Origin of the sequence: Tistrella mobilis (assembly GCF_039634785.1) — a bacterium.
Taxonomy (GTDB): domain Bacteria; phylum Pseudomonadota; class Alphaproteobacteria; order Tistrellales; family Tistrellaceae; genus Tistrella; species Tistrella mobilis.
Window position 1 is genome coordinate 168,225 of the sequence record NZ_JBBIAB010000008.1, and the last position, 113,720, is coordinate 281,944.

General features: G+C 69.0%; 101 protein-coding genes, 1 pseudogene and 1 CRISPR repeat array (2 of these 103 cut by a window edge). Of the genes and pseudogenes, 55 read left to right on the plus strand and 47 right to left on the minus strand.

Going from position 1 to position 113,720, the window contains the following annotated elements; translation table 11 throughout:
* The 3 genes in view from WI697_RS13805 to WI697_RS13815 are tightly spaced (each overlapping or abutting the next) and all read left to right on the plus strand, a layout consistent with a single transcriptional unit that may run on beyond the window.
* On the plus strand, positions 1-287 hold the 3' portion of the coding sequence (locus tag WI697_RS13805) for an energy-coupling factor ABC transporter substrate-binding protein (protein ID WP_322107995.1). Its footprint begins 43 nt before the window's first position; only the last 287 of its 330 coding nucleotides appear in the window; its start codon lies off the left edge, out of view; it ends in the stop codon at positions 285-287.
* Positions 287-1,045: a cobalt ECF transporter T component CbiQ gene (cbiQ, locus tag WI697_RS13810; protein WP_345958857.1), complete on the plus strand. Its 759-nt coding sequence runs from the start codon at positions 287-289 to the stop codon at positions 1,043-1,045. The genes WI697_RS13805 and cbiQ overlap by 1 nt, the downstream gene beginning before the upstream one ends.
* Positions 1,045-1,869 carry an energy-coupling factor ABC transporter ATP-binding protein gene (locus WI697_RS13815; protein ID WP_345958858.1) on the plus strand — a complete coding sequence of 275 codons (825 nt, stop codon included), beginning with the start codon at positions 1,045-1,047 and terminating at the stop codon, positions 1,867-1,869. Before cbiQ ends, WI697_RS13815 begins: the two co-directional genes overlap by 1 nt.
* Before the next feature lie 47 nt (positions 1,870-1,916).
* Here WI697_RS13815 and WI697_RS13820 read toward each other — a convergent pair whose 3' ends face one another.
* The gene (locus WI697_RS13820) at positions 1,917-3,878 is read right to left on the minus strand and encodes a sigma-54-dependent Fis family transcriptional regulator (protein WP_345958859.1); all 1,962 of its coding nucleotides are present in this window, start codon (positions 3,876-3,878) and stop codon (positions 1,917-1,919) included.
* 669 nt (positions 3,879-4,547) lie between these two features.
* Between WI697_RS13820 and adhP the strand changes: the two genes are divergently transcribed.
* A complete protein-coding gene (gene adhP, locus WI697_RS13825; protein WP_062764012.1) occupies positions 4,548-5,579 on the plus strand; it encodes an alcohol dehydrogenase AdhP in 1,032 nt (343 codons plus the stop codon).
* A 7-nt stretch (positions 5,580-5,586) separates the two neighbouring features.
* Here the strand turns inward: adhP and WI697_RS13830 are convergent, their stop codons facing one another.
* The 4 genes from WI697_RS13830 to WI697_RS13845 all read right to left on the minus strand — a co-directional run bounded on the left by WI697_RS13830 (position 5,587) and on the right by WI697_RS13845 (position 10,902).
* On the minus strand, positions 5,587-7,095 hold the full coding sequence (locus WI697_RS13830; RefSeq protein ID WP_345958860.1) for a hypothetical protein: 1,509 nt from the start codon (positions 7,093-7,095) through the stop codon (positions 5,587-5,589).
* Positions 7,092-8,264, minus strand: coding sequence for a hypothetical protein (locus WI697_RS13835; RefSeq protein WP_345958861.1), 1,173 nt, complete (start codon positions 8,262-8,264; stop codon positions 7,092-7,094). Before WI697_RS13835 ends, WI697_RS13830 begins: the two co-directional genes overlap by 4 nt.
* A gap of 125 nt (positions 8,265-8,389) precedes the next feature.
* Positions 8,390-10,225, minus strand: a complete 1,836-nt coding sequence (locus WI697_RS13840) for a sensor histidine kinase (protein ID WP_345958862.1) — start codon at positions 10,223-10,225, stop codon at positions 8,390-8,392.
* Positions 10,222-10,902 (minus strand): response regulator transcription factor, encoded by a 681-nt coding sequence (locus WI697_RS13845; RefSeq protein ID WP_345958863.1) that lies wholly within the window; start codon positions 10,900-10,902, stop codon positions 10,222-10,224. The genes WI697_RS13840 and WI697_RS13845 overlap by 4 nt, the downstream gene beginning before the upstream one ends.
* Positions 10,903-11,185: 283 nt before the next feature.
* On the opposite strand from WI697_RS13845, the gene WI697_RS13850 reads away from it, so the two are divergent.
* The 6 genes from WI697_RS13850 to WI697_RS13875 all read left to right on the plus strand — a co-directional run bounded on the left by WI697_RS13850 (position 11,186) and on the right by WI697_RS13875 (position 17,556).
* Positions 11,186-12,124 (plus strand): LysR family transcriptional regulator, encoded by a 939-nt coding sequence (locus WI697_RS13850; protein ID WP_197465150.1) that lies wholly within the window; start codon positions 11,186-11,188, stop codon positions 12,122-12,124.
* Positions 12,125-12,213: 89 nt separating this feature from the next.
* Positions 12,214-14,211, plus strand: a complete 1,998-nt coding sequence (locus WI697_RS13855; protein WP_345958864.1) for a TonB-dependent receptor domain-containing protein — start codon at positions 12,214-12,216, stop codon at positions 14,209-14,211.
* A gap of 66 nt (positions 14,212-14,277) precedes the next feature.
* Positions 14,278-14,571, plus strand: coding sequence for a DUF2218 domain-containing protein (locus tag WI697_RS13860; RefSeq protein ID WP_296714700.1), 294 nt, complete (start codon positions 14,278-14,280; stop codon positions 14,569-14,571).
* Entirely contained in the window at positions 14,568-15,695 is a 1,128-nt protein-coding gene (locus WI697_RS13865; RefSeq protein ID WP_062763997.1) for an ABC transporter substrate-binding protein, read from the plus strand. The genes WI697_RS13860 and WI697_RS13865 overlap by 4 nt, the downstream gene beginning before the upstream one ends.
* A complete protein-coding gene (locus WI697_RS13870; RefSeq protein ID WP_014746436.1) occupies positions 15,692-16,741 on the plus strand; it encodes a FecCD family ABC transporter permease in 1,050 nt (349 codons plus the stop codon). Before WI697_RS13865 ends, WI697_RS13870 begins: the two co-directional genes overlap by 4 nt.
* Positions 16,741-17,556: an ABC transporter ATP-binding protein gene (locus WI697_RS13875; protein ID WP_062763993.1), complete on the plus strand. Its 816-nt coding sequence runs from the start codon at positions 16,741-16,743 to the stop codon at positions 17,554-17,556. Before WI697_RS13870 ends, WI697_RS13875 begins: the two co-directional genes overlap by 1 nt.
* Before the next feature lie 181 nt (positions 17,557-17,737).
* Here the strand turns inward: WI697_RS13875 and WI697_RS13880 are convergent, their stop codons facing one another.
* The gene (locus WI697_RS13880; protein WP_345958865.1) at positions 17,738-18,268 is read right to left on the minus strand and encodes a GNAT family N-acetyltransferase; all 531 of its coding nucleotides are present in this window, start codon (positions 18,266-18,268) and stop codon (positions 17,738-17,740) included.
* 95 nt (positions 18,269-18,363) lie between these two features.
* Entirely contained in the window at positions 18,364-19,401 is a 1,038-nt protein-coding gene (locus WI697_RS13885) for an SMP-30/gluconolactonase/LRE family protein (RefSeq protein ID WP_385997624.1), read from the minus strand.
* A gap of 283 nt (positions 19,402-19,684) precedes the next feature.
* On the opposite strand from WI697_RS13885, the gene WI697_RS13890 reads away from it, so the two are divergent.
* Positions 19,685-20,953 (plus strand): winged helix-turn-helix domain-containing protein, encoded by a 1,269-nt coding sequence (locus WI697_RS13890; protein WP_345958866.1) that lies wholly within the window; start codon positions 19,685-19,687, stop codon positions 20,951-20,953.
* On the opposite strand, the gene eutC is transcribed toward WI697_RS13890, so the two are convergent.
* The gene (gene eutC / locus WI697_RS13895) at positions 20,926-21,759 is read right to left on the minus strand and encodes an ethanolamine ammonia-lyase subunit EutC (protein ID WP_345958867.1); all 834 of its coding nucleotides are present in this window, start codon (positions 21,757-21,759) and stop codon (positions 20,926-20,928) included. The genes WI697_RS13890 and eutC overlap by 28 nt on opposite strands.
* Positions 21,756-23,171: pseudogene (locus WI697_RS13900) on the minus strand (ethanolamine ammonia-lyase subunit EutB). Before WI697_RS13900 ends, eutC begins: the two are co-directional and overlap by 4 nt.
* 158 nt (positions 23,172-23,329) lie before the next feature.
* On the opposite strand from WI697_RS13900, the gene WI697_RS13905 reads away from it, so the two are divergent.
* The gene (locus tag WI697_RS13905; protein WP_345958868.1) at positions 23,330-24,178 is read left to right on the plus strand and encodes a hypothetical protein; all 849 of its coding nucleotides are present in this window, start codon (positions 23,330-23,332) and stop codon (positions 24,176-24,178) included.
* Positions 24,179-24,198: 20 nt separating this feature from the next.
* Here WI697_RS13905 and WI697_RS13910 read toward each other — a convergent pair whose 3' ends face one another.
* The 6 genes from WI697_RS13910 to WI697_RS13935 form a co-directional block, all read right to left on the minus strand.
* Positions 24,199-24,660, minus strand: coding sequence for a DUF3574 domain-containing protein (locus WI697_RS13910; protein ID WP_296714719.1), 462 nt, complete (start codon positions 24,658-24,660; stop codon positions 24,199-24,201).
* A 58-nt stretch (positions 24,661-24,718) separates the two neighbouring features.
* Complete coding sequence (locus tag WI697_RS13915) at positions 24,719-26,407, minus strand: methyl-accepting chemotaxis protein (RefSeq protein WP_345958869.1); 1,689 nt, start codon at positions 26,405-26,407, stop codon at positions 24,719-24,721.
* A 225-nt stretch (positions 26,408-26,632) separates the two neighbouring features.
* Positions 26,633-28,321: a methyl-accepting chemotaxis protein gene (locus WI697_RS13920; protein WP_345958870.1), complete on the minus strand. Its 1,689-nt coding sequence runs from the start codon at positions 28,319-28,321 to the stop codon at positions 26,633-26,635.
* 158 nt (positions 28,322-28,479) lie between these two features.
* Complete coding sequence (locus WI697_RS13925; RefSeq protein ID WP_345958871.1) at positions 28,480-29,595, minus strand: lipid A deacylase LpxR family protein; 1,116 nt, start codon at positions 29,593-29,595, stop codon at positions 28,480-28,482.
* Between the two features lie 102 nt (positions 29,596-29,697).
* On the minus strand, positions 29,698-30,522 hold the full coding sequence (map, locus tag WI697_RS13930) for a type I methionyl aminopeptidase (protein ID WP_345958872.1): 825 nt from the start codon (positions 30,520-30,522) through the stop codon (positions 29,698-29,700).
* A complete protein-coding gene (locus WI697_RS13935; RefSeq protein WP_345958873.1) occupies positions 30,519-31,139 on the minus strand; it encodes a TetR/AcrR family transcriptional regulator in 621 nt (206 codons plus the stop codon). The genes map and WI697_RS13935 overlap by 4 nt, the downstream gene beginning before the upstream one ends.
* A gap of 162 nt (positions 31,140-31,301) precedes the next feature.
* Here WI697_RS13935 and WI697_RS13940 point away from each other — a divergent pair, with 162 nt between their 5' ends.
* Entirely contained in the window at positions 31,302-32,486 is a 1,185-nt protein-coding gene (locus WI697_RS13940; protein ID WP_345958874.1) for an NAD(P)/FAD-dependent oxidoreductase, read from the plus strand.
* Positions 32,487-32,496: 10 nt separating this feature from the next.
* Here WI697_RS13940 and WI697_RS13945 read toward each other — a convergent pair whose 3' ends face one another.
* The 6 genes from WI697_RS13945 to WI697_RS13970 form a co-directional block, all read right to left on the minus strand.
* Entirely contained in the window at positions 32,497-33,612 is a 1,116-nt protein-coding gene (locus WI697_RS13945; protein ID WP_345958875.1) for an ABC transporter ATP-binding protein, read from the minus strand.
* Positions 33,609-35,312, minus strand: coding sequence for an ABC transporter permease (locus tag WI697_RS13950; protein ID WP_345958876.1), 1,704 nt, complete (start codon positions 35,310-35,312; stop codon positions 33,609-33,611). Before WI697_RS13950 ends, WI697_RS13945 begins: the two co-directional genes overlap by 4 nt.
* A 41-nt stretch (positions 35,313-35,353) precedes the next feature.
* Complete coding sequence (locus WI697_RS13955) at positions 35,354-36,337, minus strand: ABC transporter substrate-binding protein (protein ID WP_345958877.1); 984 nt, start codon at positions 36,335-36,337, stop codon at positions 35,354-35,356.
* Positions 36,338-36,446: 109 nt separating this feature from the next.
* Positions 36,447-37,235 (minus strand): anti-sigma factor, encoded by a 789-nt coding sequence (locus tag WI697_RS13960; RefSeq protein ID WP_296714740.1) that lies wholly within the window; start codon positions 37,233-37,235, stop codon positions 36,447-36,449.
* On the minus strand, positions 37,232-37,807 hold the full coding sequence (locus tag WI697_RS13965; protein ID WP_345958878.1) for a sigma-70 family RNA polymerase sigma factor: 576 nt from the start codon (positions 37,805-37,807) through the stop codon (positions 37,232-37,234). Before WI697_RS13965 ends, WI697_RS13960 begins: the two co-directional genes overlap by 4 nt.
* 95 nt (positions 37,808-37,902) lie before the next feature.
* Positions 37,903-38,430 (minus strand): fasciclin domain-containing protein, encoded by a 528-nt coding sequence (locus WI697_RS13970; RefSeq protein ID WP_385997656.1) that lies wholly within the window; start codon positions 38,428-38,430, stop codon positions 37,903-37,905.
* Between the two features lie 549 nt (positions 38,431-38,979).
* Here WI697_RS13970 and WI697_RS13975 point away from each other — a divergent pair.
* From WI697_RS13975 to WI697_RS13995, 5 genes are all read left to right on the plus strand, one after another.
* The gene (locus tag WI697_RS13975) at positions 38,980-39,396 is read left to right on the plus strand and encodes a hypothetical protein (RefSeq protein WP_345958879.1); all 417 of its coding nucleotides are present in this window, start codon (positions 38,980-38,982) and stop codon (positions 39,394-39,396) included.
* 358 nt (positions 39,397-39,754) lie between these two features.
* Positions 39,755-40,852 carry an HlyD family secretion protein gene (locus WI697_RS13980; protein WP_062762967.1) on the plus strand — a complete coding sequence of 366 codons (1,098 nt, stop codon included), beginning with the start codon at positions 39,755-39,757 and terminating at the stop codon, positions 40,850-40,852.
* Positions 40,853-40,867: 15 nt separating this feature from the next.
* A complete protein-coding gene (locus tag WI697_RS13985) occupies positions 40,868-42,469 on the plus strand; it encodes a DHA2 family efflux MFS transporter permease subunit (protein ID WP_345958880.1) in 1,602 nt (533 codons plus the stop codon).
* Complete coding sequence (locus WI697_RS13990) at positions 42,466-43,185, plus strand: TetR/AcrR family transcriptional regulator (RefSeq protein ID WP_062762971.1); 720 nt, start codon at positions 42,466-42,468, stop codon at positions 43,183-43,185. Before WI697_RS13985 ends, WI697_RS13990 begins: the two co-directional genes overlap by 4 nt.
* 56 nt (positions 43,186-43,241) lie before the next feature.
* A complete protein-coding gene (locus WI697_RS13995) occupies positions 43,242-44,234 on the plus strand; it encodes an NADPH:quinone oxidoreductase family protein (RefSeq protein ID WP_345958881.1) in 993 nt (330 codons plus the stop codon).
* A 4-nt stretch (positions 44,235-44,238) separates the two neighbouring features.
* Here WI697_RS13995 and WI697_RS14000 read toward each other — a convergent pair whose 3' ends face one another.
* On the minus strand, positions 44,239-44,832 hold the full coding sequence (locus tag WI697_RS14000) for a LysO family transporter (RefSeq protein ID WP_231889348.1): 594 nt from the start codon (positions 44,830-44,832) through the stop codon (positions 44,239-44,241).
* Between the two features lie 2 nt (positions 44,833-44,834).
* On the minus strand, positions 44,835-45,125 hold the full coding sequence (locus tag WI697_RS14005) for a LysO family transporter (RefSeq protein ID WP_345958882.1): 291 nt from the start codon (positions 45,123-45,125) through the stop codon (positions 44,835-44,837).
* 190 nt (positions 45,126-45,315) lie between these two features.
* Between WI697_RS14005 and WI697_RS14010 the strand changes: the two genes are divergently transcribed.
* From WI697_RS14010 to WI697_RS14070, 13 genes are all read left to right on the plus strand, one after another.
* A complete protein-coding gene (locus tag WI697_RS14010) occupies positions 45,316-46,212 on the plus strand; it encodes an alpha/beta fold hydrolase (RefSeq protein ID WP_062762979.1) in 897 nt (298 codons plus the stop codon).
* Positions 46,213-46,500: 288 nt separating this feature from the next.
* Entirely contained in the window at positions 46,501-46,950 is a 450-nt protein-coding gene (locus WI697_RS14015; protein WP_014746408.1) for a MaoC family dehydratase, read from the plus strand.
* Positions 46,951-47,029: 79 nt separating this feature from the next.
* Complete coding sequence (locus WI697_RS14020; protein WP_062762981.1) at positions 47,030-48,007, plus strand: bifunctional riboflavin kinase/FAD synthetase; 978 nt, start codon at positions 47,030-47,032, stop codon at positions 48,005-48,007.
* Between the two features lie 127 nt (positions 48,008-48,134).
* Positions 48,135-50,951, plus strand: a complete 2,817-nt coding sequence (gene ileS, locus WI697_RS14025) for an isoleucine--tRNA ligase (RefSeq protein ID WP_345958883.1) — start codon at positions 48,135-48,137, stop codon at positions 50,949-50,951.
* On the plus strand, positions 50,944-51,480 hold the full coding sequence (gene lspA / locus WI697_RS14030; RefSeq protein ID WP_082828382.1) for a signal peptidase II: 537 nt from the start codon (positions 50,944-50,946) through the stop codon (positions 51,478-51,480). The genes ileS and lspA overlap by 8 nt, the downstream gene beginning before the upstream one ends.
* A gap of 89 nt (positions 51,481-51,569) precedes the next feature.
* Entirely contained in the window at positions 51,570-52,124 is a 555-nt protein-coding gene (locus WI697_RS14035) for a DUF3035 domain-containing protein (protein WP_062762985.1), read from the plus strand.
* A 116-nt stretch (positions 52,125-52,240) separates the two neighbouring features.
* A complete protein-coding gene (locus tag WI697_RS14040; RefSeq protein WP_345958884.1) occupies positions 52,241-53,767 on the plus strand; it encodes a M16 family metallopeptidase in 1,527 nt (508 codons plus the stop codon).
* A 29-nt stretch (positions 53,768-53,796) separates the two neighbouring features.
* Positions 53,797-55,221 carry a M16 family metallopeptidase gene (locus tag WI697_RS14045; protein ID WP_345958885.1) on the plus strand — a complete coding sequence of 475 codons (1,425 nt, stop codon included), beginning with the start codon at positions 53,797-53,799 and terminating at the stop codon, positions 55,219-55,221.
* 29 nt (positions 55,222-55,250) lie between these two features.
* Positions 55,251-56,534 (plus strand): glucose-6-phosphate isomerase, encoded by a 1,284-nt coding sequence (locus WI697_RS14050; protein ID WP_345958886.1) that lies wholly within the window; start codon positions 55,251-55,253, stop codon positions 56,532-56,534.
* A 14-nt stretch (positions 56,535-56,548) separates the two neighbouring features.
* Positions 56,549-58,477, plus strand: a complete 1,929-nt coding sequence (gene mutL, locus WI697_RS14055) for a DNA mismatch repair endonuclease MutL (protein WP_345958887.1) — start codon at positions 56,549-56,551, stop codon at positions 58,475-58,477.
* 32 nt (positions 58,478-58,509) lie between these two features.
* Entirely contained in the window at positions 58,510-59,661 is a 1,152-nt protein-coding gene (locus WI697_RS14060) for an esterase-like activity of phytase family protein (protein WP_345958888.1), read from the plus strand.
* Positions 59,662-59,947: 286 nt separating this feature from the next.
* A complete protein-coding gene (locus WI697_RS14065) occupies positions 59,948-61,549 on the plus strand; it encodes a B12-binding domain/radical SAM domain-containing protein (protein WP_345958889.1) in 1,602 nt (533 codons plus the stop codon).
* A complete protein-coding gene (locus WI697_RS14070; protein ID WP_345958890.1) occupies positions 61,546-62,763 on the plus strand; it encodes a PLP-dependent transferase in 1,218 nt (405 codons plus the stop codon). The genes WI697_RS14065 and WI697_RS14070 overlap by 4 nt, the downstream gene beginning before the upstream one ends.
* Positions 62,764-62,802: 39 nt before the next feature.
* Here the strand turns inward: WI697_RS14070 and WI697_RS14075 are convergent, their stop codons facing one another.
* The 4 genes from WI697_RS14075 to WI697_RS14090 form a co-directional block, all read right to left on the minus strand.
* Positions 62,803-63,693: a DUF4349 domain-containing protein gene (locus WI697_RS14075; protein ID WP_062762999.1), complete on the minus strand. Its 891-nt coding sequence runs from the start codon at positions 63,691-63,693 to the stop codon at positions 62,803-62,805.
* 100 nt (positions 63,694-63,793) lie between these two features.
* Complete coding sequence (locus tag WI697_RS14080) at positions 63,794-64,435, minus strand: RsmD family RNA methyltransferase (RefSeq protein ID WP_345958891.1); 642 nt, start codon at positions 64,433-64,435, stop codon at positions 63,794-63,796.
* A gap of 6 nt (positions 64,436-64,441) precedes the next feature.
* Positions 64,442-67,270, minus strand: a complete 2,829-nt coding sequence (locus tag WI697_RS14085; RefSeq protein WP_345958892.1) for a pseudouridine synthase — start codon at positions 67,268-67,270, stop codon at positions 64,442-64,444.
* Complete coding sequence (locus tag WI697_RS14090; RefSeq protein ID WP_062765696.1) at positions 67,267-68,004, minus strand: gamma-glutamyl-gamma-aminobutyrate hydrolase family protein; 738 nt, start codon at positions 68,002-68,004, stop codon at positions 67,267-67,269. The genes WI697_RS14085 and WI697_RS14090 overlap by 4 nt, the downstream gene beginning before the upstream one ends.
* Before the next feature lie 135 nt (positions 68,005-68,139).
* On the opposite strand from WI697_RS14090, the gene WI697_RS14095 reads away from it, so the two are divergent.
* The 3 genes from WI697_RS14095 to WI697_RS14105 are packed head-to-tail and all read left to right on the plus strand — an operon-like array spanning position 68,140 to position 70,536.
* Positions 68,140-68,574: a nucleoside deaminase gene (locus WI697_RS14095; protein ID WP_062765699.1), complete on the plus strand. Its 435-nt coding sequence runs from the start codon at positions 68,140-68,142 to the stop codon at positions 68,572-68,574.
* A gap of 48 nt (positions 68,575-68,622) precedes the next feature.
* Positions 68,623-69,483 carry a flagellar motor stator protein MotA gene (motA, locus tag WI697_RS14100; RefSeq protein WP_345958893.1) on the plus strand — a complete coding sequence of 287 codons (861 nt, stop codon included), beginning with the start codon at positions 68,623-68,625 and terminating at the stop codon, positions 69,481-69,483.
* A gap of 3 nt (positions 69,484-69,486) precedes the next feature.
* Positions 69,487-70,536 (plus strand): flagellar motor protein MotB, encoded by a 1,050-nt coding sequence (locus WI697_RS14105; protein WP_345958894.1) that lies wholly within the window; start codon positions 69,487-69,489, stop codon positions 70,534-70,536.
* Between the two features lie 40 nt (positions 70,537-70,576).
* Here the strand turns inward: WI697_RS14105 and purD are convergent, their stop codons facing one another.
* Positions 70,577-71,848, minus strand: a complete 1,272-nt coding sequence (gene purD / locus WI697_RS14110) for a phosphoribosylamine--glycine ligase (RefSeq protein WP_345958895.1) — start codon at positions 71,846-71,848, stop codon at positions 70,577-70,579.
* Positions 71,849-72,039: 191 nt separating this feature from the next.
* Between purD and xseA the strand changes: the two genes are divergently transcribed.
* Entirely contained in the window at positions 72,040-73,680 is a 1,641-nt protein-coding gene (gene xseA, locus WI697_RS14115; RefSeq protein WP_345958896.1) for an exodeoxyribonuclease VII large subunit, read from the plus strand.
* 60 nt (positions 73,681-73,740) lie between these two features.
* Positions 73,741-74,772, plus strand: a complete 1,032-nt coding sequence (locus WI697_RS14120) for a M23 family metallopeptidase (protein ID WP_345958897.1) — start codon at positions 73,741-73,743, stop codon at positions 74,770-74,772.
* A gap of 12 nt (positions 74,773-74,784) precedes the next feature.
* Here the strand turns inward: WI697_RS14120 and WI697_RS14125 are convergent, their stop codons facing one another.
* Entirely contained in the window at positions 74,785-75,750 is a 966-nt protein-coding gene (locus tag WI697_RS14125) for a TerC family protein (RefSeq protein WP_062762900.1), read from the minus strand.
* Positions 75,751-76,058: 308 nt separating this feature from the next.
* Here WI697_RS14125 and WI697_RS14130 point away from each other — a divergent pair, with 308 nt between their 5' ends.
* Positions 76,059-76,871 (plus strand): alpha/beta fold hydrolase, encoded by an 813-nt coding sequence (locus WI697_RS14130; RefSeq protein ID WP_345958898.1) that lies wholly within the window; start codon positions 76,059-76,061, stop codon positions 76,869-76,871.
* A 69-nt stretch (positions 76,872-76,940) separates the two neighbouring features.
* On the opposite strand, the gene WI697_RS14135 is transcribed toward WI697_RS14130, so the two are convergent.
* The 4 genes from WI697_RS14135 to WI697_RS14150 all read right to left on the minus strand — a co-directional run bounded on the left by WI697_RS14135 (position 76,941) and on the right by WI697_RS14150 (position 81,686).
* Complete coding sequence (locus tag WI697_RS14135; protein WP_345958899.1) at positions 76,941-77,846, minus strand: AraC family transcriptional regulator; 906 nt, start codon at positions 77,844-77,846, stop codon at positions 76,941-76,943.
* Between the two features lie 9 nt (positions 77,847-77,855).
* Positions 77,856-79,403, minus strand: coding sequence for an MFS transporter (locus WI697_RS14140; RefSeq protein ID WP_345958900.1), 1,548 nt, complete (start codon positions 79,401-79,403; stop codon positions 77,856-77,858).
* Positions 79,384-80,424, minus strand: coding sequence for an HlyD family secretion protein (locus WI697_RS14145; protein WP_345958901.1), 1,041 nt, complete (start codon positions 80,422-80,424; stop codon positions 79,384-79,386). The genes WI697_RS14140 and WI697_RS14145 overlap by 20 nt, the downstream gene beginning before the upstream one ends.
* Positions 80,425-80,723: 299 nt before the next feature.
* A complete protein-coding gene (locus WI697_RS14150; protein ID WP_345958902.1) occupies positions 80,724-81,686 on the minus strand; it encodes a LysR family transcriptional regulator in 963 nt (320 codons plus the stop codon).
* 172 nt (positions 81,687-81,858) lie between these two features.
* Here WI697_RS14150 and WI697_RS14155 point away from each other — a divergent pair, with 172 nt between their 5' ends.
* The 7 genes from WI697_RS14155 to WI697_RS14185 all read left to right on the plus strand — a co-directional run bounded on the left by WI697_RS14155 (position 81,859) and on the right by WI697_RS14185 (position 88,908).
* On the plus strand, positions 81,859-82,635 hold the full coding sequence (locus WI697_RS14155; protein WP_345958903.1) for an ABC transporter substrate-binding protein: 777 nt from the start codon (positions 81,859-81,861) through the stop codon (positions 82,633-82,635).
* A gap of 83 nt (positions 82,636-82,718) precedes the next feature.
* Positions 82,719-83,375 (plus strand): amino acid ABC transporter permease, encoded by a 657-nt coding sequence (locus WI697_RS14160; RefSeq protein ID WP_062762883.1) that lies wholly within the window; start codon positions 82,719-82,721, stop codon positions 83,373-83,375.
* Position 83,376: 1 nt separating this feature from the next.
* Positions 83,377-84,036, plus strand: coding sequence for an amino acid ABC transporter permease (locus tag WI697_RS14165; RefSeq protein ID WP_345958904.1), 660 nt, complete (start codon positions 83,377-83,379; stop codon positions 84,034-84,036).
* On the plus strand, positions 84,033-84,809 hold the full coding sequence (locus WI697_RS14170; protein WP_156503086.1) for an amino acid ABC transporter ATP-binding protein: 777 nt from the start codon (positions 84,033-84,035) through the stop codon (positions 84,807-84,809). The genes WI697_RS14165 and WI697_RS14170 overlap by 4 nt, the downstream gene beginning before the upstream one ends.
* A 13-nt stretch (positions 84,810-84,822) precedes the next feature.
* Positions 84,823-86,481 (plus strand): N,N-dimethylformamidase beta subunit family domain-containing protein, encoded by a 1,659-nt coding sequence (locus WI697_RS14175; protein ID WP_345958905.1) that lies wholly within the window; start codon positions 84,823-84,825, stop codon positions 86,479-86,481.
* A 44-nt stretch (positions 86,482-86,525) separates the two neighbouring features.
* Positions 86,526-87,902, plus strand: coding sequence for an aminotransferase family protein (locus tag WI697_RS14180; RefSeq protein ID WP_062762877.1), 1,377 nt, complete (start codon positions 86,526-86,528; stop codon positions 87,900-87,902).
* Between the two features lie 34 nt (positions 87,903-87,936).
* Entirely contained in the window at positions 87,937-88,908 is a 972-nt protein-coding gene (locus WI697_RS14185) for a BKACE family enzyme (protein WP_345958906.1), read from the plus strand.
* A gap of 32 nt (positions 88,909-88,940) precedes the next feature.
* Here WI697_RS14185 and WI697_RS14190 read toward each other — a convergent pair whose 3' ends face one another.
* Entirely contained in the window at positions 88,941-89,321 is a 381-nt protein-coding gene (locus WI697_RS14190) for a hypothetical protein (RefSeq protein WP_345958907.1), read from the minus strand.
* Between the two features lie 257 nt (positions 89,322-89,578).
* Between WI697_RS14190 and WI697_RS14195 the strand changes: the two genes are divergently transcribed.
* Both WI697_RS14195 and WI697_RS14200 read left to right on the plus strand, forming a co-directional pair.
* Positions 89,579-89,977, plus strand: coding sequence for a helix-turn-helix domain-containing protein (locus WI697_RS14195; protein WP_197465092.1), 399 nt, complete (start codon positions 89,579-89,581; stop codon positions 89,975-89,977).
* A 155-nt stretch (positions 89,978-90,132) separates the two neighbouring features.
* On the plus strand, positions 90,133-90,432 hold the full coding sequence (locus WI697_RS14200) for a DUF2442 domain-containing protein (protein ID WP_345958908.1): 300 nt from the start codon (positions 90,133-90,135) through the stop codon (positions 90,430-90,432).
* On the opposite strand, the gene WI697_RS14205 is transcribed toward WI697_RS14200, so the two are convergent.
* The 9 genes from WI697_RS14205 to WI697_RS14245 form a co-directional block, all read right to left on the minus strand.
* A complete protein-coding gene (locus WI697_RS14205) occupies positions 90,402-91,253 on the minus strand; it encodes an IclR family transcriptional regulator (RefSeq protein WP_345958909.1) in 852 nt (283 codons plus the stop codon). The two genes, WI697_RS14200 and WI697_RS14205, sit on opposite strands and share 31 nt — an antisense overlap.
* Before the next feature lie 115 nt (positions 91,254-91,368).
* On the minus strand, positions 91,369-92,250 hold the full coding sequence (locus tag WI697_RS14210) for an isocitrate lyase/PEP mutase family protein (protein ID WP_345958910.1): 882 nt from the start codon (positions 92,248-92,250) through the stop codon (positions 91,369-91,371).
* A 34-nt stretch (positions 92,251-92,284) separates the two neighbouring features.
* Positions 92,285-92,815, minus strand: coding sequence for a 3-isopropylmalate dehydratase small subunit (locus WI697_RS14215; RefSeq protein WP_345958911.1), 531 nt, complete (start codon positions 92,813-92,815; stop codon positions 92,285-92,287).
* Positions 92,805-94,082, minus strand: coding sequence for a 3-isopropylmalate dehydratase large subunit (locus WI697_RS14220; RefSeq protein ID WP_345958912.1), 1,278 nt, complete (start codon positions 94,080-94,082; stop codon positions 92,805-92,807). The genes WI697_RS14215 and WI697_RS14220 overlap by 11 nt, the downstream gene beginning before the upstream one ends.
* A 4-nt stretch (positions 94,083-94,086) precedes the next feature.
* On the minus strand, positions 94,087-95,754 hold the full coding sequence (locus WI697_RS14225; protein WP_345958913.1) for an ABC transporter ATP-binding protein: 1,668 nt from the start codon (positions 95,752-95,754) through the stop codon (positions 94,087-94,089).
* Complete coding sequence (locus tag WI697_RS14230) at positions 95,751-96,590, minus strand: ABC transporter permease (RefSeq protein ID WP_197465280.1); 840 nt, start codon at positions 96,588-96,590, stop codon at positions 95,751-95,753. Before WI697_RS14230 ends, WI697_RS14225 begins: the two co-directional genes overlap by 4 nt.
* A gap of 4 nt (positions 96,591-96,594) precedes the next feature.
* The gene (locus WI697_RS14235; RefSeq protein WP_062768701.1) at positions 96,595-97,572 is read right to left on the minus strand and encodes an ABC transporter permease; all 978 of its coding nucleotides are present in this window, start codon (positions 97,570-97,572) and stop codon (positions 96,595-96,597) included.
* Between the two features lie 198 nt (positions 97,573-97,770).
* The gene (locus tag WI697_RS14240; RefSeq protein ID WP_345958914.1) at positions 97,771-99,369 is read right to left on the minus strand and encodes an ABC transporter substrate-binding protein; all 1,599 of its coding nucleotides are present in this window, start codon (positions 99,367-99,369) and stop codon (positions 97,771-97,773) included.
* Positions 99,370-99,536: 167 nt separating this feature from the next.
* Positions 99,537-100,127: a MarR family winged helix-turn-helix transcriptional regulator gene (locus WI697_RS14245; protein WP_062768707.1), complete on the minus strand. Its 591-nt coding sequence runs from the start codon at positions 100,125-100,127 to the stop codon at positions 99,537-99,539.
* A gap of 242 nt (positions 100,128-100,369) precedes the next feature.
* On the opposite strand from WI697_RS14245, the gene WI697_RS14250 reads away from it, so the two are divergent.
* From WI697_RS14250 to WI697_RS14285, 8 genes are all read left to right on the plus strand, one after another.
* Positions 100,370-101,431, plus strand: a complete 1,062-nt coding sequence (locus tag WI697_RS14250; protein ID WP_062768710.1) for an ABC transporter substrate-binding protein — start codon at positions 100,370-100,372, stop codon at positions 101,429-101,431.
* Positions 101,432-101,719: 288 nt separating this feature from the next.
* Positions 101,720-102,799, plus strand: a complete 1,080-nt coding sequence (locus WI697_RS14255; RefSeq protein WP_345958915.1) for an ABC transporter ATP-binding protein — start codon at positions 101,720-101,722, stop codon at positions 102,797-102,799.
* Positions 102,796-103,650 carry an ABC transporter permease gene (locus WI697_RS14260; protein WP_014746358.1) on the plus strand — a complete coding sequence of 285 codons (855 nt, stop codon included), beginning with the start codon at positions 102,796-102,798 and terminating at the stop codon, positions 103,648-103,650. The genes WI697_RS14255 and WI697_RS14260 overlap by 4 nt, the downstream gene beginning before the upstream one ends.
* A complete protein-coding gene (locus WI697_RS14265; RefSeq protein WP_014746357.1) occupies positions 103,647-104,432 on the plus strand; it encodes an ABC transporter permease in 786 nt (261 codons plus the stop codon). The genes WI697_RS14260 and WI697_RS14265 overlap by 4 nt, the downstream gene beginning before the upstream one ends.
* Before the next feature lie 218 nt (positions 104,433-104,650).
* Positions 104,651-105,472, plus strand: a complete 822-nt coding sequence (locus tag WI697_RS14270) for a polysaccharide deacetylase family protein (protein ID WP_345958916.1) — start codon at positions 104,651-104,653, stop codon at positions 105,470-105,472.
* The gene (locus tag WI697_RS14275; RefSeq protein WP_345958917.1) at positions 105,469-106,224 is read left to right on the plus strand and encodes an SDR family NAD(P)-dependent oxidoreductase; all 756 of its coding nucleotides are present in this window, start codon (positions 105,469-105,471) and stop codon (positions 106,222-106,224) included. The genes WI697_RS14270 and WI697_RS14275 overlap by 4 nt, the downstream gene beginning before the upstream one ends.
* Positions 106,225-106,257: 33 nt before the next feature.
* Positions 106,258-107,004: an SDR family NAD(P)-dependent oxidoreductase gene (locus WI697_RS14280; protein WP_345958918.1), complete on the plus strand. Its 747-nt coding sequence runs from the start codon at positions 106,258-106,260 to the stop codon at positions 107,002-107,004.
* Between the two features lie 164 nt (positions 107,005-107,168).
* A complete protein-coding gene (locus tag WI697_RS14285) occupies positions 107,169-108,560 on the plus strand; it encodes an amidase (protein ID WP_345958919.1) in 1,392 nt (463 codons plus the stop codon).
* A gap of 571 nt (positions 108,561-109,131) precedes the next feature.
* A CRISPR array of direct repeats spans positions 109,132-110,649; the repeat unit is 31 nt; unit sequence GTCGCACCCTTGCGGGTGCGTGGATTGAAAC.
* 34 nt (positions 110,650-110,683) lie between these two features.
* On the opposite strand, the gene WI697_RS14290 is transcribed toward WI697_RS14285, so the two are convergent.
* A complete protein-coding gene (locus tag WI697_RS14290; protein WP_345958920.1) occupies positions 110,684-111,064 on the minus strand; it encodes a hypothetical protein in 381 nt (126 codons plus the stop codon).
* A 120-nt stretch (positions 111,065-111,184) separates the two neighbouring features.
* Here WI697_RS14290 and WI697_RS14295 point away from each other — a divergent pair, with 120 nt between their 5' ends.
* Positions 111,185-111,439 carry a helix-turn-helix domain-containing protein gene (locus tag WI697_RS14295; protein ID WP_345958921.1) on the plus strand — a complete coding sequence of 85 codons (255 nt, stop codon included), beginning with the start codon at positions 111,185-111,187 and terminating at the stop codon, positions 111,437-111,439.
* Between the two features lie 50 nt (positions 111,440-111,489).
* Here the strand turns inward: WI697_RS14295 and WI697_RS14300 are convergent, their stop codons facing one another.
* The 3 genes from WI697_RS14300 to lpxK all read right to left on the minus strand — a co-directional run.
* Positions 111,490-112,035, minus strand: a complete 546-nt coding sequence (locus WI697_RS14300) for a hypothetical protein (protein ID WP_345958922.1) — start codon at positions 112,033-112,035, stop codon at positions 111,490-111,492.
* Positions 112,036-112,116: 81 nt separating this feature from the next.
* Positions 112,117-113,001 (minus strand): lysophospholipid acyltransferase family protein, encoded by an 885-nt coding sequence (locus WI697_RS14305; protein ID WP_345958923.1) that lies wholly within the window; start codon positions 112,999-113,001, stop codon positions 112,117-112,119.
* 35 nt (positions 113,002-113,036) lie between these two features.
* A protein-coding gene (lpxK, locus tag WI697_RS14310; RefSeq protein WP_062761560.1) for a tetraacyldisaccharide 4'-kinase crosses the window boundary here: on the minus strand, positions 113,037-113,720 show its 3' portion. It continues 405 nt past the right edge of the window; the window shows 684 of its 1,089 coding nt (coding positions 406-1,089); its start codon lies beyond the right edge, outside the window; its stop codon occupies positions 113,037-113,039.

Consider the following 113,720-nt stretch of genomic DNA (forward strand, 5'->3'; position numbering starts at 1 on the left):
TGGCGATCGCACCGCTGCTGATCCATCCGCCCGGCACGGTGGAATTCGCCGGGGCCGACGGTCAGGCGGAACTGGTGATCGGCGAGATCGCGCCGGACTATGTGCCCTGGTTCCAGCCGCTGTGGGAGCCGCCGAGCGGCGAGATCGAAAGCCTGCTCTTCGCCCTGCAGGCGGCGATCGGCGCCGGTCTGCTCGGCTATTATTTCGGCCTGCGCCGTGGCCGCCGCGAGGCGGACCCGGCCGCGGACGAGGCGGCACCGGCACGTGCCGACGGACCCCGCGCCTGATGCGGGCCATCGATCGTGCCGCGCAGACCAACCGTTGGCGCAGACGACCGGCTGCCGAAAAGGCCCTGATCTTCATCGGGCTGATGCTGGTCTCGCTGATCGCGGCCGGCTGGATCGGCCAGATCGTGATCCTGACGCTGGTCCTTTGCCTGGTGCTGGGGGCGGCACGGGTGGCCCCGCGGGATCTGCGCGCCGCGGCCGTGGTGCCGGCCGGTTTCATCCTGGCCGGCACCGCCGTGCAGATGATCACGCTGCATTGGGCGGCCGGGCCGGAAGTGGTGGGGCCGGTTGTGGGCATCGCCGGGCCCGAGATGCTGTCTGCTGCCGCTTTCACCGGCCTCAGAAGCATCACCTGCGTCGCCTGTCTGATCGGGCTTGGGTTGACCACGCCGCTGACCTCGCTGCTGCAGATGGTTCAGCGTCGCGGGCTCGCCCCCGACATCTCGGATCTGGCGATGATGATGTTCCGCATCGTCTGGCTGGTGCTGGACTGTCTTGAGACGGGGCAGCGTGCCCAGGCGGCCCGGCTGGGGCATGCCGGCTGGGGCCGGCAGATCCGCTCGGGCGGGCGGCTGCTTGCGGGGCTTCTGCCCCGCGTGCTGGATCGGGCGCAGCGGATGAATGCCGGGCTCGCGGTGCGCGGTTATGACGGCCGTCTGCGCTTTGCCGGCACCGAGGCGGTTGCGGCCCCGGCGCGGCTTGCCCTGCTTGCCGGTGGTCTGGTGCTTGCTGCGGCCGGGGCGGTCTGGATCGGCTGATGCTCGAAGCCCGCGGTCTGGTCCATCATTATCCGGGCGGCGTCACGGCGCTCGACCATGTCGATCTGGCGATCCCGGCCGGCGGCCGGCTGGCCATTCTGGGCGCCAATGGCGCCGGCAAATCCACCCTGCTGCTGGCGCTGGCCGGGGCGATCCGCACCGATCAGGGGCAGGTCGTGCTGGACGGCACCCCGGTCACCCACGACCGCAAGGGCCTGACCCGGCTGCGGCACCGTGTCGGTCTGGTGTTTCAGGACCCGGATGATCAGCTCTTTGCGGCGACCGTCGCCGAGGATGTGAGCTTCGGCCCGCTCAATCTGGGGCTGACGGCAGCCGAGGCCCGGGAGCGCACGGCCGAGGCGCTGGCGATGATGGGTGTCGTCCATCTCGCCGACCGGGCCACCCATATGCTCAGCTTCGGCCAGCGCAAGCGGGTCGCGATCGCGGGGCTGCTCGCCATGCGTCCCGGCATTCTGCTGCTCGACGAGCCGACGGCAGGGCTGGATCCGGCGGGGGTGGACGAGCTGATGCAGCGCCTGGATGCGGTGGCGGGCACCGGCACCGCCGTGGTCATCGCCACCCATGACATGGATCTGGCCAATGGCTGGGCCGACCGTGTCGCCGTTTTCGGCCGTGGCCGGATCGTCCTGGACGGGGCGCCCGACACGGTTTTCGAAGACGAGGTGCTGCTGTCGGGGCTGGGGCTGCGCCTGCCGATGCTGCGCCGTCTGGCCTCTGCCCTGGCATCCCGTGGACTCTTGCCGGCCGGGCCCCTGCCGCGGCGGCTGGAGGATCTGGTGGCGGCACTACCACCATTGCGATAACGGGGGCGCCATTGCGATAACCGGGGCCGGGTGCCCCCCGGCCTTCGTCAGCCCGAAGCCTTCAGCCGGCGGTGAAGCGTGGCGCGGTGAATGCCCAGCACACGGGCGGCTGCGCTGATATTGCCCCCCGTCCCCGCCAGGGCGCGGAAGACCGCCTCATCGGTCAGGGCGCGGAGGGAGGCGGGGCCTGGCGACGCCGAAACCGCCGGCGTGACCGGAGAGGCCTGAGACGGCTGTGCCGGGGCCCCGGCCCCGGCCATGGGGTCGGTGGGGTTGGTGGGGTTGGGTTTTGCCTCTGCCCGGATGTCTTCCGGCAGGTCTTCCGCCTCGATCACCGCTCCGTCATCCGCCAGCGCGACCAGGGTGCGCAGCAGGTTGGCCAGCTCGCGCAGATTGCCGGGCCAGCCGTGGCCGATCAGCCGGCGGCGGGCCTCGTCCGACAGGCGGATGGCGCGTGTGGCGGCCCCGGTGGCGGCGAAGACGGCGTCGACGATGCCGTCCAGCGGCCGGCGGTCGCGCAGCGGCGTCAGGGTCACCGACAGATGGTTCAGGCGGTAATAGAGGTCGCTGCGGAAGCGCCCTTCGGCCACGGCCGTCTTCAGGTCCTGATGGGTGGCGGCGACCAGCCGGAAATCGACCTTAACCGGCTTGCCGGCCCCCAGCGGCAGCACCTCACCATCCTGAAGCACCCTCAGCAGCCGCGCCTGCAGGCCAAGCGGCATGTCGCCGATTTCGTCCAGAAACAGGATACCGCCCTCGGCCTGGCGGATGCGGCCGGTGGAGCCGCGCCGCCGGGCGCCGGTGAAGGCGCCGTCCTCGTAGCCGAACAGCTCGCTTTCCAGCAGGCCTTCCGGAATGGCGGCGCAGTTCACGGCGACCAGGGGCCGGTCGGTCAGGCTGGACCGGCGGTGCAGCGCGCGCACGAAGACCTCTTTGCCGGTACCGGTTTCCCCCTGCAGCAGCACCGGGATATCGGCATCTGCGGCCCGCACGGCGCGGGCGAGCAGGGCGTCGGTGCCGCTGTCCCACACCATGCCGCCGCGAACGGTCACGGCCTGGGCCTCGGCGACGGGGCCAGGCGCCGGGCGGCGGCGCGGTGCCGCGGGGGCGGGGCGCGAGACGCGCAGATGCATCGGCACGCCGCCGGCACGGGTGTGCAGAAGCCGGGCCTCGCCGGTCATCGCCCCGTCGAACAGGGCTTCCCAGTCGGTCTCGCCGATCGTCGAGGCATCGACGCCGAGCAGGCCGAGGGCGATGCGGTTGGCCGCGGTCAGCCGCCCGTCGCGGAAGGCCAGCAGCCCCTCATGCGGGGTGCCGAGCCAGGAGGGGTGGGAATGCAGCCGCACCAGCAGATCGGCGCCGTCGGCCTCGGCGGCCTGCATCGCCCAGCGATGCTCCAGATTGGCGACCGCCAGGCGGATCAGGGTCCGGGCATGGGTCTGCGGGCGGCGGGCATCGGCCGACAGGTCGAACAGCCCGGCGATCCGCCCGGACGGATCGAAGACCGGCATCGCGGTGCAGACCAGGAAGCGGTTCTCGTCCAGATAATGCTCCGCCCCGTCGACCTCCACCAGGCCGCCTTCGGCCAGCGCCGTGCCGACCGCATTGGTGCCTTCATGTTCTTCCGACCAGCAGGCGCCCGGCTGCAGGAACACCCGGCGGGCCCGGCCGGCGAAGCCGTCATCGCCGCGTGCATCCAGGATCAGGCCGCGGGAATCGGTCAGGATCGCCACGCCGCGCGCATCCGCCATGGCATGGGCGAGCAGGTCGAGTTCGGGGGTGGCAAGGCGCAGCAGGTCGTGATTGCGCTCCCGCTGGCGGCGCAGCGCCGCCAGGCCGAGCGGATCCTGTCGCGCCGGCCGGTTCATCGCCAGCCCGCGAGAGGCGCAGCGTTGCCAGGACCGGCCGATCACCTCGGGCACGGATCCGTCAGGCAGGTGGCCGGCATCGCGGAACTGGCCGCGGACGCCGGTGAGCGTCTGCATCTGCAGCCCGGACTGCTGGGACATCCGGTCGTTCTCCCCGCGGCGCCCCTTGATGTTCATCGACCGTCGGTTATGGCTGTGGCCGCCGTCACCCCGGTCCCGGTTGCGGCGGCGGGCGCCTGCCTTGCCGCAACACTATCCCTCCAGAATGCCCCGGCGGCGGCAGTTGTGCAAGGGATGCAAGGGTTTGCGCATCAGGATGGCGGCCCGGGGACGCAGTGGCATTGCGGCCTTTTGCGACAGCTGTCGCACAACTGTCGCGTCTTGCGACAGGCGGGCGACGGCGCCCGCTGTCGAAGGGGCCGTCCACCCGGCGCTGTCCCGCGGTTTCCGGGGGGAAACATCAACTGGCACGGCCTTTGCCAATAGATCCGTCGGAATGGTGTCGGGCGTCCCTACCCGCCATTTCCCCCACCGCGTCAGCATATCCCTCGCGGATGCGGTGCTTAACTTGCGGGGGCGGTGTTCCCGTGCGCCGCCCCCGTCATCGTCTCCGGACTGCCGGATCCTGATACGCCCCGGGGCAGCGGGCGTGCGGTTCCGCCCGGAACGCGCTATGCTGATCGTGTTGCGCCACCTGCGCGATCATCTCTCTTTCCAGACCATCCACAACGAGACCCCCCGCCGGCTGCGTCCGCGTGAAGGGGGGCGGACAAACCGTCCGGACGTCTCACCGATGGAGGAAACGCGAAGATGTCTCTGCCGAACACGATGAAGGCGGCCGTGGTGCGCGCTTTCGGCCAGCCGCTGGTCATAGACGAGGTTCCCGTGCCGCGCCCGGATCCCGGGCAGGTCCTGATCAAGGTCGTGGCCTCGGGTGTCTGCCATACCGATCTTCATGCGGCCGAGGGCGACTGGCCGGTGAAGCCGGAACCGCCCTTCATCCCCGGCCATGAAGGCGTGGGCTATGTCGCCGCCGTGGGCGCCGGGGTGCGGTCGGTGAAAGAGGGCGACCGGGTGGGCGTGCCCTGGCTGCACACCGCCTGCGGCCATTGCGAGCACTGCATCACCGGCTGGGAAACCCTCTGCGGCGATCAGCAGAACACCGGCTATTCCGTCGACGGCGGCTTTGCCGATTATGTGCTTGCCGACCCGGCCTATGTCGGCCACCTGCCCCAGGCGCTGGGCTTCGAGGCGGCGGCCCCGATCCTTTGTGCCGGCGTCACCGTCTACAAGGGCATCAAGGAGACCGAGGCCCGGCCCGGCCAGTGGCTGGTGGTCTCGGGCGTCGGCGGCCTCGGTCATCTGGCCGTGCAATACGGCAAGGCGATGGGGCTGCATGTGGCGGCGGTCGATATCGGGGATGAAAAGCTGGCACTCGCCCGCCGGCTGGGCGCCGATGTGGCGCTGGATGCCCGCGACCCCGAGGTCGTGCAGAAGATGATCACCGAGACCGAGGGCGGCGCCCATGGCGTGCTGGTCACCGCGGTTTCCGAGAAGGCCTTCGCCCAGGCTGCCGACATGCTCCGCCGCCGCGGCATCATGGCGCTTTGCGGCCTGCCGCCCGGCACCTTCCCGATCTCGATCTTCAACATGGTGCTCAACCGCCGCACCATCCGCGGATCGATCGTCGGCACCCGGGCCGATCTTGCCGAATGCCTCACCTTCGCCGGCGAGGGCAAGGTGGCGGCGACCTATTCGACCGCGCGGCTGGAAGACGTCAACGATGTCTTCGATCGCATGCGGGCCGGCAAAATCGAAGGCCGGGTCGTCCTGCAGATCTGAGGCCTGCTCACCCTTCCGGACCGGCGCCCGTAAGGGTGCCGGTCTTGAGGAAGGCCGGCAGGACATCCATCGGGTCGGGCGCCAGATGGACGATCCGGCGGCGCAGGATCGTGTCATGTGCCGCCACCTCCACGCCCATGCCCCGCATGGCCTCCAGCACCCGCTGTTCGTGGGACCCATGGAACGCCGCCGGGACCGAGAGCCGGGCAAGGATCAGCGTATCCGAGGTGACCGTCTGATCGTCGGACTGGCCGAAGGCGCCCCCCAGCAGCGGAATGCGGTCCAGCCCGCTCTGGCCGCTGCCGGTGTGCTGCTGCGTGGTGTTGGCGATGGTCCCCAGCACCACCGGCCGGCCATAGGGGAAATAGCCGGCGATCTGATAGGTGTTCTTCGACACGTTGACCACCTGGGCCAGCACCGACGGCTCGAAACGGGCGATCGAGCTGAATTCGAACTGCAGCTGCAGGCTTGCATAATCGGGCGTGGCCCGGTCCGGCTCGATATGAAGGGTGATGCCGGTCTCGGCGGTGTATTGTTCGGCATCGCCGGTGGCATTGAAGAGGATGGTCAGATTGCCGCCCTCGTGTATCTCGGAGGTGTTGCCGATCGAGGTCACCACCGAGGGCGCTGCGTCGACATAGACCCGGCTGTTGCTCGCCTGCGGGGTCACGCGCACCGCATACTGGATCTCGGGGATCGAGATCGTGACCTCGTTCAGGATGCTCATCTGCCAGTCCTGGCCGGGGCTCTTCTCCCAGCTCTGGTTGCGCTCCGCGCCCAGCTGGACGGTCAGATCGTTGAAGAAGTCCGTGCCGCGTACGGTCGCTTCCGAGGACTGGCGGCGCACGAAATAGAGATTGGCGACGATGTTGAGGTCGCGGCATGCCGCCTCGTCGGAGCCGCCCTCGCAGACCAGATCGTCGTCCACTCCCGTGCTGCCGGTCGGGTAGGGCAGGGCGGTGACCGGGGTGGTCTCCGTCGCATCTTCGGTCATATAGACCGCGCGCACGAAGCGGCTGGCCGGATCGTCGTCCTGGCGTTTCGCCGCCTGCATGGCGTCGAACATGGCGAGGGCCACGGCCTCGTTACCGCCGCGGAGTGCTGCGATGGCGGCCAGGGCCCAATAGAGGCTGCGATCCTCGATCAGGGCCGCGTTCAGGAAGGCGACCTGCGCCTCGCCCGGATTGCCGAGCACGCTTTCCGCAAGCCCGAGCCCGGCATAGGAGGGCGCATGATCGCGCGCGAAACGTGCAGCCGCCGCGAAGGCGGCGCGGGCGAAGACCATACGGTTGTTGAGGGGAGCATCCTGGTCGAGCAGGTCCAGCCCGTAGCGGAAATGCTTCCGCCAGTCATGTCCCAGTTCGTGGATCGGCGTCATGGGCTCGGCGATGCGCGGCGGGCCGCCGAAACAGGCCGACAGCAGGCCACAAAGGCAAAGCGATGCCGTCGCCCGGATCGCTCGGCCAGGGCGGATCATCCGGGCCGGGCCCGGCCGGGGCGACGGCATCAGGCTCATTTGCAGGCCTTCTGCCAGGACGTGGCCTTCTCCGACACCGCATTATAGACGTCGAAGACCGAGGCGATCCGATCCACGACCTTCGACTGAAGGTCCTGCATCTTCTTCTCTTTCATGTCCGAGAGATCGGCCAGATAGCCGAAAGGCGCCGGGACGGTCTGCGTGCCAAGGCTGACCTCCTTGGTGTCACCCTTGTATTTGAACTTCGCCTTGGCACCGACCTTGAGCTTGTCGGCACTGGCCGATTCGACCTTGACGCAGAGCGTCGTCTCCACATGGCCGCTCAGGTGAAAATAGGGCGCGCAGGTGTAGTCGTCCTTGCGCGTGTCCGAGATGACGTACTGGTACAGGTTGAGCGGGCTCCAGTTGTCATCGCTCCATTTGAAATAGCTGTTATACGACAGATTGATGCCCTGGATCTGGCCGAGGAGGACGGGCTGGTCCTTGCCGTCCACCTTCATCGCCTTGTCGGGATAGACCGGGAACATCCGCAGATCGACCTTCAGCTGGAAGGTCCGGCTGTAGCCCGCAAACTTCTTCTTCTCCTTGGCGTGCAGATAGAACAGCGGATATCCGTTCTCGCGGATGTCGTTCAGCTTCTGCCGCTTGTCCTGAAGATCGGCCAGGATGTGGATGGCCTTGCAGGCATCGAACTTGGCGGTCTTGTAGGCGGATGCGGTGCCGGAATCCGCCTGGGCCAGATAGGCGGCGAGGGCGGTCTGTTCGGTGGACTGGCTGCAGCGCAGGCTCAGAATGTCGAGTTTCGTCTTGTCGTCATCCGCCGCCGCCTGGGCGAGCGCCTCGGCATTGTTCATCGTGTTGGTCACGACCGGCGGCATCTTCGTCTGGATCTGGCCTTCCTTGAAGACCGCGGTATAGCCGGCGAGATTGTAGCCCTGGCCGACCAGTTTCGACGTCTCGGTGACCTTCTTGTTCAGGGCGTCGAAGGCCGAGAAGACGCCCTCGGCGTAATCCTTCGACGTCGCCGCGGCATAATCGCTCTGGGTGCCCGGCGGGACGCTCTGTGCGATCTGGCGCATTTCGGCGATCCGGTCGGCCACATCGCCCGACAGGCTGACGCAATCCTGCGCGGCCGCGGCCGACACGTTGAAGATCAGGGCCATGGCCGCGACGCCGCAGGCCAGGTTCCGCATCTGCTTTTCCATCATCTCCTGCCTCACCAGAGGGCGATCATCACCCGTCTAGAGAGACACGCGGCGGCCTGTGGCGATATACCATCAACATGGTATCCGGCACGGTTTTCTGGCGAAAATCAGAGCAGTCAGGGGGAATATCAACAGTCGTTAAGGCGGCATGGTAAATACAGAGACAGTTCCGTGTGGTTCTGTCGCGTGTTCAGGACGGTTCTGCCTCCCAACTGTTGCGCGCGTCTTTGCATGTTGTGAAGGCCGAAACCCTGCCCGGGGGTGTCTCCGGCGCGGCCGTCATTGGCGACGATGACGATCCCGCCCGCTGTGCCGGTGGGGTCCGGGCCGCCCCTGATCTCGATCTGCCTGGCCGGGCCGTGTTTCAGCGCGTTGGTGACGGCTTCCTGAAGGATGCGCAGGATCGAGAGCGCATTGCCGGGTGTCACGCCGCGGATGTCGGGCAGCGCCTCCATCGACCAGACCAGGCGCACGCCCAGCCGCCGCAATCGCGGGGTCAGGCGTTCGCGAAATCCCGCCAGCGCCAGCGGCAGATCGGTATCGCCGAGGTCGAGCGAATGGATGACCAGCCTGAGATCGTCGAGCGCCTCGCGCGCGGTCCGCTCGATGTCGTCGCGCCGCTGCCCGGTCTCGGAGAGGGCGATGATCGACACCAGATGGCCGCTCAGCCCGTCATGCAGATCCTGCATCAGCCGGCGGCGTTCCTGTTCGCGGACCGCCTGGCCGACCAGATGTTTTTCCGTCTCGTGCAGGATCGACAGCTCGGCTTCGCGCTCCGCCAGGCGGGCGCGCAGATCGTCATTGGCCCGGTCGAGCCGGTTGAGACTGGTGGCGAGCCGCGACATCAGCAGGATGAGGAAGGCGAGATATGTCAGCAGCCGCACGAAGGTCGACAGCAGGAACGCGCCCGGGATCAGGCCGAAGGCCACGGCGACGTCGTGAAGGCCGAACCAGGCGGTCAACAGCGCGGGCACGCCGAGCAGCCCCCCTGTCCACAACCGCCGTGTGATGAAGGCATGCAGAAGCACCACGCCGGCCACGGCATGGCCGGCAATGCCGATGCCCGCCCCCAGAAGCTGCGTGGGGGCGATCGGCGCATCGGCAAGGATCCGGGACGTCAGCAGCAGGGCGGGGACGATGATGATGGCCGGCACCAGCCAGCGCGGCCTGGGGCGTCCGGTGATCGCCAGGGCAAGGCCGATCATCATCAGCCCGAAAGCCGGCAGCATCAGCACGATATGAGACGTCGCGAACGGGATGAGACGCGGGAAGGGCCAGAGCTCGATCCCCGCCATCGCCAGACTGCTGACGCTGAGCACCATCAGCCAGCGAAACACCGGGTCGGAGGGCCGCCCGGCCCAGATCGCGAACAGCCCCGCGGCGATGAACAGATGCAGCGCCAGCGAAATGCTGCGCAGCTCGGTATTGATGAGCGGCCTGAGCCACGGAGGATCGATCATCCTCTCGGCATCGCCGATATAGATCCGGGAAAGATGGGCCGGGATCAGCCCGTCGGTGCGGGTCAGCGTCAGCACCAGATGGTTGGTGCCGGTGACCAGAAGATCGGGCGGGATCTGCCGCAGCTCGAAATAGCCGCGCGACAGATCGGCCCATGATGCCGTCCGCTGGCGATACAGAACCCGGCCGTTCAACTGCACCACCAGCTTCTGCCGGATCGACGGGATGAACAGGCTCTGTGGCCGGTCGGGAACCGCATCGATGACGACATCGATCAGATAGACCGCCTGCGTCCGCTCGGGCAGGTTGCGTTGCCAGCTGTGCGGCAGCCCGACCGGATGATCCGGGCCGTCGTTCAGCGACAGCCGCGCCTGATCCAGCACCAGCGCGGCCTTGGGGGACGGCAGGCCGACCAGAAAGGGAAGCCCGGCAAGAGCGATTATGACCGCCAGCAGCACGGCGACCGCGACGCCATGCCGGCGATCTGCCGGGCCTGCCGCGGTCACAGGCGGATCAGCCCAAGGCGGGTCGCCTCGTAGACGGCCTCCGAGCGGTTGGACGCCTGAAGCTTGCGATAGATGTTCCGGACATGCACCGGCACGGTCTGGTGCGAGATGCCCAGCCGCTCGGCCAGTTCGGCATAGGTGAAGCCCTTGGCGATCCCCCAGAGGATGTCCATCTCCCGCGGCGTCAGGGTCGGGGCCGGGACGGCCGCCGCCTCCTGCGCGCCGGGGCGCGCAGTATCCGACAGGCGGCGCACCAGAACCCGGGCGATGCTGGACGAGATGGGGGATCTGCCGAGCATCACATCCAGCACGGCCTCGCAGAGATCGTGCGACTCCATGTCCTTGAGCAGATAGCCGGTCGCCCCGGCCTCGATCGCCGCCAGCACGGTGGTCTCGTCGGCCAGTGCCGAGATGACCATCGCCTGGGCGTCGCGCTGCTGGCGGGACAGCAGGCGGATCGCCTCGATGCCGTTGCCGTCGGGCAGCTTGAGGTCGGTGATCAGCAGGTTGATCGCCTCGGCCTCGATCACGGCGCAGGTCTCGGCCAGCGTGGCGCAGGCCCGGACCAGCTCCGCCATCGGCCAGCCCCGGATGATCTGGGCCAGCCGTTCGCGAACCGGGGCATCGTCTTCGGTCAGCACGATGCGTATGCGGCGCGTCTCGCGTTCTTCCGTCATTCACTCCCCGATCACAGCGATGCGCCGATCAAATGGCACGACCAGTCTATGCCGGTGGGGCGGCGCTGGCTCTACCTGAAACATGGTAAACGCCGGGGCGGAGCCCGAACCGGCAGGCAGACCCGTCACCGCCGGACCGTCACGATTGTGGCCTTCCGCACCCGGGTCCGCGCGAAAGCGTCGCGGGGCATGGTTGCAGGCTTGCGCTTGAGGTGCACTTGCGACTTATTTGCGGTTCGAGATGCCGGCCCGCCTGCCGGCACCTGCCTTCGCCGCGAGACCCATGTCCGACGACGACCTCACCCGGATCGATCTCAACCTTCTGGTCGTGTTCTCGGCGCTGATCGAGACCGGCAGCGTGACCCGTGCCGCAGAACGGCTGCGATCCAGCCAGCCGGCGGTCAGCCGCTCGCTCGCGCGGCTGCGCGAACTGTTCGACGACCCGCTGCTGATCAAATCCGGCAAGGAGATGGTGCCCACCCCCCGGGCACTGGCGCTGAAGGGGCCGGTCGCGGCGGCGCTGGGCGACATCCGGCGGCTGTTCAAGCCGGCCGGCTTCGACCCCGCCATCGATCGGCGACGCTTCCGGGTGTCGTCGACCGATTACGGCGTGCTGTCGGTGCTGGCACCCGTGATGGGCGAGCTTGCCACCACCCCCAATATCGAGATCGCCGTCGATCCGTTGAGCGACGACGATCATCAGAAGCTGGCTTCGGGCGCGCTCGACATGGTGATCATCGGCCGCACGCCCGAGCGGCCCGAGCTGTATCGGCGCCGGCTGTTCACCGAACGCCGCGCCTGTCTGGTGCGCGAGCATCACCCGATCACCCGCGACCCCGATGTCATGGCCGGCCGGCCGCCCACCATCGATGCCTGCCTTGCCTGGCCGCATGTGGTGATCACGGTGCTGGGCGATCTGACCGGCAGCCATGTCGCCCGCCAGCTGCGCCGCCTGGACAAGCGGCGCCAGGTGGCGGTGCAGATGCCGTATTTCTCGGTGGCGCCGCTTCTGATCGAGCAGTCGGATGCGCTGCTGATCCTGCCGGAGCGCGCCGCGAAGCGCTTCGCCGAGGCCCGCGGGCTGGTGATGTTCGAGGCGCCCGACGTGTTCGGCACCTTCGACTACTGGCTGGTCTGGCATGAACGCGCCCGCAGGGATCCGGCACTCCATTGGCTCATTGAGCGCATAACGGCGACCGTCGGTGATCCGGCATGCGCATAACCGATATCCGAACCGCGTATTTCCCTTTCCGTTATGCAAGTGCGAATTACTCGCAAAGTTTGAGTAAACCCTTGCACGGGAGCGGGATGATGACGGATCGCCGCGGACGGCGCGCGCGCTGGCGCGCCACCACCACGACGGCCGGGGCGGCCATGGCGGGCATGATGATGTCGATGGCGGCCGAAGCGCAGGAGCGGAGGGCGGTGGAGCTGGACCAGATGGTGGTCTCCGCCACCCGCACCGAAGAAGAGGCGCGCACCGCGCCGGCCTCGGTGACCGTGGTCGACGGCGAGGATCTGAAGGCCTATCCGGTCTCGGACCTGACCGAGGCGATCCGCGACATTCCCGGCATCAGCCTGACCGCCGGCAGCCAGGGCCGCCGGCAGATCAGCATTCGCGGCATGGATCCGTCTTTCACCCTGATCCTGGTCGACGGCAAGCGGGTCAACTCGACCGAATCCGTTTTCCGCCACAATGATTTCGACATCGGCGCCATCCCGGTCGCCGCCATCGACCGGATCGAGGTGGTCCGGGGCGGCATGTCGGCCCTCTACGGCTCCGAAGCCATGGGCGGGGTGGTGAACATCATCACCAGACCCGCCGCACGGCACTGGACCGGCAGCGTCGATCTGGGCGTCGACATGCCGACCGAGGGCGATCGTGGCACCGAGGCCCGGACCAGCTTCTTCCTGTCGGGTCCGCTGGTCGAAGAGAAGCTCGCCGTCACCGTCACCGGCACCTTCGATCGCCGCGAGGTCTGGAACGGGCTGGATGGCGGCGCGGTGACCGACGGCAGCGGCAACCCGGTCACCCGTCCGAACGGCACGGTCGTGAACCGGTCCGATCTCGCCACGCTCGAAGGCCGCGAGGATTATCAGGGCCGGGTCAAGTTCACCCTGACCCCCGATGACGACCAGACGATCGAGGCCGAATACGGCCAGTCGCGCCAGACCCGCTTCGGCGAGTACTATATCAGCGGCTGGGGCGATGCCGATGCGGTGGTGACGCGCCGCGACATGGGGCTGTCGCACGAAGGCGACTGGGATTGGGGCACCACCTTCATCCGCGCCTATGCCGAAACCTCCGAGACCGCGGAAGACAGCATCCGCCAGGAGAACCGGGTCGTCGAGGGCAATGTCTCGCTGCCCTTCGACCGCCACACCCTGGTGATGGGGGCCGAGGCGCGGTGGATCGAGCTCAAATCGCCGGACGAGTTCGACAGCGGCCGCGCCGAAACCGATGCCCAGGCGCTCTATCTTCAGGACGAGTTTCGTCTGACCGACGAGATCAAGCTGCTCGCCGGCGGCCGTCTGGACGAGGATAAGTATTTCGGCGCCCATTTCACGCCCCGCGGCTATGCCGTCTGGACGCCGACGCCCGAGATCACGATCAAGGGCGGTGTCTCGACCGGTTTCAAGGCGCCGACCCTGCGCCAGCTGACCGAGGATTCGAGAACTTCGTCCTGCCGCGGCAGCTGCTACATCAAGGGCAATCCGGATCTGAAGCCCGAGGAGAGCGTGAACTACGAACTCTCCGCCGGCTATGACACCGGTTCCTGGGGGGCGACCGTCACCCTGTTCCAGAACGACGTCGAGAACCTGATCGATACCCCGCGCGGCAGCGGCGTGACCCCGGTCGGTCAGGAGAACGGCCGCAATGTCTTCGTGCCCGTGAACATCAACGAGGCACGCATCCGCGGCGTCGAAGCCAATGCCTACACCATGCTCCGGGATTTCGGCCGGCTGTCGGCGAACTGGACCTGGCTCGATCCGCGCAACGAAGTGACCGGTGCCGTGCTCGACAACCGGCCCAAGCACACGATCAACGGCAAGCTCGACTGGTTCGTGTCGGACGAGGTGACCGCCTATACCCGTGCCACCTATACCGGCCGCCAGCGGTCGGGAACCCTGACCCTCGACCCCTATACCGTCGTCGACCTCGGCGCCGACTGGATGATCAACGAGACCTTCTCGGTGCGCGGCGGCGTGCTGAACGTGGCCGACAGCCGCACAGACGACCCGGACGATGCCTATGCCTTCGTGGAACGCGGCCGGACCGTGTTCGTCGGCGCCTCGGCGCGCTTCTGATCACCCCTCATCCACGGGACCGGCCCCCGGACGCGGGGGCCGGAACTGCGGCAAGGAGCAAAGCCCATGACCACGATCTTCGAGGCCTCGGTCACGACGCCGCTGGCGCGGCGTTACATGACCCAGCTTGCCAGACACTGGAGCCACCGCTTCGCCGTCGAATCTGATGCCGTCTCGGCCCGGATCCCGTTCTCGGGGACCAGCTGCTGCATCATGCAGGCGTCGGAAGACCGGCTCGGGATCGTGGTCGAGGCGGAGGATGCCGAGACGGCCGGGCAGTTGACCGGTGTGGTGGCCGATCATCTGAACCGTTTCGCCTTCAAGGACCCGCTCACCATCACCTGGAGCCGTCGGCCATGATCATTCTGCGCAAGCTCAAGGCCGCGGCCGCCGCGGTCGCCCTTGTCGTTGCGACCGCCGGGATGGCGGTCGCCGATCCGATCACCGTCACCGACGTCGCCGGCCGCGAGGTGACCATTCCGGCGCCCGCAAAGCGGCTGCTGCTGGGCGAGGGGCGTGATCTGGTGACCCTGTCGGTGGTGCATCCCGATCCGGTGTCGGTGCTGGCCGGCTGGCTGGGGGATCTGCGCCTGCTCGACACCGACACCTATGACAGGTTCAAGGCCGCCTATCCGGCCATCGAACGGGTGCCGCTGGTCGGCAGCACCAATGAGGAGAGCTTCTCGATCGAGAAGGCGCTGTCGGTGGCACCCGATCTGGCGGTGCTGGGCTTTGCCGGCCACGGACCCTCGCCGCGGTCGAAGGAGGTCATCGACCGGCTGACCGAGGCGGGCATCCCGATCGTGTTCATCGACTTCCGCGGCAAGCCGCTGGAGAACACCATCCCGAGCCTGGAAATCCTGGGCAAGGTGCTGGGCCAGGAAGAGCGGGTCGCGCGCTATATCGATTTCTATCGCGCGCGGCTGGAACTGGTGAAGAGCCGGGTCGCCGCCTCGACCGCCCCCCGGCCGAAGGTGCTGGTGGACATGCGCCCGACCATGGATGGCGGCTGCTGCGGTTCTCCGGGCAAGGGCAATCTGGGGGAGTTCGTCGATCTTGCCGGTGGCCACAATATCGGTGCCGACGTGTTGCCCGGGCCGCTCGGGCCCCTCGATGCCGAATATGTCCTGACGCAGGATCCGGCGGTCTACATCGCGACCGGCACGGCCGGTGGTGCCGAGACCGGCGGCATCCAGATGGGGGCGGGGATCGACCCGGCCGTTACCCGCGAAAGCCTCGACCGTCTGGCGCACCGTCCGGTGGTCGGCGATCTGTCGGCCGTCCGCGATGGCCGGGTCTATGCGCTCTGGCACAGCTTCTACAATTCCCCGCTCAACATCGTGGCGGTAGAGGCGATCGCGAAATGGGTCCGGCCGGATCTCTTCGCCGATCTCGACCCGGATGCCGTGCTGGCGGATATCAACACCGGCTTCCTGCCGGTTTCCCTCGACGGTTCCTATGCGGTGGCCCTGAAGCCCGAATGACCACAACGCCTCTTGAAGCTCTCGCCGGCCATCGCCGGCAGATGGCGCGCCGGGTGTCGACCGTGTCGGCACTCGGCTTTCTGCTGTGTCTGGCCGTGATCGCCGATATCGCGACCGGCGCCTCGGGCATGGGGCCGGGCACCGTGATCCGCGGGCTGATCGACCCGGAAACGCTGAGCCGCGTCCAGTCGGTGATCCTGTTCCAGGTCCGTCTGCCCCAGGCGCTGATGGCGGTGCTGGTCGGCGCGGCACTCGCGCTGGCCGGGGCCGAGATGCAGACCATTCTCTCCAACCCGCTGGCCAGCCCCTTCACGCTCGGGGTTTCGTCGGCGGCGGCCTTCGGCGCCTCGATCGCGATCGTGCTGGGCATCAGCCTGCCGGGCATTCCGGCCAACTGGATCATCTCGGCCAATGCCTTCATCTTCGCCTTCCTGTCGGTGCTGACGCTTCAGGCGCTGGCCCGGCTGCGGGGCGCGGGGATCGAGACCCTGGTGCTGTTCGGCATCGCCCTGGTCTTCGCCTTCAATGCGCTGACCGCGATGATCCAGTTCGTGGCCTCCCAGGAAGCCCTGCAGCAGCTGGTGTTCTGGAGCATGGGGTCGTTGTCGCGCACCGACTGGAACAAGGTCGGCATCCTGGCCCTGGTGGTGGCGGTGGTCCTGCCCTGGGCACTGGTGCAGGCGCCCGCCCTGACGGCGCTGCGCCTGGGGGAGGAACGGGCGCTCAGCTTCGGGCTCAACGTGGCGCGGCTGCGTTTCGTGGCGCTGCTTCGGGTCAGCCTGCTGGCCGCCACGGCCGTCGCCTTCGTCGGCACGATCGGCTTCGTGGGGCTGGTCGGCCCCCATCTCGCGCGGCTGCTGCTGGGAGAGGATCACCGTTTCCTGCTGCCGGCCAGCGCCTTTGCCGGCGCGCTGGTGATGTCGCTGGCGAGCCTGGCCGGCAAGCTGCTGATGCCGGGGGTGACGATCCCGGTCGGCATCGTGACGGCGCTGATCGGCGTTCCGGCCTTCCTGGCGCTGATCATCGGACGCAAGGAGCGGAGCTGATGCAGGATACCGGCGTCTTCGACGGTGCGGACGAAATCCTGGCGCTCGACGGCATATCCGCCGGCTATCGCCGCAGGCCCGTGGTGCATGACGTCCGGCTGGGCCCCCTGCCGCCCGCCAGCATCACGGCGCTGGTCGGGCCCAACGGCGCCGGCAAATCCACCCTGCTCAAAGGGCTGGCGGGCGCCATGCCGGTGCGCGGCCGGGCGATGCTGGGCAGCCGCGACCTGATCGCGATGACGCCGAGAGACCGCGCGCGGCTGGTCGCCCACATGCCCCAGGCCCTGCCCGACCGGGTGGCGCTGACGGTGCTGGATGCGGTGATCGGTGCCCTGCGTGCCGGCCCTGCCGGCGATCCGCCGCCGGGCACGCCCAAGGGTGATGCCGAACGCGCCGTGGCGGTTCTGGACCGGCTGGGCATCACCGCGCTGGCGTTGCAGCCGCTCGACACGCTTTCCGGCGGGCAGCGGCAGATGGCGGCGCTTGCCCAGGCGCTGGTCCGCGATCCGCGGGTGCTGCTGCTGGACGAGCCGACCAGCGCGCTCGACCTGCGCCACCAGTACCGGGTGATGGCCACCGTCAGAGATCTGGCACGCGAGCGGGCCTTGCAGGTGATCGTGGTCCTGCACGACCTGGACCTCGCCTGCCGCTGGGCCCATCGCATCGCCGTGCTCGGCCAGGGCCGCCTTCATGCCTTCGGCACCCCCGCCGAGGCCGTCACCCCCCGGATCCTGCACGACGTCTGGGGCGTCGCCGCCAGGGTGGACGCCCGGGATGACGGCCGGGTGAGGGTGGAGGTGGAGGGGTTGGCCTGAGGACGCTGGCGGGCTCCCTTGCGGCCAGAAAAGCGGACATCGAAGCGGACCGCATGGCGCGCCGGACGGTCTGAAATCTAGCCAAATACATGAGGTTGATCCAGGCTCTGTGGTGGCTTTGGAAGCGGACATCCTGCCGGGTGAAAAGCGTTGAGCGGCGGGGGCCGAGCAGACGGGGGTATCAGACAGAATTGCCGAGGTTCAGCAGGAACTGCCTGACCTCCACCTCCCGCCCCCGTGCCGGAAACGCTGCCCGGGCCCGGCCGGTTTCGGTGAAGCCGAGGCGGGTGAGGACGGCGGCTGACCGGGTGTTGGACACCATCACATCGGCCTCGATCCGGGCGATCTCCGGATGCTCGCGGGCGAGGAGCAGAACCCGGCGGACGGCTTCGGTCATCAGGCCGCGCCCCCACCAGGCCCGCCCCAGCACATAGCCGAGGGCGGCGCCGCCCTCTCCATCGAGACGCAGCGTGACCATGCCGATAAGCCTGCCCGTCTCGGGATCGGGGCCATCGATGACGGCGACGGCGATCTCCCGGCCGGCCGCGCTCTCACGGGCGAGATCGGCCAGATGCGCCGCCGCACCGCCGGGCGGATAGGGATGCGGGATGGCGGCGGTGGGCAATGCCACCTCCGGATCCGAGACCAGGGCCTGGAGCGCTGCGGTATCGCCGGGCCGCGGCGCGCGAAGGGAGAGAGGGGGCGGTGTCATGACAGGGCTCCGATCCTTGGGGGCCCCATCATCCCGCCGGCCGGCCCGGGCGTGAAACGAGCAATGCTCACCCGCCATCCCGATACGATCTCGCGTCAGCGGTGGGAGAAATCCACCGGTGCCGCCGCCAGGGCCTTGCAATGGAAGATCGTCGATCCCTCGCCCGCCTTCCAGTCATTGGTCAGGATGTACATGTCGTCGGTGCCCGGCCGGATCACCATGCTGGTCGAGCGCAGATTGTGGCCGGTCTCGCGGCCGGGCAGAAGGATCTGGGCGATCGGCATGCCGTTCGGATTGAACACCAGCACCCGCCCCTGGCCGTACATGGCGACATAGACATTGCCGTCGGCATCGGTGCGCAGCGAATCCGGGGCCGGCCCGGTGAAATGATAGGGCACCGTGGTCCCGAAGGGCGCGATGGTGGTGGCGTCGCTGAGCGATACCCGATGCAGCAGCCCCTTGCTGAACTCCGTCACCCACAGCGTCTTCCCGTCGGGCGACAGGCCGACGCCATTGGCGACCGAGAGGTTGGGCAGCACGGCCACAGGCTCACCGCCCTTCTCACCGCCCTCTGGTCCCACATAATAGACCCCGCCGGTCGGATCGGTGGAGGTGCCCTTGAAGTCGGTGAAATAGAAGCCGCCCTTGTCGTCGAAGACCAGATCGTCGGGCAGGAAACCCGCCGTGTCGGGGACGATGGCGGTCAGCCCGGTGCCGTCGGGGGCCATGGCCACCACCGAGCCCGCATCCTTGAAGTCGCCGAGCCCGGCGATGAAGATCCGCCCGTCCCTGTGGATGGCCAGCCCTGCCGGTGCCAGCGCATTCTCGCCCAGGATCGTCTCCAGCCTCTTGTCGGGGGTCAGGCGGAAGACCTTGCCGCCGAAGACCTCGGTGAAGATCAGGTTGCCGGCCCGGTCGAAGACCGGCCCCTCCAGCTGCAACCCGTCGTCCGACACCTTGAACCAGGGGGTGGCGGTGATGGTCTGCAATCCCTGCTCCGCCGGCGGGATCGGGGCGGGGCCGCGCATCTCCGCCGTGTATTCAAGGGCAGGTGCCCCGGCTGCGTGAAGTGCCGCAGGCATGGCAACCCAGGCGCAGCCGGCCAGCGCCAGCGCGATCAATCGTCTCTGCATGGTTTCCTCCGTGGCGTTTCTTGATCGTGCGGTGCCGACGGTTCATGACCTGGATGGGGAGGCACCGGTCTTTCATGAATTGTCCACCGACTGGCGGATTGATGAAGGGACGATCTGCGGGAATCTCACGATGACTGTACCAGCTTGCGCAATGGGACAATCATCCGGACGGGTCAGGAGGGTGGCAGGACGACACCCGCCGGCCGGGCCGGGGGCTCGCCTTCCCGATTCGTCCGGCGCTATGATCGGCGGCAACCATCTTGAGAGTTTCGGGAGAGAGATTTTGCGCGACGGCAGCGTGACGGCGCAGGCGAGCCTCAGCCTTGCAGACGCCCGGCGGATCGCGATCGCAGCCCAGGGGCTGGGCGGCGGCCGGCCGTCGGGCGGTATCGGCATCCGCCGGCTGGCAGGACAGGTCGAACGGCTGGGGCTGGTGCAGATCGACAGCGTGAACGTGCTGGCCCGCGCGCATTACCTGCCGCTCCATGCCCGGCTCGGCGCCTATGATCCGGGCCTGCTGGATGCGGCGGCGACCGATGCCCGCCATCTGTTCGAGTATTGGGGGCACGAGGCCTCGCTGATCCCCGTGGCGATGCAGCCGCTGTTCCGCTGGCGCATGGCCCGGGCCGCCCAGGGCATCGGCATCTGGCGTGGCGTCGCGACATTCGGCCGCGAGCGGCAGGATTTCATCCGCGCGGTGCGCGACCGCATCGCCGCCGAAGGGCCGATGACGGCAGGCGCTTTCGACCAGGGCCGCCGTGGCGCCGGCGGCTGGTGGGGATGGGGGGAGGCGAAGCAGGCGCTGGAATGGCTGTTCTGGGCGGGGGAAATCACCACCCGTCGCCGTCAGGGGGGCTTTGAACGGCTCTATGACCTGACGGAACGGGTGCTGCCGGCCGAGGTGATGGAGGTACCGACGCCGGATGTCGCCGATGCCCATCGCGCGCTCGCCGACATCGCCGCCAGGGCGCTGGGCATCGCGACCGTCTCGGACATCGCCGACTATTTCCGCCTCGCGACCGCCGAAACCCGGCCCGCCATCGCCGATCTGGTCGAGGCCGGCCGGCTGCTGCCGGTCGAGGTGGAAGGCTGGCGCCAGCCCGCCTTCCTGCATGTCGAGGCGCCGGCGCCCAAAGGCTGCCGCAGCGATGCGCTGCTCGCCCCTTTCGACCCGCTGGTCTGGGAACGCGACCGCGCGGAACGGCTGTTCGGCTTCCGCTACCGGATCGAGATCTATGTCCCCGCCGAAAAGCGGGTCCATGGCTATTACGTGCTGCCCTTCCTGATGGGCGAGCATCTGGCCGCCCGTGTCGACCTCAAGGCGGATCGCAAGGCGGGGGCCCTGCTGGTCAGGGGCGCGCATGTGGAACCGGGGCACCCGCCGGCCAAGGTCGCGGCCCGGCTGGCGCCCCGGCTTCAGGTGATGGCCGGGTGGCTGGGGCTCGACCGGGTCGAGGTCGAGCCCCGCGGCGATCTGGCCCCGGCGCTTTCCGGGGCGCTCGCGGCCCCGGCCGGTGATCAGCTTTATTCCGCCGTCAGCACGCGCGGCTGACCGGCGGCCGGCACCGCGACGCCCGATGCCTCCTTCAGCCCGACGCCCGTCAGCTGGCGGCGAAGGGCTTCCGCCGCCAGCCAGGCGATCTTGGCGGCGGCGGTCGCCGGGTCCAGCCCGCCCGGACGGATGTTGGAGATGCAGTTGCGGGCACTGTCGAGCGTGCCCGGCCGGGGATCGAAGGTGAGATAGCAGCCCAGGCCGTCGGCGGCGCTGAGGCCCGGCCGCTCGCCGATCAGCACGATCGCGAGCCGGGCGCCCAGGATTGCGCCGACCGGATCGCCCAGGGCGACCCGCGCCTGGGTCGCCACCACACCGGCCATCACCCCGATGCGGGCGGCGGTGAGCCTCGGCAAAAGCGCGTCGATCAGCGCCAGGCCGTTCAGCATCACCGCGGCGGCCGACAGCCCGTCCCCCAGCATCAGCACCACCTCCGCCCCCGGTGCCGGCGGCGGCAGGGCGCCCAGGGCAGCCGCCCCCTCGGCCGACAGCCGCCGGCCCAGATCCGGGCGGCGCAGATATTCTGCACGGTCACGTGCCATACTGGAAACGTGACATGAATTCAGGCCCCGTCCGTGAAGCGCATCGACCAGCGCTCCGGCATCGATGCCCGACCAGACGGCATCCCGGGCGCGGGCATGGTCCAGGCCGAAGCGCAGATGGGCGGCGGTGGGCAGGCCCGATCCGGCGCGGCCAAGGCCGATGCGTGCCTCGGTGAAGCGGCGCAGGCGCGTGATCTCGTCCGGCGCCGGCAGGACCACCTGATCCGCACGGATCGTGGCGGGCAGTTTGGTGTCTCGGGTCATGCGCCCCCCCGGATCAGGCCCAGGGCCGGGCGCAGCGCTGCGGCGGCATTGGCGTCGGCCAGCCGGCCGGCCCGGTCGATCAGCCCGACCTTCACAAGCCAGGCCTCGAATTCCGGCGCATGGCGCCGGCCGGTCAATTCACGGATATAGAGCGCGTCGTGATAGGACAGGCTCTGATAATTCAGCATCACGTCGTCGGCCCCCGGCACCGTGATCACGAAGGTGACGCCCGCCTGCACCAGCAGGGTGAGCAGGGCGTCCATATCGTCCTGATCCGCATCGGCATGGTTGGTGTAGCAGACATCCACCCCCATCGGCAGGCCGAGCAGCTTGCCGCAGAAATGGTCTTCCAGCCCGGCCCGGGTGATCTGCTTGCCGTCATAGAGGTATTCGGGGCCGATGAAGCCCACGACCGTGTTGACCAGCAGCGGCCTGAACCGGCGGGCGACCGCATAGGCGCGCGCCTCCATGGTCTGCTGATCGACCCCGTGATGGGCGTCGGCCGACAGCGCCGAGCCCTGGCCGGTTTCGAAATACATCACATCGGTGCCGGCGGTGCCGCGCCCCAGCGCAAGCGCCGCCTCCTGCGCTTCGGCCAGAAGGGCGAGATCGACGCCGAAGCCGCGATTGGCGGCTTCGGACCCGGCGATCGACTGGAAGACCAGATCGACCGGCGCACCGCGGCCGATCGCTTCGATCGCGGTGGTGACATGGCCCAGGCAGCAATGCTGCATCGGCACCTCGAGCTTCAGGCGAACCTACTCCATCAGGCTGCAGATGCGGATGTAGTCGTCCACGCCGTCGGTCGCGGGGTTGACGCCGACCACGGCATCCCCGGCACCGGTGATCAGCCCGTCGAACAGCGCCGCGGCGATGCCGCGGTCGTCGTCGGTGGGATGGTTCGGCTGCAGGCGGGTCGCGAGCCGGCCCGGCAGGCCGAGGGTGGTGCGGAAGGCGGTGGTGACGCGCGCCTTGGCGGCCACCGCGATCAGATCCTGCAGCCGCATGATCTTGGAAACGGCCGCGACCATTTCCGGGGTAAGCCCGGGGCGGAGCGCCGCCAGCGCCTCTGGCGTCGCCTCGGGCCCCAGCAGCCATTCGCGGAAGGCGCCGACCGTCAGGGAGCGGATCGGCGCGAAGGCGGCCGGGTCGTGATCGTCGATGATCGCCCGCGTGACCTCGCAGTCCTCGTAGGGAACGACCGCTTCGTCGAGGAAGGTGGAGAGCGGCAGGTCGGCCAGCAGCATCTGTGCGGCCATGCGCTCGACGGCCGTGTCGGCGGCAAGGCCCGCCAGCTGGTCGCCGGAACGCAGGGGCGTTGCCCGGGCGAGCAGGGTTTTCAGATCGTCGAAGGCCCAGCGGGTTCCGCCGAGATCGATCGTATGGCGTGCGCGCGATGAGGTGGCGGACATGGGGGTTCGGCATCCCTCCTGAGCGGGCGCGGGGATAACCCAGTCTGCGACAAACCCGTTCCCGGCGCCAGCGGTCCGCCGACGTGATAGGCCCGCCGACGTGATATGCTCGTCTGCGGGAGACGGGGCGGCTTGCGATATCCGACGAGGAGACGATCATGTTCCCATCCCGCGCCGGTCTGCATCATCTGGCCTTGCTGGCCCCCATGGCGGTCGTGCTGTCGGCATCCGTGCCGACCCTGGCGTCGGATCCGACGCGGCCGGATCCGGGACCGCAGGCGGCCAGCATCCGCGGCATGAGCTGCGTGGGCGAGGAGCCGTTCTGGGGGCTGGAGATCGGCCGTACCGAGGCGCGGCTGTCGCGTCCGGGGGCGGCCGGCATCGACGAGATCGTCCTGACCGGCCGGCTGGACACGCTGGATTTTCTGGAGCCGCCGGCCGCGGTCTTCCGCGGTGACGGGCGGGAAGGGCTGCTGGTCGCGACCATGCGCCGGGAAAGCTGCGCCTCGACCATGTCGGACCAGACCCCCGACAGGCCCTGGCGGGCCGTGGTCTCTTTCCCCGGCGGCAGTGTCGCCGCCGGATGCTGCAGCCTTGCCGGCGCCGATGCCGCCCGGGTGGCGCCCCAGGTCGAACCCGACGACTGGACCCGCCATCTGGCCGATCTGCTGCCCGCCATCCGGGCCTGTATCGCCGACGGCCGGGTACCGGTCGAGGCGGTGGTCTCGGCCTGGCCGATGAACCGGGGCATGGCCGGCATCCGGCTGCGTGCGCCCGACGGCTCGCGCCACGACTGCATCGCGGATGCGACCGGATCGCGGGTGGAAACCCTGGTGCCGGTGCGGGAAAGCCCGGCGGATGCGCCTGCGGAAGGAAACCCCGTCTTCCTGCCGGCAGACCCCGACCTCGCCGGCCCGCCGAACGTCGCCTGCGGCCGGATCGAAGAGGTTCTGGCGAGCGGCGGGGCGCTTGCCGGCTGGCTGCACCGGGATCCCTGTCCCGGCTGAGCGGTCAGAAAACGGGCCGCTCAGAAGTCGACGCAGGCCGGGCCGGTGGCAAGGCCCACGGCCTGCTGGTCGAAGGCCCGGATATAGGCCGAGCGGACCCGGTCGAGCCGCGTGCGCAGGGCGGCCCGCGCCGCGGCATCGGCGGCCGGCGCCAGGATCAGGATGGTCCGCGAGGGTTCGCGGATCGTGGCGCCGGTTTCGGTGTCCCGCCAGCCGCCTTCGGCCTGCTGAATGGTGAAGCCGTCGGGGAAGGTCGGGCTTACCACCTCGTCCACGAAGCGGTCGAATTCGCGGGGGGTGATCTGCGGCGCGCCGCCGGGCCGGTCCAGGCCGAAGAACAGCGTGGCCTGGACCATCGCCGTATCGCCGGCCGGGCAGGCGGCGGCGGGTGCGGGCCCCTGCGGATGGCCGGCGCAGGCGGCCGTCAGCAGCAGCAGCGCTGCAACGGCCGGCAGACGGATGACCGATGCGGAACCCGCCATGGTGGGTGTCCTCCGGAAATGCCAGGGGTGGGGGCTGGGGGTGGCGGCTGGGGTGGGGTCAGGCCGCCTTGATTTCGGCGACATAGCCCTCGACCAGGTTGCGCAGCCGCTGGGCCTGGTCGGACAGCGATCCGGCGGCATTGCGGACATCGCTGGCGGCATGGCCGGTTTCGACCGCGCGTTCGGCGACACCGTGGATCGTGCGCAGCACCTCCCCCGTCCCCGACGAGGCCTGCTGGGTGTTGCGGGCGATTTCAGAGGTGGCGGCGACCTGCTGTTCCACCGCGGCGGCCACGGCCGAGGTCTGCTCCCCCACATCGCCGATGGTGGTGGAGATGGAGCGGATCGCGTCCACCGCCCGGTCGGTCGCCTTGACGATGGCGTCGATCTGGGCCTGGATTTCCTGGGTCGCATTGCCGGTCTGGCCGGCGAGGTTCTTCACTTCCGCCGCGACCACCGCGAAGCCCTTGCCGGCTTCGCCGGCCCGTGCCGCCTCGATCGTGGCGTTCAGCGCCAGCAGGTTGGTCTGTTCGGCGACCTGCTGGATCAACAGCACGACATCGCCGATCTTCTGGGCCGAGCTTGCCAGATCCTGGACCACGGCATTGGTGGTCTCGGCCTGATCGACCGCCCGGCGGGTGACGTCGGCGGTGGCGGCGATGCGGCTGCCCACCTCGCGGATCGAGGCGGCGAGTTCTTCCGCCGCGGTGGCGACCGTCTGGACGTTGACGGTGGCCTGCTCGGCCGCGGCTGCGACCGTGGTGGTGCGGCTCTGGCTGTCGTCGGCGGTGCGGCTCAGCTTTTCGGCATTGCCGTGCATCTGGCTGGCGGCCGAGCCCAGATGGGTGACGATGCTGGCGATTTCCTCCAGGAAGCGGGAGGTCGAGGCATCACGCTTCGCACGTTCCGCCTCTCGCGCGGCACTGGCCTGTTCCTGCTCGGCGGTCAGGCGATCGGCGCGGATCATATTGTCCCGGAAATAGGCGACGGCGCCGGCCATCTCGCCGATCTCGTCGCCGCGGCCGGCGCCGGGGATCGGAACCGAGGTGTCCTTGTCGGCCAGCCGCCGCATGGCGGCCGTCATCGACGACACCGGGCGCGACACCGACAGGATCAGAAGATAGACGATGCCGGCCGAGATCAGCGGGCCGATGGCGGTCACGATCACCAGCAGGGTCCGCGTCAGCTGATAGTCGGCGCGGGCCGCCTCGCCTTCGCGACGGATCCCCTCGACGGTGGCATTGGTCATCGCGGCCAGCGTGGTCGCAACCTCCTGCCGCAGCCGGCGGGCATCGCCCTCGTAGATCGCCCGGGCCTCCGCCGTCTTGCCGTCGCGCGACAGGGCGAGCAGCCGGTCGCTGACCCGGCGATAATCCGCCCAGCCTTTGGCCAGCCGCTCCAGCTGCACCCGTTCATCCGCATCCGAGACCAGCGGCCGGAAGGCTGCGAGCGCCCGCTCCACGCGCGCGGCGTCTTCCGCGGCGGCAGCTTCCAGTTTCGCCTTGGCCGGGGCGGTGTCGGCAAGCAGGTGGCCCGCCACCGAAACCCGGTGTTCCAGGGCGGCCACGTCGAGTTCTGCGATCGTCACCATGCTCGGCGTCCGGTTGTCGCGCATGTCCGCCGATGCGGCCTCGAGCTGGTCCAGCCGGTCGATCGTGAAGACCGCGACCACCACGCTCGATCCGATCAGCAGGACGAAGGCAAGGATCAGCTTGGTGCCGATCCTGAGAGAGTTGAGTGACCGCATGCAGCTTCTCCGTTGGGCGTTCGTGGCCGGCGTCCGGGGACGGTGTGCTGGAGTTGTCTTATCCTGGAATGATTACATCATGCGGCTCAATGGCGAATTGATCTGGCGCAATCCGCGACGGAATTCCGGGAGCTGATTGTACGATCCCACCGGCCGATACGAAAAACTCCCGCCCGGAGAGGGCGGGAGTTCAGAGAGCCGGCCGGAGAGACAGAGGGTGGGGGCTCAGGCGGCCTTGATCTCGGCGACGTAGCCTTCGACCAGGTCGCGCAGCCGCGCGGCTTCGGCGGTGAGCGATCCGGCGGCGCTGCGGACATCGCCGGCGGCCCGGCCGGTCTCGATGGCGCGTTCGGCGACGCCGTGGATGGTGCGCATGACCTCGTCGGTCCCGCTGGAGGCCTGCTGGGTGTTGCGGGCGATCTCGGCGGTGGCGGCGACCTGTTCCTCGACGGCCGCGGCAACGGCCGAGGTCAGCTCGCCCACTTCGCCGATGGTGGTGGAGATCGACCGGATGGCACCGGCGGTGCGGTCGGTGGCGCCGACGATGGCGTCGATCTGGCTCTGGATCTCTTCGGTGGCCTTGCCGGTCTGGCTGGCCAGGCTCTTCACCTCGGACGCGACGACCGCGAAGCCCTTGCCGGCCTCGCCGGCCCGTGCCGCCTCGATGGTGGCATTCAGCGCCAGCAGGTTGGTCTGTGCGGCGATCTGCTGGATCAGCAGCACCACATCGCCGATCTTCTGCGCCGTGCGGGTCAGGTCCTGAACCACGGCATTGGTGGTCTCAGCCTGATCGACGGCCCGGCGGGTGACGTCGGCGGTGGTGGTGATGCGGCCGCCGACCTCGCGGATCGAGGCGGCGAGTTCTTCCGCCGCGGTGGCGACGGTCTGGACGTTCACCGTGGCCTGTTCGGCGGCGGCAGCGACGGTGGTGGTGCGGCTCTGGCTTTCATCCGCCGCATGGCTCAGGGTTTCGGCATTGCCGTTCATCTGGGTCGCGGCCGAGCCCAGATTGCTGACCACGCGGCCGATCTGGTCCAGGAAGCGGCTGGTGGCCGCATCCCGGCGGCTGCGCTCCGCCTCGCGGGCGGCGCGGCCGGCTTCCTGCTCGGCGGCAAGCTGGTCGGCGCGGATCATGTTGTCGCGGAAATGCTCGACCGCCTTGGACATGTCGCCGATCTCGTCGCCGCGCCCGGCGCCGGGGATCTGGACCGAGGTGTCCTTGTCGGCCAGGCGCCGCATGGTGGCGGTCATGGCACTGACCGGACGCGCGACCGAGCGGATCAGCAGCATGACGGCTGCTACCCCGACCACCAGCCCGATGGCCAGGGCGGTCAGCAGGCCGAGGCGGGCGCCGTCATAAACCTCGACGGCATGTTCGCCTGCAGCGGCCACGGCATCGACATTCATCTGGCTGATCTCTTCCAGCGCCTTGCCGACGATCTGTCGGTTTTCCCGCGCCTCACCTTCATAGAGCGCCATCGCTTCGGCCGTGCGGTTCTCGCGAGATACGGTCAGCAGGCGTTTGGTGACCTCAAGATACTGCTCCCATCCCGAGGCGAGGCGGTCGACGGCCGCCCGTTCGGCATCGTCCGAGATCAGCGGCCGATAGGCGCTGATCGCCTCGGCCATCATGGTCGCATACTGGTCGATCTGGGTCTCCATGCGCGCCATGGACGCCGCATCCTGCGAGATGATGTGCCCGGCGACCGAGATGCGGTGCTCAAGAGCCGCCACATCCATCTTCGTGATCGTGGTCAGACTTGGAACCCGGTTTTCGCGCATCTCCGCAGCCGCATCCTCGACCCTGCCGAGGCGGTCGATGGCGAAGAGCGAAATCGTGAGAATGATCAGGATGAGGGCGGCAAACGCGAGAACGAGCTTGCCGCCGATCTTGAGGGAACGGACGGACGACATGATGACGGGTGCTCCGACGTGGCTCTGAGGCGGGGCCATGACAGGGCCTGCCGCACTCCGAGCCTACGCCGGGGTGTTTAAGAAAGTACTTATTGAATATGGGGATCTTTCAAAATAATCCGTGCTTCAATTGAATTGAAATGTCTATTTACACTTCGTTAAAAATTAAACGACACAGACAAGGCGCCGAATTCATCATGCTGATCCTGGCCGTCGAACTCCTTCGACCGGATCACATGGGTGTAGGCGATGCGGGCGCCGTTGATGGTGATGGCAAGACCGGCCTGCAGGTCGCCGACCAGCGGCTTCTTGTCGACGCTGCGGCTGTCCTTCCAGGTGTTGCCGTCCAGGAAGATGTTGCGGGCGACCGCACGCCCGTCGACGCCGGCGAACAGATACCAGCCCCAGCTGTCGGTCGGGCGGAAATAGGTTGAGCCGGGCAGGCTGGGGCTGATCCGCGGCGGGCCGTAATCGCGCGGCAGATCCTGGCCCAGACGGAAGGTGACGCCGGTATTGGCATAGGTGAAGGCATTGCCGAGGGCAAAGCCGGCATGCGGCGTGACATCGGCGGCAAATCCCCAGGCGGAGCCGGCCGCGAGGGCGCGCCAGCTCTTCTGATAGGTCAGCTGGACGATCGGCTCGTCCTTGAGCTGGGTGTCCCAGCCCTGGGGGTCGTCGCTCGAAATCAGCTCGTGAACGCCCTTCTGGGTCTGCTCGGCAAGCGAGGAGGGGCCGACGATGCCCAGCGACAATTCGATCTGGTCGAGCACGCCGCCGGTTTCGGCGATCACGCCGACCGAGCCGTACAGCCAGCCGGCATAGGGACGGTCGTCGGGGTCGGGATTGCGGAGCGAGGTATCGCGCGGGGTGTACATGTTCTGGCCCAGCGACCAGACCACGCGGATGTCGCCGCCAAAGCCGGTGAAGGGGATCGCGCCCACCGCATCGCGCAGCCATTGCGGGTCGTTGCCCGGTGGGGTCATGTATGAAAAGCGGAAGCCGTTGGTGTAGTGGCGGTCGGTATCGGCGAAATAGTCGTTTTCGAACACCAGTGCGAAGGTGCCGTTCTCGGCGTCGTGCTCCACCGCCACCGGCTGGTCCGGCGTGCCTTCCGCCGTGCCGACCACTTCGGTCACCGAGCCGGTGACGGCACTGCCATTGGCCGCCTGTGCGGCCGCGGGATCGGGAAACAAGGCAAACCCAAGCCCGGCGATCAGCGTACCACCGAATGCGGAACCGGTCCGATTGATGCCGGCCCGTTTGATCATCTTCATTCTTGTCGCCCCGATGGAGTTTACGTTAACGGCAGTGTTCCCCGCAGGTGACACGCCCGTCCAGCGACAAGAATGGGATGAAAAGCGTCCGGTTCCCTGCCGTCAGTCAAAATTCCACGATCTGGGGGATGGATCATCGGGAGAGAGTGTCAGCACCTCCACCCCTGTATCGGTCACCGCGACGGTGTGTTCGAACTGTGCCGTGGGGGCCCGGTCGGCGGTCACGGCCGTCCAGCCGTCGGGCAGAATGGTGGTGCGGTCGCGACCGGTGGTCAGCATCGGTTCGATGGTGAAGACCATGCCGGGCTCCAGCAGCATCCCGTCGCCCGCACGGCCGACATGCAGCACCTGGGGCGCGTCGTGGAAGATGCGGCCGGTGCCGTGGCCGCAGAAACTGGTCAGCACCGTCAGCCGGTCGGCGGCGGCCCGGGCCTGGATCGCGGCGCCGATATCGCCCAGGCGCGCGCCCGGCCGGACCGCGTCGATCCCCGCCCACATCGCCTCGAAGGTGGCCAGCACCAGGCGCCTCAGCTTCAGCGGCAGCCTGCCCACGCCGAAGGTGCGGCTGGTATCGCCGTGCCAGCCGTCGACCAGCGGGGTCACGTCGACATTGACGATGTCGCCCGCCTTCAGCCGCTTCGTGTCGGACGGGATGCCATGGGCCGCCACATGGTTGATCGAAATGCAGCTGGCATGGGCATAGCCCTTGTAGCCGATGGTGGCGGCCACGGCACCGGCGGCCCGCATGAAGGCATCGGCCTCGTGATCGATCTCGGCGGTGGAGATGCCCGGGCGGATCAGCGGGGCGATATGGTCCAGGGTGAGCGCCGCGATCCGTCCGGCCTCGCGGAGGGCGGCGATCGCCTCGGGCCCGTGGATCGGGGTGTGGCGGCCGGTATCGTCGGCCTCGATCGACAGGCGGGTCATGCGGCGTCCTCTGCAAGCGCGGTTTCGTCGTCGCTGCCGGGTGCGGTCGGCAGCAGGGTGACCAGCTCCTCGATCAGGCGCCGTTCGCCCGGGCCGGGCATCCGTCTGGCCTTCAGCGCCGGGCGCAGTGCCGCAACCGGGGCGTCGATCACCAGGAAACGCAGCCGTGCCCGTCCGGCCGCGTCACCGGCCCCAAGGCCGAGCCGGGCGGCGCAGGCGTCGAAGGCGGCCTCGATCCGTGCCTCGGCGGCATCGATCGCCGCGGCCGTGTCGCCTTCGGGCGGGGCGTCGAGCACGGTGTCGAGATCGGCCAGCAGCAGGGCGCGCGCCGGGCGCGGTCGTGCCGCCGCCCAGTCGGCGAGGGCAAGGGCCGCCCGGGCCGGCCGCCCTGCGGCAAGCGGCGGGGCGAGGATGCCGGCGAGTTCATCCAGCAGGGCCGCCCACATCGCCCCCATCACCGCCGCGCGGCTGTCGAAGCGATGATAGAGCGATCCGGTCGGCGCCCCCACGGCCCGGGCGATCGACGCCATGGTCGCAGCCGAAGGGCCGCCCTCGGCCACCAGCCCGATCGCGGCTTCCACAAAGTCTTCGGCGGCGAAGCGTGGGGTGCGGACCATCCGGATCTCCCGAATTAAATCATCTATTCTAATTGAGAGGTTCTAATTGGGCTGGCCGTCGGCGTCAAGCGCCATCGCTGGCGCCGCCCGTGGCGCCGGTTTAACGTGGGCGCACGCAACCGGCCGGGCCGGTTGCGGATTGCGAGGGAGGAGAAGACCGGGATGTCGTCCGCAGAGACGTTCGACGTCGTGATCATCGGCGGCGGAGCCATGGGCTCGGCGGTCGCCTGTTTCCTGGGGCTCGACCCGGCCTTCGACGGCCGGGTGGCGGTGGTCGAGCGCGACCCCGGCTATGCCCGGGCATCCTCGGCGCTGTCCGCCGGATCGATCCGCCAGCAATTCTCCACCCCGGCCAATATCCACATGTCGCGCTTCGGCTATGCGCTGTTGCGCGATCCGTCCCTGCTTGCGGTCGACGGTGCCGCACCTGATCTGGGGCTGGTGCCCAGGGCCTATCTGCTGCTGGCGGGCCCGGCGGGCGGCGCCCATCTGCCGGCGGTCCATGCCGCCCAGGCAGAGGCGGGCGCCCGGTCGGCGCTGCTCGATCCGGCCGAACTCGCCGCCCGTTTCCCCTGGCTTGCGACCGATGGGCTGTCGGGCGGCACGCTCGGGCTGGAAGGCGAGGGCTGGTTCGACGGCTGGGCGCTGCTTCAGGCCTTCAAGCGCAAGGCCCGGGCGCTTGGGGCGGTCTATCTCGACGACGAGGTGGTGGGGCTGGACATGGACGGAGACCGGATCGCCTCGGTCCGCCTCGCCTCGGGCCGCAGGCTGGGCGCAGGCCAGGTTGTCGATGCCGCAGGCCCCCTGGCCGCGACCGTGGCGGCGATGGCCGGGCTCGATCTGCCGGTGCGGCCGCGCTGCCGCTCGGTCTTCGTGTTCGATTGCGAACACGGCCCCCACGACGCCCCGCTGACCGTCGACCCGGCCGGCGTCTATTTCCGGCCGGAAGGCAACCGCTTCATCTGCGGCTGGTCGCCGGGAGAGGGGGATGCGGACCCCGATCAGCCCGAACTGATCGTCGATCATGCCCTGTTCGAAGAGCGGATCTGGCCGGTGCTGGCGGCGCGCGTGCCGGCCTTCGAAAGGCTGCGGCCGGGGGCGTCCTGGGCGGGGCATTACGAGATGAACGTCTTCGATGCCAACGCCCTGATCGGCCCGATGCCGGACCTCGCCAATTTCCAGGTCATCGCCGGGTTCAGCGGTCATGGCCTGCAGCAGGCCGCCGCCGCCGGCCGCGGGCTGGCCGAACTGATCGTCCATGGCCGCTTCGTCACGCTCGACCTCGGCCATTTCAGCCCGGCCCGGGTTGCCGAGGGGCGGCCGCTGGTGGAACTGGCGGTGATCTAGCCCGGGGGATCTAGCCCGGGGTCGGCAGGACCCAGCCGTCCCGCACCACCACCCCAAGCACGTCGCCCGGGCGCGGGGCCTCGCGGCCGGTGCGCATCGGCACCGGCTCGGGCGACCAGGGGGCCGACAGCCAGAGCAGGCGTCCTGCCCCTTCGAACACCCGCCGGTCGACCAGCGCCGGCAGGCTGCCGGTGGTGCCGCGCGGCACCGGCACCAGATGTTCCGGCCGGAAAACGGCGAGCGCCGGGCCGGCGGCGGTGCCCGGCGGCACGTGAAGCACCGCCTCGACCAGATCGGGCCCCGTCCCGATGCGGGCGCGGGCGCGGCCTTCGGCTTCGGCCCTCAGGATCGTGACCGGCAGCACGGCGCCCTGGCCGATGAAACCGGCCGTCCAGGCATCGGCCGGCCGGTCATAGACGGCTTCGGGCGTATCGATCTGGGTGATCCGGCCGGCTTTCAGCACCGCGATCCGGTCGGCCAGCGCCATAGCCTCGGCCTGGTCGTGGGTGACGTAAAGCGTGGCGGCACCCGTGGCGTCGTGCAGGCGCCGGATCTCTTCACCGATGCCGCGGCGCAGATGCGGGTCCAGATTGGCCAGCGGCTCGTCCATCAGCACGACCGGGGGGCGCGCCGCCAGAACCCGGGCCAGGGCGACGCGCTGGCGCTGGCCGCCAGACAGCGCATCGGGCATGGCCCCGGCGCGGTCCTGCAGCCCCACCGCCGCAAGCGCCTCTGCCACCAGGGCGGCGGTTTCAGCCGGTGCCCGGCGGGCGCGTTCCAGCGCATAGGCGACATTGCGCGCGACCGTCATCTGCGGCCACAGGGCATAGCTCTGGAACACCATGCCCACGCCGCGCGCCTCGGCCGGCACCAGTACCCGGCCGTCGCGATCCACCGGCCGGCCGGCCAGGCTGATCCGTCCCTCATCGGCGCCGTCGAGCCCGGCGACCAGGCGCAGCAGCGTGGTCTTGCCGCAGCCGGACGGGCCGAGCAGCGCCACGAATTCCCCCGGCATGACCTGAAGATCGACCCGGTCGAGGGCCGCCTTGCGGCCATGGCGGCGGGTCACCGCGTCCAGCCGGATGGCATCCGGCGGGGGCGATGCTGCAGGGGCGCGCGGGGTCATGGGCGGTCTCCGAAAGCGCTTTCAAGCCCGGGCAGGCGGGCGATCATCCGGAAGGCGAGGCCTGCAAGCCCAAGTGCTGCGGCCAGGGCGACCACCGAGAGCGCGGCGGCGCCGGCACTGTCGCCTTCGGCCTGGCGGGCATAGATCGCAACCCCCACGGTCTCGGCCCCCCGCGACCAGAGCAGGGCCGAGAGGGTGAGTTCGTTGAAGGCGGTGAGCAGCACCAGCAGCGCGCCACCGGCCGCGGGGCCGGCGAGCGCCGGCCAGGCGCCGACGCGGATCCGGGCCGGGAAGCCGGCGCCGGCCAGACGCGCGGCCTGTTCCGGGGCCGGATCCAGCCGTTCCGCGGCGGCCCGCACCGGCGCCAGCACCAGCCCCGGAAACCGGCCGAGATAGGCGGCGAGCAGGATGGCTGGCGTGCCGTAGAGGGTGAGCCCGATGCCCGGCAGCGGCGGCAGAAAGGCCAGGATCACCCCGATCGCGAACACCGTGCCCGGCAGGGCGAGGGCCAGATCGAAGCCGCCGGCGGCCAGCCGGGCGGCGGGTGCGCCGCGCGCGGCCAAGAGGCCCAGCGGCAGCGCCACCGCAACCGACACGAGCGCGGTGGCCAGGGCGAGCCAGGCGGAGGTGATCACGGCGCCGCCCGCCCCGTGGCGGAGGTCCAGTGCCGCGCGATAGCCGTCGAGACTGGCGGTGGCCGCTGTCAGGGGCACGCCGGGCGCCGGCACCAGCGAGGCCGCGACCAGGGCCGCCAGCGGCAGCAGCGACAGGGCGATCATCAGCATCCAGGCCGGCCCCGCGATCTGACGGCGGCGCCTGCCCAGCGGCAGGCGGGGCACCAGCCGGCCGCCATCGGCGACGCGCGCGGCACGCCCGGCCATCAGGGATTGCAGGCGCAGCAGGCCCAGCGTGCCCAGGCCGAGCAGGCCGGCCAGGGCCGCCGCCTCGCCCACCGCTGCCGGCCCGAAGCCCGACAGGCGCTGATAGATCAGCGTCGACAGCACCGGATAGTCGCCGGGAATGCCGAGCAGGGCGGGCACGCCGAAATTGCCCGCGGCGGATACCAGCGACAGTGCCGCGGCCGCGGCAAGCGCCGGGGCCACCAGCGGCCGGGCCGCGACGGCAAGGGCGGCGGAGGGGCCGGCACCTGCAACCCGTGCCGCCTCGGCGGGTTCGGCCGGAATGCGGGTGACGGCGCCGATCACCGCCAGAAAGGCGATCGGCATATGCTCCACCCCCATCACCAGCCACACGCCCCAGGCGCTTTCCAGCGGGTTGGGGCCGAACCCGCCCAGCCCCAGCACCCGGGCCAGCGGGCCTGCGGGATCGAAGGCCCGACCCCAGGCGAGCGCCGCAATCTGGCTGGGGATCAGCATCGGCAACAGGGCGAGGGCCGCGAAACCGCGCCGGCCCGGCAGGTCGGTCAGCCCGGCCAGCAGGGCGGCACCACCGCCCAGCACCAGGGCCGCGACCGTGGAGGCCAGGGCCGTCACCAGCGTATTGAGCCCGGCCTGCAGCACCCGCCCGTCGCCGAGCAGGCCGAGCCCGAGCCCGCCCGCCACCGCCTCGACCGCAATGAAGCCGAGCGGCAGGCCGGCCAGCAGCAGTGCGGCCGCCACCGCCGGCAGGCCCGCGCGGCCGGCGCGGGGATCGCCCGGCGGGCCGCCCGCCTCGGCCAGTGAAAGGCGGACGGCCGGCAACAGGCGGAACCGCGCCGGAAACCGGAAGCGAGAGGCCGGGATCACCCGCCGAACAGCGCCGCGAAGCGGCGGCGGGTCTCCTCGCCGGTGGCGGCGAGCGCGTCGGGCGCAATCTCCAGCAGCCTGACGGTGGCCGGACGCCCCGGCGGCGCGCCGGCCTCGGGCCGCAGCGGCATATAGCCCTGGGCGACCGCGAAGCGCTGGCCGGTTTCCGACAGCAGCCAGGCCACGAAGGCGCGGGCGGCGTCGACATTGCGGGCGGTCTTCAGGATCGCGACCGGCTCGGTAACGGCGGTCGCCCCTTCCGCGGGGTAGACGAAACCGACCGGCGAGCCCTTGGCGGCGGCATTGAAGGCCATGAAATCGACCAGCACGCCATAGGCGGCGCGGCCGGTCGCGACCGCATCCAGCACCGCGCCATTGCCCTGCAGGGCGGTTGCGCCATTGGCCTTCAGCGCCTCCATGTAAGACCAGCCGAGGCCTTGGGTGGCGGTGACGGTGCCGACATGAATGGTGGCCGCACCGGAATAGAGCGGGCTCGGCATCACCACCCGGTCCTTTGCGGCGGGGGCGGCGAGATCGGCCCAGCCGGTCGGTGCGGGCAGGCCGGCGGCGGTGTTCCAGGCGATGCCGGTGGCGATGATCTTGGTGCCGAACCAGGTGCGATCCTGGTCGTAAGACGTGGCGGGCAGCCCCTCGACCGGTGCGTCGGGCCAGGCTGCCAGGCGATCGCGCGCCTTCAGCCCCGCCATCGCCACGCTGTCGGCGATCAGCAGCAGGTCGGGTTCTGGGCTGCCGGCGGCGAATTCGGCATCCAGCTTGGCCAGCACCTCGGTGGTGCCCGACCGGAAGAACTCGACCGTGACCTCGGGTTCCGCCTTGTTGAAGGCGGCGATCAGATCGGCCATCGCCTTGTTGGGGGTCGAGGTGTAGACGACCAGACGGCCCTGGGCGGCATCGGCGGCGGCGGGCATCAGGGTGGCTGCGGCAAGGGCCGCGGCCAGCAGCAGGGTGGGCGTCTTCATGGGGCGTGATCTCCACGGGCGAACCGATCTGCCCGCATACCACGCCCGTGTTGCAGGCAGATGTCGGCCATCGCGGGATCGGGCCGTCGCGGGATCGGGGCGTCGGTGCTCAGCCGCCGGTGCGGGTCAGCGCGCCGATCAGCACCACAGGGCCGGTGGGGGCGCCGGATGGCGAGCCGCCGGCGGGTTCGATCGAAACCGCCAGGCCCAGCCCGTCACCCAGGCGGGGGCCGAGCGTCGCGGGCAGGTCGACCCGGGTCTCGTGCGCCGGATCGATCAGGCCCAGCGAAACCGGTGCCGCGCCTTCGCCCGGCAGGGCCCAGAGTTCGAAATCCCGGGGCCCGGGCGCAGCCTCTGCCGCGGTTCCGGCCGCCGGCACGCCCAGCGTGCGGACCAGCAGCCGCTTCCGGCCGAAGCCTTCGCCCGGCTCGGCCGATACCACCCAGGTCGGGGCTTCGGCGGCCTCCAGCGGGCGCAGCACCGCCACCAGCCGGGTGGCGTCGGGATCGGGCAGAGGCTGGCGGATCAGCAGGAAGGCGGCCATGGCCGCAGCCGCCACCGCGGCAAGCCCGGCCGCCCCGGCGGTCCAGCGCCAGAGGGTCAGACCGCGGCGGAGGTCGATCACCTGCGCCGCCTCGCTCCGGCTGGTGTCGCCCGCAAGGCTGGCATCGATGCGCGCCTTCAGGCGGGCGGGCGGCGCGACCGGATCCAGCGCCAGCGCCATCGGGGCCAGCCGGCGTTCCCAGTCGGCGACCGCCGCGCGCAGTGCCGGATCCCGGGCGATCTCGGCGCGCAGCGCCGTCCGCGCCGGCTCGTCCAGCGTGCCCAGCACGTATTCGGCAATGTCGACGTCGCGCGGATCGGGAACCTCCCGCGGATCGGTCGGGCCGGCGGTCATCGCTCCAGGCACTCCTTCAGCGCGGCCAGGCCGCGACGGATCCAGCTCTTGACGGTGCCGAGCGGCTGGCCGGTGCGGCCGGCGATCTCGCCATGGCTCAACCCGTCGACATAGGCAAGGCGGACGCTGCCGCGCGCGCCCTCGGACAGCTCGGCCAGACAGGTTTCCAGCCGGTTGATCCGGCCGGGCAGTTCCGGTGTCGTGAAAGTGGGGGGACTGTCGGCATCCGCGGCGGCCGCCTGATCGGCCAGATCGGCGACGATGACCGGGTCGGCGGCGGTTTCGCGGCCGCGCCGGCGCAGCAGATCGAGCGCCCGATAGCGCAGAATGCCGATCGCCCAGGCCGTGACCTCGCCGCGGGCACGGTCGTAGCGCCCGGCATTGCGCCAGATCTGCACGAAGGCGTCGTGGACGGCGTCCTCGGCCAGATCGGCATCCCTCAGCATGCGCAGGGCGACCGCGTGCAGCCGGCCCGACAGCCTGAGATACAGCGCGTCGAAGGCGCGCCGGTCGCCGGTGCCCACGGCTGTCAGCAGGTCGTGCAGACCGTCGGTTTCCGGCCCGTGGTCCATGGACCCGCCCCGCCCCCTCGCGATGAATGACGGGCAACCCTATCACGTCGCTGTGGATCGTGCATGTGCATCCGGGGCGGGGCGGGCAGGCGGGGTCAGCCCTTCGGGATCAGCACCCGGTCGATCACCTGGATGACGCCGTTCGACTGCAGCACGTCATAGGTCGAGATGTCGGCGGTGTGGCCGCCGGCATCGGCGATAACGATATTGTCGGGGCCGTTCATCATGGCGGTCAGCGTGCCGCCCGACAGCGTCGTCAGCACGGCCTTGCCGCCGCCGGCCCGGATGCGGGTCATCAGATCGGCGCGGGTCAGCCGGCCGGGCACGACATGATAGGTCAGCACCCCGGTCAGCCGGTCGCGGGCCGATGGTGCCATCAGCCCGTCGACCGTGCCCGCGGGCAGGGCGTCGAAAGCCGCATTGGTCGGGGCGAAGACGGTGAACGGGCCGGGGCCCGACAGGGCATCCACCAGCCCTGCCTGTTTCACGGCCGCCACCAGCGTGGTGTGATCGGCCGAATTGACCGCGTTCTCGACGATGGTCTTGCCGGCATACATGGGCGCTCCGCCCACCTCGACCGGTTCCATGGGCGCGGCCGACGCCATATGCCGGCCGCCCTGCATGCCGCCGCCGGCACAGCCGGCCAGACCGGCCCCCAGCATCAGAGCGAGGGCAAGGGTTGCGGCGCGGGCGCTGGCCCGGCCGGAGGTCGTGACACTGGTCATCCGATGTCTCCCTGGTTCGCTGCGGGCAGGGCGGGCCGATGCGGCTCGGGCCCTGCTCCATGCAAGCCTTACGGGGCGCCCCGGCGAAACGGATGCAGCGGCCTGCCGAAAAAAGCCGCAGGCCTGCGGGCCGGCCCTTTTCCGGTCACAACTCTGGCTCTCGGATGCCCGGTATCGCTCACGTGCATGGCAGGGCGATCCGGGCGACAGTCGGGATGTGGCCGCGACGGGCACCAGCACACCTCCCGCCCGTCCCGACCGCGCCGGTCCACCGATCCCGTCGCCCATGTCCCGGCCCCGTCCCGCCGTTCATGGGAGCCCCTCCCTCTCCCGAGGGGCGCCTCCTTTCCCGTAGGAGGCATCGGACCGGCCGTGCGGCGCCCGCCGCGGCCCACCTGCCCCTCTCCCCGGGGGCAGCCGAGACATCATCAGGAGCAACCACCTCAGATGGGCATCGCCTTCCCCCGCGTCGCAACCCGTCTCGCCTTCGCCGCAGCTGCGGTTCTGGCGGTCGCGGCCTGCGACGACGCCGACGCCCCGAGCACGCCGCCGGCCGAGCAGTCGGCCCCGGCCCCCGCCCCCTCGGCTCCCGCACCGTCGGCGCCCGCCCCGAGCGCCCCCGCCCAGCCCGCCCCGTCCGATCAGAGCGGTGCCCCGACGGCGCCGAACACGCCTGCCCCGGTCTCTCCCAGCCCGACCACGCCGGCGCAGCCGGCGCCCGATGCGCCGGGCGATGCCAGCAGCGGCGCCACCAGCCCCGGCGCGGGCGATACCGGTTCGGCCGGCAGTTCCGGCTCGGGCAGCAGCAATCTTGAGCCGCAGAGCGGAACGCCGTCAGGCAACCCCGCCGGCGGCGCCACCTGATCGGTCCGACCGTGAAGCAGGTCGCCGGAAGGGTGCGCCGGCGATCGGGTTCCCCTTGAAGGACCGACAGGACGGGTCGGGTGTGCCGCAAGGCGCATCCGGCCCGTTCCCTTTCTGGTACCTCCCTTTCAGGTACCCTCCCACACTGTCTCGAAGCCCGCCGTCCGGCGGGCTTTCGCCGTTTTGTGACCCCCGTCACCGCCAAGCGTTGCCCGAAGGTGACCCCTCCGGAATTTCTGGACCCGATCATCCAGAAATGTCTTGAAGCCCCCGCCGGATCGGCCATCTTGTGCGGAAACCAATTCGTGGTCGCCCTGGTCCAATAATTCGGGCGGTCCGGTCATTCGGCGGAGGCGGTATGAAGAAGATCATCCTTGGCGCGGTGGTCGTTGCGGCACTGGTCGGCGGTGGCTGGTACGGCGCGGAATGGTGGCGCCATGGCCGCTTCGTCGAAAGCACCGACGACGCCTATGTCCATGGCGATATCGCCAACATCGCGCCGCGTGTGGCCGGCCAGGTCACCGAGGTGGCGGTGAAGGACAACACCTCGATCGATGCGGGCGCCCTGCTGTTCCGGATCGACGATGCCGACTACAAGGCCAAGGTTGCCGAAGCCGAGGCGGCGCTGGCCCGCGCCCGGGCGTCGGTCGACGTGATCGACCGCCAGCTGGAGCTGCAGAAGACCGAGATCGCGCGCGCCGAGGCCGGCGTCGCCTCGGCCGAGGCGGAACGCGCCCGCGCGGCCGGTGACCTCAAGCGCTATGCCGAGCTGAACCGTACCGCCGCCGCCAGTGCCCAGCGCTACGACACCGCCCGCGCCGATGCCCGCAAGGCCGAGGCGTCGCTGGCCGAGGCCAGGGCCGCCGTGGCGGCCGCCAGGGGCCAGGTGCCGGTGCTGGAAGCGAACCGCGTCGAGGCCGAGGCCCAGATCGCCTCTGCCGAGGCGACGCTGCAGGCGGCACGGCTCGATCTTGCCCATACCGTGGTCCGGGCACCCCAGTCGGGGATCGTGGCCAACCGTTCGGTCGAGCCCGGCGAATACGTCAAGGCCGGCCAGACCGCGCTTGCGATCGTGCCGCTGCCCGAGACCTATGTGGTCGCGAATTTCAAGGAGACCCAGCTTGCGGCAATGCGCCCCGGCCAGCCGGTGACCATCGCGGTCGACGCCCTCGGCGGGCGGGAACTCCATGGCCGGGTCGAAAGCCTGTCGCCGGCCAGCGGTGCGCGTTTCAGCCTGCTGCCGCCCGAGAACGCCACCGGCAACTTCACCAAGATCGTCCAGCGCGTGCCGGTCCGCATCGCGGTCGACGAGGCCGATCCCGCGGCGAAGCTGCTGGTGCCGGGCCTGTCGGTGGTGGTGGCGGTCGATACCGCGGCCGAGCCCGCGGCCGAAGCGGTTCAGCCCCAGTACGGCCTGGGTGCCGAGCCCACGGCCCCGCGCCTGGCGCAGCGCTGAGCGGAGGCGGGTCCGATGACCGAGGCCACGTCTACAGCGGGCAGCGCACCGGCAGCGCCTGCCGCCGCGGCGCCCAAGGGGCCCTCGGTGGGGCAGATCGCCGGCTTTATCGCCATGGTCTTCGGCATGTTCATGGCCATCCTGGACATCCAGATCGTGTCGTCCTCGCTGTCGGAACTCCAGGCGGGCCTCGCCGCCAGCCCCGACGAGGTCTCGTGGATCCAGACCAGCTATCTGATCGCCGAAGTGGTGATGATCCCGCTCTCGGGCTATCTCTCCCGGGCGCTGTCGACCCGTGGCCTGTTCCTGATCTCGGCGGCGGGCTTCACGGTGATGAGCGCGCTTTGCGCCACGGCCACCACCCTCGACGAGATGATCCTCTGGCGGGCGCTGCAGGGCTTCGTCGGCGGGGCGATGATCCCGACCGTGTTCGCGGCGGCCTTCCAGCTCTTCCCCGGCAACCGGCGGGCCGGCGTGTCGGTGGTGATCGGTCTGGTCGCGACGCTCGCCCCCACCATCGGCCCGACCCTCGGCGGCTGGCTGACCGAGATCTTCTCGTGGCACTGGCTGTTCCTGGTCAACGTCGTGCCCGGCATTCTGGTGACGCTGGTGGTCTGGCGCGCGCCTTCTTTCGATACCGGCGATCGCAGCCTGCTGCGCCGGCTGGATCTGCTCGGGCTGGTGCTGATGGCGCTGTTCCTGGGCTCGATGGAATATGTGGTCGAAGAGGGGCCGCGCGACGACTGGTTCGACGACCGCACCATCACCTTCCTGTTCGTGCTGATGGTCGCGGCCGGCATCGGCTTCTTCTGGCGGGTGCTGAGCCACCACAACCCGATCGTCGATCTCAAGGCCTTCCGCGACCGCAATTTCGCCACCGGCTGCGTGTTCAGCTTCGTGATCGGTGTCGGCCTCTACGGCCTGGTCTATGTGCTGCCGCTCTATCTGGCGCGGATCCGCGATCTCAACGCCATGCAGATCGGCGAGGTGCTGTTCGTCACCGGCCTTGCCCAGTTCTGTTCGGCCCCCATCGCCGGCATGCTGTCGCGCAAGATGGATGTGCGGGTGATGCTGGCGATCGGCTTCATCATGCTTGCCGGGTCCACCTGGTGGATGTCGCACATCACCGCCGACTGGCAGTTCGACCAGCTGCTGTGGCCGCAGATCATGCGCGGCATGTCGCTGATGCTGTGCATGCTGCCGGTCAACCAGATCGCCCTCGGCACGCTGCCGATGGAGATGCTGAAGAATGCGAGCGGGCTTTATAATCTGATGCGCAATCTGGGGGGTGCGGTCGGCCTTGCCGGCATCAACACCCTGATGATCGACCGCAACGCCCTGCATCTGGAACGCATCGCCGATGCCGCCAACCCGAACCGGCCCGAGGTCCAGGCGGCACTCGACGCCCTGGGGCAGCGCTTCGACGGAGCGATTGCCGGCGACAGTTCGCTCGCGGCGCTCAAGACGCTGATGAACATGATCCAGGCCCAGGCGCAGGTGATGACCTTCGGCGACGTCTTTCTGGTGCTGGCGGGGATCTTCGTCGCCGCGGCGGTGATCACCACCACCGTGCGCCGGCCGCAGATGGCCGGGGCCGGCGGGGGAGGCGGGCATTGACCGAGGCGAGCCGGACCGACATCCGCCGGGTGCGGGCCGTGGTCGCCGCCGCCCGCGAAGCGGCGGCCGAGGCCTGCGGTACCGGCTGCCCGCCGGCCCGGCAGGGGCCCGGCCGGCCGCCCGACACGGAAAAGCGCCGCGCGATCCTGGATGCCGCCCGCCGGCTGTTCACCCGCGACGGCTTCGTGGCCGGCATGGGCGAGATCGCGGCCGAGGCCGGGGTTTCGAAGCAGACGATCTACAACGCCTTCCGCAACAAGGACGAGCTGTTCCTGGCGGCGATCGCCGAGGTCGCCGACCAGATCACCGCCCATCTGGAAACCCCGGACCCCGAGGCCTCGCCCCACGAGATCCTGACCCGCATCGCCTGGCATTTCATGGATGTGGTCATCTCGGGCAAGATGGTCTCGGTCATGCGCATGCTGACCGGCTCGGGGCCGGGCGGCATGGCGCCGGATCTCGCCGCCGCCTTCTACGAGATCGGCCCGGCCCGCAACGGCCGCAGGCTGGCCGACTGGCTGGCGGCACAGGATCGTGCCGGCCGGCTGTCGGTCGATGATCCCGATCTCGCATCGGAACACTTCTTCGGTATGCTGAATGGCAAATTGCAGCTCCGCCAGCTGTTCCACGCCGCGCCGCCGCCCGACGACGCCGAGGCCGAACGGCGGGTGGAGGCTGCGGTCAGGCGCTTCCTGAAGGCCTACGCCCCCGACTGACCCGGTGGCGCTGCGCCCCCGGGGGGCCGCGAACCGGATGCCGGGAAGGAACACGCATGCTGCGCTGGGAAGGCACGGCCCTGGGCCGCGTCGAGGATTTCACCCTGGTCGAGCGACCGACGCCCGAGCCGGGGCCCGGGCAGATGCGGCTGCGGATAGAGGCCGCCGCCCTCGGCTATGTCGACGGGCTGATCGTCCATGGCCGCTATCAGATCCGCCCCGACCTGCCCTATGTGCCGGGCGGCGAGATCGTCGGCATCGTCGATGCGACGGGACCCGGCGTCACCCGGTATGTCCCGGGCGACCGGGTGGTGACCTGGCAGATGGGCGGCGGCCTGGCCACCCATGTCGTGGTGGCGGAGGCGGAGGCGGATCCCGTGCCGGACGGGCTCGCAGGGCTCCATGCGGCCGCGATGCTGGTCGACTATCAGACCGCGGCCTATGGCCTGTTCCCGCGCGGGCGGCTCACGCCCGGCGAGCGGGTGCTGGTGACCGGGGCGTCGGGCGGGGTCGGCTCGGCCGCGGTGCAGCTGGCGGCCCGGGCCGGCGCCCATGTCGTGGCGCTCGCCAGCACCGAAGAGGGGCGGGCGCGGGCGATCGCGCTCGGTGCCGCGGCGGCGATCCCGTCGCTTGATCCCGACATCCGCGCCCGGATCCGCGAGACCCTGCCGGGCGGCGCGATCGATATCGTGTTCGACCCCGTCGCCGGCCCCGGCTTCGAGCCCCTGTTCCGCTCGCTCGACAAGGAAGGGCGGCATCTGATCCTGGGCTTCGTCGGCGGCGCGATCCCGGCCCTGCCGGTCAATCTGCCCCTGCTCAAGAGCGCGGCCCTGATCGGGGTGGAAATCCGCCACTATCTGACGGCCCATGCCGACGAGGCGCGCGCGGTGCGGCTGGCGCTGATGGCGCGGGTGGCGGCAGGGGAGCTGCTGCCGCCGAAGGTGGTCGAGATGCCGCTCGACCGGGCCCGCGAGGCCCTGGCGGCGACCCTGTCGCGGAGCAAGGGCGGCAAGATTGTGGTGGTGCCGGGCGTGGTGGTGCCGGGCTGAAGCGTCAGAGCGAGAGGAAGAAGCCCACGAAAACCGGCGTGGCCAGGCTGACGGCGAAACCGCTGGCCAGGGCCACCAGCCCGGCCTCCCGCCCGCCATGGATGGTGATGATGCCGAGCGAGACATCCATGGCGGTGGCACCGGCCGAGGCGACGGGCGCCAGGGGCCCGAAGGCGCGCACCATCAGCCCGGCGAAGACCAGGGTGATGACCTCGCGCGAGATGTTGGCCATCAGCGCCAGCGCGCCCATCACCTCGCCGCGCGCCTCGGCGATCATCACCGCCGACAGGCTGTACCAGCCGAAGCCCGAGGCGACGGCCAGCACGTCCGGCAGGCTCATCCCCGGCAGCAGCGGCGCCACCAGCGCCGCACCGCCGAGCGTGCCCAGGATCACCGCCACCGGCAGGGCGATCGCGCGCGGGCCGGCGCTGCGCAGCCGGGCCCAGGCCGACGGATCCAGCGCCGTGCCGATCCCGACCAGGAAGACCAGCAGCATCAGCGCGGGCTCGGTTGCATCGGCCGTCTGCGCGCCAAGGCCGGGGGCCAGGGCGCCGAGGGCGATGCCGGCGACATAGGCGCCCAGGATGATCAGGGTCATGATCACGGCAGCGGCCTCCGCCGGGTGCGGCCGATCAGCCCCAGCAGCAGCAGCGTCACCAGGATCGACCCCGCCACCGCGGCGGCCGAAATCGCGACCGCCTTCAGCCCCGAGGCGGCGAGGGTGGCGGCAAGATCGGGCATGGCGCCGGTGCCGATGCCCATCAGCACCAGCAGCACGACGATCGACACGGTCGTCAGCCGGTCGACCGGCCGGGCGATGCGTGTCCGATGGCCGCGGAGCAGGCGGCCGAGCACGAGGCCGGCCAGAAAGGCGAGGGCAAGGGCGAGCATGGGGCGGGGGCCTTGTGCGCAGGGGTGGAACGGCGATCAGCCAGAGCTTTACGGCGACCGGTGGCGGCTGTCCATCCCATGTCCACCGCCTGAGTGGTGGCGGTGCCGGGCGGATGTCGCTAGCATGCATAAAAACAAACGTATGAATGCGGACCGGCAAGGCCCGGCCGCGCCAGGGAGGATGACCCGCATGGTCGAAATCACCCATCGCCGCGTTCCGGTCGGCGAGGTCACGCTGCATGTCGCCGAAGCCGGCCGGCCCGACGCCCCGGTCATGCTGTTCCTGCACGGCTTTCCGGAATTCTGGTACGCCTGGAAGGGCATGATGTCCCGCTTCGCAGGCGAGTATCGCTGCGTGGCGCCCGATCTGCGCGGCTTCGGCGAGAGCGACGCCCCGGCCGAGGTGGAGGCCTACCGGACGAAGCGGGTGGTGGGCGACATCCTGGGGCTGATCGATGCGCTGGGGGTGGACAAGGTGATCCTGGTCGCCCATGACTGGGGTGGGGCGGCGGCCTGGTCCTTCGCCATGGCCCATCCGGGCCGCATCCACCGGCTGATCATCCTGAACTCGCCCCATCCCGCGACCTTCCAGCGCGAGTTGATGCGCAATCCCGAGCAGATCCGGGCCAGCCAGTATTTCCGCCTGTTCCGCACGCCCGAAGCCGAAGAGAAGCTGTCGGCCAATGATTTCGACTGGCTGTGGCGGTTCTCGATGCGCCCGGTCTACGACAAGGGGCTGATGACCGACGAAGACCGCGCCGCCTATCTGGAGGCCTGGGGCCGGCCCGGCCGGCTGACCGGCGGGCTGAACTGGTACCGGGCCTCGCCCATCGACGTGGTGCCGGCGGGCACGACCCCGCCCGAGCAGCCGCTGCTCGATCCCGCGGTCTATTCGGTCAGGGTGCCGACCCTGGTGATCTGGGGGCTGGGCGATACGGCGCTCGTGCCCGGGCTGATCGAGGGGCTGGAGGCCTGGGTGCCGGATCTCAGAATTGAGCGTGTGCAGCATGCCACCCACTGGATCGCCCATGAGGCGCCGGACGAGGTGGAGGCCCATATCCGCGATTTCCTCAGCAAGCGCGGATAGGTTTGTACGGATATTTCCGTCAGACACGATTTACGGACATCATGATACACTGAATGGGCATTCGGCGGTTTTATCCGTATCGAGTGCCCATTTCTGCCCGCCATGTGCCACTTGCTCCACCTGCCGGCCCGGTTTATAGTGCACCGCACATAAAACAAGGGACCGGGGCCGGCATCGCCCTGCCACCGGACGAGAATGCAGTCGCCCGCGGCCCGCCCGCGGGCTCGTGGAGAGCATGACGGGTCCGGCCGCGCGCGACCGGGCGCAGTATCGAAAGGTCTGGTTCCCATGACCGCGATCAGCGGCCTGAGCCTCGAAGACATGACCGTCGGCATGGAGTCGACGATCTCCCATACCGTGACCGACGCCGATGTGCGGGCCTTTGCCGACATTTCGGGCGATCACAACCCGGTCCATCTGGACGAGGACTTCGCACAGACGACGCCGTTCAAGGGCCGTATCGCCCATGGCGCCTTCACCACGAGCTTGATTTCCGCGGTTCTCGGAACCAGACTGCCCGGGCCCGGCGCCATCCTGGTCGACCAGAGCTTCCGGTACCGCGCGCCCGTGCGCATCGGCGACACGGTGACGGCGCTGGTCCGGGTGAACGAGATCGATCCGGCGCGCCGGCGCGTGACGCTCGCCACCGAATGCCTGGTGGGCGGCACGGTCGTCGTCGACGGCATCACCAAGGTCATGGTGCCGGCCCGCGCGGCCGCACTCGCTGCCGCCGGCTGATCCGCCGGCCCGGGCGGGGCGGCGGCGGTCCGCGCGACCCATCGCCCCGCCTGCCCGGGGCCGGACACATGGACGGGGAATGCGGCTCTACAGACGTTTCGAAGGCTTGGGTCCCGAGGCACGCGGTCTTGCCGTGGCGCTCGGGAATTTCGACGGTGTGCATCGCGGCCATCAGGCGGTGATCGGCGCCGCGGAATCGGCCGCACGCCGCCTCAACACCCGGCCGGCGGTGCTCACCTTCGAGCCCCACCCCCGCAGCGTGCTGCAGCCCGATCGGGCCCCCGGCCGGCTGCAGACCCCGGCCGACAAGCTGCGTGTGCTGGACGATGCCGGCATCGCCGCGGTGTTCATGCTGCGCTTCGACCGCCTGCTCGCCGCCATGCCGGCCGAAGACTTCGTGGAGCGGGTGCTGTGGCGCGGGCTGCGCGTCGCCCATCTCTCCATCGGCCATGATTTCGTCTTCGGCAAGGGCCGGGGCGGCAATGCCAAGATGCTGGAAGCCGCCGCCCAGGCCCATGGCTTCAGCCTGTCGGTGGTGGAGCCGCGCGCCGATGGCGACACGATCTTTTCGTCCACCGCCATCCGCGCCGCGATCACCGGGGGCGACATGGTGCGGGCCGCCCGCCTGCTCGGCCGGCCCTGGTCGGTGTCGGGCCGGGTGCGTGGCGGCGACCGGCGCGGCCGGACCATCGGTTTTCCCACCGCCAATGTCGCGATCGGCCGCTATGTCGAGCCGGCGACCGGTGTCTATGCCATCCGGGTGAACGTCGCACCCGGCCGCGGTCCCGGCGGCGAGGTGCTGCCCGGCGGCCATTTCGGCGGTGTTGCCAATTTCGGCCGCCGCCCCACCTTCGACAAGCGCGACCTGCTGCTCGAGGCGCATCTCTTCGATTTTGCCGGCGATCTTTACGGCCGGCGGGTGGAGATCGCCTTCATCGAGCGCATTCGCCCCGAGCGCCGCTTCGACGGGATCGAGGCCCTGAAGGCCCAGATCGCCGCCGATGCCGAACAGGCGCGATCGCTTCTCGCCAGGGCAGCCGACCGGCGCTATCCATAAGCCTCGCCCCATGGCATGATGCGGCCCGCCCGGGTTCGGGCGTGCCTGCCCTTATGCCATCGGCCGTGCATTCCGCCGGCCGGTGTCTCCCCGTCACCAACCTGAAGCCCGGAAGGGCCGGACCTCGATGAGCGTGGACTACAAAGCCTCGGTTTTCCTGCCCCAGACCCGTTTCCCCATGCGCGGCAACCTGCCGGCCAACGAACCCGGTCTGCTCGACCGCTGGTCCGGCCAGGACCTTTATGCACGCCTGCGCGAAGACGGCCGGGACCGCGAGCGCTTCGTGCTCCATGACGGGCCGCCCTATGCGAACGGCCATCTCCATATCGGCCATGCGCTGAACAAGATCCTGAAGGACGTGATCAGCCGCTGCCAGCAGATGCAGGGCCGCGATGCGCCCTACGTCCCCGGCTGGGATTGCCACGGTCTGCCGATCGAATGGGAGATCGAGAAGCGCTATCGCGAGAAGGGCCGGAACAAGGACGAGGTGCCGCTGGTCGAGTTCCGCCGCGAATGCCGTGAATTCGCGAGCCACTGGATCGACGTGCAGCGCGAAGAGTTCAAGCGCCTGGGCGTCCTCGGCGACTGGGAACGGCCCTATCTCACGATGACCTACAGCGCCGAGGCGCAGATCGTGCGGGAGCTGGGCAAGTTCCTCACCTCCGGTCAGCTCTATCGCGGCCCCCAGGCCGTGATGTGGTCGCCGGTCGAAAAGACCGCGCTGGCCGAGGCCGAGATCGAATATCACGACAAGACCTCGACCACGATCACCGTGCGCTTCCCGGTGGTGAAGGCCACCCATCCGGCGCTGGACGGGGCCGCGGTCCTGATCTGGACCACCACCCCCTGGACCATCCCCGGCAACCGCGCGGTCGCCTATGGCCCGGATCTCGACTATGTCGCGATCCGCGTGACCGGCACGGCCGACGGCTCGCTCGCCCGCATGGGCGAGGTGCTGGTGCTGGCCGAGGCGCTGGCCGCCCAGGTGCTGGCCGAGGCCGGCATCACCGGCCACGAGGTCGTCGCCACCTTCAAGGGCAGCGCCTTCGAAGGCGCCGTCTGCGCCCATCCTTTCCACGGCCGCGGCTACGATTTCGAGGTGCCGCTGCTGCCGGGCGACCATGTCACCACCGAGCAGGGCACCGGCCTTGTCCACACCGCCCCCGGCCATGGCGAGGAAGACTTCCTTCTGGGCCGCGCCTTCGGGCTGGAGGTGCCGGACACGGTGGCCGAGGACGGCACCTATACCGATCAGGTGCCGATCTTTGCCGGCGACCATGTCTTCAAGGTCGACGATCGGATGTGCGACGAGCTGACCGGGGCGGGTGCGCTGCTTGCCCGCGGCAGGCTGCGTCACAGCTATCCGCATTCCTGGCGGTCCAAGGCGCCGGTCATCTTCCGCGCCACCCGCCAGTGGTTCATCTCGATGGAGCATGCCCGGCTTCGCGAGAAGGCGCTGGCCGCCATCGATCAGGTGCGCTGGGTGCCCGAGACCGGGCGCAACCGCATCCGCTCGATGGTGGAAACCCGCCCCGACTGGCTGGTCTCGCGTCAGCGCGCCTGGGGCGTGCCGATCACCGTGTTCGTGGACCGGAAGACCGGTGAACCGCTGCGCGACCCCGAGGTCATCGACCGGGTGGCGGTGGCCGTGGCCGAAGAGGGCGCCGAGGCCTGGTACACCCGCGATCCGGCCGAGTTCCTCGGCAAGGGCCGCAACCCCGAGGATTACGAGCAGGTCACCGACATCCTGGATGTCTGGTTCGACAGCGGATCGACCCATTCCTTCACGCTGGAAGGCCGCAACGATCTGAAGTGGCCGGCCTCGCTCTATCTCGAAGGTTCGGACCAGCATCGCGGCTGGTTCCAGTCGTCGCTGCTCGAATCCTGCGGCACCCGCGGCACGGCGCCTTACGAGGCGGTGCTGACCCATGGTTTCGTGCTCGACGGCGAAGGCCGCAAGATGTCGAAATCGGTCGGCAACGTCATCGCCCCCCAGCAGGTGATCGAACAGTACGGCGCCGACATCCTCAGGCTCTGGGTGGTGTCGGCCGACTATTCGCAGGATGTGCGCATCTCCAAGGAGATCCTGTCCTCGCAGGCCGATGCCTATCGCCGGCTGCGCAACACCTTCCGCTATCTGCTGGGCGCGCTCGACGGCTTCACCGAGGCCGAGCGCCTGCCCCTGGCCGAGATGCCCGAGCTGGAGCGCTTCATCCTGCACCGTCTGTGGGAGCTGGACGGCCAGATCCGCAAGGCGATCGCGGCCTATGACTTCCACACCATGGCGACGCTGCTGCATAATTTCTGCGCTGTGGACCTGTCGGCCTTCTATTTCGACGTCCGCAAGGACGTGCTCTATTGCGACGCGCCCGACAGCATCCGCCGCCGGGCGACCCGCACCGTGATGGACCTGCTGTTCGATCGTCTGACCGTCTGGTCGGCGCCGATCCTGGTGTTCACGGCCGAGGAAGCCTGGCTCGCCCGCTTCCCCGAGGGCCAGGTGCCCGAGGGCGAGAGCGTGCATCGGCGGGTCTTCCCCGACACCGACGACGCCTGGCGCAACGACACGCTGGCCGATCGCTGGCGGCGGGTCCGTCAGATCCGCCGGGTGATCACCGGCGCGATCGAGGTGGAGCGCCGCGAGAAGCGCATCCGGGCGAGCCTGGAGGCGCATCCGACCGTCTGGCTGGCGCCGGAACATGCCCATGTTTTCGACGGGCTGGATCCGGCCGAGCTGTCGATCACCTCTGACGCCACGCTCACCGGCGGCGATGCCCCGGCCGATGCCTTCCGGCTGGACGACGTGCCGGGCGTGGCCGTGGTGGTCGGCCGGGCGGATGGCGAGAAATGCGCCCGGTGCTGGAAGGTCCTGCCCGAGGTCGGCACCCATGCCGATCATCCGGAGCTGTGCGACCGCTGTGCGGATGCCGTCGCCCATGGCTGAACGGGGACCGGTGGCCGAGGCGGCCTGGCACCAGGCGGCGAGGGCCCGCAGCCGGCGCATGCTGGTCGTGGGCTTCCTGCTGGTGTTCGTGGCCGACCAGATCACCAAGCAGCTGGCGCTCGCCGCCTTCGACATGCCGGGTGACGGCGTCGTCGTCACCTTCTTCTTCAACCTGACACTCGTGTTCAATCGCGGGGTCAGTTTCGGTATGTTGGCGCAGCATGGCGAGCTTGCCCGCTGGGGGCTGGCGGTGATGGCGACGGTGGTGGCCGTTCTCCTGGGCCGCTGGGCCTGGAAGGGCGAGCGGCCGCTGACGGCGCTGGGGCTGGGTTTCGTGGCCGGCGGCGCCATCGGCAATGCGCTCGACCGGGTCCGGATCGGTGCGGTGGTGGACTTCCTGGATGTCCACTATGCCGGCTGGCACTGGCCCGCCTTCAACATCGCCGATGCCGGCATCACGCTGGGCGTGATCCTGCTGCTGGTGGACGGCCTGTTCGGCCGCGATCCGGCCGGCCCGGAAAAGACCTGACCAGGGGGGCGAAGATCCGCCTCCTGTCGCCTATCATGGACGCTGTCCCCGGGCCTCGGGCCCTTGGACGGGATGAGGGAGCAGACCGCATGAGCCGCCTGACCGCGTTGTCGGTGATCGCCATTCTGAGCGTCGGCCTGGCCGCCTGTGATTCGGCGCGCGAGACCCTGGGCCTCAACAAGCGGGCGCCCGACGAATTTGCCGTCGTGCCGCGCGCACCGCTCGTTCTGCCGCCGAATTACGATCTGCGCCCGCCGGAGCCCGGTGCGCCGCGCCCGCAGGAAGCGACGCCCGCACAGGCGGCGCGTCAGGCGCTGACCGGCACGGCGCCGGCTGCGGCACCGGTGGCCAACGGCATCGATCCGCTCGACCAGGCGGTGCTGGCCCGGACCGGTGGTGACCGGGCGGATCCGTCGATCCGCGCGACCATCGCGCAGGAAAACACCCAGCTGGCCGAGGCGAGCGAGAGCTTCGTCGACGATCTGCTGTTCTGGCAGGAGCGCGAGCAGCCGGGCACCGTGATCGATGCCGGTGCCGAGCAGCGCCGCCTGCAGACCAATCAGGCGGTCGGCCGGCCGATCGACACCGGCGAGACGCCGATCATCGAGCGCAAGCGCCGCGGCCTGCTTGAAGGCATCTTCTGAGCGACACGAGCCGCTGTCGTCATCCGGGCGGGGTTGCACCGGCCGCCGTCGAGGCCCATCCTGTGATGCGGCCGCATGCGCCCCGCGCGGCCGGTCAACCAAAGAGGAGACGACGCTTGTCTGCGTCCCCATCACCCGTCCGGCGCCGATCGCGCCCCGGGCGGCTGGTCGCCTCGCTGCTGGTGACGTCGGCCCTGCTGGCCGTCCCGGTGCTGCTGCCCGTCACGCCGGCCCCGGCTGCAACGCCGCCCTCCATCGCCGCGGCGACCGCCACCGCCGCCGCCGAGGCGGCGACGCCCCTGCTCGGCGCGAAGAGCCGGGTGCTGGAGAACGGGCTCACCGTCGTGGTGGTCGAAGACCATCGGATGCCGGTGGTCTCGCATATGGTCTGGTACCGGGTGGGTGCGGCGGACGAGCCGGCCCGCCGCTCGGGCATCGCCCATTTCCTGGAACATCTGATGTTCAAGGGCACCGAGCAGACCTCGGGCGATGAATTCTCCCGGCTGATCGCCGAGAATGGCGGCCGCGACAACGCCTTCACCTCTTACGACTACACCGCCTATTACCAGAACATCGCGGCCGATCGGCTCGATCTGGTCATGCGGCTTGAAGCCGACCGGATGACCGGGCTGAGGCTTCGGCCCGAAGACACCAGAACCGAACTGCAGGTGGTGATCGAAGAGCGTCGCAGCCGCACCGACAACGATCCCCAGACCCGGTTCGGCGAGGCCTATCGGGCCATGGTCTATGCCGGCCACCCCTATGGCCGGCCGGTGATCGGCTGGCCGGACGAGCTGAAGACGCTCGACCGCGAGGATGCGGTGGCCTTCTACAAGGCGCATTACCACCCCTCCGCCGCCATCGTCGTGGTCGCAGGCGACGTTCGGGCTGCAGACGTGTTCCGCCTGGCCGCCGAGACCTATGGCCGGATCCCGGATACCGCCGGCTTCGACGAGGCGAAGCGCGTGCGTCCGGCGCCGGCGCCGCTGGTGGGCGACCGCCGGCTGGTGCAGGACGCCGCCGGCGTGGCCTCGCCCTCGTGGCGCCGCTCGTGGCTGGTGCCGCGGGCAGAGGTGTTCGGCCGCGACCGCGAAGAGGCGCTGGATCTGATGACCTTCGCCATGGGCGGCAGCTCGACCTCGCCGCTCTACCGCCGGCTGGTGGTGGATGAAGGCGTCGCCGTCCAGGCCGGGGCCTATTACGCCGGTGCGCGCGACGAAGGCCAGCTGATGGTCTATGCAGCCCCGGCGCCGGGTGTCTCGATCACCAGACTTGAAGCGGCGGTCGGCCGCGCGCTGGCCGACATCCTGAAACAGGGCGTCGCCCCCGACGTGCTGGAACGTGCCCGCACCCGGATGCTGGCCGATGCCGTCTATGCCCGCGACAGCGTGTCGTCCACCGCCAATATGGTGGGGGCGGCCCTTGCCACCGGCGAGACGCTGGAGCGGATCGAGACCTGGCCGCAGCGTGTGGCCGCGATCACCGGCGATCAGGGCATGGAAGCCCTGCGGGCGGTGATGGGGCCCGATCAGGGCACGGCGACCGGCGTGCTGCTGCCCGAAGGGCTGGGTGTCGACGATCCCGCACCCGCCGTTGCGGCCACGGCCGTGACCCCGCCCTCCAGCGAGGGGACCGTCCATTGATCACCGCCCTGTCGTCTTTCCGTCGTCACATGTCGCCGATTGGTCACGAGGTCCGGCGCCTCGGCCTGCGTATGATCGGCACCATCCTGACCGCGCTGGTGCTGCTGGTGGTGATCGGGCCGGTGCCGGCGGCACGCGCGCTCGACATCCGCACGCTCACCAGCCCGCAGGGTATCCCCTTCTGGCTGGTACAGGTGTCGGAGCTTCCGGTGGTCACCGTCGATTTCGCCTTTGCGGGTGGCACCCGGATCGAACCGGCGGCCAAGGCCGGCGCCGCGACGCTCGCCTCGGGCCTTCTGGTCGAAGGGGCGGGCGACATGGATGGTCCGGCCTTCCAGGACGCGCTGGCCGCACGTGCGGTGGAATTCTCGACCGGTGTCGATCGCGATGCTTTTTCGGGCAGCTTCCGCAGCCTTGCGACCGAAGCGGAGGCGGCCGCGAAGCTGGTCGGGCTGGCCCTCAGCGCGCCGCGGTTCGATGCCGACGATATCGAGCGCGACCGCAGGCAGCTGCTGGTCTCGCTGGCACGCTCGGCCGAAAACCCGCAGGCGATCGCCTCGCGCAGCCTGCTCGCCGGGCTGTTTCCGAACGATGCCTACGGCCGTGACACCGACGGCACGCCCGAGACCGTGGCCGCGCTGACCCGCGAGGATCTGGCGGCCTATGTCTCGCGCCAGTTCACCCGCAACCGGCTGACCCTGGGGGTGGTGGGCGACATCACGCCCGAGGCCGCCGGGCGGGTGGTGGATCTGGCCTTTGCCGGCCTGCCCGCCGGCGATGGCCGGCCGAAGACCGATCCGGTCGCCCCCCGCTTCTTCGGTGAGACGGTGGTCGACCGGCCGATCCCGCAGACCATCATCACCTTCGCCCTGCCGGGCATTCTGCGCAGCGATCCCGACTGGTTTCCGGCCTTCGTGATGAACCACATCCTGGGCGGCGGCACGTTCACGGCGCGGCTGTTCCGGGAAGTCCGCGAGACGCGCGGGCTTGCCTATAGTGTCGGCACCACGCTCTACCCGCTCGACCGGGCCGGCCTGCTCTATGGCTATGCCGCCACCCGCAACGACCGGGCGCGGGAGACGGTTCAGGTCATCCGCGAGCAGATCGCCCGCTTCGCCGAAGAGGGGCCGACCGAGGCCGAACTCGCCGGCGCCAAGAAATACCTCACCGGATCCTTCCCGCTGTCGCTCGATGGCAGCGGTGCCGTGGCCGGGCTGCTGGTCACGATGCAGATCCACCACCTGCCGCCCGGCTATCTCGACGACCGGAGCAGCCTGATCGAGGCGGTGACGGCCGACGACGTCAAACGGGTCGCGAAGCGGCTGCTCGATATCGACAAGCTGTCGGTGGTGATGGTCGGGCAGCCGGCAGACGGGGCCGGATCCGCTGCCCCCGCCGCCGCCCGGATTTCGGAAAACGGTGCCCGAAGCACCGCGCCCAACAGCATCCAGTGACGTCCCAACAAGGACAAAGCATCAGCATCATGGCCAAGACTCTGCCGTTCTCGATCGATTTCACCGGATGCCTCGCCGATACCGGGGCGGAATGCGGGGCGCTGCTCGACCAGACCCGGTCGGCGCTGGCACGTCTGCAAGGCTGGCAGGCCGACGGAACCCTGCCCCTGCTGCGCCTGCCGGCCGCCCGCGACGATCTGGCGGCGCTGGAGCCGCTGGTGCTGCGCTGGCGCGACGAGGCGTCGGATGTTCTGGTGCTGGGCATCGGCGGCTCCAGCCTGGGCGCGCAGGCGCTGCTGGAGCTGCGCGATCCCGAGGATCGCGGCCCGCGCATTCACACCCCCGACAATGTCGATCCGGTGAGCTTCCGCCGGCTGGTGGATGGCCTGGACTGGGCCGGGACGCGGGTGCTGGCCGTGTCGAAATCCGGCGGGACAGTCGAGACGGTGGCGCAGCTGCTTCTGGTCCTGGACCGCATGGAGGCATCCCTCGGTCGTGATGCGACCGCGGCACGGCTGGTCGTGGTGGCGGAGCCCGGCAACTCGCCGCTGCGCCGGATCGCCGACGACTACGGCGTCGAGACCTTCGATCACGACCCGAATGTCGGCGGCCGGTTCTCGGTGCTGTCTCTGGTCGGCCTGCTGCCGGCCATGCTGGGCGGCGTGGATGCGGTGGCGATCCGCGAGGGCGCCGCGGCGGTTCTCGACCAGGCCTTTGCCGGGGGTGACCCGGCCGGGATCCCGGCGGCGATGGGGGCTGCGGCGACGGCGGCGCTGATGCAGCACAAGGGCATCTCGCAGGCGGTGCAGTTCGGCTATGTCGACCGGCTGGCCCGTTTCGGCGAGTGGTGGCGGCAGCTGGTGGGGGAAAGCCTCGGCAAGCAGGGCATCGGTCTGGCGCCGGTCTTTGCCCGCGGGGCGACCGACCAGCACAGCCAGCTGCAGCTCTATCTCGATGGTCCGCGCGACAAGCTGGTGACGGTGATCGAGCCGCCGGCGGAGCAGCAGCCGGCCTGGCGGATCACGCCCGAGGCGGCGACGCGCTATGGCGTTCCCTATCTCGCCGGCCGCAGCCTGGGCGATCTGATCGCGGCCGAGGCCCGGGCCACGGCCGAGAGCCTGATCGCCGAGGGCCGCCCGACCATCCGGATGAAGCTGGATGCGGTCGACGGGCGGACGATCGGCGCGCTGATGATGACGGCGATGATCGAAACCATCCTTCTGGCCGATCTGCTGGCGGTGGATCCCTTCGATCAGCCTGCGGTTGAGAAGGGCAAGGTCCTGACCCGCGAATATCTGGCCGCCGCCGGCTGAGGTATCGTCGCCCGATGTCCCGGATCCGCCGCCTGCCCGAAACCCTGGTCAACCGCATCGCCGCCGGTGAGGTGGTGGAGCGGCCGGCGGCGGCGGTGAAGGAACTGGTCGAGAATGCGATCGATGCCGGTGCCCGGCAGGTCGATGTGGTGCTGGGGGCGGGCGGGCGCAGCCTGATCGCCGTCACCGATGACGGTATCGGCATGGACGCCGATGATCTGGAACTCGCCATCGAGCGCCATGCGACCTCGAAGCTCGCCGATGACGATCTGGTCGAGATCGACACGCTGGGTTTCCGGGGCGAGGCCCTGCCCTCGATCGGCGCGGTGGCGCGGCTGCGCATCACCAGCCGTCGGCGCGGGGCGGATACGGCGCTTGAAATTGCGGTCGAGGGCGGCATAAGGGCGCCGGTGAAGCCGGCATCGGGCCCCCCAGGCACCCGGGTCGAGGTCCGCGACCTGTTCTACGCCACGCCGGCCCGGCTCAAATTCCTGAAGGCGGAACGCACCGAGACCCAGGCGGTGGCCGATGCGCTTCGCCGCCTGGCCATGGCCTATCCCGAGATCGGCTTTTCGCTGGCCGATGGCGAGCGCCGGATCTTCGCCTTCCGGCCCGAGACGGGAAGCGGTGCCGAGGCGCGCCTCGCCCGGCTCGGCCGGATCATGGGGCGGGATTTTGCCGCCAATGCGCTGGAGATCGAGGCCGAGCGCGACCTGCTGCGCCTGGAGGGCCATGCCGGCCTGCCGACGCTGAACCGCGGCACGGCGCAGCACCAGTATCTGTTCGTCAACGGCCGGCCGGTGCGCGACCGGCTGATGCAGGGGGTGGTGCGGGCCGCCTATCAGGATTTCCTGGCCCGCGACCGGCATCCGATGGTCGCCCTGTTCCTGACCGTGCCGGCCCGGCTGGTGGATGTGAATGTCCATCCCGCCAAGGCCGAGGTGCGGTTCCGCGACCCGCAGCTCGTCCGCGGCCTGATCATCGGGGCGCTGCGCCACGCCCTGGCCGAGGCCGGCCACCGCGCGGCGACGGCCCTGGGTGGGGTGGGGCCCCTGGGTGGGGTGGGGCCGCTCGGTACCGTCAATCAGGCGGTTCTGCCGGCCACGGCACCCCGGCCGGTGCCGGGTGCTGCCGGGGCGGGGCAGGATTCGCTCTGGTCGGCGGCGCGGGCCGCGGCGGCCGGCGTTCTGCCGGACCGTCCCGACCCGCAGGCCGCCGCACGGGCGACGGCATTCTGGGCGCCCCCGGTCAACGAGGCAGTGCTGCCGCATGAGCTTGCCGATCGGGGTGTCGCCGCGCCCGCACCACCCGCTGCCCGCGGGGCGGCCCCTGCAGATCACGTCGCCGACGAGGCGACCCGCGCCCATCCCCTGGGGGCGGCTCTGGCGCAGCTGCACGACACCTATATCCTGGCCGAAACCCGCGACGGCCTGGTCGTGGTCGACCAGCATGCCGCCCATGAACGCCTGGTGTACGAGCGGATGAAGCGGCATATGGCCGAGGCCGGCGTGCCCTCGCAGGGGCTGCTGCTACCCGAAGTGGTGGAGCTGGACGAGGCGGTGGCCGACGGCCTGCTCCGGCGGGCGGCCGAGCTGGGGCGGCTGGGGCTGGAGATCGAGGCCTTCGGGCCCGGGGCGGTGCTGGTTCGTGGCGTGCCGGCCCTGCTGGGCCGGGTGGATGCGCAGGGGCTGGTCCGCGACCTCGGCGACGAGATCGCCGAATATGACGAGGCCCTGGCGCTGGCGGACCGGCTGGAAGCGGTCTGTGCCACCATGGCCTGCCATGGCAGCGTGCGTGCCGGCCGCCGGCTGACGGTCCCTGAGATGAACGCCCTGCTGCGCGAGATGGAGATCACGCCACATTCCGGCCAGTGCAATCATGGCCGGCCGACCTGGGTATCGCTGGACCGCGCCGCGATCGAACGGCTGTTCGGGCGCCGATGAAGAAGAGACGTATTCCCGCTCGAAACTGGCTTGTGCTGATCGCCCTGCTTCCGGGCCTGGGGGGATGTGCAATCCCCGCGGTTGCCGATCCGCGTGCAGTTGGGGGGCTCCAGTTTCTGGACGATCGGGTTTTGCGGGCAGACGACGGACCGCTGCGCATCCCTGCGGGGGGGCTGTCCGAGGTGGCTGCAGTAGATGCGATGTCCCCCGAAGGCCGCGAGCGTTTCGTGTTTATCGTCGATGATCGTAAGGAGAAGTATGGGCCAGCGCGAGCGCTGGAAGCCGAACTGATCTTCGATCTGGCTCGACATCGCTTTTCTGTGGGCGATCGGCGCTGGCGATTTCTGGCGACCGCCACGGCTCCCGATGTGGCACGGCCCGCCATCATCGATGGTGAAGCTCTTCGTGTTGACCGGCGTTCCGGCCTGTTTATCTGGGCGTCGGAAGGCGATACCTGGCGAAAATCCATGCCGGGTATCTTCGAGAGCACGCCCGACGGCGTGCTCCGTCGTGCATTTCCCCTTCCTGCCGTCTTCGTGCCCGATCGTCCGGGCGCCCCTGGCGCGGGTGTTCGCCCCAACAGGGGTTTTGAGGCCCTGGACGTGGATGTTGATGGCCGGCGGATCATTTTCATGAATGAGGACAGCCTCGCTCAAGACGGTGCGGCCGGCGCACCGGGTGAGGGGCCACCCGTCAGGGTCACCGTGATGAACCGCGAGACCGGCGACGTGCTCGGTCAGCACGTCTACCGTCTGGATTTCTTTCCGGACCCTCCTCGGGACGACCTGCGGGGGGGGACCGGGGCCACAGGCGCCGTTTCGATGCTGTGGCTCGAGGACGGCAGCTATCTCGTCCTTGAGCGTGCCTTCAGGCGGGACGCGGGTGTTCGCATCCGGCTTTATCATGTCGATCCTGCGGAAGCCGATGATGTCAGGGACCTGTGGTCGCTCGCCGGGTGGCATGGCCGGGCTGCCCGGAAGACCTTGCTTGGCGACCTCCTGGCGGCCGGCCTGCGGGCCGACAACTGGGAGGGCATGGCCTTCGGGCCCGACCTGCCGGATGGCCGGAAGACCCTGGTCCTGGTCACGGACGACAATTTCAATCAGCTGTTTCAGTCGACCATCATTGCCTGGATCGCCCTGCCGTCCTTCGACGAGATCAGGGCGCGCCGGCCGGCGCAATGAGATCGTTCACTTACCTGTGGTTGATAGATTGGATGAAGTAAACGCCGTCTTAGATTGCAACCATGGCGTTTTGTAATGGCAAACATCTTGACCGATGCGCGTGCGCTGCTAGATCTTTTGTCCATAGGTTGCATGTCTTCGCGCTGGCTCTACCCATCATGATCCACCGGCCCCATCCGGCCGGGTGAGGGGGGAATGCAGGTTGCAGGATGCGGAAAAATCCGCGGCTGCGATCCTGTGCCGGTGTGCGGGCAGCGCCGCCGTTCACCGAACCGGGACATGGACCATGACACTCAGGGCCGTTGCCGTCTCCGCCCCCGACTGGGTGGCGGGTGCGAAGGATGATCGTGCGCTGAACAGCCGCGACGCGGCGAGCCTCTACAATGCCTGCCGGGTCGCCGCGGCCGAAGCCGCGGCCGGCTGTGGCGCCTGGGGCGCCTCCAACTGGGCGGCGGCCGATCCTCGCGCGGCCCGTGCCGCCGCCAGGGCCTCGACCCTGCTGATGTATTCCATGGACGACATGCCCGCCTTCCGGGCATTGATCGAGCGGCAGCGCCCGAACCTGCTGCTGATCGGGGCCATGTCGCTCTGTCTGCCGGGCGCCGTGGCCTGCGCGCGGGAGGCCCGGGAGATTCTGGGGGATCGGGTGGCGGTCGTCCTCGGCGGGCGCCATGCCAGCGAGACGGTCTGGCTGCCCGACCGCAGCGACCGGCGGGCGGCCACGCTCAGGCGGCATGCCGGTGCACCGCTGGAGCTGATCCATGCCGGCCGGCTGCCGGCGGTGTTCGATGCCGTGGCGATGGGCGATGGCGAATATCTGATCGCCGCTCTGGGGCGGGCGGTGGAGGCGGCGGTCCGCCGGGGCCTCCATCCGGCGGCGCTGTTCCACGAGATCGATCCGGCCACCCCGGGTGACTGGATCCTCGGCCTGGATGATCGCGGCCGCCCCGGCTATCTGGTCTCGCGGGGGGTGGCGATGAACCAGATGGCCCTGCCCAGCCCCGCCCGGACCTTTGGGGTCTCGGCCAGTTTCGGCGTGTTCGGCGGGCGCATGACCGCACATGTCTTCAGCGATATCGGCCGCGGCTGCGTCTATGACTGCAATTTCTGTTCGGAGCGGGTGTCGGCCACCGGCGGGGTGCGCGACCTTGCCAACAGCGCCGACCGGCTGCACGGGCAGCTCGCCGCCGCCTGCCGGACGATTGCCGAGGACTGGCCGGGCCGCCGGGCCAGCGCGTTCTGCGAGGATTCGGTGCTGCTGGGCGGTGCCACCCGGCTGATCGACCGGTTCTGCGACCTGATGGACCGCCAGCCGCTCGACATCCGCTTCGGCGGGCAGCTGACCATCGACCAGATCCTGACCCGGCCCGCCGAGGTGGCGCGCCTGGCCCGTGCCGGCCTATCCTATGTGTTCATCGGGGTCGAGACCCTGTCGCCAGAGGAGATCGGGGGCATGAGCAAGGATGTCGGCCGCAAGCGGGCCTCGTGGACCGATCGCATGCACCGCGCCTTCGACGTGCTGGGAGAGGCCGGCATCGATTGCGGCTGTGCCGTGCTGTTCGGCCTGGGCGAGCGCCATGAAAGCCGCCTGGCCCTGCTCGACACGCTCGACCGTTTCCGTCTGAGCCATGGTGCGCCCGACCCGATCAGCCTGAACTGGGCGGTCCAGCATCCGCTGTGTGGCGAGGATGGCGGGGCCGGTTACGACTATGTCGACTGGGGGACGCCGGAAGGCCCCTATCTGGACCTGTTCCACAATTTCGGCGAGGCGTCGCTGCGCTATCCGCTGCCGCAGGTGGGGGCGCCGCGTCTGGCAGAGGTAGCAGAGGTCGTCGCCGCCGCCGATGCCGTGCGCGGCCGGCCCCTCGGCGGCAGGCTGGCCTCGTGAGCGGGCAGCGACCGACCCGCCCGGCGACGACGCTGGCGCAGGGCGCGCGCTTTCCGCTGGGACCCGTGGAAACGCCGGTGCCGCCGGTGACCGAGGCGACCACGGTGCTGTTCCGCGACCTGGATGCCATGGCGCCGGTCGACCGGGAGAGCCTGGCGCGGCAGGGGCATGATCCCTTCGCCGGCTTCTATTACGGCGCGGTCGGCACGCCCTCGTCAGGGGCGCTGGCGCGGATGGTGGCGGCGGCCAATGGTCTGGCCCATGCGGTGATCGCGCCGGCCGGGCTTTCGGCCTTCATCGCGGCGCTCTGGGCGTCGGTGAAACCGGGGGAGCGGGTGGCGGTCACGGATGCCGTCACCTATTCGCTGCGCTGGCATCTGGACCGGCGGGCGGCTGCGGCGGGTATCGGTATCGACTACTTCCCGCCGGGGATCGGCGCCGGTATCCGCGACGTGCTCGGCCCCGACACCCGGCTGGTCTGCGTCGAAACGCCGGGGGCCTTCACCTTCGAGGTCGAGGATCTGGCCGCCGTCGCCGAAGCCACCCATGCGGCCGGCGCCCGCCTGCTGGTCGACGACACCTGGAGCGCCGGTCTGCATTACCGGCCGGCCGATCACGGGGCCGATCTGGTGCTGCAGTCCCTGGCCAAGCTGCATGCCGGGGTGGCCGGCGTGTCGCTGGGCGCGATCTCGACCGGGGACCGGGCGCTCTACGAGGATGTGCTGGAAGAGACCGCCCTGCAGGGCATGGCCGTCTCGGCCGATGCCACCCAGAAGGCGGCGGTGGCCATGCAGACGCTGGCCGTGCGCCTGGCCGCCCAGGACCGTACCACCCGCCGTCTGCTGGCGGCGGTGGCGGCATTGAAGGTGCCCGGTCTCCGCCTGCTGCATCCGGCCATGCCCGACCATCCCGGCCATGATGTCTGGGCGCGCGACTTCACCGGTGCCGGCACGCTGTTCTCGCTGGTGGTCGACGGGGGCGGGCCGGCCGACGCCGCGGCCATCGGCCGGGGGCTGACCCTGTTCCGGCCGGGTTACGGCTGGGGTGGCGCGGTCTCGCTGGTCTCGCCCTTCACCGCCGGCGAGGGGCGGACGGTATCGCGGCCACCGGCCCGGGGCGCCGGCCTCCGGCTCTATGCGGGGCTGGAGGATGCCGAAGACCTGGTCGAGGATCTTTGCGGTGCGATCTGCCGGGCGGGCCGGGCCGGCGCCTGACCGGCCCCGCTTCCGGCGGCCTCACCCCTTCCGGTGGCGTCAACCCTTCCGGCGGCGGCGGATGGCGCGCACGGCCAGGGTCAGCAGCAGGACCAGCGGGATCAGGGCAGGCAGCATGCCGATGATCCAGACCAGCACCTCCAGCGCATCGCGAAGCGTGAAGACCAGCGTGAAGAGCAGCTCTTCGCCCAGATTGCCGAAGGGGGCGAGAAGGCCCGGCTCCGTCACCGGCGCCCGCAGCTGGGCGCGATAGATGTCGCGGTCGATCCGGCTTTCCAGGCGGCCGAACTCCCCCTGGGCGCGCTCGAGCCTGGTCTGGGTGTCGGCCAGTTCGCGGCTGATGGTGATCAGGTCTTCCAGCCGGGCGTCGCTGCGCTGATAGAGCGCCTGCAGCCGGTCGCGATGGGTGGTCAGCAGGGCGATGCGCTGCTTCACGTCGACCATCTGATCCGACAGGTCTTCGGCGCTGGTCTGGCGGTCGATCTCGCCGTTTTCGGCGATGCTCGAGAGATAGTCGTCCAGCCGGGTGACGCCCGGCTTGGGCAGGCGGGCCTCGAAATAGCCGGATCTGCTGCCGTCGACACGCACCGTCAGCACGCTGCAGCCGGCCATCTCGCGGCAGAGCTTTTCCAGCGCGGCGACGCGGCTGTCCGGGGCCTCGGTCACCAGGTTGCGGTCATGGGTATAGGCCAGAAAGCCGGCGGCGTCCGGCTGAAGACCCTCCGCCATGGGAGGGCCCGCCATCTGGCCAACCGCCATCGGCTCCGGCGCGGCGCCTGCCGACTGGATCTCGGTCGACATCGGTGCCGTGGCGACCATGCGGCCCATGCCGGTCCGGGTGCTGTCATCGCTGCCGGTGCTGCTGCCGTCTTCGTTACAGGCAGCAAGGGGCAGGGCAAGCAGAAGGGCGACGGCAAGGGCACGGATCATCGGCAGCATCCGGGAAGAGGGGGCGGGGGGTACCGGCCAGGGCCGGCCCGTCCACTCTTCATGATGCGGCACCGTCAGGCGAGGGACTTTTCTGGGGCGGTCAGTCAGCGGTACCGAGGTCGCCGGCATCCTGATCTTCGTTCTCGTCCCCGACCTCGTGCCCCAGGATCAGGAGGTCGGCCTTGCCATAGCGGCGCCGGTCGAGAAGACGAAGGGCCTCGGGCAGCACGATGTCGGTGCCGCGGGCCAGTTCCACGGTGACGAGCGCCGGGCTGGCGAGCCGGCCTGAACGGACGAGCCCGGCGAGGATGGCCTCGGCCACTGCGGGGGCGTCGTAGGGCGGGTCGAGCAGGACCAGATCGAAGGGCCGGTCGCTGCGCAGCGCCGCCGCCACGGTCTCGGGGCGGCCGAGATCGGCTGCGGCGAAGCGGCAGTTGCGCTCCTCGCCGAGCTTCGCGGCATTGGCCCGGGCGATGGCGACGGAGGCGCGGTCGCGGTCGATGAACACGGCCGAGGCGGCACCGCGCGACAGGGCTTCCAGCCCCAGCGCGCCGATGCCGCAGCAGAGATCGGCGACGTGGCGGTCACGGACCGCCGCCTCGCCATCCCCTCTCAGGTCGCGATGGCCGAGGATGTCGAACAGGGCTTCGCGGGCACGCTCGGAGGTCGGGCGGATGACCGCCCGACCTTCGGGAGCCTGAAGCGTGCGGCCGCGATGGCGGCCGCCGACGATCCGCGGCATGGCCGATCAGTCCTCGCCGCCGCTCTCGCCCTCGGGACGACGCCCGCGGGGCGCGCCGAAGGGCCGGTCGCCGCCGAAGCTGCGACCGCCACGATCGCCGCCACGGTCGTCACGATTGCCGCCGAAGCGACGCTCGCCACCGCCGAAGCCGCCGCGGTCACCGCCGCGGCCGCCACGATCGTCGCGATTGCCGCCGAAGCGCCGCTCGCCGCCACCGAAGCCGCCGCGATCGCCGCCACGGCCTTCACCGCCACGGAAACCGCCGCGATCACCGCCGCGGTCGTCGCGATTGCCGCCGAAACGGCGCTCGCCACCACCGAAGCCACCGCGATCGCCACCACGGCCTTCACCGCCACGGAAGCCGCCGCGATCACCACCCCGGTCGTCGCGATTGCCGCCGAAGCCGCCGCGATCGCCGCCACGGCCTTCACCGCCGCGGAAACCACCGCGATCACCACCCCGGTCGTCGCGGTTGCCGCCGAAGCGCCGCTCGCCACCACCGAAGCCGCCGCGGTCGCCACCACGGCCTTCACCGCCGCGGAAACCGCCGCGATCACCACCGCGGTCGTCGCGATTGCCGCCGAAGCGCCGCTCGCCGCCACCGAAGCCGCCGCGATCGCCACCACGGCCTTCACCGCCGCGGAAGCCGCCGCGATCGCCACCACGGTCGTCGCGATTGCCGCCGAAGCGCCGCTCGCCGCCACCGAAGCCGCCGCGGTCGCCACCACGGCCTTCACCGCCGCGGAAACCGCCGCGATCACCACCGCGGTCGTCGCGATTGCCGCCGAAACGCCGCTCGCCGCCACCGAAGCCACCGCGGTCGTCGCGATTGCCGCCGAAGCGCCGCTCGCCGCCGCCGAAGCCACCACGATCTCCGCCGCGGTCGTCACGGCCACGGAAGCCGCCGCGATCACCGCCACGGTCGTCGCGATTGCCGCCGAAGCCACCACGATCGCCGCCGCGGTCGTCACGACCACGGAAGCCGCCCCGATCACCACCCCGGTCGTCGCGATTGCCGCCGAAACGGCGCTCGCCGCCGCCGAAGCCGCCGCGATCGCCGCCGCGGCCTTCACCGCCGCGGAAACCGCCGCGATCACCACCCCGGTCGTCGCGGTTGCCGCCGAAGCGCCGCTCGCCGCCGCCGAAGCCGCCGCGATCGTCACGGCCACGGAAGCCGCCACGATCACCGCCACGGTCGTCGCGATTGCCGCCGAAACGGCGCTCGCCGCCGCCGAAGCGCCGCTCGCCGCCGCCGAAGCCGCCGCGATCGCCACCGCGGTCGTCACGGCCACGGAAGCCGCCACGATCACCGCCACGGTCGTCGCGGTCGCCGAATTCGCGCCGGCCGCCGCCGAAGCCGCGGCGGTCGCCACGGCCGGCCTCGCGGGCGCGCTGCTCGGCGATGGCGGCATCGACCTCTTCGTCCTGCTCGTCGTTCAGCGGGCTCCAGCCTTCGCGGCGATCGTCACGGCGGTCGTCGCGACGATCGTCACGCCGGTCGCCGGCGACATGCAGGCCGCGGGTCGGGCGATCGGTGTTGTGGAACTCGCGCTGACGGCGCTTGTCCTGGATGGCGCGCGACGACGGGGCCTGGGGGGCATCGACAGGGCGCGCGAGCGTCAGCAGCTCGTCGTCGTCTTCGTCGTCCCCGTCCTCGTCGTCGCCGTCCTCGTCCTCATCGTCGAAATCGCCGTCGTCCTCGAAGTCTTCGACCTCGTCGTCGCCTTCGGTCAGCTCTTCGGCCCGGGCGATCAGGGCTTCGAGATCCTCAAGCGTCTCGACCTCGATCTCGTCGAGTTCCTCTTCGAACGCGTCGTCCTCGAACTCTTCCTCACCGTCGAAATCGTCCTCGCCCTCAAGGTCCTCGTCCTCGATGAAGCGGGCGTCCGGAATCTCATCGGCCGCGGGGCGCGTGGCCTGGGCGGCGGCAGGGGCGGCGGCGGCGGTCTCGTCCGCGGCAGGCCCGGTCTTCTCGACCTTCTTGGTCTCGTCGGTCATCTTGTCGATCATTTCTGGTGCAGGCGCGCCGGTCTTGGCGGCCTGGCGCCGGAGCGGGGCGTCACGCCCGGTCTCGGGCAGATGAAGGCCTTCGGCGAGTGAGCCCAGCTGGTCTTTCAGCATGCGGGCGGTCACCTCGCGCACCTCTCCAGGGTGCATGCGGCCGATCTGGAACGGTCCATAGGCAACACGGATCAGCCGGCTGACCGGGTGTCCGAGGCTTTCGAGGACCCGTCTGATTTCGCGATTCTTGCCTTCGGTCAACACCACCGAAAGCCACGCATTCGTGCCCTCGTGCTCGATCTCCACTTCGATCGGGCCGTAACGGACACCTTCGACGGTCATACCCTGGGCCAGCCGTCCGATCGCATCGGCGTCGGGCGTGCCGTAGACACGCACCCGATAACGGCGGCGCCAGGCGGTTTCGGGGCTCTCGAGACGACGGGCGAGTTCGCCGTCGTTGGTGAGGAGCAGGAGCCCTTCAGAGTTGTAGTCGAGGCGCCCCACGCTCACCACGCGGGGAAGATCTGCCGGCAGGCGGTCGAAGACGGTTTCCCGGCCTTCGGGATCATGGTTGGTCGTGATCAGCCCGCGCGGCTTGTGATAGAGGAACAGCCGCACCGGCTCGCGCGCCGGCAGGGGCCGGCCGTCGACGGTCACCCGGTCGGCGGGCGTCACGTCGAGCGCGGGGCTGTCGATGCGGCGGCCATTGACCGCCACCCGGCCGTCGAGGATCAGACGCTCGGCGTCGCGGCGGGAACACAGGCCCGCACGGGCGATGGCCCGGGCGACGCGCTCACGCGCGCGGTCCGGCTCGGTCGGAAGGCTGCGGGTCATCTGGTCTCCAGGGCGGCGGCGACAAGGCCGTCAAAAATCAGGCGATCGCCGGCATCGATCAGGAATTCGGGGTGCCACTGCACCCCCAGACAGAAGCGGAAGCCGGGATGTTCCAGCCCCTCGATCACCCCGTCGGGGGCCGCGGCATTGCGCACCGCGCCGGGCGCAATCCGGTCCACCGCCTGATGATGGGCGCTGTTCACGGTCATCCGGGCCGTGCCGACCAGACGCCGGAGCAGGGTATCGGGGTCGATCAGGACCTCGTGCCCCGGCTCGTTGCGCGGGTTCGGCTGCTCGTGGGCCAGCGCCTCGGGAAAGGCGTCGGGGATGTGCTGCACCAGGGTACCGCCGAGCGCGACGTTGAGCAATTGCTCGCCCCCGCAGATGCCCAGCACCGGCATATCCCGGTCCAGCGCGGCGCGAACCACGCCCAGCTCGAAAGCCGTGCGCCGGTCCTTGGTCGTGACCGTGGCATGCCGCATCCCGGCCCCGAACAGGGCCGGATCCACATCGAACGCACCGCCGGTCACCACCAGCGCGTCCAGCCGGCCGACCAGTTCGGCCGCCAGCTCCGGTTCATGGGGCAACGCCACCGGCAGGCCGCCCGCGGTGACGATCGCATCCATGTAATTCACACGGAGCGCGTACCACGGGAACCTCGAATAGCCGCCGGGCTGTTCGACGTCGAGGGTGACGCCGACGAGCGGGCGGTATGCGGAAGCGGATGTACCCATGGGCGCAATTCATGGGGCTTCCCGCGTCAGGATGCAAGGGCCGCTTGACGTGAAACCCCATGCAGGCTTCGCTTGGCTGCCATGTCGAACCACGTCCCGATGCCCGTTCCGTACCCGTCCCAGCCGCTTCGTCCCATGGAGGCGGCGCTTGAACAGGCACGCGCCGCGGCGGCACGGGGGGAGGTTCCGGTGGGCGCGGTGGTGGTCGATCCGGTCCGGCGGGTCATCCTGGCCGCGGCCGGCAACCGCACTGAAGCCGACCACGATCCCACCGCCCATGCCGAAATTCTGGCGATCCGCCAGGCCGCATCCCTGATCGGCAGCCCGCGCCTGACCGGGCTCGATCTCTGGGTGACGCTGGAGCCTTGCGCCATGTGCGCCCAGGCGATCTCCTTCGCCCGGATCCGCCGCCTATATTATGGGGCAGCCGATCCCAAGGGCGGCGGTGTGGACCACGGCGCCCGCGTCTTCGCCCATCCGACCTGCCATCACCGGCCCGACATCTTCGCCGGCATCGGTGAAACCGCGGCAGCCGACTTGCTTAAGGTTTTCTTCAAAAGCCTGAGATAGTCTCTGTCCAGCCAGAGCCTACCGCGTTGCAGCAGGAGCCTACGCCCCATGGGTCCGATTATCGGCATCATCCTCACCTTCGGACTGGTCTTCGGCGGTTTCATCATCGCCGGCGGTCATATCGAGGTGATTCTGGAGGCCCTGCCGATCGAGGGCATGATCATCGGCGGCATCGCGCTCGGTGCCTTCGTCACCGGCAACAGCGGCGAGGTGATCAAGCACACCCTGGGCGGTGTCGGCAAGGCATTCAAGGGCGCCAAGTGGAAGAAGCAGGACTACATCGACCTGATCGGCCTGATGTACATGGCCCTCTACAAGCGTCAGCGTGAAGGAACCAAGTTCAACGACTTTGAGGATCCGAAGAACAGTGCGCTGTTCAAGAAGTATCCGAAAATCCTGAACGACCATCTCGCGATCAACATGATCTGCGACACGCTCCGTAACATGAGCATGCGCCATGAAGATCCGCATCAGGTGGAGGCCTATCTCGAAAATCTGCTCGAGAAGGTCGAAGAGGAACACATGGAGCCCTCCCACGCCCTGCAGGGCATCGCCGACGGTCTGCCGGCCTATGGTATCGTCGCCGCGGTGCTGGGCGTGGTGAAGACCATGTCCTCGATCGACAAGCCGCCGGCGGTGCTGGGCGGGCTGATCGCGGCGGCGCTTGTGGGCACCTTCCTCGGCATCTTTCTGGGCTATGGCGTCATCGGCCCGCTGGCCGGGCGCATCAAGCAGATCAACGAGGCCGATGCCCGGTTCTACAAGCTGATCCGCGACGTCTTCGTCTCGACGCTGTCGAAGAATGCGCTGCAGGTGGCGATCGAGGTCGGCCGCGCCAACATTCCCTCCAGCATGCAGCCGACCTTCGCCGAGGCGGAGGCTGCGATCAACAAGGCCAAGGGAAGCTGATCGATGGCGGAGGACGGCGGCCACGCAACGATCATCAAGAAGGTCAAAAAGGGCAAGGGCGGCGGCCATCACGGCGGTGCCTGGAAGGTGGCCTATGCCGACTTCGTGACCGCGATGATGGCCTTCTTCCTGCTGCTCTGGCTGCTGAACGCGCTCGACGAAAAGAAGCTCAAGGGCATCGCCGACTATTTCACGCCGACCTGGACCGTGTTCCGCGATGCCGGGGCCTCGCATACCATGCCGATGATGGCGGGCACGCCCGACATCAATGTCGGCCAGGGCGGCGTCAGCATGCCGTCCTTCGAACGATCCGACCTGACCCCGCCGCCCTCGCCGATGGATCTGCAGCCCGATATGGCCAAGCGCCCGGCCGCCAATCCGGCCGACGAGGCGCCGCCGGAAGAACTGCCGGTGAACGACCCGGCCGAGGCCATGCGCCGGGTGCTCTCGGGAGAGCGGCTCGAGGCGCCCAAGACCATGCAGACCTTCGAACAGGCGGTGCAGGATGCCGCCCAGCGCATGGTCGAGGCCCGCGACCGGGCCAGGGAGCGGGACATCGCCGCCCGTGGCGCGGCCGAGCGCCGGTCGTTCGAGGATACCGCCGACCGGCTGCTCAAGGCGATTTCCTCCGACCCCTCCACCCGCGAACTCTCGGGCAACCTCACCCTGCGCGTGACCGATGACGGGCTGGAGATTAACATCATGGATCGGGAAGACGAGCCGGTCTTCCCCTCCGACGGCGCCGAACCCTATCCGGCGGCGCGGCGCCTGCTGGCGCTGGCGGCGACCACGGTCCGGGCCTCGCCCAACCAGATCGCCGTGCGCGCCTATCTGGGCGGCGAGCCCGGCACCCGGCCCGATGCCTGGGCATTGACCGCCGAGCGGGCGATCGCGGCCCAGAAGGTGCTGACCGATGCCGGTGTGCCGGTGGCGCGCGTCGAAGAGGTGTCGGGACGTGGTCAGTCGACCATGCTGGTGCCCGATCAGCGGGCAGACCCGCGCAACAACCGGATCACCGTGGTGCTGCGGCGGGCCGTCCCGGTTTCTTCGTAGTCGTCCTGTTCTTCTTCGTCGTCTTGCGTCGGGGATCGGTTCAGCCGACCGCTCGCCAGCCGATATCGCGGCGGCAGAACCCGCCCGGCCAGTCGATCGCATCGACCGCGGCATAGGCGCGGCTTTGTGCCTCCGCCGGGCCGTCGCCCAGGGCCGTGACCGCGAGCACGCGCCCGCCATTGGAAAGCAGGCGGCCCGCATCGTCGGTCTTCGTGCCGGCGTGGAACACGATCACGTCCGGGGCAGCCGCACGGGCGGCGTCGAGGCCGCGGATCTCCTCGCCCCTGGCATAGTCGCCGGGATAGCCTTTTGCGGCCAGCACAACGGTCAGGGCGGTGCGCGGATCAAGCTCGATCATCGACGGGTCGAGCCGGCCGTCGCGCGCGGCCAGCAGGATCTGGGCAAGATCGCCCCAGAGCCGGGGCAGCAGAACCTGGGTTTCGGGGTCGCCGAAGCGGACATTGTATTCGACCAGCTTCGGCCCGTCCTTGGTCAGCATCAGCCCGGCATAGAGCACGCCGACGAAGGGCGTGCCCTCGGCCGCCATGGCGTCGACGGTGCGCTGAACGATCTCGGTCATCGCGCGGCCGGTGATCTCGGGCGTCATGCAGGGGGCCGGGGAATAGGCGCCCATGCCGCCGGTATTGGGGCCGGTATCGCCGTCGCCCACCCGCTTGTGGTCCTGGGCGGTGCCGAGCAGGATGGCGGTGGTGCCGTCCGAGAGCGCGAACAGGCTCGCCTCCTCGCCCTCCATGAATTCCTCGATCACCAGCGAGGCGCCGGCGCTGCCGAAGCGGCCGCCCAGCATCTCGTCCACGGCCTCCAGCGCCTCGGCCTCGGTCATCGCCACCACCACGCCCTTGCCGGCCGCCAGACCGTCGGCCTTGACCACGATCGGCGCGCCCTGTGCGCGGATATAGGCCTTGGCCGCCCCGGCATCGGTGAAGCGGGCATAGGCGGCGGTGGGGATGCCGTAGCGGGCGCAGATGTCCTTGGTGAAGCCCTTGGAGCCTTCCAGGCGCGCGGCGGCCGCCGAGGGGCCGAAGGCCGGCACGCCGGCCGCTTCCAGCACATCGGCCAGGCCCGCGACCAGCGGTGCCTCGGGGCCGATCACCACCAGGCCGATGCCTTCCGCCTTGGCGAAGGCCGCGATGCCGTCCATGTCGGCGGGGTCGAGGTCCAGAAGCTCGGCATGCTCGGCAATACCGGCATTACCGGGGGCGGCACACAGATAAGACACGGAGGCACTGGCTTCGAGCGCACGCGCCAGTGCATGCTCCCGACCGCCCGATCCGATCAGCAGAACCTTCATCGCACGCTCCCGTCGGCCTGATTCAGTGGAGTCCGCTGTCCCGGCGCGGTCATACCGCCGGCGGTGCGCAACCGCCCCGGGTTGCCCGTCTTCGGGCACCATGCTTCTATCATGGCACCCGTCCGGGAGAAACCCCACCCGCGACCGCGCCTGTCATGCCCCGTCCCGCAGTCCGATCCGGAGCCGATGCCTTGAGCCGCCTGCCCTTCGACACCGACCGCCCCTCCCGCCAGCGTGATTCGGGCGCAGAGACGGCCACGGGCGGCCACAACCTGCCGGTCTATACCGTGAGCGAGATTTCGGGCGAGTTGAAGCGCACGGTCGAAAGCCGCTTCGCCGCCGTCCGGGTCAGGGGCGAGATCAGCGGTTTCAAGCGGGCCGCGTCCGGCCACTGCTATCTGGCCCTGAAGGACGAGGACGCGCTGATCGACGCGGTGGTCTGGCGGGGGGCCGCCATGCGGCTGGGCTTCAAGCCCGAGGACGGGCTGGAGGTGGTGGCGACCGGCCGGCTGACCACCTATCCGGGCCGGTCCAAATACCAGCTGGTGGTGGAGCAGATGGAGCCGGCCGGCGCCGGGGCGCTGATGGCGCTGATCGAAGAGCGCCGCCGCAGGCTTGCCGCCGAAGGCCTGTTCGATGTCGCGCGCAAACAGCCGCTGCCCTTCCTGCCCGAGGTGATCGGCGTCATCACCTCGCCGACCGGTGCCGTGATCCGCGACATTCTCCACCGCCTGGCCGATCGCTTCCCGCGTCGGGTGATCCTCTGGCCGGTGATGGTCCAGGGGCCGGGGGCGGCCGAGCAGGTGGCCGCGGCCATCCGCGGTTTCGATGCCCTCTGCCCGGGCGACCGGGTGCCGCGCCCCGATCTGCTGATCGTCGCGCGCGGTGGCGGCAGCATCGAGGATCTGATGGCCTTCAACGAGGAGAGCGTGGTCCGTGCCGCGGCCGATTGCACGATCCCGCTGATTTCGGCGGTGGGGCACGAGACCGACACCACGCTGATCGATTTCGTGGCCGATCTGCGCGCGCCCACGCCGACCGCCGCCGCCGAGAAGGCGGTGCCGGTGCTGGGTGAACTGCTGCTGGAACTGGGCGATCTGGGCGCGCGTCTGCCCGCTGCCGCCTTCCGGCTGATCGAGCGCGGCAGCGAACGCACCGCCGGCCTTGCCCGTGGCCTGCCGCGGCCGCAGAGCCTGATCGATGCCGCCACCCAGCGCCTGGATGATCGGGCCGAGCGGCTGGATGCCGGCATCGACCGGGTTCTGGAGCGCCGCGCGGCCCGCGTGCGCGAGCTGTCGGCCCGGCTGAAGAGCCCGGGCGAGCGTTTTGCCGAGGCGGCCGGCCGGCTGGACCTGACCGGGCAGCGGCTGGAGGCCGTGATGGGCCGGGTTCAGGACCGCGCCCGGGCCCGGCTGGACCGGGTAGCGGCGGGGCTTTCGCCCGGGGCGGCGATCCGGGCCGGACGGCTCGGCCGCGAGCGGCTGGACGGGCTGGGCGCCCGCCTGGATACCGGCGCCCGGCTGAAGCTGCAGCGCCTGGCAGAGCGGCTGGAGGCGCAGGGCGCGCTGCTGGAAAGCTATTCCTACCGCCGGGCGCTCGCGCGCGGTTTCGCGCTGGTCGAGACGGTGGACGCGGCCGGCGGCACCGGTCAGCCGGTCACCCGGGCGGCGGCGGTCAGCCCCGGTCAGGCCCTGGCCCTGGTGTTTGCCGACGGGCGGGTGGATGTGCAGGCATCGGGAGAGGGTGGCGCGCCGCCGCCCCAGGCGGGCCCCGCAGCCCCGCGCCGGCGCGGCCGCAGCCGCGGCCCGGCGGCCCAGCCCGACCTCTTCTGAATGCGCACCCGCAGCCCGCAAGCCTTTGGGCAGGATCGTCGACGGAAAGGGTTCTCCCCCATGCCCCTGAACACCCTTTTTCTGCGCGGCACCGTGTGCACGCTGCCGGTGCTGCTGATGCTCGCCGCCGCCGCGCCGGCCCAGACCCGCGCGTCGGATCCCGGCCAGACCAATGCGGCCCAGCCGCCGGCGATGCCGTCACCGATCCAGGATCCGCCCACGGCCGAGGCACCGGCGATCCGCATCGAAGGGCCGGCAAGCCAGGGTAGTCTCAATCTCGGGCGGGTGCCCAAGGGCTGGCAGGTGACGGTCGACGGCGTGCCGGCCCGGGTCGACGATGCCGGCCGCTTCGTCTTCGGCATCGGGCGGGATGCCGCCACGGCCGATCTGGTCGCCCGCGCGCCCCATGGCGCCACGCTGGAGCGGCGGGTGACGGTGGCCGCGCGGGACTGGGCGATCGAGCGGATCGACGGCCTGCCGCCGCCCAAGGTGACGCCGGATCCCGAGCTTCAGGACCGGCTGCGTCACGAGCGTGAGCTGATCCTGAATGCCCGTGCCGCATCGGATGACGGCATCATCGGCTTCGAGATCGCGACCAAGGGCTTCCGCCTGCCGGTCGAGGGGCGGATTTCGGGCGTCTTCGGCAGCCAGAGGGTGTTGAACGGCACGCCGCGCAGCCCCCATCGCGGGCTCGACCTGGCGGCGCCGGAAGGCACGCCGGTGCTGGCGCCCGCCGGCGGCAGGGTGGTGCTGGTGATGCCGGATCTCTGGTACACCGGCGGCACGATCATGATCGATCACGGCCAGGGCGTGACCTCGATCTTCGCGCATCTGTCCGAGACGCTGATCGCGCCCGGCCAGCTGGTCAAGGCGGGCGATGCCATCGGCCGTGTCGGGATGACCGGCCGGGCCACGGGCCCGCATCTGCATTGGGGCGTGTTCTGGAAAGAGGTTGCGGTCGATCCGGCGCCGCTGGTGCCGGCCCTGCAGGGCCGGATCGATCCGATGAAGCCGCGGCCAGAGCCCAGACCCGAGCCCAGGCCCGAGCCCAAGGCCCAGCCGTCTGCGGCGGCAAGGCCGCAGACGGATTGAGCCGACGGCCCGCTAGCCCTGCGGGTGATGTTCCGTGGTGCGCGGTGCGCCGCGGCTGCGGATCATCGAGACCGCGATGCCGCCGACGATCAGGCCGAAGGTGACGATCAGCGACAGCTCCGCCGGCGGCTTGCCGATGAACTGGGTCCAGAAGATCTTGGCGCCGATGAACACCAGGATGATCGACAGCGCGTATTTGAGGTCGTGGAAGCGGTGGATCATGGCGGCGAGCGCGAAATAGAGCGCGCGCAGGCCCAGGATCGCGAAGATGTTGCTGGTGTAGACGATGAACGGATCGGTGGTGACGGCGAAGATCGCCGGCACGCTGTCCACCGCGAAGACGACATCCGCCGTCTCGATCAGCAGCAGGGCCACCAGCAGCGGCGTCGCATGACGCCGGAGCCGGCCCTTGTCGTCGGGCAGCCGCACGGTGAAGTCGTGGCCGTGCAGCCGGGGCGTCACCGGCATCGCCTTTTTCAGCAGCCGCATGAAGATGCCCTGGGTGAAGTCCGGCGGGTCGCCGCCATCCTTGAGCATCTTGATGCCGCCCCAGATCAGGAAGGCGCCGAAGAAGAGCAGGATCCAGTGGAATTCATGCACCAGCGCCGCGCCGATGCCGATCATGAAGGCCCTGAGCACGATCGCGCCCAGGATGCCCCAGAACAGCACCCGGTGCTGCAGATGCCGGGGGATGGCGAGTGCTGCAAAGATGGTCGCGATGACGAAGACATTGTCCATCGCGAGCGTCTTTTCGAGCAGGAAGCCCGTGGCGTATTCCATGGCGGCCGTGCCGCCCGACGACCACCAGACGAAGCCGCCGAAGCCCAGACCGGCGGCGATGTAGAAGGCGGAGAGCACCAGGCTCTGGCGCACGCCGATCTCTCGGTCGCGCTTGTTGAGGACGCCCAGGTCGAAGGCCAGCAGACCTGCGACCAGGGCGACGAACAGGCCCCACTGCCATAGCGGATGTCCCGCCATGCTGAGGCTTGCCGCGGAGATGATCTCCGCCGGCAGGATTGATGATGTTTCGGGGAACACGCGATCACCCCTCGATCGCGGTTGCGCTGCGTCCTAGCGCGAAATGGGTGAGGGATCCGACATCACGACCGACGCCTCGATCGCCAGAGGGGCCCGGATCCGGCAATTCCGCTTATGTGGCGCAGCCGGTGACGGCCGTCAAGGCGGCGGGCCCCGCCATGCTGCATGCGGCGATGCAGGGCGGGCTCGACGCCCGGCGCAGGATCATGCAATCATGAGATGATCTGAACCGTCGGAGAACGGCCCCCATGATGCAGAACGTCGCCATGGATGATGGCGTGGAGATCGCCGTCGAGCAGTCGGGCAACCCCGAGGGCCCGGCCCTGGTGCTGGTCCACGCATTGGCAGTCGACCATACGGTCTGGGATCTGGTGGCCGCACCGATGCGCGCCACCCGGCGGATCGTCGCCATCGACATCGCCGGTCATGGCATGAGCGGCGTGCGCGCATCCACCGCCGAAAAACCCCAGACCCTCGACCGGCTGGCCGATGATGTCGAGCAGGTGGTCGCGGCGCTGGGCATCACCCGGGCCGATTTCGCCGGGGTGTCGATCGGCGGCATGATCGGGCAGGTGCTGGGTGTGCGCAACCCGGCCTGGCTGCGCAGCCTGACCCTGGTCTGCACCGTGTCCGATGTGCCGGGCGAGGCACAGGCGATGTGGGACGCCCGCATCGCGGCCGTGCGCGACCAGGGCATGGACGGCCAGGTCGATGCGACGCTGGAACGCTGGTTCACCCCGGCCTTCCGCGATCTCGCCCCCTCGGCGCTGGATCAGGTGGCCGCCATCATCCGCACCACCCCGCCCGAGGGTTTCATCGCGGCCGCCCATGCCATCAAGGGGCTGGCGATGGGGGCGAAACTGCCGGCGGTGAAGGTGCCGACGCTGGTCGCCTCGGGCGCCCAGGATGTCGGATCGCCACCCGAAGCCGGCCGCGCCATCGCCGCCGCCATCCCCGGCGCCCGCTTCGAACTCCTCGACCCCTGCGGCCATATGGGCCCGATCGAGGCGGCGGAACCGCTGTGGAAGCTGATGGACGCCCATCTGACCGGGCTCGCCTGATGGTCTGAGATCCGCTGCGGGGGCGGCAAGGCTCCGGGAACCGGCACCGGGCGGGGCGGCATACCGGCGTCAACCGGTGCTTCGGTTGCGTGAAAGCGGCACGACATTGCTCGCAGGTCGCTTTTTGTTGTGAGGGCATCGGTCGCCGCAGATGTGGATGACATCCTCTTTGCGGCTGCCGCTCGTGTCCGTCGCCGTCTCCGTCAGATAGCGGGCCGGGGTCGTGCCGAGCATCCGTCGGAACATGGCGATGAACGCGCTTGGGCTCTCATAGCCGAGGTCGATGGCGATCGTCGTCACCGAGTCGCCATCCGCCAGCCTCTGGAGGGCCAGACCGACATGCAGCTGCTGCCGCCACCGGCCGAATGACATGCCGGTCTCACGCTGAAACAGCCTCGTCAGCGTGCGATTGCTCGCACCGACGCGCGCACCCCATTCTTCCAGATTGAGCCTGAGTGACGGATCGCCGATCAGCGTCTCCACCAGCCGCTTCAATCTCCGGTCTGCAGGCATGGGAAGGCGTAGCGGCTCCACCGGTGCTCTTTCGAGTTCATCCATAAGGACCGATGCCAGCCGCATCTCCCGGATATCTCCCTCCGGGCCTCTGTACGGTTCATTGACGAAGCGCAGGATCAATTCGCGCAGGAGGGGCTGAACGAACAGGATCCCGCAATCCGACCGCTGACTGCGGCTCTGGTCGGGCTCGACATACAGATTGCCGATCGATACCTGACCGGTCGCGCGGGCGAAATGGGGGACGCCGCTTGGAATCCAGATGGCGCATTGCGGCGGGACGGTCCAGACACCATCGGCAGCCTCAACCGTGATGAGGCCTTCAATGACATAAAGCAACTGGTCCTTGCGGTGCTTGTGGGGCTCCGTTTCGCCGGCAAAGGCGAGTTCGATTTTCAGGCCGAGGACGGGGCGCGCAATCGTATCCGGATAGTCATGAGAGGGAGGGGCCGGCCTGCTCATAAACACACCTCAATTGGACCTCGGTGGCGTCAGTGGGTTGACCGGTGCAGTCCTCAAGGTCGCAGACAACAGCAAGGCAAGAATTCCGACCCAGAAGACGAGATAAAAGCCATCGATATAGGATAGCACGGTCGCTTCCCGGTTTATGATCAGGGCGATGTTGGAGATGCTCCCCAGGGCCGCGCGCTGGAGCATGGCAGGGTCTCCGGTTTCCACACCCGCTTTCAACATGGCCCCGTGGGTATCTGCGGAAATCCGCAGGGCCGCAGACATCAGGCCACTCGCGATGCCCGGTGCAAAAAGCCGTGCCAGGGGAGCATAAAATCCGATGGCGACTGCGTGCAGCGGGTTCATGTTGACGACGATGATCGGAATGAGCCCCATCAGCGTCAGGCATTCACCGGCGGCGAACAGGATCAGAGCCGGCAGATACTGATCCGTTCGCCACTCGTTGCTGATATGCGCCCCGCAGCAGGCCGAGGTGAAGGTGATGATACTCAGGCCGGCGATCAGAAGAAGGCGGGCATCCACACGTCTGGCAAGCCAGACTGCCGTCGGTGTCAGGACCAGATAGGTCGCAAACACCATCAGGGAGGCGGTCCCGGTCTGGAGAGGTTTCAGCTTGCCGATTGCGGCGAGGAAATTCGGAACGAGAAGAGAGGTCGGTGCCATAAGCACCGCATAGAGACAGGCGATCAGCAGTGCCGTGCGAACATTGTGATTGGCGAGCGGCGTGACATCGACGAAGGCCTCCCTGTTGAGAAGGATGTTGGCGATGGAGATGGCGAGCAGGATGGCGCCCGCCCCCAGGCAGGCTGTCACGACCCCCGAGCTAAACCATCCCAGGGTTTCACCGAGCGAGCAGCCGGCAAACAACATCGCCAGGCTCAGGCAGAACATGGCCATGCCTCCCCAATCGGTTTCCCGCAGTTTTCCGCGGTCCACAGGGGGGATCGGCAGCGCCTTCCAGGCTGTGAACGCGATCAGCGGGCCGATGATCGACGCGGTCCAGTAGACCCACCGCCAGTCGATCACATCGACATAGAGCCCGGAGATCTTCACGCCGATATCGGTTCCGAAGGAAACCCGCAGGCTGTAGGCCGCCATCGCCAGCAGCCAGAATTGCGGCGTCAGGCTCCGCAGCGCCAAAGAAATCGTCAGCGGCAGATACACGCCCAGGCACAGGCCCATGACGAGATGCAGGACAAGAAGCAGTTCGTAGCCGTGCACGAAGGGTATCGCCAACGTTGCCAGGGCGAGACACAGGCTCGGGACGATGATGACCCGCGCCGGTCCGAAGATCAGGGACAGCCATACGGTGACGGGCATCGTCAGCAGCTGGGCCGCATTCGCCGTCGTGCTCAGCCAGACGCTCTCGATGACATCAAGGCCGAACTGCCCTCTCAAATCCGCGAGCGACATGGAGAACAGGCGTCCCTGGAAGGTCGTGAGAAAGGCCCCGAGGAAAACGGCCGTGACCGTCAGAGCCGGGTTCGGGAGACGAGCCGGGAGGAAAAACCGGCCGACGGAGAGTGATCTATTGCCGGGCATCGGCATGGGCCCGATCCGCCCCCTCAGGCCGCTGACGGGAATAGGCGGCCACCCGAGCGTCCTGGGTATCGATCCGCGTCTCGACGGACATGCCGGCGCGCAGACGATCAAGACCGGCTTGTCCGGGGGCAAGCTCTATGCGCACCGGGATACGCTGCACCACTTTTGTGAAGTTGCCCGTTGCGTTGTCCGTCGGAACGATCGACGACTCGTTGCCGCTCATCGGAGAAATCTGCTCGACGCGCCCACGGAAACGGTGATCAGGAAGGGCATCGACGATGACTTCGACGGGTTGTCCGGGCTGAACGTTCCTGAGCTGGGTCTCCTTGTAGTTCGCGATGACATAGGCAGGGACGTGCGGCACGATCGTGATGATCTCCGTTCCGGATCCCACCAGGCTGCCGACCTGAATGTCACGCCGCCCGAGGACGCCATCAAAGGGGGCGACAATTCGGGTGTGGTGCAGATCCAGCTTTGCCAGGGCGAGAGAGGCGGCCGCCGCATCCCGATCCGCCACAAGCTGAGCGCGCTGTCCCGACAGCGTGTCCAGCCCCCGTTGCGCAAGGCCGAGGGCTGCCGCTTCGGTGTCGCGGGACGCCGTTGCGGACGCCAGCGCCGCTTCGGCGTCGCCGAACGATTTACGGGAGACGGCCCCCTTTTCCACAAGCCGGGACTGCCGGACATAGTCGCGCCGGGCTTCGACAAGATTGGCCTCGCGACCACGAAGCGACGCCCTCGCCTGCGCTATTACAGCACGTTGCTGCGCTTCCTCGTTGTCCAGATTGGCGAGCACCGCCCGGGCCTTCGCCAGCGCCGCTTCAGCGCTTCTTACGCCGATCGCATAGGCATCGCTCTCGATCTCGGCGATCACGTCTCCGGCTCTGACGGTCTGGTAGTCCGTGACGGGGAGCTGTCGAACATAGCCGCTCACGCGCGCGCTCAGGATGACTGGGTCTGACTTCACGAAGGCGTTTTGCGTCGACTGGATCGGACGGCTGCCTGTCCAGGCATTCCAGTTCCAGGTCACGTAAACGACCGCGGCGATGGCAAGGGCACAGGCCAGCCATGGCGCCAGTCTGAGAGGCCATGCCCGAGGCTGTAACGGCATAGCCGTGTCGGGCCCCGGCGCCGTTGATGTGGTTCCTGTCGAGCTTGACATGGGGTGATGAACTCGAATGCCGTGAAGATCTGACGAATATTCTTTCACGGCCGCCCGGCTCGTGCGCGTGAGATGCGGACAGAAGATCGTGCAAGACGGCCAACCGGGCGTTCTTTACGAGGGCCGCTTCGGGCCATCCCCCGTCTTGTTCAGTCTCAAGACACGTCTCACTCCGGCCCATAGGTCCGTGCCGGCAGCGGCAGGGCCTCCACCCGTTCGCACAGCAGGGCGAGCAGCCCGGCCTCGGCGCGGTTCAGGCTGGCCTGCGGGTTGAAGACCAGGTGGATGTCGATCGCCGGCGGGTCCTGATAGGGCGGCAGCCGCCAGAGCAGGCCGTCGCGGACGTCGCGGCGGACCACATGCAGGGGCAAGGGGCCGATGCCGAGCCCGGCGGTGATCATCCGGCGCACCTCTTCCAGGCTCGACGACACGCCGACCACCTCTTCGTCGACACCGGCGCGGGCGCGCAGCAGCGCGACCGGACGCAGCGCGTCAGAGGTATGATCGGTCTGGAACGACACCGAGGTCTCGCCGCGCAGATCCTCCAGCGCCAGGCCGGTCCGGCCATAGAGCCGGTGGGTCGGGCCGCAGAAGAAGCCGAAGAATTCCCGATAGAACACCCGGTAGTCCAGCCTGGGGTCCTGGGTGTGCACCAGGCACAGGCCGAAGGCGGCGCGTTTCTGGGCGACCGCCGTCGCCACGTCCAGGCTGGTCATCACCTGGATGCCGAAGGTCGCCCTGGGATGGCGGGCATGGAAATCCGACATCGCCTCGTCGAACAGCGGCGAGGCGATGTGGCTCGCCACCGCGATCAGCACATGGCCCGTCACCTCTTCCTTCACGTCGCGCAGCCGGATCGGCAGGCGCGACACCGTGCCGAAGATCTCGACGCAATCGGCATAGAGCAGCTGGCCGGCGCGGGTGACCTCGAAGACATTGGGCTTGCGCTCGATCAGCCGGCGGTCGAGCCGCCGTTCCAGTCGCGCCAGCGCATTGCTGATCGTGGGCTGCTTCAGCCCCAGCCGCTCGGCCGCCGCCGTGATGCCGCGTTCCTCCACCACCACCATGAAGGTGCGCAGCAGGTTCCAGTCCAGGTCCCAGGCCAGGCGCTGGGCTTCGTGCTTTTTCATCGGGCCCCGCAGATCATTCTTCAGAACTATGTTTTACATTTTCATTATCTATTTGATCAATGGTCTCGGCATCCGCGAGCATGAGGTGACGCGGCGGCGAGGACCTGGGCGGAACCGGGGCCCGCGCGAGGGAACAGGGACCCGGCCGCAGATCTCGAGGGAGACCACGACAATGAAGCGTTTCTGGACGGGCGTGCTTGCCGCCGGCGTCGCGCTGGTGATGGGTGCCGGTGTCGCCGCGGCCGATGATCTGGCGAAGATCAAGGACGACGGCGTGATGAAGATCGCCATGAGCGGCGCCTACCCGCCCTTCAACTTCGTCAACGACCGCAACGAGGTGGTCGGCTTCGATGCCGCGATCGGCCGCGAGATCGCGAAGCGCATCGGCGTCGAGGGTGAGATCGTCACCACCGCCTGGGACGGCATCCTGGCCGGTCTGCTGGCGAAGAAATACGACACCATCGTCGGCAGCATGACCATCACGCCCGAGCGCGAGAAGGTGGTGGATTTCGTCGGCCCCTATTATCACGCCGGCCGTGCGGTCTTCGTGACCGAGGCTTCCGACGTGAAGACCCTGGCCGATCTCAAGGGCAAGACCGTCGGCGTCACCCTGGGCGAAACCCACGAGAAATGGGCCCGCACCCAGGATGGCTGGTCGGTGCGCACCTATAAGGGCCTGCCCGAACTGCTGCTGGAGCTGAAGGCCGGCCGGGTGCAGGCGATCGTGAACGACAACATCCCCGTCCGGGTCGCGATCAAGGAAAACGGCGAGAAGCTGCGCCAGCTCGACACGCCGGACATCGAGGGCGGCGCGGTCGCGATCGGCATCGCCATCCGCAAGAACAACCCCGATCTCCACGCCGCCATGCAGACGGCGCTGGACGGGATGATGGCCGACGGCACCTACGAGAAGATCTCGATGGAGTGGGTCGGCGCCGACATCCGCTGATCCGTCGCGCGGGAGGCGCCCCCTCCCGCGCATCCTGCGCCCCCTTCCGGGGGCGGAGCCTATGCCATCGGGAGACGGAACCCATGGATGTCGACCTGATGATCCGGGTCTTCCCCTTCTTTGCGGAAGCCGCCTGGACCACGGTGCAGATTTCGGTTCTGGCGCTGGTCCTGGGCCTCGCCATGGGGGCATGCGGTGCTGCGGCGCGGCTGTCGCGTGTCGCCGTCATCCGGTATGCCGGCGGGGCCTATGTCAGCCTGTTCCGCGGCACGCCCTGCCTCATTCAGCTGTTCGTGCTCTATTTCGGCGGGCCGCAGATCGGGATCGAGCTGGACCCGTTCGCGGCCGGCGTCATCGGGCTCGGCATCAATATCGGGGCCTATATGACCGAATCGATCCGGGGCGCGATCCTCGCCGTCGATCGCGGCCAGACCGAGGCCGCGCGCAGCCTGGGCATCGGCCGCGGCCAGACCATGACCCGGGTGATCCTGCCCCAGGCCGCCCGGCTGATGATCCGGCCGCTCGGCGTCAACACCATCGCCCTGATCAAGGGCTCGGCGCTGGTATCGGCCATCTCTCTGGTCGAACTGACCTACACCGCCCAGCGCTATATCGGCTCCACCTACAAGCCGTTCGAGATGTTCGCGATCGCGGCGCTGTTCTACATGGTGGTGATCTGGGTGGCGCTTCAGGCCATCGGCTGGCTCGACCGGCGCTTCGCCATCGACGGGGGGCGCTGAGATGGAAGGCCTCGATTTCTCGGTCGTGCCGCCCTATGCCGACCTGATCCTGACAGGCGCGCTCTGGACGGCGGTGCTGACGGTTGCGGCGGCTGCGGTCAGTTTTGCAGGCGGCATCGGCTTCGCCGTCGCCACCATGTACGCGCCCTGGTTCATCCGCCTGCCGGTGCGCGGTTTCGCCTGGCTGTTCATGGGCACGCCGCTGCTGTTGCAGCTGTTTCTGATCTATTTCGGCCTGGTGCAGATCGGCATCGACGTGCCGGCCCTGGTCGCCGGCATCCTCGGCCTCGGCCTGCATTTCGCGGTCTATAACGCCGACGTCATCCGCGCCGGCATCACCGCCGTCGACCCCGGCCAGAACGAGGGCGCGCGCAGCCTGGGGCTCAGCCGCTATCAGAGCTTCCGCCATGTGATCGTGCCCCAGGCGGTGCGCTCGGTGGTGCCGCCGATCGGCAACAATCTGATCGCGCTGCTGAAGGAATCGGCTCTGGTCTCGGTGATCGGCGTCGCCGAACTGGTCCATGCCGCCCAGCTTGCGATCAGCGAGACCTTCCGGCCCTTCGAGTTCTACATCGTCGCGGCCGCGCTCTATTACGTCCTGAACCTGATGCTCGAAGCGGGCCTGCGCCTGATCGAGAAGCGCGTGGAGGCGACGCGATGACGACGACCAGCTCCTCCGCCCCCCGGCCCATGGTCGAGGTCCGCAATGCCCACAAGCGCTATGGCGCGCTCGAGGTGCTGAAGGGCATCGACCTGACCGTCGACCGCGGCCGGATCATCGCGATCATCGGCCCCAGCGGCTCGGGCAAGAGCACGCTGCTGCGCTCGATCAATCATCTGGAGACGCTGAACGAGGGCGAGATCTTCCTCGACGGCGTCCAGGTGAACGCGCCGCTGACCGGGGCGGCCTTCGAACGGCACATCAATGCGGTGCGCCAGCAGATGGGCATGGTGTTCCAGCACTTCAATCTGTTCCCGCATCTGACGGTCGGGCGCAACGTCACCCTGGCGCTCACCCTGCTCAAGGGCATGAGCGAGGCCGAGGCGCGCGAGGTGGCGCGGGACCAGCTGGCGAAGGTCGGCCTCGCCGACCGCATGGACACCCATCCGGCCCGGCTGTCGGGCGGGCAGAAGCAGCGGGTCGCCATCGCCCGGGCGCTCGCCATGGGGCCCAAGGTGATGCTGTTCGACGAGGCGACCTCGGCGCTCGATCCCGAACTGGTCGACGAGGTCAATCTGGTGATGAAACAGCTCGCGGCCGAGCACATGACCATGCTGATCGTCACCCACGAAATGCGTTTCGCCGAAGAGGTCGCCGACGAGGTGCTGTTCATGGATGGCGGCGTGGTGGTGGAACAGGGGCCGCCGGCCGAGATCTTCCGCAACCCCCGGCAGGAGCGCACCCGCGCCTTCCTGCGCAAATACCTCGCCTGACGGGATCATGGCCATGAACGCCCCCCTCGGTACCGCCGCCGCCCCCGATGTCGCCGGCTGGCCGGATTACGGCCTGACCGCCGCCCAGCGGCGCATCGCCGTCCTCGGCCATACCTATGAATACCCCGGCATGGATGGCGCCCGGGGGGAGATCTGGTGCTATACCGACCGGCTCTCCTATGCCCCCGGCGATACCGTCGCCTTCCACGTCTCGTCGACCTCGGCCGACTGGCGGCTTGAGATCGCCCGCGACGGCGCGGCGCTCGAACCGGTCCATGTCGAAGAGGGCCTGACGGCCGGCCATCACGACACCCCCGATCAGTGCTCGGTGACCGGCTGCGGCTGGCCCGTCGCCCACCGGCTGGTCATACCGGCGGGCTGGCGGTCCGGCGCCTATCGGGTGACGGCCACGGGCGAAGGGGCCGACGGGGCGCCGATCACCTGCCATCATCTGTTCATCGTCACCGCCGCGGGCCAGCACCGCCTGCCGGGTCGGGTGCTCCAGATCGCCGCCACCGGGACCTGGACCGCCTATAACACCTGGGGCGGATCCAACCACTATCAGGGCATCACGGGGCCCGAGCGCAATCAATATGCCCCGCGGGTCAGCCTGGAACGGCCCTTCTGCCGCGGCTTCGTGGTCCTGCCGCCCGAGGCGCCGCGGGTGCCGCTGGAAGTGCCGGTGCCGCCGGCCATGCCGCCGCGCTACCCGCATATGGAATGGGCCTATGCGACCGGCCATTCGAAGAAGTATGCCTCGGCGGGCTGGGCCTCTTACGACGGCCATTTCTTCCGCTGGGCGGAGCGGGCCGGCTATGCGGTCGACCTCGCCAGCCAGCACGATCTGCATGATCGGCCCGAAATCCTGTCGCGCTATGACTGTGTGGTCTTTGTCGGCCATGACGAGTACTGGACGGCAGAGATGCGCGATGCCGTCGATGCCTATGTCGAGGCCGGCGGCCGGGTCGCGCGCTTTGCCGGCAATTTCATGTGGCAGACCCGGCTGGAAGACGAAGGCCGCACCCAGGTCTGCTACAAATACCGGGCCCGCGCCGAAGATCCGCTCGCCGGCACGCCCCGGGTCACCACCTCGTGGGAGGCGCCCGAAATCGGCCGGCCCGGTGCCCTGACCTTCGGCCTGGATGCCACCCGCGGCCTCTATGTCGGCTGGGGCGGCTGCGCCCCCCGCGGTGTGCGCGGCTTTCCGGTCTACCGGCCCGATCACTGGGCCTTTGCCGGCACGGGGCTCTATTACGGCGACCTGCTGGGGGCCGATTCCCATGTCTTCGGCTACGAGGTCGACGGGCTCGACTATGTCATCCAGAACGGCCTGCCCGAGCCGGCCCCCGGCGCTCGGGTGCCGGAGGGGCTGCAGATCCTGGCGCTGGGCCTGTCGTCGCTGATCGAGGAATCGGCCGACATCCCCGCCGACGACCAGTTCCTGTCCGATGCCGATGCCCGGTTCGTCGCCGGCATCCTGGCCGGCGGCGACGACCGGGCGGCGGTCGAGCGGGTCAAGCGCGGCTCGGGCGCCATCGTCAACTTCCGACGCGGGGCCGGCGAGGTCTTCCATGCCGGCAGCTGCGAATGGGTGGCGGGCCTGCTCCGCCGGGATCCGATGGTCGAGCGGGTCACCGCCAACATCCTCGACCGCTATCTCACCCCCCGCTGACGTTTTTCCCCCCGGAATCCGTCCTTTCCCGGAGCCTGCGCCCCATGGCCACCCCTGCAGCCCCCGCCGCCGGCGACAACCGGCCGCCCTCGCATCTGTTCTATCAGGCCCGCCTGCGCCGGCCGCTCGCCAGCCGGGCCGAGGGCATCTACATCTGGGACGAGACCGGTCGCCGGGTGATCGACGGTTCCAGCGGCGCCATGGTGGTCAATATCGGCCATGGCAATCCGCGGGTGCTGGAGGCGATGAAGCGGCAGATGGAGGCCGCGACCTTCATCTATCGCCTGCATTTCGAGAACGAGCCGGCCGAACGTCTGGCTGCGGCGCTCGCCGATCGCTGCCCGGCCGGGCTCGACCGGGTGTTCTTCGTCTCGGGCGGGTCGGAAGCGGTGGAATCCTGCCTGAAGCTCGCCCGGCAATATGCGGTGGCGACCGGCCAGGGCAGCCGCTTCAAGGTCATCTCGCGCTTCCCCTCCTATCACGGCAGCACGCTGGGGGCGCTGGCGGTGACGGGACATGCCGCCTTCTCGGCGCCCTTCGCGCCGATGATGCACGAGATGCCGAAGATCCCGGCCCCCACCGCCTATCTCGACCGCGACGGGCTCGACATGGCCGCCCGCGGCCGGCGCTATGCCGACATGCTGGAAGACGAGATCCGCCGCCAGGGCCCCGAAACCGTGCTGGCCTTCATCATGGAGCCGATCGGCGGCGCCTCCACCGGGGCGCTGGTCGCGCCCGATACCTACTATCCGCGCATCCGCGAGATCTGCGACCGCTATGGCGTGCTGCTGATCCATGACGAGGTGATGTCGGGTGCCGGCCGCACCGGCCGCTATCTGGGCGGTGATCACTGGGGCATCACACCTGATCTGGTGGCGCTCTCCAAGGGGCTGGGGGCGGGGTATGTGCCGCTCGGCGCCATGATCGCCTCTGAAAAACTGGTCAGGCCGGTGCTCGATGCCGGCGGTTTCCAGCACGGCTTCACCTATGCCGGCAACCCGCTCGCCTCGGCCGCCGGCCTTGCGGTGCTGGACGAGATCGACGCCCATGACCTGATGGGCAATGCCGCGCGGATGGGCGCCCTGCTCAAGGCGCGGCTCGAAGCGCTGAAGCCCCGCTTCCCCTTCATCGGCGATGTGCGCGGCAAAGGGCTGCTGCTCGCGGTGGAGTTCGTCGCTGAGCCCGAGACCATGGCGACGCTGCCGCGCGAGCTGAACGCCCATGCCCGCGTCGTCGACCTCGCCTTCGAGCGGGGGCTGATCATCTATTCCCGCCGCACCCGGGGCGGCATCGACGGCGATCATTTCCTGGTCTGCCCGCCGATGATCGTCACGGCCGACCAGATCGACGAGATCATGGCGATCCTCGACGACACCCTGCTCGCGCTCGCCCGCGAGCTGAACCTGCCCCATTCCGCCTGACATCCCCGTTTATCCGACGATCGAGGAGCCCCCAATGTCTGTCCAGATCAGGGATGCCGGGACCAGATCCGCGCCCAAGGTGGTCATCACCTGCGCGGTCACCGGGTCGATCCACACGCCGACGATGAGCCCGCATCTGCCCTGGCGGCCCGAAGACATCGCCGCCCAGGCGATCGAGGCGGCCGAGGCGGGGGCCGCCATCCTCCATCTCCACGCCCGCGACCCGGAGGACGGCCGGCCCAGCCCCGATCCCGAGGTCTTTCTGCAATTCCTGCCCCGGATCGCGGCCGCAACCGATGCGGTGCTCAACATCTCGACCGGCGGCAGTTCGCTGATGACGCTGGAGCAGCGCCTGGAAGCGGCGCTCCGGATCGCGCCCGAGATGTGCTCGCTCAACATGGGCTCGATGAATTTCGGGCTGCACCCGCTGGCAGACCGCTATCAGGACTGGCAGTTCGCCTGGGAACCGCAGCTGCTGGAGGCGACGCGCAGTTCGATCTTCCAGAACACCTTCGCCGATATCGAGGCCATCCTGCGCCGTCTGGGCGAGGGCTGCGGCACCCGCTTCGAATTCGAGTGCTACGACGTCGGCCATCTCTACACGCTCGCCCATTTCCGCGACCGCGGCCTGATCCCGCATCCGCCCTTCATCCAGTTCGTGCTGGGCGTGCTCGGCGGCATCGGCGGGGATGCCTCGCATCTCTTCCACATGAAGCAGACCGCCGACCGCCTGTTCGGCACCGATTACATCTTCTCGGTGCTGGGCGCTGGCCGGCGCCAGATGCCGCTGATCACCATCGGCGCGGCCCTCGGCGGCCATGTCCGTGTCGGGCTGGAAGACAATCTCTACGACGGCCGCCAGGGGCTGGCCCCGTCCAACGCCGCCCAGGTCCGCCGCATCCGCACCATCCTCGAAGCCCTGTCGCTGGAGGTGGCGACGCCGGCGGATGTCCGCGCCATGCTCGGCCTCAAGGGCGCGGATCGCGTCGATCTGGCCCGGGTGTGACCAGGGCCTGACGCGTGTCTGACCCGGGCGGCTCAGCGGCCGGTCAGGTAATCCGTCAGGTGCCGCAGCCCCGTCGCCGCCAGCGCCAGACTGCGCCGTCGGTCTTCTGCGGTCGCCTCCGGATCGGCCGCCGCGCGAATGCAGCGGCCGATCAGCTCCGCCTGCAGGGCGGCCCCCTCCGCCGAGCGCGGCGTCAGTTGCAGCGCCCGCCGGCGCACGGCCGCGTCCAGCACCTCGATGGCCGCGATCAGAGGGCCTTCCGGGGCCGTCCCGGTTCCCGCGGGCATGGCATGGCCGGACAGAAGCGCCCAGTCCGACACGAGCACTGTCACGGGGCAGGCCTGTTCGTCGGACACCTGAGCAGTGTCGTCATGGGCGGGAAATGTGTCGGTCTTCCGGTGTCTGGCGGGCATGGCGCGTCATCCTTCCCTGTCGCCTGTGCGCCCTGTGTCGCGCGGAAAAGTTGGACAGGCCGGCATGCCGATCCTCGATTTCCGGCCATGATGCCACCGGCGGTGCCGCCGCAGGTCCGGGCTTTCGCCCCTGCGTATATGTAATCTTTTAAGCCTGAATTCTTCTGAACGCTAGCCTTATACAGCCACTCGCGCTCGTTGCGGACGACACGCATAGTCCTGCTATGACGAGCATTCCGCCGAACCGCATCCGTGAGATGAGAGACCGCGCCGGACTGACGCAGGAGGCCCTGGCCAATGCGATCGGTCAGACGCGGCAGGCCGTGCATCGCCTGGAGACCGGCCGCACCGGTCTGACCGAGGCGACGCTGCGCCGGATCGCGACCGCGGTCGGGTGCGAGGCCTGGCAGCTGCTGGCCGGATCGGAAGCGGCCGACGACGCACGGGCCGCAGACCTGGTATCGCCGGCCGAGGTGCGGATGGTGATCCTGGCGGTGGAACGCACGCTGGCCAATCGGGGCATCGCAGCCAGCCCCGACCAGCGCGCCGACATGGTGACCTCGATCCTGAGCAATTACGCCCGCCTGTTCCGCGGCCTGGACCAGGACACCCTGCAGCGCATCGTCGAGACGTCTCAGGTGATTGTGCGGATCTAGATCATTCCGCAGTTCTGGTATTATTGCGTAAGCTGTATTTTTTGTGTCGATATCTGCTTCTGATTGCTCTTAAGAGACTTCAATCGTGTTTTTTGCGGTTACTTGTTTTCGGGTATACTGAATGCCGGGCTTTTGACTGGCTGCGGCGATGCGACATGACACGAAACCCGGAAGAAGACGATCTGATGGCCATGGGCGCGCCACTCCCGCGCCTTGCCGAGGCGGAGCCGTTGGACGGCCGCAGGGTGCGGTTGCTCTGGATGTCGGGGGAGACGGCAATCGTCGATCTGGCGCCGATCCTGGCAAGCCGCCGTATTTACGCGTCTTTGCTGGGCAATGAGGCGCTGTTCCGTGGGCTGCGCATTGCAGAATGGGGTAATGCACTTCAGTGGGATGGAGATCTGGAGATTTCTGCGGTGTGGCTTCACCGCGCCCAATGCATGTCCTGCAACTGACGGCTGATCTCGGCCGCTGCCGTGCGGACCCGGGTGAGGGCGTCGGTGAGCGGCTGGCCGTCCTGGCCGATCAGCTGGGGGGTGAGGCCCGAGACGCTGACCGCGGCGGCGACGCGGCCGCGGGCGTCGCGGACCGGGGCGGCCAGGGCCGAGACGCCTTCGACGATGTCGTCGACCGCGACCGCCCAGCCGCGCTCGCGGATCAGGGCGCCATCCGCTTCAAGCGCGGCCGGCGCCGTCAGGGTATGGGCGGTCGCGGTGTCGAGCGGGCGGGCGAGGCGGCGGGCGCGTTCTTCGGCGCCAAGATGCGCCAGCAGCAGCCGGGGCGCGGCACCTCGGTTCACCGGCAGGCTTTCGCCCACATTCCAGATCCGGACATCGACCGGCGGGTTGCCGTGGCTGCGCTCGATGCACATCGCGCCGTCCTCGCGCAGGATCGACAGGAAGGCCATGGCGCGGGTCTCACGCGCCAGCCCGGCCAGATGCGGGGCCGCCACATTGCGCAGATCCACCGTCACCGGCACCGAGGCGCCGAGTGCCACGACGCCCAGCCCCAGCGCATAGCGCTGGCCGATCGGTTCCTGCTCCACCAGATCCATGCCGATCAGGGTCAGCAGCATGCGCCGGGCGGTGGCCTTGTCGACCACCGCGGCCTCGGCGATTTCGGCCAGGGTCAGCCAGGGGCGTTCGGGGGTGAAGGCGCGCAGGATGCGCACCGCCCGTTCCACGGCCCGCACGCCGCCGCGCGACGGCTCGTCGCGGCCGTCGGTCTCGTGTTCCGCGGCGTGGAGGCCGGCTTCGGCGCCGGACGCCTGGACCATGGCGGGCTTTCCCCTCGGCATGTGGTCTCGATATCCTCTCTGGGCTTATACGCGATGCGCGCCGACCGCAAGGCCGGCGCGCGTTTCAGGTGATCGGCAGAACAAGGGGTCCCGGTCAGCCGGGCTCGGTGCCGGTCAGGAACTGCGCCTGCAGGTCCATCACCCGGTCGAAGCCGATGAAGGTCTTGAAGTCGCCGAGCGGCGTCTGGCCGACCGGCAGGTTGATGCGGGTGCTGCGCGCGGCCCTGACCGCCGCCAGATTGCGGCGCATCGCATCGGTCGCGGTCAGCAGCGCCACCAGCGGATAATGGGCGATGCCGGCCACCTCTTCGATCTGGTCGGGGGTGAGGTCGGTTTCCAGCCAGCGCATGATCTGCAACGAGAGCGGCACGCCGGCGGCATCCCTCAGCCGCTTCAGGCTGTCGAGATCGGTGAAGCCGCGGCTGATCGGCTGGATCATGTCGGCGCCGGCGGCGGCATAGCGCTTTGCCCGGGCGATGGTTTCCTCTTCGGTGCCGGCATCGGTGCGGGCCACGATCACCAGATCCGGATCGGTGCGCGCGGCGACGGCGGCGCGGATCTTGGCTTCGCCTTCCTCGACCGTCACCAGTTCCAGCACATCGGCGATCGCCGGGCAGCGCTTGGGCACGGCCTGATCTTCGATGATCACGGCGGCGACACCCGCCTGCTCGAACTCGCGGACGGTGCGCATCACGTTGATGGCATTGCCATAGCCGGTATCGACATCGGCGATCAGCGGGATCGAGGTCGCACGGACCATGTTGCGCACCACGGCCAGGTTCTCGGTCATGGTGTAAAGTTCGACATCGGGCTCGCCCAGATGGCTCGCCGAAATGGCGAAGCCGGACGAGAGCATGACGTCGAAACCGGCTTCCTCGATCAGCTTCGCGCTGACCGCATCGAAGGCACCGGCCGACCAGGCGGTCTTGCCGGAGGCGAGCATCTCGCGCAGGCGCTTGCGGGTGGGCACGGACATGGGCGGATTTCCTCGTTGGGCTTCCTGTTCGGGATCAGACGCCAAGGGCGGCCTTGAGGGCGGGCAGATGGCCGCCCAGCGCCAGCAGGCGGCGCTCGGCCGGGCTCGGCGGCTCGAAGGGCAGGCTTCGGCCGCGGCTGTGGTTGACGACCAGGTGGCGGTCCCAGTCGATCTCCAGCTCGTCGCCGCGCTGCGCCAGCCCCAGAACCCCCGGGCAGGCGATCTGCGGGAAGCCCAGGCTCATCTCGCCGCGGTAATAGGTGGGGGCGAAACCCTCGGCGATGACCGCGGCGATGCCCAGATGGCGCATGGCCCGCATCGGCGGCGCATGCGGGTGGCCGTAGCCGAAATTGTCGGCGGCGACCAACACGTCGCCCGGCGCGATCCGGGCGGCGAAGTCCGGGTCCTGATCGGCCATGGCGATCGCCGCCAGCTGATCCAGATCCTGGATCTTGATGTTCTTCACGCCCACGATCTGGTCGACATCGTAATCGGGCTGGTCGAACACCCAGGCGACCCGGCCGCGGATGGCCGGCAGCTTCAGGTCCTGCGCATCAGACGGCATCGGCGAACTCCGGATGGCGGCGTGGATCGGTGATGCGGCCTTCCAGTGCCGAGGCGGCGACGGTGGCGGCGCTGCAGATGAAGATGTCGGCCTCGGTGCTGCCCATCCGGCCGGGCACGTTCAGCGTGCCGGTCGAAACCGCCGTCTGCCCCGGCGCCATGGTGCCGATGCGGCCATAGCAGAAGTCACAGGTGGCGGCGCTGATGAAGGCCCCGGCCTCGACCAGTGTGGCGATCAGCCCTTCGCGTGCGGCCTGAGCCATCACCGCATTGCTGGTCGGCACGATGTTGAGCTGAAAGCCCGGCGCGATCTGCCGGCCTTCGAGCAGCTTCGCCGCCACCCTGAGATCCTCGATCCGGCCCGAGGCGCAGGAGCCGAGATAGCCCACCTGCACCGGCCGGCCCTCGAATTCCGCCAGATCGCGGGTATCGGCCGGGCTGGGCGGCGCCACCACGATCGGTCCCAGTTCCGAGAGGTCGAGGGCGATGCGGTCGCGATAGACCGCATCGGCATCGCTGCGCAGATCGGGCAGGCGGATCCGGCCGCGGGCGGCCGAGGCAGCCTGCCGGTCGTCGGGCAGGTCGACCAGGCAGGAGAGCGCCCCCAGGAACATCACCTGGCCGGCGATCGACTGCAGCGCGTCGTCGGAGAGCGTCGCCACCGCCGGGCCGCCCAGTTCCAGCACCGCGAACCGGCAGGTCTTCACCCCCAGGCGGCGGATCAGATGGTGGATGACGTCGCGGCCCATCACGCCCGGCTTCAGATGGCCGGTCAGATCGACCCGCACCGTCTCGGGCACCTTGATGTCGACGCCCGAGCGCACGAACGCTTCGATCAGCGTGCGCCGCGGCAGGTTGACGCCCAGCGCGCCATAGGCGCCGATCTGCGAGACATGGCCGTCGTAATGCACCACGAAGGCGCCCGGGGCGGCATAGCCTTCCTCGACGCAGACCTGATGGCCGATGCCGCGGCGTTCATAAAGCGTGGCACCCGTCTTCGCGCACCAGTCGCGGGTCGCCTGATGGACCTGTTCCTCGGCCGGGGTCGAGGAGGGGACCATATGGTCGATGAAAATGGCGAAACGTTCGGGCGCATCGAGCGCGTCGCGGCCGAAATCCTCGGCCATCATCTTAAAGAACTGGTCGGTGTAGCCCGGGAACTCGTAGGCGAGGACGAAATCCGGCCGGGCCTGCACCTCTTCCCCCGCCCGGACCGTCTCGCGGCCGGATGCGCGGGCGAGGATCTTCTCTGCCATGGTGAAGCCCATGGGGTCAGCCTCCTTGCGCGAGCGCGGCGCCGGCGATATCGCCCTGGCCCGGGGCGGCGGGTGCCGTCCAGTGCCGTCCGGGGATCGCGGCCAGCAGCGCGCGGGTATAGTCGTGGGACGGGGTCTCGAAGACCCGGGCGGTCGGCCCTTCTTCGACGATGCGGCCGCGGCGCATCACCGCCACCCGGTGGCAGATGCGGGCCGCCACGCGCAGGTCATGGGTGATGAACAGGATCGCGAGATCGAGCCGGGTGCGCAGATCGTCGAGCAGCGCCAGGACCTGGGCCTGAACCGAAACATCCAGCGCCGAGACCGCCTCGTCGGCGATCAGCACCTTCGGATCCAGCGCCAGGGCCCGGGCGATGCCGATCCGCTGGCGCTGGCCGCCCGAGAATTCATGCGGCCAGCGATCGGCCGCGGCCTCGGGCAGGCCGACCAGCGTCAGCAGTTCGAACATGCGCCGGCGCACCTCGGCCGCCGGCCGGCCATGGGCAAGCGGCGCCTCGCAGATGATGTCGCCGACCTTGCGCCGCGGGTTCAGCGAGGCGAAGGGGTCCTGGAAGACCACCTGCATCCGGCCGCGCGCCTGTTTCAGCCCGCGCGCGCCCTGCGCCATCATATCGGTGCCGTCCAGCATCACCCGGCCGCCATCGGGCTCGATCAGCCGGACCAGGCAGCGGCCGACGGTCGACTTGCCCGAGCCGCTTTCGCCGACGATGCCCAGCACCTCGCCGCGCCTGAGGGTCAGCGTCACGTCATCCGCCGCATGGACCTCGCGGCCGGATCTGCGCGAGAACAGGCTGCGCTCGCCCCGATAGACCTTCTCCAGGCCCGCCACATCCAGCACCACCGGGGCATCGGCGGGGATCGGCGGGGCCGCCGCCTCCAGTCGCGGCACGGCGCCGATCAGCTTGATGGTATAGGGATGGCGCGGCCGGTTCAGCACCTCGTCCGCCGTGCCCTGTTCGACCACGCGGCCCGCACACATCACCACCACCCGATGGGCGATTTCGGCCACCACGCCGAAATCATGGGTGATGAACATGACCCCCATGCCGGTGCGGGCCTGGATCTCGCGGATCAGCTCCAGGATCTGGGCCTGGGTGGTGACGTCGAGCGCCGTGGTCGGTTCGTCGGCGATCAGCAGGTCGGGTTCGTTGGCAAGCGCGATCGCGATCATCACCCGCTGGCGCTGCCCGCCCGAGAGCCGGAAGGGGTGGCTCTTCACGATCTTCTCAGGCTCCGGCAGATCGACCCGGGTCAGCAGCTCGATCACCCGGCGGCGGATCGCGGTGCGGTCGCGCATGCCATGGGCGACCAGCGCCTCGGCGATCTGGTCGCCGACCGTCATCACCGGGTTGAGCGCGGTCATCGGCTCCTGAAAGATCATCGCGGCCTTGCCGCCGCGCAGCCGCCGGCGTTCGGCGGCGGGAAGGCCCAGCAGATCGCGCCCGCCGAAGACCACCCGGCCGGCCGAGGGCGTCAGGCCTTCGGGCAGCAGGCCCATCACGGCGCTGGCCGACATCGACTTGCCCGAGCCGCTTTCGCCCACGATGCAGACGATCTCGCCGCGGCCGATCGTGAAGGAGACATCCTCGATCGCATGCGGGCGGTCGGCGCCCTGGGGCAGCGGAATGGTCAGGCCCTCGATCGAGAGCAGGGCCCCGCTCATGCCCGCCCCCGGCGCGCCAGGCGCGGGTTGAGGGCGTCGTTCAGGCCTTCGCCGACGAGGTTGAGCGCAAGCACGGTCAGCACGATGGCGACTCCGGGGAAGAAGCTCATCCACCAGGCCTGGCGGATCACGGTGCGGGCGGCGCCGACCTGATAGCCCCAGCTCATGAGGTCGGGATCGCCGAGGCCCAGGAAGCTGATCGCACTTTCCATCAGGATCGCGGTCGCGATCATCAGCGAGGCCGAGACGATGATCGGCGCCATGGCATTGGGCAGGATCTGGCGGCAGATGATCACCAGATCGCTCTGCCCGCCCATGCGCGAGGCGAGCACGAATTCGCGGCCGCGCAGGCTGAGGAATTCCGCCCGGACCAGGCGGGCCACCGGCGGCCAGCTGACGGCCGCGATCGCCGCCACGGTCGAGGCGATGGAAGGGGTGAGGATGGCGACCAGCACCACCGCGAAGATCAGGCTGGGGACGGTCTGGAACAGCTCGGTCAGCCGCATCAGCGCATCGTCGACCCGGCCGCCGAAATAGCCGGCGGTGGCGCCGATCACGACCCCCACCCCCACCGTCACCAGGGTGGAGACCAGGCCGATCAGCATCGAGACGCGGGCGCCATGGGCGATGCCCGCGGCAAGGTCGCGGCCCAGCGTGTCGGAGCCGAGCAGGAAGCCGCCGGTCATCGGCGGGGCGAAGGGGCGTCCGGCCATGGTCCAGGGGCTGCCGGGGAAGAGCAGCGGCGCCAGCAGGGCCAGTGCCACCAGGGCCACCAGCACCACAAGGCCGATCACGGCCCCCTTGTGGCGGGCGAAACGGGTCCAGAAGGCGATCATCGACTCAACGCTCGAAACGGATGCGGGGATCGATCAGGCCGTAGACCAGATCGGTCAGAAGATTGATGACCACGACCATGGTGGAGGTGACCAGGAACACGCCCAGCAGCACCGAATAGTCGCGCTGGAGCAGGGCGTTGAAGGCCAGCCGGCCGATGCCGGGCCAGGCGAAGACCGTCTCGACCAGGATGGTGCCGCCGACCAGATGGCCGGCCTGAACGCCGGCCATGGTCACCACCGGCAGCAGGGCGTTGCGCAGCACATGGGCGCGTTCCACCCGGGGCTCCGTCAGCCCCTTGGCGCGGGCGGTGCGCACGAAATCCTGCGACTGCACCTCCAGCATCTGGGCCCGGGTCAGGCGGGCATAGACGCCGGTGTAGAACAGGCCCAGCGTCATGGCCGGCAGCACCAGATGTTTCGCGACCTCGGCCAGATAGGCGAAGCCGCCCGCGGGCGGGGTTGCGCCATGCATGCCGAAGGCCGGCAGCCAGCCCAGTTCCAGCGAGAACAGCAGGATCGCCATCAGCCCCACCCAGAACAGCGGTGTCGCATAAAAGGCGAGCGCCAGGGTGGAGACGACGGTATCGACCCAGCCGCCGGGGCGGCGTGCGGCGATCACCCCGGCGGTGATGCCCAGCGCCAGCGAGATCACGAAGGCGGTGATGGTCAGCACCAGCGTCGCCGGCAGCCGTTCCAGGATGATGTCGGCAACCGGCCGGCCCTGGCGGTAGGAGGTGCCGAAATCGAGCGTCGCGACATTGCCCAGATAGACCAGCAGCTGTTCGTGCACCGGCCGGTCGAGACCGAATCGCTCGCGCAGCTCGTCGAGATAGGCCTGGTCGGTCATCGCGGCCTCGCCGGCCATGACCGCGACCGGATCGCCCGGGGCCATGCGGATCAGCACGAAATTCATGCAGGCGATGGCGAGGATGACGGCGACCGCCTTCACGAGGCGCGATGCCGCACGGTCGAGCTTGACCATCGGTGGCAGGTTTCCTGTGGTGGGGCGGAGAGAAGGGGGGGGGAGCGAAGACAGAGATCCGGGCGGTGGCAGTGATCGCCACAAGGGGAGACAGATGGCGGCCTGAAGAGGGAGGGCGCCACCGCCCGGCCCGGCGGGGGGACGCCGGGGAGGGGATGGAGGGGAGGAAGGCGGAAAAGGCGGGAAGATGGACGGGGCTCAGCGCTTCGGCAGGCGCACGTCTTCCATCTCGCCATTCAGCCCGGTGGCTCCGGTCACCAGGTTCTCGATGCCCGAACGATAGAGGGTCGGGAACTGCACCTCGATCAGATAGCCGAAATAGGCCTGTTCCGAGATCCGGTGCTGAAGATCCGAGAAGAGCGCCGCGCGGGTCTCGCGATCGGTCGCGACCGCCGCCTCGCGGAACAGCCGGTCGACCTCGGGATCGTTCAGGCCCGACACATTGGCCGAGGGCGAGCCCTTGACCAGATTGGTCGAGACATAGGCCCGCTCCACGCCCAGCGACGGGTCGCCATACTGGTAGAGCAGGTTGAGGCTGAGATCGTAATCCCAGTCGCCGAGCCGCTTGGCCCAGCCGGCATGATCGGTCGCGACCGTCTGGGTCCTGATGCCGATCTGCTCCAGCTGCTGGCGGATATATTCGCCGAGGCGGATATAGGTCTCGCCATAGGGCAGCGGCAGGAAGCGGACGGTGGTCCGCACGCCGTCGGGGCCCTTCTTCAGCCCCATCTCGTCGAGCAGGGCTTCGGCCTTCTTCAGGTCGTAATCATAGGTGACCAGCGCCTTGTCGTCGTAGAACGGCGTGGTCGAGGCGATCGGGCCGGCCGAGGGCTTCGCGAAGCCGAACCACAGATTGTCGACGATGAACTGGCGGTCGATCGCATGCATCACCGCCCGGCGGAAGCGGGCGTCGTCCATCGGCGCGCTGCGCAGGTTGAACTGCACCCACATCGTCGGCGACAGCATCTCATAGCCGGCGCGGGTCTCGGTGACACCGTCGGACGCCGCAAGCCGCTGAACGTCGAAATACTCGACATCGCCGCCGCGCAACACATCGACCTCGCCGGTTTCGAAGGCGAGCGCGCGGCTGGCCGCATCGGGCACGATCACGAAGTTCAGCCCGTCGAGATCGGGCTTGCCGGCCTGCCAGTAATCCGCATTGCGTTCCAGCCGGATGAAGGCGCCGCGCTTCCAGTCGGCCAGCTTGAACGGGCCGGTGCCGATCGGGGTCTGGTTGGCCGGGTTGGTCTGATAGTCGGTGCCCTCGTAGACATGCGCCGGGATCATCGGCGCCGACGAGGTCTCAAAGCCCATGATGAAGGGCGCGAAGGGCGCCTTCAGGGTCATGCGCACGGTGTGGTCGTCCAGCGCCTCGATCTTCTCCGCCCGGCCGAAATGGCCGCGGGCCCGCGGGTGGACCTTGGCCAGGAAGTCGGTCGCCGAGAACACCACATCCTTTGCGGTGAAGGGCTGGCCGTCATGCCAGCGCACGTTCCTGCGCAGATGGAAGGTGTAGACCAGCCCGTCTTCGGAAATCTCCCAGCTTTCGGCCAGATGCGGCCGCGGCTGCAGATCGGGGCCATAGGTCAGCAGGCCTTCATAGATCTTGCCGGCCACGAACTGGGTGGGGCCCTGCTGGTTCAGGCCCAGCATCAGGGTCGGCGGCTCGGGGTGCGCGATCATGCGCAGCACGCCGCCATTGCGTGCCTCTTCGGCCGAACCCCCCGCCGGCAGGCTGAGGGCGAGCAGGGCCGTTGCGGCGGCGCCAAGCGCCGCCCGCTTCCACAATGTCCGCATCTTCGGTTGTCCTCCCGTCGGCCGGCCTGTCGGTACCCGGGCATGGGGTACCCGCCGGCTTCACATCTGCCGGCAGGATTCCGTTAAACGGAAGGCATGTCAATTTATAAAATGAATTTCATTCAATGAAATGACCAAGGCAACCGACCGCAGGGATGACCGGGCTTTCAGACATAGCCCGGCGCATCCGCATTCACCGCCAGCATGCGGGCAAGCATGCTGGCCAGCTGGCCGCGTTCGTCCTGGGTAAACATGCGGATCAGGTGGCGTTCGGTGGCGGCATGGTCCGCCATGGCCGCATCGGCCAGCGCCACACCCTTCTCGGTCAATTCCACGATCACGCTGCGCCGGTCGTTGCGGTCTGAAGTGCGGCGGATCAGCCCGTCCTTTTCCAGCCGCAGCAGCAGGTTGGAGATGCCGCCCGACGAGAACAGCATGGTCTGTTGCAGCTGTGACGGCGACAGCCGGTAGGGCGCGCCCTCCACCCGAAGCGTCGCCAGAATGGCATAGGCCGGATATTTCAGCCCATGGGCCGCCAGCGTGGCATTCACCGCCTTCAGGATCACCCCTTCCAGCCGGAGGATCCGCCCGACCACGGCCTTGCCCGAGCTGTCGATATCCGGCCGCTCGCGTCGCCAGCGGGCCATGCCGCGGCCGACGGTGTCGAAATCGGCCGGATCGCCCGGCGCCGTGTCGGTGGCGGGCTGGTCAATGGCGGTTTCGTCGGTGGTGGGGGCCGGGGCCGGATCGGTCTGCATCGGCGGGTGCTGCTCCTGACAGTGGCGTCGCCACATCGTGGCCCGGACGGCGATATCTCACAAGTTTCTTTCTTGAAAGATAATCGGAAGAGACCTAGGCTTGCAATCCAGGGAACGCATCGCGGCGGGGAGAGGCTGCGAAGACGCCCCGCCGGCACCACGAACCGGCACCACGAACAAAAGCGCCCCCATGGGCGGGCACCGGCCCGATGGCCGGGTCACAGGCTGGGAGAACACGGGATATGGCGATCGAACGCACCGACCGCGCGCGGCGGCGGATGACGGCAGGCACCGCTGCGGCGGTCATCACGGCAGCGGTTGCGGTTGCGGCACCGGCCGTGGCATCGGCGGAAGAACTGGTGATCGCGACCTTCGGCGGCTCCTTCGCCGAGGACACCAAAACCTGCCACATCGCGGCTTTCGAGAAGGCGACCGGCGCGACCGTCGCCATGAAGGTCGGCTCGTCCGTGCAGCATGCGGCCGCGATCCGCGCCATGGGCGGGCGCAGCCAGTTCGACGTCGCCTATATGGACGACTCGCTGGCCACCCAGCTCGCCAATGAAAAGCTGCTCTCCGAGATCGACACCGCGAAGCTCGGCAACGCGGCCGATCTGATCCCGGGCGCCATCCCCGACAACAAGCGCTTCGTGGTGTTCATGCTGGGCGCCACCGCGCTTGCCTACAACCCCGAGATGATGCCCGAGCCGCCGACCTCGTGGACCGATCTCGCCGATCCGAAGTGGAAGGGCAAGATCGCGCTGGGCGACGTGACCGGCACCTCGGGCATGCAGTTCCTGCTGGCGATGAACCGGATGCATGGCGGCACGATCGACAATATCGATCCGGGTATCGCCGCGCTGAAGGAACTGGCGCCGTCGGCGGTCACCTTCTACACCCAGGCCGACCAGATCGTGTCGCTGTTCGAGCGCGGCGAGATCGCCATGGCGCCCTGGTATCCCGACCGGGTCGGCTCTGCGGCCGACAAGGGTGTGAAGGTGGCGGTCGCCTATCCGAAGGAAGGTGCGGTCGGCATCCGCCCGACGCTCAGCATCCCCGAAGGGGCCCCCCATGCCGATCTTGCGCATAAGTTCATCGACGTGGTGCTCTCGCCCGAGGGGCAGGCCTGCTTTGCCGAGCGGAAATATGCCGGGCCGGTGAACACGAAGGTCGACCTCAGCGACAAGGTCGCGAAGATCGTGCCGACGGGCGAGGCCCGCGACAATCTCTGGTTCCCCGATCCGCAGACGGTCGCGAGCAACATGCCCGACTGGATCCGGCGCTGGCAGCGCGAAGTCACCCGCTGATCCACCCCATGCACCGCCGCGCTGACACCTCCCCTCCCTTCGGGTCGGCGCGGCGGTCCTGAACGGCGGCAGGGACGGGGGCTCTCCCCTCCCTGGCCCCCCGGACGCCTGTCTCCCCCCTTGCGGGCGCCCCCTGCCGCCGTTTCTTCCCTGTTTTCAGGTTTTTCGCTTCAGACCGTTCTCTTCGCCGGCTGCCCCGCCGGCCGGTGCGCGCCTGCGCCGACCGGCCGGAACGGGAAAGCTCTGGCATCGAGGCGCAAACCGACTGCCCTGGATGGACCACCGCCGATGGCCAAGCTGACGATTGACCGACTGCACAAGCGCTATGGCGACACCGAGGTGGTGCGCGACGTTTCCATCACCGTCGCCGACGGCGAATTCGTCTCGCTGCTCGGGCCCTCGGGCTGCGGCAAGACCACGATCCTGCGCATGGTCGCCGGGCTGATCGAGCCCAGCGCCGGGCGGATCCTGGCCGGCGAGGAAGAGATCACCCGCCTGCCGCCGCACCGGCGTCGGATCGGGCTGGTCTTCCAGTCCTATGCCCTGTTCCCGCATCTGACGGTGGCCGAGAACGTCGCCTTCGGCCTGAAGCGACAGGGCGTGCGCGGCGCCGAGCTGGCCGCGCGGGTGAAAGAGGCACTGGCCCTGGTCCGGCTCGACCATCTGGCCGACCGCTACCCCCGCCAGATGTCGGGCGGGCAGCAGCAGCGGGTGGCGATTGCGCGGGCGGTGGCGCCGCGGCCGCGGATGATGCTGTTCGACGAACCGCTCTCCAATCTGGATGCCCAGCTGCGCGACGAAATGCAGATCGAGCTGAAGCGCCTGCAGGGCCGGCTCGGCATCACCAGCCTGTTCGTGACCCATGATCAGGCCGAGGCCCTGTCGCTGTCGGACCGGGTCTGCGTGCTGGCCCATGGCGTGATCCAGCAGTTCGATGCGCCCGAGGCGATCTATGCCCGGCCGGCCAATGGTTTCGTCGCCAGCTTCATCGGCCGGCCCAACCGGCTTCAGGGCCGGGTGGAGACGGCGGGGCCGGCGGGCCGGGTGCGGATCGGCTCCGATCTCACCCTCGCCGCCGCCGATCCGCAGGTCGCGGCAGGCGGTGCGGCCGAGATCATCATCCGGCAGGAAGCGATCCGGCTTCTGGCGCCCGAGGCGGATGCCCCGCATGCGGTGGCGGGCGAAATCGCCTTCCGCTCCTTCACCGGCGCCCGGGTGCAGTATGTGGTGAAGCTGGCGGGCGGGGTGGAGATGATCGCCGAAACGTCTTCCGCCGGCCCCGGCGCCGATCTGGCCCCGGGCGCCGCCGTCCGGCTGGCCATCGATCCCGGCCAGGTGTTTGCGATGCCGGCGGGAGGTGCCGCATGATCATGCGCCGCCGCACCGGGCTGGGGCTGGTCTCGCCGCTGATGCTGGTGCTGATCGCGTGCTTCCTGGCACCGGTCATCCTGATGCTGCCGACCAGTTTCCGCGAATACCTGCCGGGCATGGGCATCACCCCCGGCAGCTGGACCCTCGACAACTACGCCCAGATCGTCACCGACGACTATTACCGCGAGGTGGTCTGGCGGACCTTCGGCCTGGGTTTGCTGGTCACCGCCATCGCGCTGGTCATCGGCTATCCGCTGGCGCTGATGATCGCCCGCGGCCCGGCGCGCTGGCGGGTGCCGCTGACGCTGGCGGTGATCTTCCCGATGATGCTGAACCTGGTGGTGCGCTCCTTCGGCTGGATCGCGCTGCTCGCCAATCGCGGCCTGCTCAACAACCTGCTGATCGATCTCGGCCTGATCGACACGCCGTTCAAGCTCATGTTCAACATGACCGGCGTGGTCATCGGCCTGGTCCATATCTACCTGCCCTTCATGGTGCTGATGCTGGTGGCCGCCATCCAGGCGGTGCCGCGCGATGTGGAGGCGGCGGCCGCCACCCTCGGCGCCGGGCGGATCCGGACCTTCTTCATGGTCACCCTGCCGCTGACCGCCTCGGGCATCCTGGCCGGCTCCATCCTGGTCTTCGTGCTCACCATCAGCGCCCTGGTCACCCCGCGCATGCTCGGCGGTGCCACCTATCGGGTGCTGGCCACGGTCATCTACGACGAATACATGCAGCTTCTGAACTGGCCGGGCGGGTCGGCACTCGCCTTCGCGCTCACCGTCACCGCGCTGGTGGTGGTGTGGATCTCGGGCCGGCTCGCGAAGCGCTGGGGAGGTCTCGCATGACGCTCGCACCCGGACGCGCCGTGGCGGTCACCGCCGTGCTGGTGGTGATTTTCCTGCAATTGCCGGTGGTGGTGACGGTGCTGGCCGCCTTCAGCAGCACCTCCTATCTCACCATCCCGCCCCAGGGGCTCACACTCGGCTGGTTCGCCAAGGTGTTGAGCGACCCGGATTATCTGAGCGCCATCTGGCTGAGCCTGCTGCTGGCCGTGGTCTCGACCACCATCTCGCTGGTGCTGGGCGTCGCCGCCGCCTGGGCGTTGCATGCCAAGGCCCTGCCGGGGTCCGAGGCCATCGCCTCCTTCCTGATGGCGCCGCTGGTCTTTCCCTCGGTCGTGATCGGCGTCGCCCTGCTGCAATATGTCAGCCTGCTCCGGCTCTATGGCGGCACCGGCGTGCTGATCGCCGCCCATGTGGTGATCACCGTGCCCTATATCGTCCGCGCCGCTCTCTCCAGCCTGGGTGGCATCGACCGCTCGCTCGACGAGGCGGCGCGGGTGCTGGGTGCTACCGGCTTCGAAGCCTTCCGCCTGGTCACCCTGCCGCTGATCCGCCCGGGGCTGATCGCCGGCGCGCTCTTCGCGCTCGTCACCTCCCTCGACAACGTGCCGGTCACGATCTTCCTGCTCGGCCCCGGCCAGCAGACCCTGCCGGTGCTGATCTTCTCCTCGGTCGAACACGGCGTCGACCCCAGCGTCGCCGCGGTCTCCACCCTCATGATCGTGCTGACCGGGCTGATCCTGTTCGTCGCCGAACGCCGCACCGGTTTCCACAAATTCGTGTGAGGGGAGGGAGTCTTTTTTAGTCCCTCGCCGGGCGGGCGCTTCCGCGCCCTTGGCCGCCGCCTCAATGGCGGCTGGGAGCCTGGTCAACCCACGCCGGGCGGGTGCTTCCGCGCCCTTGGCCGCCGCCGCAATGGCGGCTGGGAGTTCAGCCCAACCTCTGCCCAAGCGGGCGCATCCGCGGTGACGGATGAAACCTTACAGTCGGAACGCTGCATCCCATGTCCTTCCATCCTGACGGCTTTCCCCTTTTCCTGACCTTCGACCTCGATGCCGAGACCATGTGGACGGCGCGGGATCCGAACAATGCCAACCGGCCGATCCTGATGTCGCAGGGTGCCTATGGCTGGAAGGTCGGCATCTGGCGGATCCTCGACCTGCTCGACCGCTATGGCATCAAGTCGACTTTCTTCGTGCCCGGGCTGGTGATGGAGCAGCGCCCCCAGGTGGTCGAGGCGCTGCTGACCCGCGGCCACGAGATCGCCCATCACAGCTGGAGCCATGCCTGGATCGTCAACCTCACGCCCGAGCAGGAGCGCGAGGAGATGGAGAAGGGCATCGAGATCATCAGGCGGATGACCGGCCGGGCGCCGCGCGGCTGGCGCTCGCCCGCCGCCGAGTTCAGCCCGATCACCATGGATCTGCTGGTCGAGAACGGCTTCGACTATTCCTCGAACTTCTTCGACGACGACAGCCCCTATATCCACAGCCACAAGGGGCAGAAGACGAAGCTGGTCGAGCTGCCCTTCCGCTGGGTGCTGGATGATGCGCCCTTCTTCCAGTACTCGATCATCCTGCCCGGCCGCACCCTCCAGGCGCCCTCGGCGGCGCTCGAAGCCTGGACGCTCGAATTCGACACGCTCTATGCCGAGAACCGGATGATGATGCTGGGCATGCACCCCCAGCTGATCGGCCAGCCCTCGCGGCTCAAGCTGCTCGAAGGCATCATCGAACATGCGCTGAAGCATCCGCGCGTGGTGATCGGCCGCTGTGACGACCTGGTCGATGCCATGCGTCCCGGCCTCGAAGCGGCGGCGTCATGAACCGCAACCGGGATTTCGAAGGCCGGCGGATTCTGATCACCGGCGGGGCCAGCGGCATCGGCCTCGCCACCGCCCGGATGATCGCAGATCGCGGCGGCCGCGCCGCCGTGCTCGATCGCGACCGGGCGGCGCTCGACCGGCTCGACATCACCGGCGTCACCGGCCACCTGGCCGATGTGGCCGAAACCCCCGATGTCGAGGCGGCCGTGGCCGCGGCGGCGGCAGAGATGGGCGGCATCGACGGCGTGGTCTGTGCCGCCGGCATCGACCATCAGGAACCGCTGGACCGGATTACCGATGCCGCCTGGGCGCGCAGCATCGGCGTCAACCTGACATCGCCCATGCTGGTGATGCGCGCGGCCCTGCCGCATCTGGCGGCCGCGGGGGCTGCCTCGGCGGTGTTCATCTCCTCGGCCGCCGGGCTCGTGCCGCTCAAGGGCCGGGCCAGCTATTGCGCCGCCAAGGCCGGTGTCGTGATGCTCGCCAAATCGCTGGCCATGGAGCTGGCGGATCAGGGCGTGCGGGTGAACGCCATCTGCCCCGGCGCCATCGACACGCCGCTCTTCCGCACCTCGTGGGAGCCGACGCCCGACCCGGAAGCGACGCTGGCCGCGATCCGCCGCCGCTATGCGCTGGAACGGATCGGCACGCCCGACGAAATCGCCGCGGCCGTGCTCTGGCTGCTCGGCCCCGAGGCCGGCTATGTCACCGGCGTGGCGCTCGCCGTCGATGGCGGGCGCAGTTTCCACTGACAAGATCCGCGGACAATCAGAGAGAGGCCGGCCATGGCACGGTTTTCGGGCAGAGTGGTGATCGTCACCGGTGCCGCGAACGGCATCGGGGCCGCAACGGTCCGGCGCTTCCTGGGCGAGGGGGCGCGCGTGGTCGGGGTCGATCTGGATGATGTCGGGCTGGCCGCGGTCTTCGATGGCGCCGGCACTGACGGGATGGCGGTTGCCGGCGACTGCACCGACCCCGCCGTGCTCGGCCGCGCCTATATGCAGGCGGTCGACCGCTTCGGCCCGATCGACGTGCTGTTCAACAATGTCGGCCAGAGCGCCCGCGAGCGTGCCGGCCCCTTCCATGCCTCGGAAGAGGGCACCTGGCGCTTCGTGATGGAAATCAGCCTGATGACCACGCTCCGCATGACCCGGCTGGTGTTGCCGGAAATGCGCAGCCGCGGCACTGGCCGGATCATCAACATGTCGAGCGACGGCGCCTTCGCCGGCGATGCCGGCATCGTCGACTATGCCGCCGCCAAGATGGGCGTGATCGGCTTCACCCGCGCCCTGGCGCGCGAGAATGCCGGCCTCGGCATCACCGTCAATGCCGTCGCCCCCGGCGCCATCGCCACCCGCGCCCACGACCGGCTGACGCCCGATGTGGTGGACCGGATCAAGGCCCAGACCCCGGCAGGCTTCGTGGGCGTGCCCGAAGACGTCGCCGGCGTGGTCGCCTTCCTCGCCAGCGACGATGCCCGCTACGTCACCGGCCAGACCCTGCTGATCGATGGCGGCCGCTGGATGATCTGACCCGGCGAGGTATGCCGTCCGGCGCCGCCGTCTCCGGTCGAAGGTGGATTCCCGCCTCCGCGGGAATGACAATAACATATTGTTTTGAAAGAAGATGATGTCATCCCCGCGCAGGCGGGGATCCACCTTTCTTCTTCGATGAGCCGAACACGAGGACCGCCCCCATGACCACCGACATCACCGGCCTCTCCGCCCGCGATCTTGCCCGTCTGATCCGCCGCCGCGAGGTCTCGGCGGTGGAGGCGACCGAGGCGGTGCTCGCCCGGATCGAAGACCGTGCGGACCTCAACGCCTTCATCACCGTCTGCGCCGACGAGGCCCGCGCCGAGGCCCGCGCCGCCGATGATCGCGTGCGGGCGGCCGAAGATCCCGACACCCTGCCGCCGCTGCTGGGCGTGCCCTATTCGGTCAAGGATCTGACGCTGACCCGGGGGGTGCGCACCACCATGGGTTCGGCCATCTTCCGCGATTTCGTGCCCGCCGAAGACGCCGTCGCCGTCGCCCGCGCCCGCGCCGCCGGCGCGGTGCTGGTCGGCAAGACCACCACCCCCGAATTCGGCCACAAACAGGCCGCCGACGCGCCGATCTTCGGCCGCACCCTGAACCCGATCGACCCGAAGGTCACCTGCGGCGCCTCCAGCGCCGGCGCCGCGGTCGCGGTCGCGGCCGGCATGGGGCCGATCGCGCTCGGCACCGATGGCGGCGGCTCGATCCGCATCCCGGCCGCCTGCTGCGGCATCGTCGGCCTGAAGGCCACCCTCGGCCGCATCCCGCATCTGCAACTGCCCGACCTGATCGCCGCCAATTCCTTCGTCGGCCCCATGGCGCGCGACGTCGCCGACACCGTTTTGCTGTTCGATGCCATCCAGGGCTTCGATACCCGCGACCCCTGGGGCCAGGGTGCCCTGCCGCCCGAACGCCGCGCCACCACGCTCGATGGCCTGCGGGTCGCCTATCTGCGCAGCTGCGGCACCCGGGTCGATCCGCGCGTGCTCACCGCCACCGACGCCGCCATCGCCCGCATGATCGAGGCCGGCGCCCGCGTCCACGAGATCGAGATCGATTTCGCCGCGGAAGAGCGCCACTTCCTGGTCATCCTGCAATCCGGCCTCGCCGCCCGCGTCGGCCCTGAGCTCGCCCGCTTCCGCGACCAGCTTGACCCCTCGCTGGTGATGACCATCGAGAAAGGCCTCACCCACTCGGCCGTCGACCTCTCCGCCGCCGCCGCCGCCCGCACCGCGCTCTTCGGTCGCCTCCAGGCCGAACTCGCCCGCGCCGACGTCATCATCTCCCCCACCCTGACGGCACCGCCGCTGCCGGTCGACCAGGACCCCAACGGCATCGTCACCATCGCCGGCGAACCCGCCGGCACCATCCGCGGCGCCTGGTACCCCTACACCTTCCCCCTCAACCTCACCGGCCACCCGGCCCTCTCCATGCCCTGCGGCACCACCCCCGATGACGGCCTGCCCCTCGCGCTCCAGATCATCGGCCGCTGGCACGACGACCGCTACATCCTGGACATCGCCGGACTGGTAGAGTCGGCGCTCGGCTGACGGACAGACCGGCGCCCCGGCTCCGCAAGACCAGGGCTGCCGCCCTGGACCCGCCCGGAGGCAGGGCCTCCAGACCTCCGGATTTCGCTCCGCCCGCAAATATCATCCGCTTGCCTGAAAACGTCAGACTCCACCCTGTAAAATAAGTGCACAAACTCTCCACAGTCATCCCGGCGAAGGCCGGGATCCAGGTAGGCCTCCATCCGAATGAACAAGAAATACCTGGCGCACCGGTCATATCACGCGCCCAGTCAGCCATGACCTGAGCCCGCATATCCCGTATCCTTTACGCAAACACGAGCCCGGCCATCGGCCTGTCGGACAACGCCCTGCACAATAAAAGCCGGCCCCTGTCTTTCCGGCTGCCACAGCCCCGATAGCCACCCCGCCTCACCCGCGAACCCCAAGCTCCCGTAAAAAACCCGGGAGGTTCGCGGGAAAAATTCTCCTGATCTTTCACGGCATTAAATTCCACATGCGTGAATAGTTCATACGATAGAATATCCCCAAACAGAGGTTCGCGCGGACCGCCTTTTTCCGGTCCCCGATTCAGGCTATTAAGAGGGGGTGGGTCGCACCCTTGCGGGTGCGTGGATTGAAACAAGCTGCGGTCGGGTCGCCGACTGACGGGGTGAGTCGCACCCTTGCGGGTGCGTGGATTGAAACAGTAGGCGCTGATGATAATAAACAGTGCCGTACCGTCGCACCCTTGCGGGTGCGTGGATTGAAACGCATAATGGCATGGCTGGCTTATGCCCTCGCGGTCGCACCCTTGCGGGTGCGTGGATTGAAACACCAGCAAGATTTTCGCCGCGTCGATTGTTTTCGGTCGCACCCTTGCGGGTGCGTGGATTGAAACGCGGACGTCACCCGGGTCGGCCCTGATCTCGTCGTCGCACCCTTGCGGGTGCGTGGATTGAAACGACACGGGATCCAGCAAGGCGGTCACAGCCGGCGTCGCACCCTTGCGGGTGCGTGGATTGAAACCAGAAACTTAGCTCCATCGTCAAAAGCTTTAAACGTCGCACCCTTGCGGGTGCGTGGATTGAAACGGGATCAATTTCGCCACGATCGATACGCCGAAGGTCGCACCCTTGCGGGTGCGTGGATTGAAACAGTGACCCGGTCGCGCCCGTAGAACTGCGCCACCGTCGCACCCTTGCGGGTGCGTGGATTGAAACCTGCGGTCGCTGCTGGTCGAGTTGGGCGCCCAGCGTCGCACCCTTGCGGGTGCGTGGATTGAAACCCTACGTCCCCGCAGCGGCGATGCCCGCATAACCGTCGCACCCTTGCGGGTGCGTGGATTGAAACCAGCAGATCCGTCTTGCCGCTGAGCCTCTTGCGTCGCACCCTTGCGGGTGCGTGGATTGAAACCGCCGCGAGTCGCGGGATAATTGCATTGCCGTAGGTCGCACCCTTGCGGGTGCGTGGATTGAAACCGCCGCGAGTCGCGGGATAATTGCATTGCCGTAGGTCGCACCCTTGCGGGTGCGTGGATTGAAACTGTGCTGGAGATAGGTCATGCCATGGCGAATTAAGGTCGCACCCTTGCGGGTGCGTGGATTGAAACACGTGACCGGCTCGCCATCCTTGTCCGGATACAGTCGCACCCTTGCGGGTGCGTGGATTGAAACCAAGCTAATTAACGCGTTGTCGAACCGCGTAAGTCGCACCCTTGCGGGTGCGTGGATTGAAACGTCATTGCTGCAGCCGCACAAGAAGGCGCCGCTAAGGTCGCACCCTTGCGGGTGCGTGGATTGAAACATCCGGCCTGCCCTCCGAAATACATCGCGGCCCGGTCGCACCCTTGCGGGTGCGTGGATTGAAACCCGATGCTATCCAGCAGCTGATCTCTCGCGCCCACGTCGCACCCTTGCGGGTGCGTGGATTGAAACAGCGAGGAGTGCGGGCGGTTGTTGTAGTCCTCAAGTCGCACCCTTGCGGGTGCGTGGATTGAAACCCTGCACCCGTAGGCACGGACGATTTCCCCCTCGGTCGCACCCTTGCGGGTGCGCGGATTGAAACGGGAACAAGGAGCCGAGCAACTACGCAGCGTGGGTCGCACCCTTGCGGGTGCGTGGATTGAAACCGTCGCCTGTTTCCCAGCCGCCGTTGTGGCCGCCTCAATCGGCCGCCAGCCGAAGCGTGGTCAGATACCGCAGCAGATGCCGCGCGCCCTCGGCCGCGAGGCGCAGATGCCGGGCCCGGGCGTCTTCATCCAGCTCCGGATCGTCGGCGATCGAGACATGCAGCCCCACCAGCCAGGCCTGAAACGCGGCCCCTGACACCGACCCCGCCGTCACCCCGACTGCCCGCGCCATCACGGCATTGCGCAGCGCATCCAGCGCCAGCGCCAACCCCGGCTCCGCGGTCACATCGACCCAGCCGCCGGCGATCTGGTCGTCCAGGATTGCCCAATCGGTGGCGAGGGTAGAGACGGGGCAGGGGCCGGCCGGCCGCGCGGCCTCCGTCTCCGGTTCAGGTCTTTCTTCCGCCACGGTCATCTCCCTGCACTCCAAAAAACCTCACTTCACCCTGCTCCACCCCGGGGAAAGCAGCGGCTCACGCTAATTTGAGGACTATAGTCCGTGGTTTTATGATCCTCAAGACCACTAGCCTCGGGCATGCATCCGCTCGAACGCGTCGCCCGAAACCTCCGCCGCCTGCGCGTCCTCCGGGGCCTCTCGCAAGAGGCTCTGGCGGTGGATGCAGGTGTTGATCGCAGTTATGTGAGCAGGTTGGAGCGCAACCTTGAGAACCCTACTGTAGCGGTGCTCGATCGGTTGGCGGGGGCGTTGGGATGTGATGTCCAAGCCTTCCTTGAAATCCCAGAGGAATTTGATGTGAGTGAGCTTCCGAAGGGAAGAAAAAAGAAATAATCATATATCATCTAAATTAAATAAATTCTTTTAGGCTTCTTTCGAAATCGTCAACTCAGGCGATATTTTGGATCGCGGTACATAAGCCAAACCGGCAAAGAGAGCAGCCGTTTCCGGAAATGGAGGGCGATACTGATGTTAAAACGAGTATGCCCTTCGATAAGAAGGAATTCCTTTGGATAGATAGAATCGAAATTTGGATCAATTAAATGCCCATCCCGATTATCCAATACGATTAACGCAACGGGAGGGTGGCCATGCTCGAGCATGAACTGCGCGGTTTTGTTGGATTTATTTTTAAGAACGAATTCACCTTGCAATCGACATGCCTCGTTGCTCTCGTTATATCCGGACTCTCGGGACCTGATCGAAGATAGTGTATCGAGCGGCCATGCTGTCCTCTCGTAGGAGTACTCCCATGATTTTAGATGGTTAAAAGGTGAGTGGCCCCAATGTTCGTGTATCCAATATTGAGCCACTTCTTCCGGGACGTTCTTGAAGAAATTCCGTGCGCGTGCCCACCAGACATCAAATGGAGTTGCTACGCATCCCCATTCATCAAAGTCAGGAGCAAGATGCTCTGGGTAACAATCCACGGATGTTACTTCTCATGAAGGATATCAGGGCAATGCTTGAGGACTGACGGATTCCGGGCAGAGGGGCAGGTGCCTCCCCCTTCAATCCGGCCACCGCTTATGCACCCAGAACCACAGATCCGGCCGTTCGCGGATCCAGCCTTCCAGGCGGGCATTGACCAGCCGTGTCAGGCGTTCCGCGGCCTGGTCCGGGGTTTCGCCGGGTTCCGGGGTCGGGTCGATCGGCGGGTCGATGGTGATGCGGAAGCGGGGGCCGCCCAGGCGTTCGACATGGGCGGTGATCAGGGGGGCGTTGAAGCGCACCGCGAATTCGCCATGGGCCGTGGTGGTCATCGCGTCGCGGCCGAAGAAGGGCAGCGGCGTGCCGGTGTTGAGTTTCTGGTCGATCAGCATCGCCAGATGACCGCCGGCCTTCAGGCGTTTCATGATCTCGCGGGCGGCTTTGGCGCCCTTGGGCAGGAAATCGGTGGCGCCGCCGGCGCGGCGGCGGGAATGCTGGATCAGCTTTTCGATTTCGGTGTCGTTGGCCTGGCGATAGACCTGGGTGAGGGCGATGCCCGACTGGGTGGCGGCAAGCGAGGCCAGTTCCCAATTGCCGTAATGGCCCGAGACGAAGATGCCCGGCCGGCCGTCGTCGCGGGCGGCCAGCGCGTGTTCGTGGCCGATCACCTCCACCCGGGCGGGGTCGCCGCCGGTGCAGTCGAAACGGTCGAGATGGGCGATCTCGAAGGCGGTGCGGCCGAGATTGTCCCACATGGCGCGGAGGATGCGCTCGATCTCGTCGGGGCCGAGCTCGGGAAAGGCACGGGCGAGGTTGCGGCGGGCGATCCGGCTGACCTTGATCCGCGGGCCGATGCTGCGCGCCAGCCAGCCGCCGAAGGCCGAGGCGCGTTCCAGGCCGAGCAGCCGGGCGAGGCCGAAGGCCAGGCGGCCTGACAGGCTCTCCAGCCGCCGACGGAAGGTCATCGGCGGCGTTTCGGGGACGGAAGGGGTGTCGGAAGTCATCTGCGGCGCCCGGTGCCGTCCTCGTGTCCGGTGCCGTCCTCATGCCCGGCCCGGCCGTCGATCAGCCGCGACAGCCCGGCCGGCGTGGCGGGTTCCGGCCGGCGCGGGTCGATGCGGTCCAGCAGCCGGTCCAGCGGGTCGGCATCCAGCCATTCCAGGCTGATGGTCAGGTGGTCGACCAGGTCGCGCGCCTCGGGCGGCAGGCGGACCAGATCCTTCTCGGTCGTCACCAGCACCGCATCCATGCGATGGGCCACCTCCACCAGCCGGGCGATCTCGTCCGGATCATAGGGGTGATGGTCGGGGAAGGACCAGCTGCCGGCGATGCGGCAGCCGATGGTGCGCAGCGTGTCGAAGAATTTCTCGGGCCGGCCGATGCCGGCGAAGGCCACGACCTTGCGGTTGCGCAGCCGCCGGGTTTCAGGGCCCGGCACGGTCACGGCGCGCAGCACCGGGCGTTCGAAGGGCAGGGCCGCGGCGACGTCGATCGTGTCCTCGCCCACCACCACCACGCCGTCGGCGCGGGCCAGGCCCCGGGCCAGCGGTTCGCGCATCGGCCCGGCCGGGATCACCCGGCCATTACCGAAACCATAGCCGCCGTCCACCACGATCAGCGACAGGTCTTTCTCGATCGACGGGTTCTGGAAGCCGTCATCCAGGATCACGACATCGGCCCCGGC

Bases quoted from the DNA above. Each gene is read 5' to 3' on its own strand.
- WI697_RS14155 (WP_345958903.1), top strand. From the start codon at position 81,859: ATGAAGCGTTTCTGGACGGGCGTGCTTGCCGCCGGCGTCGCGCTGGTG.
- WI697_RS14080 (WP_345958891.1), bottom strand. From the start codon at position 64,435: ATGCCGCGGATCGTCGGCGGCCGCCATCGCGGCCGCACGCTTCAGGCT.
- WI697_RS14190 (WP_345958907.1), bottom strand. From the start codon at position 89,321: ATGCCCGCCAGACACCGGAAGACCGACACATTTCCCGCCCATGACGAC.
- WI697_RS13845 (WP_345958863.1), bottom strand. From the start codon at position 10,902: ATGACGGAAGAACGCGAGACGCGCCGCATACGCATCGTGCTGACCGAA.
- WI697_RS14095 (WP_062765699.1), top strand. From the start codon at position 68,140: ATGGAGGCGGCGCTTGAACAGGCACGCGCCGCGGCGGCACGGGGGGAG.
- WI697_RS13905 (WP_345958868.1), top strand. From the start codon at position 23,330: ATGTTCCCATCCCGCGCCGGTCTGCATCATCTGGCCTTGCTGGCCCCC.
- WI697_RS14035 (WP_062762985.1), top strand. From the start codon at position 51,570: ATGAGCCGCCTGACCGCGTTGTCGGTGATCGCCATTCTGAGCGTCGGC.
- adhP (WP_062764012.1), top strand. From the start codon at position 4,548: ATGTCTCTGCCGAACACGATGAAGGCGGCCGTGGTGCGCGCTTTCGGC.
- WI697_RS14215 (WP_345958911.1), bottom strand. From the start codon at position 92,815: ATGCCGTCTGATGCGCAGGACCTGAAGCTGCCGGCCATCCGCGGCCGG.
- WI697_RS14220 (WP_345958912.1), bottom strand. From the start codon at position 94,082: ATGGGCTTCACCATGGCAGAGAAGATCCTCGCCCGCGCATCCGGCCGC.
- WI697_RS13985 (WP_345958880.1), top strand. From the start codon at position 40,868: ATGACCGAGGCCACGTCTACAGCGGGCAGCGCACCGGCAGCGCCTGCC.
- ileS (WP_345958883.1), top strand. From the start codon at position 48,135: ATGAGCGTGGACTACAAAGCCTCGGTTTTCCTGCCCCAGACCCGTTTC.
- cbiQ (WP_345958857.1), top strand. From the start codon at position 287: ATGCGGGCCATCGATCGTGCCGCGCAGACCAACCGTTGGCGCAGACGA.
- WI697_RS14245 (WP_062768707.1), bottom strand. From the start codon at position 100,127: ATGCAGACCGATCCGGCCCCGGCCCCCACCACCGACGAAACCGCCATT.
- WI697_RS14005 (WP_345958882.1), bottom strand. From the start codon at position 45,125: ATGCTCGCCCTTGCCCTCGCCTTTCTGGCCGGCCTCGTGCTCGGCCGC.
- WI697_RS14275 (WP_345958917.1), top strand. From the start codon at position 105,469: ATGAACCGCAACCGGGATTTCGAAGGCCGGCGGATTCTGATCACCGGC.
- WI697_RS14295 (WP_345958921.1), top strand. From the start codon at position 111,185: ATGCATCCGCTCGAACGCGTCGCCCGAAACCTCCGCCGCCTGCGCGTC.
- lspA (WP_082828382.1), top strand. From the start codon at position 50,944: ATGGCTGAACGGGGACCGGTGGCCGAGGCGGCCTGGCACCAGGCGGCG.
- motA (WP_345958893.1), top strand. From the start codon at position 68,623: ATGGGTCCGATTATCGGCATCATCCTCACCTTCGGACTGGTCTTCGGC.
- WI697_RS14150 (WP_345958902.1), bottom strand. From the start codon at position 81,686: ATGAAAAAGCACGAAGCCCAGCGCCTGGCCTGGGACCTGGACTGGAAC.
- WI697_RS13850 (WP_197465150.1), top strand. From the start codon at position 11,186: ATGTCCGACGACGACCTCACCCGGATCGATCTCAACCTTCTGGTCGTG.
- WI697_RS13910 (WP_296714719.1), bottom strand. From the start codon at position 24,660: ATGGCGGGTTCCGCATCGGTCATCCGTCTGCCGGCCGTTGCAGCGCTG.
- WI697_RS13955 (WP_345958877.1), bottom strand. From the start codon at position 36,337: ATGAAGACGCCCACCCTGCTGCTGGCCGCGGCCCTTGCCGCAGCCACC.
- WI697_RS14265 (WP_014746357.1), top strand. From the start codon at position 103,647: ATGACGCTCGCACCCGGACGCGCCGTGGCGGTCACCGCCGTGCTGGTG.
- WI697_RS14160 (WP_062762883.1), top strand. From the start codon at position 82,719: ATGGATGTCGACCTGATGATCCGGGTCTTCCCCTTCTTTGCGGAAGCC.
- WI697_RS13855 (WP_345958864.1), top strand. From the start codon at position 12,214: ATGACGGATCGCCGCGGACGGCGCGCGCGCTGGCGCGCCACCACCACG.
- WI697_RS14140 (WP_345958900.1), bottom strand. From the start codon at position 79,403: ATGCCGATGCCCGGCAATAGATCACTCTCCGTCGGCCGGTTTTTCCTC.
- WI697_RS14240 (WP_345958914.1), bottom strand. From the start codon at position 99,369: ATGCGGACATTGTGGAAGCGGGCGGCGCTTGGCGCCGCCGCAACGGCC.
- eutC (WP_345958867.1), bottom strand. From the start codon at position 21,759: ATGACCCGAGACACCAAACTGCCCGCCACGATCCGTGCGGATCAGGTG.
- WI697_RS14255 (WP_345958915.1), top strand. From the start codon at position 101,720: ATGGCCAAGCTGACGATTGACCGACTGCACAAGCGCTATGGCGACACC.
- WI697_RS14065 (WP_345958889.1), top strand. From the start codon at position 59,948: ATGACACTCAGGGCCGTTGCCGTCTCCGCCCCCGACTGGGTGGCGGGT.
- WI697_RS13870 (WP_014746436.1), top strand. From the start codon at position 15,692: ATGACCACAACGCCTCTTGAAGCTCTCGCCGGCCATCGCCGGCAGATG.
- WI697_RS13860 (WP_296714700.1), top strand. From the start codon at position 14,278: ATGACCACGATCTTCGAGGCCTCGGTCACGACGCCGCTGGCGCGGCGT.
- WI697_RS13815 (WP_345958858.1), top strand. From the start codon at position 1,045: ATGCTCGAAGCCCGCGGTCTGGTCCATCATTATCCGGGCGGCGTCACG.
- WI697_RS14120 (WP_345958897.1), top strand. From the start codon at position 73,741: ATGCCCCTGAACACCCTTTTTCTGCGCGGCACCGTGTGCACGCTGCCG.
- WI697_RS14085 (WP_345958892.1), bottom strand. From the start codon at position 67,270: ATGACCCGCAGCCTTCCGACCGAGCCGGACCGCGCGCGTGAGCGCGTC.
- WI697_RS14290 (WP_345958920.1), bottom strand. From the start codon at position 111,064: ATGACCGTGGCGGAAGAAAGACCTGAACCGGAGACGGAGGCCGCGCGG.
- WI697_RS13915 (WP_345958869.1), bottom strand. From the start codon at position 26,407: ATGCGGTCACTCAACTCTCTCAGGATCGGCACCAAGCTGATCCTTGCC.
- WI697_RS13995 (WP_345958881.1), top strand. From the start codon at position 43,242: ATGCTGCGCTGGGAAGGCACGGCCCTGGGCCGCGTCGAGGATTTCACC.
- WI697_RS13965 (WP_345958878.1), bottom strand. From the start codon at position 37,807: ATGGACCACGGGCCGGAAACCGACGGTCTGCACGACCTGCTGACAGCC.
- WI697_RS14260 (WP_014746358.1), top strand. From the start codon at position 102,796: ATGATCATGCGCCGCCGCACCGGGCTGGGGCTGGTCTCGCCGCTGATG.
- WI697_RS13920 (WP_345958870.1), bottom strand. From the start codon at position 28,321: ATGTCGTCCGTCCGTTCCCTCAAGATCGGCGGCAAGCTCGTTCTCGCG.
- WI697_RS14185 (WP_345958906.1), top strand. From the start codon at position 87,937: ATGTCTGTCCAGATCAGGGATGCCGGGACCAGATCCGCGCCCAAGGTG.
- map (WP_345958872.1), bottom strand. From the start codon at position 30,522: ATGACCCGCCTGTCGATCGAGGCCGACGATACCGGCCGCCACACCCCG.
- WI697_RS13820 (WP_345958859.1), bottom strand. From the start codon at position 3,878: ATGTCCCAGCAGTCCGGGCTGCAGATGCAGACGCTCACCGGCGTCCGC.
- WI697_RS14165 (WP_345958904.1), top strand. From the start codon at position 83,377: ATGGAAGGCCTCGATTTCTCGGTCGTGCCGCCCTATGCCGACCTGATC.
- WI697_RS14135 (WP_345958899.1), bottom strand. From the start codon at position 77,846: ATGAGCAGGCCGGCCCCTCCCTCTCATGACTATCCGGATACGATTGCG.
- WI697_RS14270 (WP_345958916.1), top strand. From the start codon at position 104,651: ATGTCCTTCCATCCTGACGGCTTTCCCCTTTTCCTGACCTTCGACCTC.
- WI697_RS14000 (WP_231889348.1), bottom strand. From the start codon at position 44,832: ATGACCCTGATCATCCTGGGCGCCTATGTCGCCGGCATCGCCCTCGGC.
- WI697_RS13935 (WP_345958873.1), bottom strand. From the start codon at position 31,139: ATGGTCCGCACCCCACGCTTCGCCGCCGAAGACTTTGTGGAAGCCGCG.
- WI697_RS14020 (WP_062762981.1), top strand. From the start codon at position 47,030: ATGCGGCTCTACAGACGTTTCGAAGGCTTGGGTCCCGAGGCACGCGGT.
- WI697_RS14125 (WP_062762900.1), bottom strand. From the start codon at position 75,750: ATGGCGGGACATCCGCTATGGCAGTGGGGCCTGTTCGTCGCCCTGGTC.
- WI697_RS13835 (WP_345958861.1), bottom strand. From the start codon at position 8,264: ATGATGGAAAAGCAGATGCGGAACCTGGCCTGCGGCGTCGCGGCCATG.
- purD (WP_345958895.1), bottom strand. From the start codon at position 71,848: ATGAAGGTTCTGCTGATCGGATCGGGCGGTCGGGAGCATGCACTGGCG.
- WI697_RS14015 (WP_014746408.1), top strand. From the start codon at position 46,501: ATGACCGCGATCAGCGGCCTGAGCCTCGAAGACATGACCGTCGGCATG.
- WI697_RS14050 (WP_345958886.1), top strand. From the start codon at position 55,251: ATGGCCAAGACTCTGCCGTTCTCGATCGATTTCACCGGATGCCTCGCC.
- WI697_RS14130 (WP_345958898.1), top strand. From the start codon at position 76,059: ATGATGCAGAACGTCGCCATGGATGATGGCGTGGAGATCGCCGTCGAG.
- WI697_RS14090 (WP_062765696.1), bottom strand. From the start codon at position 68,004: ATGGGTACATCCGCTTCCGCATACCGCCCGCTCGTCGGCGTCACCCTC.
- WI697_RS13975 (WP_345958879.1), top strand. From the start codon at position 38,980: ATGGGCATCGCCTTCCCCCGCGTCGCAACCCGTCTCGCCTTCGCCGCA.
- WI697_RS14105 (WP_345958894.1), top strand. From the start codon at position 69,487: ATGGCGGAGGACGGCGGCCACGCAACGATCATCAAGAAGGTCAAAAAG.
- WI697_RS13925 (WP_345958871.1), bottom strand. From the start codon at position 29,595: ATGAAGATGATCAAACGGGCCGGCATCAATCGGACCGGTTCCGCATTC.
- WI697_RS13865 (WP_062763997.1), top strand. From the start codon at position 14,568: ATGATCATTCTGCGCAAGCTCAAGGCCGCGGCCGCCGCGGTCGCCCTT.
- WI697_RS14195 (WP_197465092.1), top strand. From the start codon at position 89,579: ATGAGAGACCGCGCCGGACTGACGCAGGAGGCCCTGGCCAATGCGATC.
- WI697_RS14230 (WP_197465280.1), bottom strand. From the start codon at position 96,590: ATGATCGCCTTCTGGACCCGTTTCGCCCGCCACAAGGGGGCCGTGATC.
- WI697_RS14305 (WP_345958923.1), bottom strand. From the start codon at position 113,001: ATGACCTTCCGTCGGCGGCTGGAGAGCCTGTCAGGCCGCCTGGCCTTC.
- WI697_RS14225 (WP_345958913.1), bottom strand. From the start codon at position 95,754: ATGAGCGGGGCCCTGCTCTCGATCGAGGGCCTGACCATTCCGCTGCCC.
- WI697_RS13830 (WP_345958860.1), bottom strand. From the start codon at position 7,095: ATGAGCCTGATGCCGTCGCCCCGGCCGGGCCCGGCCCGGATGATCCGC.
- WI697_RS13960 (WP_296714740.1), bottom strand. From the start codon at position 37,235: ATGACCGCCGGCCCGACCGATCCGCGGGAGGTTCCCGATCCGCGCGAC.
- WI697_RS13880 (WP_345958865.1), bottom strand. From the start codon at position 18,268: ATGACACCGCCCCCTCTCTCCCTTCGCGCGCCGCGGCCCGGCGATACC.
- WI697_RS14170 (WP_156503086.1), top strand. From the start codon at position 84,033: ATGACGACGACCAGCTCCTCCGCCCCCCGGCCCATGGTCGAGGTCCGC.
- WI697_RS13945 (WP_345958875.1), bottom strand. From the start codon at position 33,612: ATGACCCCGCGCGCCCCTGCAGCATCGCCCCCGCCGGATGCCATCCGG.
- WI697_RS14200 (WP_345958908.1), top strand. From the start codon at position 90,133: ATGACACGAAACCCGGAAGAAGACGATCTGATGGCCATGGGCGCGCCA.
- WI697_RS14280 (WP_345958918.1), top strand. From the start codon at position 106,258: ATGGCACGGTTTTCGGGCAGAGTGGTGATCGTCACCGGTGCCGCGAAC.
- WI697_RS14175 (WP_345958905.1), top strand. From the start codon at position 84,823: ATGAACGCCCCCCTCGGTACCGCCGCCGCCCCCGATGTCGCCGGCTGG.
- WI697_RS13980 (WP_062762967.1), top strand. From the start codon at position 39,755: ATGAAGAAGATCATCCTTGGCGCGGTGGTCGTTGCGGCACTGGTCGGC.
- WI697_RS14180 (WP_062762877.1), top strand. From the start codon at position 86,526: ATGGCCACCCCTGCAGCCCCCGCCGCCGGCGACAACCGGCCGCCCTCG.
- WI697_RS14205 (WP_345958909.1), bottom strand. From the start codon at position 91,253: ATGGTCCAGGCGTCCGGCGCCGAAGCCGGCCTCCACGCCGCGGAACAC.
- WI697_RS13875 (WP_062763993.1), top strand. From the start codon at position 16,741: ATGCAGGATACCGGCGTCTTCGACGGTGCGGACGAAATCCTGGCGCTC.
- WI697_RS13970 (WP_385997656.1), bottom strand. From the start codon at position 38,430: ATGCAGGGCGGCCGGCATATGGCGTCGGCCGCGCCCATGGAACCGGTC.
- WI697_RS14285 (WP_345958919.1), top strand. From the start codon at position 107,169: ATGACCACCGACATCACCGGCCTCTCCGCCCGCGATCTTGCCCGTCTG.
- WI697_RS14010 (WP_062762979.1), top strand. From the start codon at position 45,316: ATGGTCGAAATCACCCATCGCCGCGTTCCGGTCGGCGAGGTCACGCTG.
- WI697_RS14045 (WP_345958885.1), top strand. From the start codon at position 53,797: ATGTCGCCGATTGGTCACGAGGTCCGGCGCCTCGGCCTGCGTATGATC.
- WI697_RS14235 (WP_062768701.1), bottom strand. From the start codon at position 97,572: ATGGTCAAGCTCGACCGTGCGGCATCGCGCCTCGTGAAGGCGGTCGCC.
- WI697_RS14250 (WP_062768710.1), top strand. From the start codon at position 100,370: ATGGCGATCGAACGCACCGACCGCGCGCGGCGGCGGATGACGGCAGGC.
- mutL (WP_345958887.1), top strand. From the start codon at position 56,549: ATGTCCCGGATCCGCCGCCTGCCCGAAACCCTGGTCAACCGCATCGCC.
- WI697_RS13885 (WP_385997624.1), bottom strand. From the start codon at position 19,401: ATGCAGAGACGATTGATCGCGCTGGCGCTGGCCGGCTGCGCCTGGGTT.
- WI697_RS14075 (WP_062762999.1), bottom strand. From the start codon at position 63,693: ATGATCCGTGCCCTTGCCGTCGCCCTTCTGCTTGCCCTGCCCCTTGCT.
- WI697_RS14210 (WP_345958910.1), bottom strand. From the start codon at position 92,250: ATGTCCGTGCCCACCCGCAAGCGCCTGCGCGAGATGCTCGCCTCCGGC.
- WI697_RS13940 (WP_345958874.1), top strand. From the start codon at position 31,302: ATGTCGTCCGCAGAGACGTTCGACGTCGTGATCATCGGCGGCGGAGCC.